General features: G+C 74.5%; 100 protein-coding genes (1 of these 100 running past the window's edge). 35 read left to right on the top strand and 65 right to left on the bottom strand.

The features are described 5' to 3' along the window. Positions 1–504: 504 nt before the first annotated feature. The gene (locus FZ103_RS21795) at positions 505–1,989 is read right to left on the bottom strand and encodes an amidohydrolase family protein (protein ID WP_156003674.1); all 1,485 of its coding nucleotides are present in this window, start codon (positions 1,987–1,989) and stop codon (positions 505–507) included. Positions 1,990–2,227: 238 nt separating this feature from the next. Between FZ103_RS21795 and FZ103_RS21800 the strand changes: the two genes are divergently transcribed. From FZ103_RS21800 to FZ103_RS21830, 7 genes are all read left to right on the top strand, one after another. Then, a complete protein-coding gene (locus FZ103_RS21800; RefSeq protein ID WP_156003675.1) occupies positions 2,228–3,415 on the top strand; it encodes a CaiB/BaiF CoA-transferase family protein in 1,188 nt (395 codons plus the stop codon). Continuing rightward, a complete protein-coding gene (locus FZ103_RS21805) occupies positions 3,408–4,295 on the top strand; it encodes a citryl-CoA lyase (protein ID WP_343233645.1) in 888 nt (295 codons plus the stop codon). The genes FZ103_RS21800 and FZ103_RS21805 overlap by 8 nt, the downstream gene beginning before the upstream one ends. Then, a complete protein-coding gene (locus FZ103_RS21810) occupies positions 4,279–5,142 on the top strand; it encodes a dioxygenase (protein ID WP_156003677.1) in 864 nt (287 codons plus the stop codon). Before FZ103_RS21805 ends, FZ103_RS21810 begins: the two co-directional genes overlap by 17 nt. Positions 5,143–5,148: 6 nt before the next feature. Continuing rightward, the gene (locus FZ103_RS21815) at positions 5,149–5,655 is read left to right on the top strand and encodes a DoxX family protein (protein ID WP_186356651.1); all 507 of its coding nucleotides are present in this window, start codon (positions 5,149–5,151) and stop codon (positions 5,653–5,655) included. Positions 5,656–6,050: 395 nt separating this feature from the next. Then, positions 6,051–6,860, top strand: a complete 810-nt coding sequence (locus FZ103_RS21820) for an IclR family transcriptional regulator C-terminal domain-containing protein (protein WP_156003678.1) — start codon at positions 6,051–6,053, stop codon at positions 6,858–6,860. Between the two features lie 112 nt (positions 6,861–6,972). Next, positions 6,973–8,928 (top strand): aconitate hydratase, encoded by a 1,956-nt coding sequence (locus tag FZ103_RS21825; protein WP_156003679.1) that lies wholly within the window; start codon positions 6,973–6,975, stop codon positions 8,926–8,928. Positions 8,929–9,025: 97 nt separating this feature from the next. Next, the gene (locus tag FZ103_RS21830) at positions 9,026–9,256 is read left to right on the top strand and encodes a hypothetical protein (RefSeq protein WP_222936817.1); all 231 of its coding nucleotides are present in this window, start codon (positions 9,026–9,028) and stop codon (positions 9,254–9,256) included. Here the strand turns inward: FZ103_RS21830 and FZ103_RS21835 are convergent. Beyond that, positions 9,253–10,728, bottom strand: a complete 1,476-nt coding sequence (locus FZ103_RS21835) for an MFS transporter (RefSeq protein ID WP_343233646.1) — start codon at positions 10,726–10,728, stop codon at positions 9,253–9,255. The genes FZ103_RS21830 and FZ103_RS21835 overlap by 4 nt on opposite strands. 122 nt (positions 10,729–10,850) lie before the next feature. On the opposite strand from FZ103_RS21835, the gene FZ103_RS21840 reads away from it, so the two are divergent. Continuing rightward, on the top strand, positions 10,851–11,357 hold the full coding sequence (locus FZ103_RS21840) for a MarR family transcriptional regulator (RefSeq protein ID WP_222936818.1): 507 nt from the start codon (positions 10,851–10,853) through the stop codon (positions 11,355–11,357). A 1,651-nt stretch (positions 11,358–13,008) separates the two neighbouring features. Here the strand turns inward: FZ103_RS21840 and FZ103_RS21845 are convergent. Beyond that, a complete protein-coding gene (locus FZ103_RS21845; protein ID WP_186356652.1) occupies positions 13,009–14,553 on the bottom strand; it encodes a glycerol-3-phosphate dehydrogenase/oxidase in 1,545 nt (514 codons plus the stop codon). Positions 14,554–14,899: 346 nt separating this feature from the next. Continuing rightward, positions 14,900–15,523: a TetR/AcrR family transcriptional regulator gene (locus tag FZ103_RS21850; RefSeq protein ID WP_156003682.1), complete on the bottom strand. Its 624-nt coding sequence runs from the start codon at positions 15,521–15,523 to the stop codon at positions 14,900–14,902. Between the two features lie 17 nt (positions 15,524–15,540). Here FZ103_RS21850 and FZ103_RS21855 point away from each other — a divergent pair, with 17 nt between their 5' ends. Further along, a complete protein-coding gene (locus FZ103_RS21855) occupies positions 15,541–17,154 on the top strand; it encodes an FAD-binding oxidoreductase (RefSeq protein ID WP_156003683.1) in 1,614 nt (537 codons plus the stop codon). Then, on the top strand, positions 17,151–18,089 hold the full coding sequence (locus tag FZ103_RS21860; protein ID WP_156003684.1) for a diacylglycerol kinase: 939 nt from the start codon (positions 17,151–17,153) through the stop codon (positions 18,087–18,089). Before FZ103_RS21855 ends, FZ103_RS21860 begins: the two co-directional genes overlap by 4 nt. 447 nt (positions 18,090–18,536) lie before the next feature. On the opposite strand, the gene FZ103_RS21865 is transcribed toward FZ103_RS21860, so the two are convergent. From FZ103_RS21865 to FZ103_RS21875, 3 genes are all read right to left on the bottom strand, one after another. Continuing rightward, on the bottom strand, positions 18,537–19,859 hold the full coding sequence (locus FZ103_RS21865) for an SGNH/GDSL hydrolase family protein (protein ID WP_156003685.1): 1,323 nt from the start codon (positions 19,857–19,859) through the stop codon (positions 18,537–18,539). A gap of 3 nt (positions 19,860–19,862) precedes the next feature. Beyond that, entirely contained in the window at positions 19,863–20,612 is a 750-nt protein-coding gene (locus FZ103_RS21870) for a polysaccharide deacetylase family protein (RefSeq protein WP_186356653.1), read from the bottom strand. Positions 20,613–20,731: 119 nt separating this feature from the next. Further along, on the bottom strand, positions 20,732–21,763 hold the full coding sequence (locus tag FZ103_RS21875; RefSeq protein ID WP_186356654.1) for a LacI family DNA-binding transcriptional regulator: 1,032 nt from the start codon (positions 21,761–21,763) through the stop codon (positions 20,732–20,734). Between the two features lie 204 nt (positions 21,764–21,967). Between FZ103_RS21875 and FZ103_RS21880 the strand changes: the two genes are divergently transcribed. The 4 genes from FZ103_RS21880 to FZ103_RS21895 all read left to right on the top strand — a co-directional run bounded on the left by FZ103_RS21880 (position 21,968) and on the right by FZ103_RS21895 (position 26,065). Next, complete coding sequence (locus FZ103_RS21880; RefSeq protein WP_156003686.1) at positions 21,968–23,134, top strand: endo-1,4-beta-xylanase; 1,167 nt, start codon at positions 21,968–21,970, stop codon at positions 23,132–23,134. Positions 23,135–23,318: 184 nt separating this feature from the next. Next, positions 23,319–24,464: a histidine kinase gene (locus tag FZ103_RS21885; protein WP_186356655.1), complete on the top strand. Its 1,146-nt coding sequence runs from the start codon at positions 23,319–23,321 to the stop codon at positions 24,462–24,464. Beyond that, positions 24,461–25,117 (top strand): response regulator transcription factor, encoded by a 657-nt coding sequence (locus FZ103_RS21890; protein WP_186356656.1) that lies wholly within the window; start codon positions 24,461–24,463, stop codon positions 25,115–25,117. The genes FZ103_RS21885 and FZ103_RS21890 overlap by 4 nt, the downstream gene beginning before the upstream one ends. 264 nt (positions 25,118–25,381) lie before the next feature. Continuing rightward, a complete protein-coding gene (locus FZ103_RS21895; RefSeq protein ID WP_186356657.1) occupies positions 25,382–26,065 on the top strand; it encodes a DUF2306 domain-containing protein in 684 nt (227 codons plus the stop codon). Between the two features lie 103 nt (positions 26,066–26,168). Here FZ103_RS21895 and FZ103_RS21900 read toward each other — a convergent pair whose 3' ends face one another. Together FZ103_RS21900 and FZ103_RS21905 are read right to left on the bottom strand one after the other, a co-directional pair. Then, positions 26,169–27,005 carry an SAM-dependent methyltransferase gene (locus tag FZ103_RS21900; RefSeq protein WP_156003688.1) on the bottom strand — a complete coding sequence of 279 codons (837 nt, stop codon included), beginning with the start codon at positions 27,003–27,005 and terminating at the stop codon, positions 26,169–26,171. Between the two features lie 61 nt (positions 27,006–27,066). Continuing rightward, positions 27,067–27,903 carry an SAM-dependent methyltransferase gene (locus FZ103_RS21905; RefSeq protein WP_156003689.1) on the bottom strand — a complete coding sequence of 279 codons (837 nt, stop codon included), beginning with the start codon at positions 27,901–27,903 and terminating at the stop codon, positions 27,067–27,069. Between the two features lie 203 nt (positions 27,904–28,106). Between FZ103_RS21905 and FZ103_RS21910 the strand changes: the two genes are divergently transcribed. After that, positions 28,107–28,487, top strand: a complete 381-nt coding sequence (locus FZ103_RS21910) for an Mth938-like domain-containing protein (protein ID WP_156003690.1) — start codon at positions 28,107–28,109, stop codon at positions 28,485–28,487. A 63-nt stretch (positions 28,488–28,550) separates the two neighbouring features. On the opposite strand, the gene FZ103_RS21915 is transcribed toward FZ103_RS21910, so the two are convergent. The 5 genes from FZ103_RS21915 to FZ103_RS21935 all read right to left on the bottom strand — a co-directional run bounded on the left by FZ103_RS21915 (position 28,551) and on the right by FZ103_RS21935 (position 32,398). Next, complete coding sequence (locus tag FZ103_RS21915) at positions 28,551–29,783, bottom strand: sigma-70 family RNA polymerase sigma factor (RefSeq protein WP_186356658.1); 1,233 nt, start codon at positions 29,781–29,783, stop codon at positions 28,551–28,553. A gap of 41 nt (positions 29,784–29,824) precedes the next feature. Next, positions 29,825–30,178: a YciI family protein gene (locus FZ103_RS21920; RefSeq protein ID WP_156003691.1), complete on the bottom strand. Its 354-nt coding sequence runs from the start codon at positions 30,176–30,178 to the stop codon at positions 29,825–29,827. Between the two features lie 191 nt (positions 30,179–30,369). Next, positions 30,370–30,729 (bottom strand): YciI family protein, encoded by a 360-nt coding sequence (locus FZ103_RS21925; protein WP_156003692.1) that lies wholly within the window; start codon positions 30,727–30,729, stop codon positions 30,370–30,372. Positions 30,730–30,954: 225 nt separating this feature from the next. Continuing rightward, positions 30,955–31,758, bottom strand: a complete 804-nt coding sequence (locus FZ103_RS21930; protein ID WP_156003693.1) for an SAM-dependent methyltransferase — start codon at positions 31,756–31,758, stop codon at positions 30,955–30,957. A 130-nt stretch (positions 31,759–31,888) separates the two neighbouring features. Beyond that, complete coding sequence (locus tag FZ103_RS21935; protein WP_156003694.1) at positions 31,889–32,398, bottom strand: hemerythrin domain-containing protein; 510 nt, start codon at positions 32,396–32,398, stop codon at positions 31,889–31,891. Positions 32,399–32,525: 127 nt separating this feature from the next. Here FZ103_RS21935 and FZ103_RS21940 point away from each other — a divergent pair, with 127 nt between their 5' ends. Continuing rightward, the gene (locus tag FZ103_RS21940; RefSeq protein ID WP_222936819.1) at positions 32,526–32,942 is read left to right on the top strand and encodes a helix-turn-helix domain-containing protein; all 417 of its coding nucleotides are present in this window, start codon (positions 32,526–32,528) and stop codon (positions 32,940–32,942) included. Between the two features lie 129 nt (positions 32,943–33,071). Here FZ103_RS21940 and FZ103_RS21945 read toward each other — a convergent pair whose 3' ends face one another. From FZ103_RS21945 to FZ103_RS21990, 11 genes are all read right to left on the bottom strand, one after another. Next, entirely contained in the window at positions 33,072–34,037 is a 966-nt protein-coding gene (locus FZ103_RS21945) for a dihydrodipicolinate synthase family protein (RefSeq protein ID WP_222936820.1), read from the bottom strand. 93 nt (positions 34,038–34,130) lie between these two features. Continuing rightward, positions 34,131–35,846 carry an IlvD/Edd family dehydratase gene (locus tag FZ103_RS21950; protein ID WP_222936821.1) on the bottom strand — a complete coding sequence of 572 codons (1,716 nt, stop codon included), beginning with the start codon at positions 35,844–35,846 and terminating at the stop codon, positions 34,131–34,133. Further along, a complete protein-coding gene (gene larC / locus FZ103_RS21955) occupies positions 35,846–37,063 on the bottom strand; it encodes a nickel pincer cofactor biosynthesis protein LarC (protein ID WP_186356659.1) in 1,218 nt (405 codons plus the stop codon). The genes FZ103_RS21950 and larC overlap by 1 nt, the downstream gene beginning before the upstream one ends. Then, positions 37,060–37,776, bottom strand: a complete 717-nt coding sequence (gene larB, locus FZ103_RS21960; RefSeq protein ID WP_186356660.1) for a nickel pincer cofactor biosynthesis protein LarB — start codon at positions 37,774–37,776, stop codon at positions 37,060–37,062. Before larB ends, larC begins: the two co-directional genes overlap by 4 nt. Further along, positions 37,773–38,660: an ATP-dependent sacrificial sulfur transferase LarE gene (gene larE, locus FZ103_RS21965; protein WP_222936822.1), complete on the bottom strand. Its 888-nt coding sequence runs from the start codon at positions 38,658–38,660 to the stop codon at positions 37,773–37,775. Before larE ends, larB begins: the two co-directional genes overlap by 4 nt. Further along, complete coding sequence (locus FZ103_RS21970; protein WP_186356661.1) at positions 38,657–39,796, bottom strand: Ldh family oxidoreductase; 1,140 nt, start codon at positions 39,794–39,796, stop codon at positions 38,657–38,659. The genes larE and FZ103_RS21970 overlap by 4 nt, the downstream gene beginning before the upstream one ends. An 83-nt stretch (positions 39,797–39,879) precedes the next feature. Further along, positions 39,880–41,136 (bottom strand): hypothetical protein, encoded by a 1,257-nt coding sequence (locus FZ103_RS24980; protein WP_186356662.1) that lies wholly within the window; start codon positions 41,134–41,136, stop codon positions 39,880–39,882. Beyond that, positions 41,133–42,659 (bottom strand): tripartite tricarboxylate transporter permease, encoded by a 1,527-nt coding sequence (locus FZ103_RS21975; protein WP_156003698.1) that lies wholly within the window; start codon positions 42,657–42,659, stop codon positions 41,133–41,135. Before FZ103_RS21975 ends, FZ103_RS24980 begins: the two co-directional genes overlap by 4 nt. A gap of 14 nt (positions 42,660–42,673) precedes the next feature. Beyond that, positions 42,674–43,249 (bottom strand): tripartite tricarboxylate transporter TctB family protein, encoded by a 576-nt coding sequence (locus FZ103_RS21980; RefSeq protein WP_156003699.1) that lies wholly within the window; start codon positions 43,247–43,249, stop codon positions 42,674–42,676. Positions 43,250–43,429: 180 nt separating this feature from the next. Next, positions 43,430–44,488, bottom strand: a complete 1,059-nt coding sequence (locus tag FZ103_RS21985) for a tripartite tricarboxylate transporter substrate binding protein (protein ID WP_186356663.1) — start codon at positions 44,486–44,488, stop codon at positions 43,430–43,432. A gap of 108 nt (positions 44,489–44,596) precedes the next feature. After that, positions 44,597–45,295, bottom strand: coding sequence for a GntR family transcriptional regulator (locus FZ103_RS21990; protein WP_156003701.1), 699 nt, complete (start codon positions 45,293–45,295; stop codon positions 44,597–44,599). A 150-nt stretch (positions 45,296–45,445) separates the two neighbouring features. On the opposite strand from FZ103_RS21990, the gene FZ103_RS21995 reads away from it, so the two are divergent. The 4 genes from FZ103_RS21995 (at position 45,446) to FZ103_RS22010 (ending at position 49,200) form a co-directional block, all read left to right on the top strand. Further along, entirely contained in the window at positions 45,446–46,606 is a 1,161-nt protein-coding gene (locus tag FZ103_RS21995; protein WP_156003702.1) for a mandelate racemase/muconate lactonizing enzyme family protein, read from the top strand. Between the two features lie 112 nt (positions 46,607–46,718). Then, the gene (locus FZ103_RS22000) at positions 46,719–47,516 is read left to right on the top strand and encodes an SDR family oxidoreductase (RefSeq protein WP_156003703.1); all 798 of its coding nucleotides are present in this window, start codon (positions 46,719–46,721) and stop codon (positions 47,514–47,516) included. Between the two features lie 141 nt (positions 47,517–47,657). After that, complete coding sequence (locus FZ103_RS22005) at positions 47,658–48,509, top strand: fumarylacetoacetate hydrolase family protein (protein WP_156003704.1); 852 nt, start codon at positions 47,658–47,660, stop codon at positions 48,507–48,509. Between the two features lie 229 nt (positions 48,510–48,738). Then, positions 48,739–49,200: a hypothetical protein gene (locus tag FZ103_RS22010; RefSeq protein ID WP_343233647.1), complete on the top strand. Its 462-nt coding sequence runs from the start codon at positions 48,739–48,741 to the stop codon at positions 49,198–49,200. A gap of 101 nt (positions 49,201–49,301) precedes the next feature. On the opposite strand, the gene FZ103_RS24985 is transcribed toward FZ103_RS22010, so the two are convergent. The 7 genes from FZ103_RS24985 to FZ103_RS22045 form a co-directional block, all read right to left on the bottom strand. Next, positions 49,302–49,811, bottom strand: coding sequence for a DUF3592 domain-containing protein (locus tag FZ103_RS24985; RefSeq protein ID WP_186356664.1), 510 nt, complete (start codon positions 49,809–49,811; stop codon positions 49,302–49,304). Between the two features lie 340 nt (positions 49,812–50,151). After that, a complete protein-coding gene (locus tag FZ103_RS22020) occupies positions 50,152–51,399 on the bottom strand; it encodes an amidase (protein WP_156003706.1) in 1,248 nt (415 codons plus the stop codon). A 54-nt stretch (positions 51,400–51,453) separates the two neighbouring features. Further along, entirely contained in the window at positions 51,454–52,290 is an 837-nt protein-coding gene (locus FZ103_RS22025) for an enoyl-CoA hydratase/isomerase family protein (RefSeq protein WP_156003707.1), read from the bottom strand. 124 nt (positions 52,291–52,414) lie between these two features. Then, positions 52,415–52,819, bottom strand: a complete 405-nt coding sequence (locus FZ103_RS22030) for a hypothetical protein (RefSeq protein ID WP_186356665.1) — start codon at positions 52,817–52,819, stop codon at positions 52,415–52,417. A 160-nt stretch (positions 52,820–52,979) separates the two neighbouring features. Beyond that, on the bottom strand, positions 52,980–54,284 hold the full coding sequence (locus FZ103_RS22035; RefSeq protein ID WP_255430187.1) for a sodium:proton antiporter: 1,305 nt from the start codon (positions 54,282–54,284) through the stop codon (positions 52,980–52,982). Between the two features lie 371 nt (positions 54,285–54,655). Next, positions 54,656–55,123, bottom strand: coding sequence for a VOC family protein (locus FZ103_RS22040; RefSeq protein ID WP_156003894.1), 468 nt, complete (start codon positions 55,121–55,123; stop codon positions 54,656–54,658). Positions 55,124–55,407: 284 nt separating this feature from the next. Then, positions 55,408–55,908: a metallophosphoesterase gene (locus tag FZ103_RS22045; protein ID WP_156003708.1), complete on the bottom strand. Its 501-nt coding sequence runs from the start codon at positions 55,906–55,908 to the stop codon at positions 55,408–55,410. 258 nt (positions 55,909–56,166) lie between these two features. Between FZ103_RS22045 and FZ103_RS22050 the strand changes: the two genes are divergently transcribed. After that, entirely contained in the window at positions 56,167–58,059 is a 1,893-nt protein-coding gene (locus tag FZ103_RS22050; protein ID WP_222936823.1) for an ABC transporter ATP-binding protein, read from the top strand. 52 nt (positions 58,060–58,111) lie between these two features. On the opposite strand, the gene FZ103_RS22055 is transcribed toward FZ103_RS22050, so the two are convergent. Beyond that, a complete protein-coding gene (locus tag FZ103_RS22055; protein WP_186356666.1) occupies positions 58,112–58,759 on the bottom strand; it encodes an SRPBCC family protein in 648 nt (215 codons plus the stop codon). Between the two features lie 27 nt (positions 58,760–58,786). Then, positions 58,787–59,152, bottom strand: a complete 366-nt coding sequence (locus tag FZ103_RS22060; protein WP_156003710.1) for a helix-turn-helix transcriptional regulator — start codon at positions 59,150–59,152, stop codon at positions 58,787–58,789. A 148-nt stretch (positions 59,153–59,300) separates the two neighbouring features. Here FZ103_RS22060 and FZ103_RS22065 point away from each other — a divergent pair, with 148 nt between their 5' ends. Next, on the top strand, positions 59,301–60,371 hold the full coding sequence (locus FZ103_RS22065) for a heme A synthase (RefSeq protein WP_156003711.1): 1,071 nt from the start codon (positions 59,301–59,303) through the stop codon (positions 60,369–60,371). Here FZ103_RS22065 and FZ103_RS22070 read toward each other — a convergent pair. Both FZ103_RS22070 and FZ103_RS22075 read right to left on the bottom strand, forming a co-directional pair. Continuing rightward, a complete protein-coding gene (locus FZ103_RS22070) occupies positions 60,313–61,668 on the bottom strand; it encodes a PrsW family intramembrane metalloprotease (RefSeq protein ID WP_156003712.1) in 1,356 nt (451 codons plus the stop codon). The genes FZ103_RS22065 and FZ103_RS22070 overlap by 59 nt on opposite strands. 169 nt (positions 61,669–61,837) lie before the next feature. Next, a complete protein-coding gene (locus FZ103_RS22075) occupies positions 61,838–62,821 on the bottom strand; it encodes a heme o synthase (protein ID WP_156003713.1) in 984 nt (327 codons plus the stop codon). A gap of 633 nt (positions 62,822–63,454) precedes the next feature. On the opposite strand from FZ103_RS22075, the gene tkt reads away from it, so the two are divergent. From tkt to pgl, 5 genes are all read left to right on the top strand, one after another. After that, positions 63,455–65,575 (top strand): transketolase, encoded by a 2,121-nt coding sequence (tkt, locus tag FZ103_RS22080; protein ID WP_186356667.1) that lies wholly within the window; start codon positions 63,455–63,457, stop codon positions 65,573–65,575. An 82-nt stretch (positions 65,576–65,657) separates the two neighbouring features. Beyond that, positions 65,658–66,764: a transaldolase gene (gene tal / locus FZ103_RS22085; RefSeq protein WP_156003714.1), complete on the top strand. Its 1,107-nt coding sequence runs from the start codon at positions 65,658–65,660 to the stop codon at positions 66,762–66,764. Between the two features lie 223 nt (positions 66,765–66,987). Beyond that, the gene (gene zwf, locus FZ103_RS22090) at positions 66,988–68,517 is read left to right on the top strand and encodes a glucose-6-phosphate dehydrogenase (protein WP_156003715.1); all 1,530 of its coding nucleotides are present in this window, start codon (positions 66,988–66,990) and stop codon (positions 68,515–68,517) included. Between the two features lie 121 nt (positions 68,518–68,638). Next, a complete protein-coding gene (locus tag FZ103_RS22095) occupies positions 68,639–69,565 on the top strand; it encodes a glucose-6-phosphate dehydrogenase assembly protein OpcA (protein ID WP_156003716.1) in 927 nt (308 codons plus the stop codon). Then, positions 69,562–70,344, top strand: a complete 783-nt coding sequence (gene pgl / locus FZ103_RS22100; RefSeq protein ID WP_156003717.1) for a 6-phosphogluconolactonase — start codon at positions 69,562–69,564, stop codon at positions 70,342–70,344. The genes FZ103_RS22095 and pgl overlap by 4 nt, the downstream gene beginning before the upstream one ends. A gap of 92 nt (positions 70,345–70,436) precedes the next feature. On the opposite strand, the gene FZ103_RS22105 is transcribed toward pgl, so the two are convergent. Genes FZ103_RS22105 through FZ103_RS22115 form a run of 3 tightly spaced genes read right to left on the bottom strand, consistent with a single transcriptional unit; the run spans position 70,437 to position 73,561 of the window. Then, a complete protein-coding gene (locus FZ103_RS22105; RefSeq protein ID WP_156003718.1) occupies positions 70,437–71,720 on the bottom strand; it encodes an ABC transporter substrate-binding protein in 1,284 nt (427 codons plus the stop codon). A gap of 19 nt (positions 71,721–71,739) precedes the next feature. After that, a complete protein-coding gene (locus FZ103_RS22110; RefSeq protein ID WP_156003719.1) occupies positions 71,740–72,609 on the bottom strand; it encodes a carbohydrate ABC transporter permease in 870 nt (289 codons plus the stop codon). After that, positions 72,599–73,561 carry a carbohydrate ABC transporter permease gene (locus FZ103_RS22115; protein ID WP_156003720.1) on the bottom strand — a complete coding sequence of 321 codons (963 nt, stop codon included), beginning with the start codon at positions 73,559–73,561 and terminating at the stop codon, positions 72,599–72,601. The genes FZ103_RS22110 and FZ103_RS22115 overlap by 11 nt, the downstream gene beginning before the upstream one ends. A 563-nt stretch (positions 73,562–74,124) precedes the next feature. Between FZ103_RS22115 and FZ103_RS22120 the strand changes: the two genes are divergently transcribed. Next, on the top strand, positions 74,125–75,465 hold the full coding sequence (locus FZ103_RS22120) for a Gfo/Idh/MocA family oxidoreductase (RefSeq protein ID WP_343233650.1): 1,341 nt from the start codon (positions 74,125–74,127) through the stop codon (positions 75,463–75,465). Between the two features lie 223 nt (positions 75,466–75,688). On the opposite strand, the gene FZ103_RS22125 is transcribed toward FZ103_RS22120, so the two are convergent. From FZ103_RS22125 to FZ103_RS22165, 9 genes are all read right to left on the bottom strand, one after another. Further along, the gene (locus tag FZ103_RS22125; protein WP_343233651.1) at positions 75,689–78,169 is read right to left on the bottom strand and encodes a TIGR03986 family CRISPR-associated RAMP protein; all 2,481 of its coding nucleotides are present in this window, start codon (positions 78,167–78,169) and stop codon (positions 75,689–75,691) included. Positions 78,170–78,178: 9 nt separating this feature from the next. After that, positions 78,179–78,952 carry a hypothetical protein gene (locus FZ103_RS22130; protein WP_156003721.1) on the bottom strand — a complete coding sequence of 258 codons (774 nt, stop codon included), beginning with the start codon at positions 78,950–78,952 and terminating at the stop codon, positions 78,179–78,181. A gap of 401 nt (positions 78,953–79,353) precedes the next feature. Next, complete coding sequence (locus FZ103_RS22135; RefSeq protein ID WP_343233652.1) at positions 79,354–81,102, bottom strand: RAMP superfamily CRISPR-associated protein; 1,749 nt, start codon at positions 81,100–81,102, stop codon at positions 79,354–79,356. A 106-nt stretch (positions 81,103–81,208) separates the two neighbouring features. Further along, positions 81,209–83,071, bottom strand: coding sequence for a hypothetical protein (locus FZ103_RS22140; RefSeq protein WP_156003722.1), 1,863 nt, complete (start codon positions 83,069–83,071; stop codon positions 81,209–81,211). After that, positions 83,068–83,952, bottom strand: a complete 885-nt coding sequence (locus FZ103_RS22145) for a hypothetical protein (protein WP_156003723.1) — start codon at positions 83,950–83,952, stop codon at positions 83,068–83,070. Before FZ103_RS22145 ends, FZ103_RS22140 begins: the two co-directional genes overlap by 4 nt. Then, complete coding sequence (locus tag FZ103_RS22150; RefSeq protein WP_156003724.1) at positions 83,949–85,739, bottom strand: hypothetical protein; 1,791 nt, start codon at positions 85,737–85,739, stop codon at positions 83,949–83,951. The genes FZ103_RS22145 and FZ103_RS22150 overlap by 4 nt, the downstream gene beginning before the upstream one ends. Before the next feature lie 19 nt (positions 85,740–85,758). Beyond that, positions 85,759–88,047, bottom strand: a complete 2,289-nt coding sequence (locus FZ103_RS22155; protein ID WP_156003725.1) for a CRISPR-associated protein — start codon at positions 88,045–88,047, stop codon at positions 85,759–85,761. Between the two features lie 813 nt (positions 88,048–88,860). Beyond that, a complete protein-coding gene (locus tag FZ103_RS22160) occupies positions 88,861–89,193 on the bottom strand; it encodes a hypothetical protein (protein WP_156003726.1) in 333 nt (110 codons plus the stop codon). An 80-nt stretch (positions 89,194–89,273) separates the two neighbouring features. Beyond that, positions 89,274–90,197 (bottom strand): CRISPR system precrRNA processing endoribonuclease RAMP protein Cas6, encoded by a 924-nt coding sequence (locus FZ103_RS22165; protein ID WP_156003727.1) that lies wholly within the window; start codon positions 90,195–90,197, stop codon positions 89,274–89,276. Between the two features lie 222 nt (positions 90,198–90,419). On the opposite strand from FZ103_RS22165, the gene FZ103_RS22170 reads away from it, so the two are divergent. The 5 genes from FZ103_RS22170 to FZ103_RS22190 all read left to right on the top strand — a co-directional run bounded on the left by FZ103_RS22170 (position 90,420) and on the right by FZ103_RS22190 (position 93,143). After that, on the top strand, positions 90,420–90,686 hold the full coding sequence (locus FZ103_RS22170; RefSeq protein ID WP_156003728.1) for a hypothetical protein: 267 nt from the start codon (positions 90,420–90,422) through the stop codon (positions 90,684–90,686). A gap of 210 nt (positions 90,687–90,896) precedes the next feature. Next, on the top strand, positions 90,897–92,105 hold the full coding sequence (locus FZ103_RS22175) for a hypothetical protein (protein WP_156003729.1): 1,209 nt from the start codon (positions 90,897–90,899) through the stop codon (positions 92,103–92,105). 68 nt (positions 92,106–92,173) lie between these two features. Beyond that, positions 92,174–92,470: an antitoxin of toxin-antitoxin stability system gene (locus FZ103_RS22180; RefSeq protein ID WP_156003730.1), complete on the top strand. Its 297-nt coding sequence runs from the start codon at positions 92,174–92,176 to the stop codon at positions 92,468–92,470. Beyond that, positions 92,467–92,751, top strand: a complete 285-nt coding sequence (locus tag FZ103_RS22185) for a type II toxin-antitoxin system RelE/ParE family toxin (protein ID WP_343233653.1) — start codon at positions 92,467–92,469, stop codon at positions 92,749–92,751. The genes FZ103_RS22180 and FZ103_RS22185 overlap by 4 nt, the downstream gene beginning before the upstream one ends. A gap of 110 nt (positions 92,752–92,861) precedes the next feature. Continuing rightward, the gene (locus FZ103_RS22190) at positions 92,862–93,143 is read left to right on the top strand and encodes a hypothetical protein (protein WP_186356668.1); all 282 of its coding nucleotides are present in this window, start codon (positions 92,862–92,864) and stop codon (positions 93,141–93,143) included. 268 nt (positions 93,144–93,411) lie between these two features. Here the strand turns inward: FZ103_RS22190 and FZ103_RS22195 are convergent, their stop codons facing one another. The 7 genes from FZ103_RS22195 to FZ103_RS22220 form a co-directional block, all read right to left on the bottom strand. Continuing rightward, entirely contained in the window at positions 93,412–94,503 is a 1,092-nt protein-coding gene (locus FZ103_RS22195) for a GNAT family N-acetyltransferase (RefSeq protein WP_156003731.1), read from the bottom strand. Positions 94,504–94,665: 162 nt separating this feature from the next. Then, positions 94,666–95,895 (bottom strand): imidazolonepropionase, encoded by a 1,230-nt coding sequence (hutI, locus tag FZ103_RS24990; protein WP_186356669.1) that lies wholly within the window; start codon positions 95,893–95,895, stop codon positions 94,666–94,668. A 96-nt stretch (positions 95,896–95,991) separates the two neighbouring features. Continuing rightward, a complete protein-coding gene (locus FZ103_RS24995) occupies positions 95,992–97,467 on the bottom strand; it encodes a formimidoylglutamate deiminase (protein ID WP_186356670.1) in 1,476 nt (491 codons plus the stop codon). Between the two features lie 302 nt (positions 97,468–97,769). Beyond that, complete coding sequence (locus FZ103_RS22205; RefSeq protein WP_156003732.1) at positions 97,770–99,038, bottom strand: allantoate amidohydrolase; 1,269 nt, start codon at positions 99,036–99,038, stop codon at positions 97,770–97,772. Between the two features lie 81 nt (positions 99,039–99,119). Then, a complete protein-coding gene (gene hutU / locus FZ103_RS22210; protein ID WP_156003908.1) occupies positions 99,120–100,790 on the bottom strand; it encodes a urocanate hydratase in 1,671 nt (556 codons plus the stop codon). 24 nt (positions 100,791–100,814) lie between these two features. After that, positions 100,815–102,362, bottom strand: a complete 1,548-nt coding sequence (gene hutH / locus FZ103_RS22215; RefSeq protein WP_156003733.1) for a histidine ammonia-lyase — start codon at positions 102,360–102,362, stop codon at positions 100,815–100,817. 83 nt (positions 102,363–102,445) lie between these two features. Next, positions 102,446–103,405 (bottom strand): LysR family transcriptional regulator, encoded by a 960-nt coding sequence (locus FZ103_RS22220; protein ID WP_156003734.1) that lies wholly within the window; start codon positions 103,403–103,405, stop codon positions 102,446–102,448. An 85-nt stretch (positions 103,406–103,490) separates the two neighbouring features. On the opposite strand from FZ103_RS22220, the gene FZ103_RS22225 reads away from it, so the two are divergent. Next, the gene (locus FZ103_RS22225; RefSeq protein ID WP_156003735.1) at positions 103,491–103,658 is read left to right on the top strand and encodes a hypothetical protein; all 168 of its coding nucleotides are present in this window, start codon (positions 103,491–103,493) and stop codon (positions 103,656–103,658) included. 130 nt (positions 103,659–103,788) lie between these two features. Next, positions 103,789–104,556 carry an IclR family transcriptional regulator gene (locus FZ103_RS22230; protein ID WP_156003736.1) on the top strand — a complete coding sequence of 256 codons (768 nt, stop codon included), beginning with the start codon at positions 103,789–103,791 and terminating at the stop codon, positions 104,554–104,556. Positions 104,557–104,622: 66 nt separating this feature from the next. On the opposite strand, the gene FZ103_RS22235 is transcribed toward FZ103_RS22230, so the two are convergent. From FZ103_RS22235 to uvrC, 10 genes are all read right to left on the bottom strand, one after another. After that, the gene (locus FZ103_RS22235) at positions 104,623–104,994 is read right to left on the bottom strand and encodes an RNA polymerase-binding protein RbpA (RefSeq protein WP_186356671.1); all 372 of its coding nucleotides are present in this window, start codon (positions 104,992–104,994) and stop codon (positions 104,623–104,625) included. A 142-nt stretch (positions 104,995–105,136) separates the two neighbouring features. Then, positions 105,137–105,373 (bottom strand): preprotein translocase subunit SecG, encoded by a 237-nt coding sequence (secG, locus tag FZ103_RS25000; protein ID WP_186356672.1) that lies wholly within the window; start codon positions 105,371–105,373, stop codon positions 105,137–105,139. Positions 105,374–105,674: 301 nt separating this feature from the next. Next, complete coding sequence (tpiA, locus tag FZ103_RS22245; protein ID WP_156003738.1) at positions 105,675–106,454, bottom strand: triose-phosphate isomerase; 780 nt, start codon at positions 106,452–106,454, stop codon at positions 105,675–105,677. Between the two features lie 55 nt (positions 106,455–106,509). Continuing rightward, the gene (locus FZ103_RS22250) at positions 106,510–107,697 is read right to left on the bottom strand and encodes a phosphoglycerate kinase (protein WP_156003739.1); all 1,188 of its coding nucleotides are present in this window, start codon (positions 107,695–107,697) and stop codon (positions 106,510–106,512) included. 105 nt (positions 107,698–107,802) lie between these two features. After that, on the bottom strand, positions 107,803–108,807 hold the full coding sequence (gap, locus tag FZ103_RS22255) for a type I glyceraldehyde-3-phosphate dehydrogenase (protein ID WP_186356673.1): 1,005 nt from the start codon (positions 108,805–108,807) through the stop codon (positions 107,803–107,805). Between the two features lie 322 nt (positions 108,808–109,129). Next, on the bottom strand, positions 109,130–110,110 hold the full coding sequence (whiA, locus tag FZ103_RS22260; RefSeq protein ID WP_156003740.1) for a DNA-binding protein WhiA: 981 nt from the start codon (positions 110,108–110,110) through the stop codon (positions 109,130–109,132). A gap of 379 nt (positions 110,111–110,489) precedes the next feature. Then, on the bottom strand, positions 110,490–110,885 hold the full coding sequence (locus FZ103_RS22265) for a DUF488 domain-containing protein (protein WP_394350128.1): 396 nt from the start codon (positions 110,883–110,885) through the stop codon (positions 110,490–110,492). Between the two features lie 123 nt (positions 110,886–111,008). Then, complete coding sequence (gene yvcK / locus FZ103_RS22270) at positions 111,009–112,034, bottom strand: uridine diphosphate-N-acetylglucosamine-binding protein YvcK (protein WP_156003742.1); 1,026 nt, start codon at positions 112,032–112,034, stop codon at positions 111,009–111,011. A 191-nt stretch (positions 112,035–112,225) separates the two neighbouring features. After that, positions 112,226–113,125: an RNase adapter RapZ gene (gene rapZ, locus FZ103_RS22275; protein ID WP_156003743.1), complete on the bottom strand. Its 900-nt coding sequence runs from the start codon at positions 113,123–113,125 to the stop codon at positions 112,226–112,228. Then, a protein-coding gene (uvrC, locus tag FZ103_RS22280) for an excinuclease ABC subunit UvrC (RefSeq protein WP_156003744.1) crosses the window boundary here: on the bottom strand, positions 113,115–113,713 show its 3' portion. 1,552 nt of this gene lie beyond the right edge of the window; the window shows 599 of its 2,151 coding nt (coding positions 1,553–2,151); the start codon falls outside the window, past its right edge; the stop codon is at positions 113,115–113,117. Before uvrC ends, rapZ begins: the two co-directional genes overlap by 11 nt.

A 113,713-nucleotide genomic window follows, 5' to 3' on the forward strand; every position in this document is an offset into this window, starting at 1 on the left:
TTCCAGCGGAGTTCGGTGGGCATGGCGGCGGCTCCGCAGGGAGCCGGCGGCGCCGATGGCGGCGACCGCGCCGCGCGCGAACCGCCTCGGTCTCCGCGGTCCGCCGCCGCCTCTGCAGGCGGCCGAGCGGAACCGGGCGCATCGGGTAGGGGATGGACTGGACGGTCGTTGCGACGATCACGAACACGTTTCGTAATCGTTCAGGCATCGTAAAGTAGCGGTTTTACCGTCGTCAACCCTGCCCATCGCGGATTCGGCGGCCCCTCCTCGGCGGGAGACCACCCCGGCGCCGCCGGTCCGGGGAGGCCGGCCGTCCCCCCTGCGGCAATCACCGGAATCCGCACCGGCTTTTCGGCGGGAACCCGGTGATAGGCGGCTGCGGTGTGCCTCGGCGAACCCCCGGCGACCGCAGGGCGAGCCGGGAGCCCGGCGCCGCCGCCGAGCGGATCACGCGGCCGCTCGGCGGCGGGAGAGGCGCGGAGCAGCGTGCGCCGGGCCGCTCGGTCACGCCCCGCCCGCGGGCTCCTGGCTGCGGCGGGTCGAGGAGTCGCGGAACTCGGTGTAGGTGTAGGGGTTGTCGAGGATCTTCGTGGGCGGGATGTCGGGGTTCATGCCCTCGTTCCAGGCGTCGCCGAGCTGGTCGCGCAGGTAGTCGACCGTCCCTTCGGCGGCGCGGCGGGCAGCCGCCAGATCGGCGTCGACCAGGCGGTTCTCGTACTTGACGACCCGGCCGTCGACGACGACGGTGTGCACGTCGGCGCGCTGGGCCTGGAAGGCGACGTGGCCGTAGGGGTTGAGTAGCGGGAACATCGCGGGCGAGGCGTCGTTCTTGATCAGCACGACGTCGGCCTTCTTGCCCGGCTCCAGGCTGCCCACCGCGCGGGACAGGCCCAGGGCGTGCGCGCCGCCGCGGGTCGCCCAGTCGACGACGTGCTCGGCGCGCAGGTGGCTGTGGGTCACCGTCTCGCTGCGCGAGTGGGCCTCCAGGTGTTCGCGGCAGCGGTCGGCGCCCAGGGTGGCACGCATCGCGCTGAACAGGTCGCCGCTCCACCACACGCTGGTGTCCATGGACAGCGACACGGGGATGCCGTGCCGGCGCAGCCGCCAGGTGGGCGGGTAGCCCTGGCCGGCGCTCTGCTCGCTCTCGGTGGAGACCGAGACCGATCCCCCGGTGGCGGCGATGCGCTGGTAGGAGTCCTCCGACAGCGAGGCCGCGTGCACATAGACCGTGCCGGGCGTCATGAAGCCGTTCTCGTGCATGAGGCGGATGCCGGTGTCGCCGGTGGCGCCCCACACCCCGGCGTGCGTGGTGACCTCGACGCCCAGGTCGCGGGCGGTCTCGAAGGCGGGGCGCTCGGGGAAGGAGTCGTCGCCGGTGACGTCGAAGGCGAGCTGGAACCCGAGCATGTCGCCGCGCCGCCCGTGGATGCGCCGGTCGTAGAAGGAGCGGAACTCCGGCGAGGCCGCCCACTCCCACGGGCCGGCGTGGATGTTGCCGTAGCCGAGGACGAAGCGGCCGGGCACGGCCTCCAGCGCGTCGAGGGCGGCATCGGCGTGGTCGGTGGTGACGAGCCCGTGCGACCAGTCGACGGTGGTGGTGACGCCGGCGTCCAGGGCCTCCCATGCGCCCAGCAGGTTGCCGGTGTGGATGTCCTCCGGGCGGAACCGGGAGCCCCATTCCAGGTAGTACCAGACGAAGTACTGCGACAGCGTCCAGTCGGCGCCGTAGCCGCGCATGACCGTCTGCCACAGATGGCGGTGGGTGTCGATCATGCCCGGCATCACGATCCCGCCCGAGGCGTCGATCTCGTGTGCGGACTCGGGGGCCTGCAGAGCAGGGCCGACCGCCTCGATCCGGTCCCCGGCCAGGAGCACGTCGGTTTCGGGGAGGGTCCTGCCGGTCCCGTCCATCACCAGGACGGTGCCGTTCCTGAAGACGATGGGCCGCCCCGGCTCGGGGGCCGGCCTGCGAGGGGTGTGGTCTGACATGTGCGTACTCCCGTGCAGTTAGCGGACGATCGTCCGTCAGGCGATCAGGACGTTCATTCAAGGGTGAAGTGACGCCCATCACTTGTCAACGGCGGGTCGCCCAATCCACCGCCAACTGCGTCGACACCTGGGCTTCCGCTTGCTCCAGAGAGAAATCGGGTCTTGACACCCCGCATCTTCCACCCGACGCTGGAAACGGACGTTAGTCCGAACAGTGGTCACTAGGAAGGTCGGCTTGATGAAAGACCCCACGGGGGGCCCGCTGTCGGGCCTGCTGGTCGCGGACTTCTCCCGCATTCTCGCGGGGCCCTACGCGACGATGCTGCTCGCGGACCTGGGCGCGGAGGTGGTCAAGGTCGAGGCGCCCGCGGGCGACGACACGCGGACCTGGTCGCCGCCGACCCGCGGGGACCAGGCGACCTACTTTCTGTCGGTGAACCGGAACAAGCGGTCCATCGCCCTGGATCTGGCCGATCCCGCGGACCTGGAGACCGCGCGCGAACTCGCGCGGCGGGCCGACGTGGTGATCGAGAACTTCAAGCCGGGCGGCCTCGCGCGCTTCGGCCTGGACTACGAGACCGTGCGGTCGGCCAACCCCGGCGTCGTCTACGCCTCCATCTCCGGCTTCGGATCGGGCGAGGGCGCGGGCATCCCCGGCTACGACCTGATGGTCCAGGCGATCTCGGGCCTGATGAGCCTGACCGGCGACGCCGACGGCCCGCCCTACCGCGCCGGGATCTCGGTCTTCGACGTGATCACCGGCCTGCACGCCTCGATCGGCGTCCTCTCGGCCCTCCACGAGCGCGCGGGATCGGGCGAGGGCCAGCACGTGGAGGTCAACCTGCTCTCCTCCGCACTGTCGGGCCTGGTCAACCAGTCGGGGGCCTACGCGGCCGGCGACACGGTCCCCTACCGCATGGGCAACGCCCACCCGAGCCTGTTCCCCTACGAGCCGCTGCCGGCGGCCGACGGCGACATCATCGTCATCGCCGGCAACGACCGCCAGTTCGCCCGCCTGTGCGAGGCGCTGGGCCGGCCCGACCTGGTCGGCGACCCCCGCTTCGCCCACAACCAGGACCGCACCGCCAACCGCGCGGAACTGCGCCCCCACCTCGTCGAGGCGCTGGGCACCCGCACCAAGGCGGAGTGGTTCGACATCCTCATCGCGCACGGGGTGGCCTGCGCGCCGATCAACACCGTCGACGAGGGCGTGAAGTTCGCCGAGTCCCTGGGCCTGGAGCCCGTGGTGCGCGCCGGGAGCGGAGCCGACGCCGTTCCGGGCATCCGCAACCCCATCACCCTTTCGCGCAGCCGGACGCGCTACGACCATGCGCCGCCCCGGCTCGACGAGCACGCCGCGCAGATCCGCGCGTGGCTGGGCACCGACGGCGAGCAGAACCGCGACGAGGAGGGCGACCGTGGCTGAGAACACCGACCGCACCGGCACCGGCGCAGGCGGCACCGAGTCCACCGGGGCCGGCGGGTCCGCCGACGGAGCCGGCCTGAGCTTCCCCACCTCGCTGGGCACCTCGACCGCCTCCACGATCTCGCTGCTGGGCCGCGACCTGGCCGGCGACCTGATGGGCGAGGTCGGCTTCGGCGAGCTGGTGCTGTGGATGGTGACCCAGCGGCGGCCCACGCCCGGCCGGGTGCGCCTGTTCGAGGCCTGCCTGGTGGCCCTGGCCGACCACGGCTTCACCCCCACCGCCATCGCCGCCCGCCTCACCTACCTCAGCGCGCCCGACTCCCTGCAGGGCGCCATGGCCGCCGGACTGCTGGGCGGGGGTTCGCGCTTCCTCGGCGTCACCGAGGACACGGGCCGCTTCCTCGCCGGCGTCCTGGCGCAGCGGGAGGAGGCGCCGCGCACCGACGCCGGCTGGGACGAGTTGGCCCACGAGGTCGTCACCCGCGAGCGCGCCGCCAAGCGGATCATCCCCGGCCTGGGCCACCCCGTGCACAAGGAGGGCGACCCCCGCACCCCCGCCCTGCTGCGCATCGCCGAGGAGGAGGGCCTCAAGGGGCCGCACCTGCGCCTGTTCGAGGCCATCGGCCGCACCCACGAGCAGGTGCTGGGGCGCAGGCTGGTGCTCAACGGCGCGGGGGTGTGCGGGGCGGCGCTGGCAGATCTGGACCTGCCGCCCGACCTGCTGCGCGGGTTCGCCCTGCTGGCGCGGGCGGGCGGACTGCTGGGCCAGCTCGCCGAGGAGCGGCGGCGCCCCATGGCCATGGACACCTACCTGCTGATCGACCGCAACGCCACCTACACCCCGCCCGAGGACGGAGACGCCGATGCCCTACGCGACTGAAGACAACATCACCGACCTGGCGGTCGAGCGCTGGGCGACCGCGGAGTCCCCCAGGCTGGCCGAGCTGATGACGGCGCTGGTGCGCCACCTGCACGCATTCGCGCGCGAGGTCCACCTCACCGAGGACGAGTGGATGGCGGCGATGCGGTGGCTCACCAGGACCGGGCAGATCAGCGACGAGAAGCGGGAGGAGTTCATCCTCGCCTCCGACGTGCTCGGGCTGAGCATGCTGGTGGTGCAGATGAACAACCGCTTCGGGGCCGGGGCCACCCCGGCCACGGTGCTCGGCCCCTTCTACATCGACGGCTCCCCCGCGGCCCCCTTCGGCGCGGACATGTCCGACGGCGCCGAGGGGACGCCCCTGTTCGTGCACGGCACGGTCCGCGACGTCTCCGGCGAGCCGGTCGGCGGCGCCGTGCTGGACGTGTGGCAGGCCGACTCCGAGGGGGTCTACGAGGCCCAGCTGGGCGAGGTCGACGAGGCGCGGCTGCGGGCGAAGTACCGGACGCGCCCCGACGGCACCTACTGCCTGCGCAGCGTCGTACCGAAGGGCTACACCATCCCGATGGACGGGCCGGTGGGCGAGTTGATCGAGCACACCCGCATCAGCCACTTCCGGCCGGCCCACATCCACTTCCTCATCGATGAGCCCGGCTACGAGAAGCTCATCACGCACATCTTCGAGGAGGGCGCCCAGTACCTGGACTCCGACGTGGTCTTCGGCACCAAGGAGGAGCTGATCGTGCCGTTCCGCCGCCACGAGTCGGGGACCGCTCCCGACGGCACGCGGTTCGACATCCCCTTCGTCACCGCCGAGTTCGACTTCGTCCTGCAGCCGGGGAAGTGATCCGCCGTGGATACGGGTCTGCTGCTGCTGCGCCTGGCGCTGGCCGCCCTGCTGCTCGGCCACGCCGCCCAGAAGAGCCTGGGCTGGTTCCGGGGATCCGGGCTGGAGGGCACCGCGTCGATGTTCCACGCGCTGGGCTTCCGCCCGGCCAAGCCGATGGTGGTGCTGGCGTCGCTGTCGGAGACGGCGGGAGCGCTGCTGGTGCTGCTGGGCCTGGTGACGCCGTTCGGTGCGGCGATCGTGATCGGCACGATGGCGGTGGCGGCGTCGGCCAACGCCGACAAAGGGCTGTGGGCGCACCAGGGCGGCTACGAGGTGGCGCTCGTCTACGGACTGACGGCCGCGGCGCTGGCCTTCACCGGCCCCGGCGCCTACTCCGCCGACGCCCTGCTGGGGATGGCCGCTCCGCCCGGCTGGGCCGGGGTGGGCGCGGTCGTCCTGGGCCTGGCGGCGGCGGTGCCGGTGCTGCTGCGGCGCCGCTCGCTGCTGCGCCGCCCCGAGTCGGCGGCCTGAGTTGCGCCGCCGGGCCGGGGGCACGCTTCGGGAGCAGGGCGGCGGCCCCGCGGCACCGCTCCCCCGGCCCGCCGGCCCGGCATCGCCCCACCGCAGGCCGCACAGGCGGGCGCTACCCTGAACCGGTGGCCACCCGCAGGCGGGTGCGGCTCCATGCCCTGAACGGGTAGGCGGAGCGCGGAGTACAGGGCCGCGTCGAAGGCGCCCCGAAGGCCCGCGGAAAGCACCCGGGACCGGATGGGCGCGGCGCCGTCCGGACTGACGAGCGAGGGAGCGAGGCCCCGAGCGGGTGGGCGGGGCGCGGCGCCGTCTGGACCGACGAGCGACCGAGCGAGGAGGGAAGACGGCGCGTCGAAGCGCCCCGCACACCCGCGGAAAACACAGAAAGGTCGTGCATGCGTCGAGACAGCACCCCTGAGTTCATCGAGGCGCTCGCGCGCGGACTCGACGTCCTGCGCTGCTTCGAGCCCGGTCGGCCCTCGATGACGCTCTCGGAGCTGGCTGCGGCCACCGGGTTGGCCCGGCCCACCGTCCGGCGCATCCTGATCACCCTGGAGCAGCTGGGCTACGTGCGCAGCGCCGACGGGGAGTTCTCGCTGACCCCGCGGGTGCTCGACCTGGGGATGGCCTACATCCGCTCGCAGAGCCTGTGGGACCTGGCGGTGCCGCACCTGCGGGAGCTGGTCAAGCAGACCGGGGAGTCCTGCTCGATCGCCCAGCTCGACGGCTCCGACATCGTCTACGTGGCGCGGGTGGCGGTGCCCAAGCTCGTCACCCTCGCCGTCACCATCGGCACCCGCTTCCCCGCGCCGGCCACCTCGCTGGGCAAGGTGCTGCTGGCCGCGCTCTCCCCCGCTGAGCTGGACCGGACACTGGCCGAGCCCTCGCGTTCGGGCATCGAGCCGCGGCACCGCCACGAGCGCGCGGAGCTGGATTCGGTGCTGAGCAGGGTGCGGGCGCGCGGGTGGGCGCTCACCGACGAGGAGCTCGCGCCGGGCATACGCTCGGTCGCCGCCCCCGTCCGCGACGGGCAGGGCGCTGTGGTGGCCGCGGTCAACGTCAACGCCCACGCCGCCGAGACCCCCGTCGAGACGCTGACCGAGCACCATCTGCCGCTGCTGCTGGGCGCGGCCAGCGCGATCAGCGCCGATTGGGAGGCGTGGAAGGCCCACCCGATGGAGGTCCTCGCTCCCGAGAGCGGCTGAAGGCGTCCACGCGCGAGGCCGGAGTCCCCTGCTCGCACCGCCCGCGTGGGCGGCGCCTCGTTTGCGGCGGGTGTGTGCGGTCAGCTTCCTCAGAAAAGAGGGAAGGAGCGAGATGGGACGCGGTGTCGCACACAAGCTGATCGAGTCGCACCTGGTCGAGGGCGAGATGGTGCCCGGGCAGCCGATCGCGCTGAGCGTCGACCAGACCCTCACCCAGGACGCCACCGGGACCCTGGTGATGCAGGAGCTGGAGGCGCTGCGGCTGGACCGCACCCGGGCCGAGGTCAGCGTGCAGTATGTCGACCACAACCTGCTGCAGGCAGACGAGAAGAACGCCGAGGACCACGAGTTCCTGCAGTCGGCGGCGGCCCGCTACGGGTTCTGGTACTCCAAGCCCGGCAACGGCGTCTCCCATCCCACCCACATGCAGCGGTTCGGCGTCCCGGGCAAGACGATGGTCGGCTCCGACTCCCACACCTGCGCCGCGGGCTCGCTGGGCATGCTGGCCGTGGGCGTGGGCGGCCTGGAGGTCGCCATGGCCATCGCCGGCCGCCCGCTGCGCATCCGCGCACCCGAGATCTGGGGTGTGCGGCTCACCGGCGAACTGCCGGAGTGGACCTCGGCCAAGGACGTCATCCTGGAGATGCTGCGGCGGCACAGCACCAAGGGCGGGCTGAACCGCATCATCGAGTACCACGGTCCCGGCGTCGCCACGCTGAGCGCGATGGACCGCCACGTCATCGCGAACATGGGCGCCGAACTGGGCGCCACCACCACCGTCTTCCCCGCCGACGACGCGGTGCGCGACTTCCTGCGCGCCGAGGACCGCGAGGGCGACTTCGTCGAGGTGCTCGCCGATCCCGACGCCTCCTACGACGTGACCGACGAGATCGACCTCTCGCAGCTCGAACCGCTGATCGCGATGCCCTCGGCCCCCGACAACGTGGTGCCGGTGCGCGAGGCGGCGGGCGAGGAGGTCAGCCAGGTCGTCATCGGCTCCTCGGCCAACCCGGGGCTGCGCGACTTCGCGATCGCCGCGGCCATGGTCAAGGGGCGCCAGACCAACAGCGCGGTCAGCTTCGACGTCAACCCGTCCTCCCGCCAGATCTACGCCGACCTGACGAAGATGGGCGCGACCTTCGACCTGATCGGCGCCGGCGCCCGCATCCACCAGGCGGGCTGCATGGGCTGCATCGGCATGGGCCAGGCCCCGGCCGTGGGCCGCAACTCGCTGCGCACCTTCCCGCGCAACTTCCCCGGGCGCTCGGGCACCAAGGAGGACTCGGTGTGGCTGTGCTCGCCGGAGACCGCGGCGGCATCCGCGCTCACCGGCGTGATCACCGACCCGCGCGACCTGGCCGAGAAGCTGGACATGGCCTACCCCCGGCTGGAGCTGCCGGAGCGCTCCAGCGTCAACACCCGGATGCTGGTTCCGCCGCCGCCGCTGGAGGAGGCCCGGCGGGTGGAGCTGGTCAAGGGGCCCAACATCTCGGCGCTGCCGGACTTCCCGCCGCTGCCCGACCGCATCGAGGCGCCGGTGCTGCTCAAGGTGGCCGACAACGTCTCCACCGACGAGATCTCGCCGGCCGGCGCCCAGGCGCTGCCCTACCGCTCCAACGTGCCCATGCTGGCCGAGTTCACCTTCACCCGCATCGACGAGGACTACCCGCGGCGGGCCAAGGAGGTCGCCGAGTCGGGGCACGTGGTGATCGGCGGGGACAACTACGGGCAGGGCTCCTCGCGCGAGCACGCCGCGATCACACCCCGCTACCTGGGCCTGCGCGCGGTCGTCGCGAAGTCCTTCGCCCGGATCCACTGGCAGAACCTCGCCAACTTCGGCGTGCTGGCGCTGGAGTTCGCCGACCCGGCCGACTACGACCGCATCGAGTCCGGCGACGTGCTGGTCGTCGACGGCCTCCACGAGACCCTGCCCGCCCGCAGTGAGGTGACCGCCCGCAACCAGACCAAGGGCGAGGACTACACCCTCCGCCACCGCCTCTCCACCCCGCAGGTGGAGGCCGTCCTGGCCGGCGGCCAGATCCCCCTGCTGGCCCGGGAGCTGGAATAGGGCGGCGGCAGATGCGGGATTCGCCCGCTTCGTCTGCGCTGCCGCAGCGGCGACTCTTGCGCTGAGAGCCCCGGCGTTCCGAATGGGAGGCGGCGCGATGACCGCGGCGGTTCCGGTCGACCCGACGCACTACACCTACCGGGTCACCTGGTCGGCCGAGGACGGGGAGTTCGTCGCCGTCTGCGTCGAACTTCCCTCTCTCTCGTGGCTTGCGGCCGGTCCCCACGAGGCGCTGACCGGAGTGGAGCGCGTAGCGGCCGAAGCGGTCTCCGACATGCACGCCAACGACGAGGAGGTCCCCGTCCCGCTGGCGGAGCGCCGCTACTAGCCGCGCACGAGCGGTCCGTCCGTCCGGTGCGGCGCCGGGGGATCGACGGGGTCGGGGCGCGCGGTGCGGGGCAGGAGGGGGAGCAGGAGCAGGGCGGTCAGGAACGCGGCCGCGTTGTAGGCGAGGGTGGTGGCGGCCGCTGCGGAGAACGCGCGGGCGCGGGCCGGGTCGCCCGGGTCCGCGGGGGCGCCCGCGGCGAGCCAGAAGAAGAGTGTCCCGACCACGGCGACTCCCGCGGCCGTGCCGAGCTGCATGACGGCGTTGGCCACGCCCGAGGCGGCTCCGGCGCTGTCTTCGGGGACGTCGGCCAGGACCACGCCGGTCAGGATCGGCACGCACATGCCCATGCCGACCCCCGCGATCAGTACCGGTAGGGCGACGTGCCACCAGGCGAGGTGGGGGCCGGCGGCCGACAGCACGGTGATCAGCGCGAGGGCGCCGGCGAGCATGACGGCCAAGCCGATGCCGATCACCCGGCGGCCGCGGGTGGTGGCATAGCGCTGGGCGACACCGGACATCAGGGTGATGCCGACGGGCCAGGCGGCGATGGCCGCGGCGGTGGCCATCGGCGACCAGCCCAAGCCGAGCTGGAGCGCGTAGGTCAGCACGAGGAAGAGCGACGCCAGGCCGGAGAAGAGCACGAGCATGACGGCGGTCCCGGCCGTGAACGAGCGGCGTGCGAACAGCGACGGCGGCACGAGTGCCGATCCGGTGCGGCGGTCGCGGCGGCGCTGGTGTGCGGCGAAGGCGATCAGCAGCGGCACGGAGGCGCCGAGGAGGGCGACGGCCGCCGCGTCCCAGCCGCGCTCGCGGCCCTGGATGAGCGGGAACATCACCGCGAAGGCGGTCAGACCGATCAGCACCACGCCGACCGGATCCGGGCGCAGCGCGTCGGCGGCCCTGCTCTCGGGCATCAGCCACAGGGCCAGCGCGATGGCGGCGGCTCCCAGAGGCAGGTTGACGAAGAAGACGCTCCGCCACCCCAGTCCGAAGAGGTCGGCCTCGGTGAGCACGGCGCCCAGCACGGGACCGCTCACGTTGGCCAGGCTCAGCGTGATTCCGTAGAGGACGAAGGCCTTGGCGCGGTCGCGGTTGTGGTCGAACAGCACCACGATGATCGACATGACCTGCGGCACCATCAGGGCGGCACCGACGCCCTGCGCGAGGCGCCCGGCGATGAGGGCCTCGGCGGTCGGCGCCGCACCGCACACCGCCGAGGCGGCGGTGAAGACGGCCGTGCCCGCCAGGAACATGCGCTTGCGGCCCAGGATGTCGCCCAGGCGGCCGCCGGTGACCAGCACGAGCGCGAAGGCCAGCGAATAGCCTGCCAGGACCCACTGGGCCGCCGAGTATCCGGCGCCCAGGCTGCTCTGCATGCGCGGCAGGACGATGTTGACGATCGTGGCGTCGACGAGGTCCATGAACAGGGCGGCGAGGACGACGACGAGGACGATCCAACGGGTCGTGTGCACGGATACGGAGCGAGGCTGAGCCGGCGCGACCGCCATGGGAACTCCCCAGTATGCTCGGAGATGCACAGAAAGAGAGAATCTCTATCTCAGAGTCTCTCTATTTCAGAGAAATTATGCGAGGGGTGAGCCTGGTGTCAACGCCCGAAGCCACGTCCGGTGCGGCAGAGGCGGCGCCGCCGGACCCCGACGCGCTCTATGAGGAGCTGCGCGCCGCGGCCTCCCTGGCCGTGCGGTTCCACGCCGCGCTGGCCGCGCACGCCGGTGTCAACATCACCGACGTCAGCTGCCTCGGCGCCCTGGACAAGAACGGCCCGATGAGCCCCGGCGACCTGGCGGCGCACACGGGCCTCTCGCGCGGGGGTGCGATCACCGCGGCGGTCGACCGCTTGGAGAAGTCGGGGTACGTCCGGCGGCGCCGCGACGACGAGGACCGCCGGCGGGTCCTCGTCGAGCTCGTCCGAGACGGCGCCTACACGCGTCTGCGCGAAACCCTGGAGGCGCTGGAGCACTCCTACGGCGAGGTGCTCGCCGACTACACCGACGACCAGCGGCGCCTGCTGCTGGAGTTCAACCGCCGCATCAACGCCCGCCTGCAGGAGCGGACCGCCGAACTCCAGCACCAGAAGTAACCGGCGGCCCGGCCCGGCGCCCACCGGAACCGGTGCCCGCCGGTTGCGCGCCCGACGAGGGCGGCGAGGGCGGCGGACGGCTCAGCCCGCGGAGATCGGTCCGGGTGCCCGCCGGTGACCCTCGCGACGAGGGCAGCGAGGACGGCGGTGGGTGCGGCTCGCGGTCATCGGTTCGGAAGGATGTCGGTCGCGGTGGGCGACGGGGGCGGCGGCGCGCCGGTCGGGTTTCGACCCAGCCCCGTCCGCCCGCCGCACCTCGCCCGGAACCCCGAATGCCCGATTTAATCTAACTCTCAGGAAACGATCTTGTACTTTTAGTCATAGTTGGCGGTCACACGTGACCTCAGGTACACGATCGCCGAAGGAAACCGCGCGGTCGGCGGCCGCGCACCCGCCGGGCGGCCGATATCGGGCGCGGAATCGGGCATCGGAGGCATATGCCGCGGCGGGCGGGCGACGATCATCACCGAATGTTCGCGGGGGCGGCCTCCGGCCGCGCGGCGGGCCGTCCGCGGCGTCGAATCCTCCCGCGATGTCCGGTATGCGGGGGCGCCGGAGCGGCCCACACGGCCCGGATCGGCGATGATCATGGCGTTTGGCGCGGAATCGGCGTCAAAACCGCTCCAAACGCGCACCTCGTGGCACCCCGGCCGCCTCCACCTCCCGCCACGGCCGGGCATTCCGGACAAACCACCCCGGTTTCCTTTCGCATCCCGGAAAACCCGGCGCACCGGTGCGCCGCACAGCAACACCGCGCACCATCGGCGGGCATCGTCGACCCAACGCGAGGCGATATGCCCGGAACAGCCCGCCCGAGCCGTGTCTCAGACGGCGGGGGCGCCGCCTTCCAGGAACCCACCGGGCACCACCCGGGGCGGCCACCACCGGGGCTGCGGCAATGGGTGCGCCTCGCGAAGCGCGGTCACAGCTTGCCGCCGAGCGCACGCAGTCCTTCCCAGGCGGAGCCGTACCACCGGTGGCGGGCCTCCGAAACACAGGTGCACCGCCGCTCGGCGGCAAGCTGGCGCACCGCGCTTCGCGCATCACAGCCCCATTGCCGCAACCTCCTGTGGTGACCGGCTCCTTTAACACGGCGACCGCCCGGCCCCGATCCCCAACCGCCCTCGCCGCCCCGTCGGGTGGGCGACCATCGGGCACCGGACATGTGATCGCTGACCCGAACTCCCGGCGTCCTCGCTGCCCTCGTCGCTTGCCGCACCGGCGAGCACCCGATCCGGTGGGCGCAGGCCCAACCCCGCGCCGCCGTCGCTGCCACGTCGCATGCGCAACCGGCGGGCACCCTGACCGGTGGGCTCGGGCGCGCCCATCCGCCGCCGTTGCTGCCTTCGTCGGGTGATCAACCGGCGGACACCGGTTCCGATGGGCTCGGGCTCAACCATCCGCCGCCCCCGCTGCCCCGCCGCACGCCCAACCACCGGGCGCCCGAACCGACCGGCACAGGCCCAACCACCCACCGCCCTCACCGCCCCGCCGGGTGCGGAACCGGCCGGCCGCGGGCTCGATGAACGCGCGCCGCGCACCCACCGTCCTCGCCGCCGCAACCGGTAGGTCAACCGTTCGCCCGCAGCAACGAACGATCCGCCGCCGCCCGGCCCTCATCTCCCGCCGTCGGTCACCGGTTTCCCTTCCGTCACCCCCGCTGCAGCAGGGCGAGGGCGTCGCCGGCGGCCTGCTTGAGGGAATCGGCGTCGGCGGCGATGAGGGACGCCCGCGTACGGCGTTCGAGGAGGTCGGATTCGTCCAGGGCGCCCTCGTGGCGGACCGCCCAGTGCAGTTCGGCGGGGGTGATGCCCGCGGCGAGGGGGGTCAGCAGCTCGGGGCGCCCTTCGGCCTCGGCGAGTACCGCCGGGGCCTCGGTGCCGTAGCGGGCCACCAGGCGGGCGGGGGCGGCGACGCGGCGCAGTTGTGCGGGGGAGCCGGCGCCCACCAGGGGCAGGCGGCGGGTGCGGCACGGTCCCGCCCGCAGTCCCGCGCGCTCCACGGCCGCGTCCACGGCGTCCTCGGCCATGCGCCGGTAGGTGGTCAGCTTGCCGCCCACCACGGTCAGCACCCCCTCCTCAGAGGTCAGCACCGCGTGGCGGCGGGACAGGTCGGCGCTGCGGCCCTCTCCGGCGTCCAGCAGCGGACGCAGCCCGGCGAACGCGCCGGCCACGTCGGCGCGGCGCGGCGGGGCCGCCAGCACGCCGCCGATCACATCCAGCAGGAACGCCACGTCGTCCTCGGGCACCGCCGGCACGTCCGGCGTGGGGCCGTCGAGGGGCTCGTCGGTCAGTCCGACGTAGACGCGGCCGTCCTGCTGGGGCAGTACGAGCGCGAACCGGGTGGCCTCGCCGGGCACCGGGATGGTCAGCGCCGAGCGCAGCCCGCCGAACAGGCGGCCCGGCAGCACCAGGTGCGTGCCCCGGCTCGGGCGCAGCCGCACCTGGGGGACGAGCTCCTGCGCCCAGACCCCCGCGGCGTTGACGACGGCGCGCGGCCGGAGTTCCAGCGCCGTCCCGGTGAGCCGGTCGCGCAGGAGGGCGCGGCCGCCCTCCAACTCCTCGGCCGCGCAGCGGGTCAGCACCGCGGCGCCGTGGGCGGCGGCGGTGCGCGCGAGGTCGACGACGAGCCGGGCGTCGTCGACGAGCTGGCCGTCGAAGGACAGCTGCCCGCCCCGCAGCCCTTCCGGGCGCAGGCCCGGCGCCAGGTGCAGGGCGCGGCGCCGCGAGACGGTGCGCGACGCCGGCAGCAGCGAACCGCGGGTGCCGGCCGACAGCCGCAGCGCGTCGCCCATGAGCAGTCCGGCGCGGGTGATGGCCGCCCGCCTCCGGCTCACGGCGCTGTGCAGGGGCAGCAGCATGGGCAGGGGCCGCACCAGGTGCGGGGCGGTGCGAGAGATGAGGACGTGCCGCTCGCGCGCGCTTTCGCGGGCGATGCCGACCTGCCCGGAGGCCAGGTAGCGCAGTCCGCCGTGCACGAGCTTGGAGCTCCACCGGCTGGTGCCGAAGGCCAGGTCGTGCTTTTCGGCGAGCACGACCGAGAGCCCGCGCGAGGCGGCGTCCAGCGCGATGCCGGTGCCGGTGACGCCCCCGCCCACTACGAGCAGGTCCACGCGCGGGTCGGCCGCGAGGCGGTCCAGGTCGCGGTCCCGCCGCGCGGCGTTCAGGGAAGCGCCGGGGGCGCCGCCGGCGCTCACGCCGCACCGCCCGCAGCGGGCCCGCGCGCCCGGCCGCCCGCGCCGGCGCGCGATGAGGCGGTCGCCGCCGACCACGCTGCCGCCGACCGCGGTGGGCTGCGGTCCGCCGCGCGGGCCGCCGAGCACCCTCCGACCCGGTGCGGCCGCACGTCCGCCTGGCCCGGCGCCTCCCCGCCCGCCGCAGAGCCGGCGGCCGAGGGCGCCTCCGGTCCGGGCGCGGCCCACCGGCCGACCGGCCGGCGCCGCCCATACCCCGGCCCTCGGCGGCGCTCGCCCGGCCGGCCCTGCCCGCCCGGAGAGCCCTGCGGTCGCATCCGGTGGCCGGACTCGGGGCGCGGCGCGGGCCTCACGGCGCCTCCCCCTCCGGGGCGAGGTAGCGGTCGAGCATGCGGCGGACCTCCCGGGTGAGGCCGTCGAGAGTGAGTGCTTCGGCGACCAGGCGCCAGGACTGGGCGGCGCTCTGCACCACCAGCAGCACCATGCGTGCGAGCTCGGCGGGGTCGCCGGTGCGCACCGACCCGTCGGCCTGGCCGCGGCGGATCTGGTCCTCGATGACGGCGAGTGCGTGGCGCTGGCTGGAGCCCAGGCGCTGGAAGGTGTAGGTGACCAGCGCCTCCGGCTCGGTGTCGAGGATGCGCGACATCAGCGGGTGGGCGCGCAGCTCGGCGAGGACGCAGGCCGCTCCGGCGACCAGCCGTGTGCGGCCGTCGCCCCCCTCGGCCGCCGCGCGGGGCGCCGCCGCGGCCATCACCGCGCGCATCTCGCGGGTCAGCAGGTCGCCGAGGAGCGTGTCGATGTCGCGCCAGCGCCGGTAGACGGTCGGCCGGCTGACGCCCGCGCGCCGGGCGACGTCGGTGAGGGTCAGGCGCCGCAGCCCGAACACGGCGATGGACTCCCGTGCCGCGTCGAGGAGGGACTGCGCCAGCGGGTCCGCGGCGGTCTCCTCGTCCTCGTTACTGATTGACAGCATATGGAAAACTGTAACGCATGACGGTACCCACCCACCGCGTCGGCGAGGCGTCCTGGGACGCCTGGGGCGACCCCGCGCACGCCGTGTCGCTGTCGGAGTCCCAGCGCGACCTGATCGAGCGGGTGCTCGGCGCCGCGCCCGGCGACGCGCTTCCCCGCACCGCGGAGTCCGATCTGCGCCTGCCGCCCGGCGCCCTGCCCGACTCGGCCCGCACCGCCCTCGCCGAGGCCGTCGGCGCCGAGCACGTGGACACGGGCCCGGCCGCGCGGATCCGCCATACCGGCGGCAAGAGCACGCCGGACCTGCTGCGCCGCCGCGCCGGCGACGTCGCCGCGGCGCCCGACGCGGTCGTGCTGCCCGCCGACCACGACGAGGTCGCCGCGGTCCTCGCCGTGTGCGCCGAGCACGGCGTGGCCGTGGTGCCCTTCGGCGGCGGCACCAGCGTGGTGGGCGGGGTGGAGCCGCTGCGCGGCGGGTTCCCCGCTGCCGTCGCGCTGGACCTGCGGCGGCTGGACCGGCTCGTCGCCGTGGACACCGCCTCCCGGACCGCGACCCTGCAGGCGGGCCTGCGCACGCCCGAGGCCGAGGAGCTGCTGGCGGCGCACGGGCTGACGCTGGGCCACCAGCCGCAGAGCTACGAGTACGCCACCATCGGCGGCTACGCCGCCACCCGCTCCTGCGGCCAGTCCTCGGCCGGATACGGGCGCTTCGACGACATGGTGGTGTCCCTGCGGGCGGCCACGCCGCGCGGCACACTCGATCTGGGCCGCGCTCCCTCCTCGGCCGCCGGCCCGGACCTGCGCCGGCTGCTGCTGGGCTCGGAGGGCGCCTTCGGCGTCGTCACCGAGGTGACGCTGCGGGTGCGCCCCCTGCCCGAGGAGCAGCGGGACGAGGCCTGGTCCTTCCCCGACTTCGCCGCGGGAGCCCAGGCGCTGCGCGCGCTCGCCCAGAGCGGCGTGCGCCCCACGCTGGTCCGGCTCTCCGACGAGCAGGAGACGTTCGTCAACGCCGTCCTGGCCGGCGAGGAGGCCGCCCCCGGCTGCCTGGCGGTGATCACCCACGAGGGCCCCGCCGACCAGGTCGCGGCCGTGCGCGAGCTGTCGGCGGACGCCCTGCGGCGGGCCGGCGGCACCGAACTGGGCGCCGAGCCGGTCGCCCACTGGCGCAGCGGCCGCTACCTGGCCCCCTACCTGCGCGACGCCCTGCTGGACGCCGGCGTGCTGGCCGAGACCCTGGAGACCGCCACCACCTGGTCGGACCTGCACCGGCTGCGGGCGGCGGTCACCGACGCCCTCACCGGTGCGCTGACGACCGGCGGCGGCGCCGCGCCGCTGGTGCTGTGCCACGTCTCCCACGTCTACCCCGAGGGCGCGTCGCTGTACTTCACCGTCGCCGCGGCGGCCGGCGACGACCCGCTGGGCCGCTGGCGCGCCGCGAAGAAGGCGGCCGGCGACGCCATCGCCGCCCGCGGCGCCACCATCTCCCACCATCACGCGGTCGGCACCGACCACCGGCCGTGGATGGAGGCCGAGGTCGGCCCGCTGGGCGTGGAGGTGCTGCGCGCGGTCAAGGACGCGCTGGATCCGGCGGGCGTGCTCAACCCCGGCAAGCTGATCCCGGAGCGGCCATGAGCGCCGAGCGCGGGAGCGCGGCCCCCTCCGCGGTCACGCTGCTGGTGAACCCGGCTGCGGGCAGCCGGCGGGGTGCCGAGGTGGCGGCGCGGGCGTCGCGGCGGCTGCTGGCCCGCGGCGTCGAGGTCGATGTGGTGGCCGGGCGCGACGCCGCCGAGACGCGGCAGCGGGCCCGCGAGTCCGTGGCCGCGGGCGCCGACGTGCTGATCGCGGCCGGCGGCGACGGCATGGTCCACCTCGCGCTGCAGGAGCTGGCCGGCAGCTCCACCGCGCTGGCCGTGCTGCCCACCGGCAGCGGCAACGACTTCGCCCGCGTCCTGGGCATCCCGGCCGCGGACCCCGATGCGGCGGCCGACGTCCTCCTCGGCGGCGTCCGGCGGCGGATGGACCTGGGGCGGTGCTGGTCGCCGGAGGCCCCCGACCGCGCGCTGTGGTTCGGCACCGTGCTCACCAGCGGATTCGACTCCCTGGTCGTCGAGCGGACGCTGCGGATGCGCTGGCCGCGCGGCCGGATGCGCTATGCCGCGGCGGTGCTGGCGGAGCTGGGCCGGCTGCGGCCGCTGCCCTTCGCCGTCGAGGCCGACGGGCGCACCGAGGAGTGGGAGGCGGCCCTGGTCGCCGTCGGCAACACCGCCTGCTACGGCGGGGGCATGCGCGTCTGCCCGCACGCCGACCCCGGCGACGGCCGGCTCGCGGTCACGGTGGTGAGCCCGGGTTCGGCGGGCCAACTGCTGCGGGCGTTCCCCCGCATCTATCGGGGCACCCACACCACCCACCCGCTGGTGCGCACGTTCCACGCCCGCAGCCTGCGGGTGCACACCCCCGGCATGCGGGCCTACGCCGACGGGGAGCCGGCGGGGCCGCTGCCGCTGGCGGCCGAGGCCGTGCCCGGCGCCGTGGAGGTCCTGGTGCCCGCCCGGTCCGCGTCCGGCTGACCCGTCGCCGGCCGACCGCCCTAGAAGCAATGCCGTGTGGTTGAGCGTGCGGCCCATGTGTCACATCTCCGGAAACCTGGACGGAGCCCCTGGGCCGGGGCCCGCGCGGATCGGCCCCGCTGCCCGCCGGTGGCGGTGCGCGACGAGGGGGCGCACCCAGAGGCGTTCCGGCGCGCCTCACCCACCCGCACACCCCCGACCGGAACCCCGCACGCCCGATTTCATCTGACTCTCCGGCGCCGATGGGCGCGGGTCAGCCTCGCGTCGGAAGAAGCGGGCCCCTCCGGCCGGGGCAGGAGGAGCCCGCTGCCGCCGCCCCGTCCGGTCCCGGTCGGGCGGGGCGAGGTTCGGCGGTTCCGGCGGGCCGCGCCCGGAGGGGAAGGGCGCGTCCCGCCGGTCCCGCCCCCGCCCCGGCTGTTCCGTGTCCAGTCGGGGCGGAGGTCCTGGCTAACGCCCGTGGCCCGGGCGGAAGAGCCGCAGGGGGACGGCGTCGGCCATGGCCGCCATGCCGGTGTCGTTGGGATGCAGGTGGTCGCCGCTGTCGTAGGCGGGGTTGAGCCGCTGCGGGTCGTCGGGGTCGGCCATCACCTTCGCGAAGTCGATGACGGCGTCGTACTCCCCGCTGGTGCGGATCCACTCGTTGACCGCCTGGCGCTTGGCCTCGTTCTCCTCGCTGTAGAACCCGAGCGTGTCGCCCTTGAAGGGCAGGATGGTGCCGCCGTAGATCTTCAGGCCCGCCGCGCGGGCCCGCGCGATCAGCTGGCGGTGCGCGCCGATGATCTCCTCGGCGGTGACGGTCTCGGCCTCCGGAGCCGAGGTGCCGGGGTGGCCGAGGTCGTTGACCCCCAGCAGCACGATCACGTGCTCGGCGCCCGGGTGGGCCAGCACGTCGCGATCGAACCGGCGCAGGGCGCTCTGCCCGAAGAAGGCCGCGTAGCCCTCGGCCTCGCTGCCCTCGGGCGGGTTGGGGTCGTGCAGCAGCCGGTTGCCGGCGATGCCCGAGTTCAGCACGCCCATGCGGCCGCCCAGCCGCTCGGCGAGCAGGTCGGGCCAGCGGTTGTTCGCGCCGACGGTGGTCTCGGAGCCGTCGGTGATCGAGTCGCCCAGCGCGACGAGGGCCCCCGCGTGCTTGCCGCGGGCGCGCACGCTGACGCCGGAGAGGAAGTGCCACTGGGTCATGGTGGCGGTGGGCGCGACCGAGGGCTTGCCCGTCACGTTGCCCGCGGCGACGACGTTCTCCTGGAACGAGAACCCGTGCAGGGTGGTCACCGGGGTGCGCTCGGGCAGGTGGATGCTGACCACCAGGTCCGAGCGCGGCGGCAGGCGCAGCTCCACCGGGTCGCTGAGCATCGGCGCGCCGGCCGGGACCGTCACCGAGGTCCGGCCGCCGAAGGTGACGGGCCGATCGGTGCCGGGGTCGATGTCGGTGCCGGAGGAACCCGCGCGCAGCGCGACGCGGACCTCGCCGATGCGCAGCGGGGTCTCGCCGAACTCGTTGGTCAGCCGCAGCCGCAGGCGGTCGCCGCCGATGCTGGTGTGCACGACCTGGCGGACGGTTTCGTCGTGCAGGACGGGGGTGGCCGACTCGGGGGTGGCGGTGGGCACCGCCATCCAGGTACCCACCCAGCTGCGGTGGCCGCCGCCGGGATGGTGCCGGGGCGGCTCCGCGGTGCTGGTGGCGGTGGCGGCGCCGGCCAGCAGCAGCGCGCCGGCCAGGGCCGCGGCGAGGTACCGGGGGCGGTAACGGGGGATGCTCGCCGGACGGGGCATCGCCTACCCCCTGCGCGCCGGGCGGGCGAAGTGCCAGCCGTCGGCCTCAAGCTGAGGGATGATGCGGTCCACGGCCTCGACCGTCTGGCTGCGGTCGCCGCCGCCGTCGTGCAGGAGCACCACCGAGCGCGGCGTGATCCCCTCTTGCAGTCGGCGGACCAGCTCGTCGGTGCCGGGCGGCACCCAGTCCTCCACCGCCAGGCTCCAGCCCAGCGGCTGCATGCCCAGGTCGGCCGCCACCTCGGGGCTCTGGCCCCAGGCGCCGTAGGGTGCGCGGAAGTAGGGGATGCGGGCGTTGGGGACCGCCTCGCGGATCGCGGCGTTGGTCGCGCGCATGTCGGCGCGCAGCTCCGCGGGCGACCAGCCGCTGAGGTCGTCGTGGCGCATCGAGTGGTTGCACAGGGTGTGCCCCTCGTCGGCGATGCGCCGCACGATGTCCGGGTGCTGGCGCACATGCTCTCCCCAGAGGCAGAACACGGCCTTGACCTTGTGCTTGGCGAGCACGTCGAGCAACCGGGGGGTGTTGCGCTGGTGGGGGCCGTCGTCGAAGGTCAGGGCGACGGCCTTGCCGCCGCGCTGGGTCCGGTCGACGATCTCGGCGGTGGCCGGGCCGCGGCCCTTGCCGGGGTCGTGGCGGGTGTGCGGTCCCTGGGCCGCCTGGGCCGGCACCGCGGCGCAGAAGGCGAGTCCGATGGTGAGCAGGCCCGCCAGCAGGCGGCCCGGCTTGGGGGATCGTCGGCGCGTGGTCGTCACACAGGCCTCCTTGGCCGCTCTCCACGGTTCCGGAATTTTCCGGAATGTGAAGGCAACCTAAAGAGAGCGGGGCCGCCGTGTCAACGTGCCGCGCCCGGCGACCGCGAACCGGGGCGGCCTCACCCCCGCGGCGAGTCGGGGACGGCCGCGGTGCTGTCGCGGACGACCAGCTCGGTGGCCAACTCGACCCTGGGGCTCTCGATCGCCTCGCCCTGGATCAGCCGGTACACGGTCCGCACCGCGAGGCGGCCCATCTCGGCCAGCGGCTGGCGCACCGTCGTCAGCGGCGGCGAGGCCCAGCGCGCCTCGGGCAGGTCGTCGAAGCCGATCACGCTGACGTCGGCGGGGACGCGCAGGCCCCGCCGGCGCAGCGCCTCGTAGACGCCCAGGGTCATCTGGTCGCTGGCGGCGAAGACGGCCGTCGGCGGATCGCCGAGGCCGAACAGGTGCTCGCCGGCGCGAAAGCCCGACTCGTAGTCGAACTCGCCCGGCACCACGAGGTCGTCGTCGACGCCCAGCCCCGCGGTCTCCAATCCGGCCCGGTAGCCGTCCAGGCGCGCGCGGCTGCACCACAGCTCGGGCCGCCCGGCCACGAAGGCGATGCGCCGGTGCCCCAGGCTGATCAGGTGGTCGGTGGCGCTGAGGCCGCCGGCCCAGTTGGTGGATCCGATGGTGGGCACGGCGAGGTCGGGCACGCCGACCGGGTCGATCACCACGGCCGGCAGGTGCAGGTCCTCCAACTCGGCGCGCAGCGAGGAGTCCAGGTCGGTGGTGACCAGGATGGCGCCGTCGCTGGTGCGCGAGCGCACGTTCTGCAGCCACTGCCGGGTGGAGCTCGCCCGCCGGTGGATGGCCGAGACGACGATGCCGCTGCCCGCCGCGTGCGCCGCGTCCTCGACTCCGCGGATGATCTCGACCGCCCACGGGCTGTCGAGGTCGTTGAAGACGAGGTCCAATAGACCGACCAGCTCGCGGCTGCGGCTGCCGCGCCGCCGGTAGCCGCGGGCCCGCAGCAGGGACTCGATGCGCTCGCGGGTGGCCGGAGCCACGTCGCCCCGGCCGTTGAGGACGCGCGAAACGGTCGGCGCGGAGACGCCCGCCTCCTCGGCGATGGCGGAGATGGTCACGGCTGGGGTCGGGGTATCGGCCACTGCTCCTCCTTCGTACCTACCCAGAGTACGGACCCGGCAGGAGCGGCGAGCGCCCCGGTCGCCGCTGCGGCGGCGCCCGCCGGGTCCGGTTCCGGGGCGGCTGCGGGTATTGACGCCCTGGCCAGGAGCGTTTACTGTCCTTCGACGCCGTAAAACGGAACTTTCCGGAAATCGACGACGGCAGACCCGAATGGGAGTCCCCCCATGAAACCCATCCGCTTCGCCACCACCGCCCTGGCCGCGGCCGCCATCACCGTGCCGCTGGCCGCATCGCCGGCCTCCGCCGGCCCCGGCCACGACCACTGGCCGCCCCACCACTCCAACGGCAAGGCCGAGCGGCTGCGCTGGGCCGCGCCCGACGGCTTCTACATCGGCACCGCCGTCGCCGGGGGCGGCCACCACCTCGAACAGGACTACCCCGACCCCTTCACCTCCGACCGCAAGTACCGCAAGACGCTCGCGCGCCAGTTCAACTCGGTCTCGCCCGAGAACCAGATGAAGTGGGAGTACATCCACCCCGAGCGCGACGAGTACAACTTCGAGATGGCCGACCGCATCGTCGGCTTCGCCGAACGCCACGGCCAGGTGGTGCGCGGCCACACCCTGCTGTGGCACAGCCAGAACCCGGCCTGGCTGGAGGAGGGCGAGTTCACCGACGCCGAGCTGCGCGCGATCCTCAAAGACCACATCTTCACCGTGGTCGGCCGCTACAAGGGCAGCATCCAGCAGTGGGACGTCGCCAACGAGATCTTCGACGGCGACGGCAACCTGCGCACCCAGGAGAACATCTGGCTGCGCGAGCTGGGGCCGGGCATCATCGCCGACGCCTTCCGCTGGGCCCACCAGGCCGACCCGCACGCCGAGCTGTACTTCAACGACTACGGCGTCGAGGGCGTCAACGCCAAGAGCGACGCCTACTACGAGCTCACGCAGGAACTGCTCGCCGACGGCGTACCGGTCCACGGCTTCTCCGCCCAGGCCCACCTCAGCCTGGACTACCCCTTCCCGGGCAGCATGGAGGAGAACCTGCGCCGCTTCAGCGAGCTGGGCCTGGGCACGGCCGTCACCGAGGTCGACGTCCGGATGACCCTGCCCGAAAGCGGCCAGCCGACCCAGGAGCAGCTGGAGACGCAGGCCGACTACTACCGCCAGACCCTTGAGGCCTGCCTGGACGTCGAAAGCTGCGACTCCTACACGATCTGGGGCTTCACCGACAAGTACTCCTGGGTGCCGGTGTTCTTCGAGGGCCAGGGCTCGGCCACGGTCATGACCGCCGACTACACCCGCAAGCCGTCCTTCTTCGCCTTGCACGAGACGCTGAAGGACGAGAAGCGGCCGGGCTGGCCCGGCCGCGGACGGGGGGGCCACTAGCGGCCGCCCGCCGATGGGCGCCGCGGTCCGTTCGCCTCCGGTCGGGCAGGGGTGAACGGACCGCGGCGGCCCGCCCCCCCGCGCGGGGGGGCGGGCCCGCGCGCCGCGCGTGCGGCTCCGGCACCGCCGCGCCCTCCTCCTTTCGGCCGTTCCCGGCCCAGGCGTGCCCTCCTACGATGAGGGCGTGCACGCATTCGCCGGGTCCGTCTGGAACGAGCCCCGCCCTCCCCTCCCCGCCTCGGGGCCGCTTCGGGACTGGGCCCTGGTGGCGGTCCTCGTCGCGCTGACCGCGGCCGACGGCGTGGTGCGCCCCGGCCCGCCGGAGCGCTGGGCGGCGGTGGCCCTCATCGCCGTGCTGCTGCTCACGCTGCCGTGGCGGCGCAGCAGGCCGCTGCTCATGATCGCGATCGCCTGCCCCGCCGCGGCGCTCGCCGAACCGCTGACGGGCTCCGCGGCCGAGCCGGTCACGGCCGTGTTCCTGATCCTGCTGCCCTACTCCCTGTACCGCTGGGGGTCGGGGCGCGAGATCGTCGCCGGAACGGCGGTCATACTCGCCGGACTCCTCTTCGCTCTGGCCTTCGCCGACATCCCGCTCGCCGACGCCCTCGGCGGGGGCGCGGTGCTCGCGGCGGCCCTCGCCTTGGCCGCCGCGCTGCGCTACCGCTCCCGGGCCCGGATGCGCGAGCTGGACCGGATCAAAAGCCTCGAACGCGAGGCCCTGGCTCGCGACCTGCACGACACGGTCGCCCACCACGTCTCGGCGATGGCCGTCCGCGCCCAGGCGGGGCTGGCGACCGCCTCCGCCCGCCCCGACGCGGCCGTCGAGGCGCTGCGCGTGATCGAGGACGAGGCGACCCGCACCCTGGCCGAGATGCGCGCGATGGTCCGCGTCCTGCGCCGCGGCGACCGGACCGCGGCGGCCGAGGGCACCCCCGGCCGCGGAGTCGCCGATCTGCGCGCCCTGGCGAGCGAACCCGGCGCCCGGCCCGCCGTGGAGGTGCGCATCCGCGGCGACGCCGACCGGTTGCCCGGGGCGACGGCGGCCGCGCTCTACCGGCTCGCCCAGGAGGCCGTCACCAACGCGCGCCGCCACGCCCGCCACGCCACGCGGATCGACGTCTGCATACGGGCCGAGGACGCCGCGGTGCGCCTGGACGTGCACGACGACGGCGAGGCCGGACCGCGGCGCCCGGCCTCGCCGGGATACGGGCTCATCGGCATGGCCGAGCGCGCGGAACTGCTCGGCGGGACCTGCGCGGCCGGCCCGGATCCCCAGCGCGGGGGCTGGAGCGTTTCAGCGGTGCTGCCGCGCACGGAGGGGGCGTCGTGAACATCCGGGTGGTCGTCGCCGACGACCAGGAGATCGTGCGCACCGGGCTGGTCATGATCCTCGACTCCCGCGAGGGCGTCGAGGTCGTGGGCCAGGCGGCCGACGGGCGGCAGGCCGTGGAGCTGGCGCGGCGGCTGCGCCCGGACGTTTGCCTGCTGGACATCCGCATGCCCGGGCTGGACGGGATCGAGGCGACCCGCCTGCTGACCGGGCCCGGGCCCGACCACTCGCCCGCGGTGGTGGTCATCACCACCTTCGACCTCGACGAATACGTCTACGACGCGCTGCGCGCCGGTGCCCGCGGGTTCCTCCTCAAAGACGCCGGACCCGACCTGCTGTCGCAGGCGGTGCACGCGGCCGCCGCCGGGGACGCCCTCATCGCGCCGCGCATCACCGCGCGGCTGCTGGAGGCCTTCGCCGACTCCGGCTCCCCGACGCGGCCCGCCGAGCCCGTGGAACCGCTGACCGAGCGGGAGGAACAGGTGCTGCTCACCGTGGCGCGGGGCCGGACCAACGCCGAGATCGCCGAGGAGCTGTACATCTCGCTGAGCACGGTCAAGGCGCACATCGCCGGGCTCATGGCCAAACTCGGCGCCCGCAACCGGGTGGAGATCGCCATGTGGGCCTACGAGACCAAGCGCGTCCGGCACTGAGGCGGCCTGCGGCGGGGTGCGGCGGCGCGGCGCGCTCCAATCGGAGCCGGCGCCCGGCGGCGGCCCGCCCGGTGGACGCGCGGCACCGGCCGAAAGTACGAGCGCGGCCGTGTACCTGCGGCCGGCGGGATCGCGCCGCCGGGCCGATGGAAACCGCGCCCGCACCGGCGATGCTCGGACCGTGAACGAGCGCGCATCCGCCTGCCGGCGACCCGCCCGGCGGCCGCGGCGCTCCCCGGACGCACGCAAGAAAGGGCTGTCGCCGTGGCCTCCTCTTCCACCCGGGCGGACTGGCTCGTCCCCGCCGCACTCATCGCCCTCAGCGCCGTTCCCGTCGTCGCCGGAGCCGTCCGCGTGGGCGAACTGGCCTCGGGTTCGGCGGTCACCCCGGAGAACGCGCGGTTCTTCGCCGCACCCGTGCCGGTCGTGCTCCACATCCTGGCCGCCACCCCCTACTGCCTCCTCGGAGCGCTGCAGTTCTCCGCGGGGCTGCGCCGGCGCAGGCCGGCGTGGCACCGCCGGTCCGGGCGGGTGCTGGCGCCGCTGGGGATCGTCGCGGCGCTGACGGGCGTGTGGATGACCCTCTCCTACGACCTGCCCGACGTCGACGGAGGGCCGCTCGGTGCCCTGGGGCTCCTCCGGCTCGGTTTCGGCACGGCGATGGCCGCGTGCATCGTCCTGGGCTTCGCGGCGATCCGGCGCGGACGGGTGGCCGCCCACCGCGCCTGGATGATGCGCGGCTACGCGATCGGCGTGGCCGCGGGGACCCAGGTGCTGACGTCGGTGCCGTGGCTGGTGGCGGTCGGGGAGATGGGCGAGACGAGCAGGGCGCTGACCATGGGGGCCGGCTGGGTGGTCAACCTGGCGGTCGCCGAGTGGGTGATCCGCGCACGGCCGGTGCGCGCGGGCCGCGGTCCGGCCCCCGCCGTTCCGGCCGCCCGCGCCTGAGCCGGGCGCCCGTCCCGAGGGCGGGGCATCCGGTCGCCGCAGAGCGGGGCGCGGCCGCGCCCGTCCTCGCGGGGACGGGCGCCTGCCGTGTGCCGGGGCGGGGTCAGGGCTTGACGGCGACCCCGGCGTGCTCCCAGATGGCCTTGTCGGGGATGTCGACGGGGTCGGCGCCGGGCTTGCGCCAGGTGTCGCAGTCGACCAGGCGGGCGGGCGCCGCGCCGTCCGGCGACGGCGACACCACGTCCATGCCGGCGACGGCCGCCGCGCACTCCTCGGGGTTACGCACCCGGCCCCAGGGGGTGCCCGATTTGTGGATCCGCTCGGTGAACTCCCGGGCGCGCTCGGGGTTGTTCGAGCACAGGTGGGAGTAGACCAGCGCCGAGCCGGACGGGAAGGGCTCCAGGTAGCGCCCGACCAGGCTGAAGGGGTCCTCGTCGTCGGGGATGCAGTGCAGCAGCGACACCAGCATCAGGCACACCGGCTCACCGGTGTCCAGCAGCCGGCGGGTCTCGGGGTCGTCCATGACGCGGTCGACGTCGCGCAGGTCGGCGGTGATCACGGTGGTGGTGTCGTTCTCGACCAGCAGGGCGCGGGCGTGGGCCAGCACCATCGGGTCGATGTCCACATAGACCACCCGGGTGTTCGGTGCCTCCCGCTGGGCGACCTGGTGGGTGTTCTCGGCGGTGGGCAGCCCCGAGCCCAGGTCGAGGAACTGCCCGATTCCCAGTTCCTGCGACGCATAAGCCACGGCGCGGGACAGGAAGGCGCGGTTCTCGTGGGCCAGGACCGCGGTGCCGGGGTTGACGGCCTCGACGGCGGCGGCGAGCTCGCGGTCGGGCTCGAAGTTGTCCTTGCCGCCCAGCAGGGCGTCGTAGGCCCGGGCGACGGTGGGTTTGGTCATGTCCAGATCGGCGGGCGGACGCTGGAGGGAATCGCTCATCCGGTGCTCTCTTCGTGTCAGGGCGGGACGCGGCGGATGCGGACCGGGGCCGGTCCGGTGGTCAGGGCTTGATCGCGACCCCGGCGTGCTCCCAGATGAGCTTGTCCGGGATCTCGACGGGATCGGTGCCCGGCTTGCGCCAGGTGTCGCAGTCGACCAGGCGGGCGGGCGCCGTGCCGTCCAGCGACGGTGAGACCAGCTCCAGGTCCGCCACGGCCGCCGCGCACTCCTCGGGCGAGCGCACGCGGCCCCAGGGGGTTCCGGAGCTGAGGATCCGCTCGGTGACGGCGCGGGCGTGCTCGGCGTCGTTGGAGGTGGTGTGCGAGTAGACGAGCGCCGACCCCGAGGGGAAGGGCTCCAGGTAGCGCCCGACGAGGCCGAAGGGGTCCTCGTCATCGGGGATGCAGTGCAGCAGGGAAAGAAGCATCAGGCACACCGGCTCGCCGGTGTCCAGCAGTCGGCGGGTGCCGGGGTTGTTCATGACGCGGTCGACGTCGCGCAGGTCGGCGGTGATCACGGTGGTGGTGTCGTTCTCGACCATGAGCGCGCGGGCGTGGGCCAGCACCATCGGGTCGATGTCCACATAGACGACGCGGTTCTGCGGGGAGTTGCGCTGGGCGACCTGGTGGGTGTTCTCGGCGGTGGGCAGACCGGAACCGAGGTCGAGGAACTGGCGGATGCCGAGTTCGGTGGCGACATAGGTCACGGCGCGTGAGAGGAAGGCGCGGTTGTGCTGGGCCATCTCCGCGCTGCCGGGGTTGATCTCCTCCACCCCCGCGGCCAGCTCGCGGTCGGGCTCGAAGTTGTCCTTGCCGCCCAGCAGGGCATCGTAGGCGCGGGCGATGGTCGGCTTCGTCATGTCGAGGTCGGGCGGGGGAAACCGGAGGGCATCGCTCATCGTGCTTGCTTTCCTTGGTTCGGGGGGCGGACAGCGGTGGAACGTGCGGCGTGTGAGCCTTGTCTCGCCGCAACTCTACGGGGCCGCTGCGCCGCTTAGGGCGATTACGGCAACATCGGGTGCGACCGGAACGTGCCCGCTGCGTCCGGATCGGGAATCCGCCGCTGAGCGGCGATCGCGAACTCGGAGCGAGAGGAGGCGCCATGACCGACGCCGCAGGCGCGGCCTCGCCGCGGGTGCTGTCGCTGGCCTGGGGCCGCATGGAGGTCGCCGGCCTGGGGACCGCCAAGGACGTCAAGCTCTACCCCGGCGGCGGGCGCGCGTGGGACTGGAACGAGACCGGCACCCGCCACGATCCCGGAATCCTGCCCGCCGACGTGGCGGAACTGCTCGACCGCGGCGCCGCGATCGTGGTGCTGTCCACCGGCATGCACGAGCGGCTGGGCGTCGATCCGCGCACCCTGGAACTGCTGGAGGCGCGTTCGGTGCGGGTGCACACCGCGGACACCACCGAGGCGGTGCGGACCTACAACCGCCTCGCCGCCACCGAACCGGTCGGCGGCCTGTTCCACTCCACCTGCTGACGCCGGCCGACGGAAAACGGCACACGCCGGGCCACGCTTTTCCGTGCGCGGACGCGCGCCGGATCACGTGCCCACGCGGGCGGCGCGCTCCAGCAGCAGGGTGCGTTCGCGGGCGTTGCCGGCCAGCGCGGCGGCGCGCTCGAACTCGGCGCGGGCCTCGTCGCGGCGGCCCAGCTCCTCCAGGAGGTCGGCGCGGACGCTGGGCAGCAGGTGGTAGCCGCGCAGGGCCGGCACGTCGGCCAGGTCATCCACGAGCTCCAGGGCCGCGGCCGGGCCGCGGGCCTTCGAGACCGCGACCGCCCGGTTCAGCGCCACCACCGGTGAGGGCAGCACCTCCAGGAGCCGGGCGTACAGCGCGGCGATCACCGCCCAGTCGGTGTCCTCGTAGCGCACGGCCCGGGCGTGGCAGGCGGCGATCGCGGCCTGCAGGGAGTAGGGGCCCTCGCCGGCGCGGCGCAGGGACGCGAAGCCGCGCTCGATGAGCATCCGGTTCCACCGGCTGCGGTCCTGGTCGGCCAGCAGCACGGGCTCGCCGCCGGGACCGGTGCGGGCGGCGGTGCGCGAGGCCTGGAACTCCAGCAGCGCCGCCAGCCCGTGCACCTCCGGCTCCTTGGGCATCAGGCCGCCCAGCACGCGCGCCAGGCGCAGCGCGTCCTCACACAGCGCCGGGCGCACCAGGTCCTCGCCCGCGGTCGCCGAGTAGCCCTCGTTGAAGACCAGGTAGACGACCTCCAGCACCGAGGGCAGCCGGTCCGCCCGTTCGGCGCCGTAGGGGACCTCGAAGGCGACGCCGGCCTCGGCCAGGGTGCGCTTGGCGCGGACGATGCGCTGGGCGACGGTGGACTCGGCGACCAGGTAGGCGCGGGCGATCTCGCGGGTGGTCAGCCCGCCCAGCAGCCGCAGGGTCAGCGCGACCCGCGCCTCGGCCGAGAGCACCGGGTGACAGGCGGTGAAGATGAGCCGCAGCAGGTCGTCGTCGATGTCGTCGACCTCGGGCGGTTCGGGCGGCGGCCGGTCCTCCAGCTCCCTGCCGACCTCGGCGAGTTTGCGGGCGTAGGCCTCCCTGCGCCGGACGAGGTCGACGGCGCGGCGCTTGGCGACGGCCGTGAGCCAGGCGCCCGGGTTCTCCGGCACGCCTGACTCCGGCCACCGCTCCAGCGCGGCGACGAGTGCGTCCTGCGCGATCTCCTCGGCGATGCCCACGTCGCGCACGATGCGCGCGGCACCGGCGATGATCCGCGCGGACTCGATGCGGAAGACCGTCTCGACGGCTTCCGCCGTGCTCCCTGCGCTCACCCCTACATCTCAGCAGCGGCGTGTGCGCAGGGCAAGCGCGGTCAGGGCTCGCTGACCTCGCGGACCTCGATCGACACCGTCCAGCTCTCCGGGTGGACCTGCAGGAACCGCTGGGCCCACTCCATCGCCTCGGCGGTGTCCTTGCACCGGGTCATCAGGAAGCCGCCCACCACCTCCTTCGTCTCGGTGAAGGGGCCGTCGGTGTAGCTGATCCTGCCGCCGGCCCAGTGGACGCGGGCGCTCTCGGAGGTCGGCGCGAGTCCGGAGTTGTCGAGCATGACGCCCGCCTTGTCCATCTCCTCGAACAGGGCGCCCATCCGCTCCTCGAACTGGGGATAGGTCTCCTCATAGCTCCCCGACTCGTCGATGCGGATCAGGTTCAGATAGCGCGGCATGGTGACTCCTTGCCTGGGTTTCGGCGGGCCTCTTCCCGCCTCTCACCCGATACGTCGAACGGGGCGGGGCCGGATCGACCGCGGCTCGGAGATCCTTCCCCAAATCCGCGGACCGGCCGCCGCCGCTTCGTGCCGTGCGCCCGCGCTCACGCCTGCGCCCCAGCAGGGGCGCGAGCGCGGGCCCGGCCTCCTCACCCCTCGGCGATCTCGCGGACCTCGACGGACGCGGTCGGCTCGTACCGCCCCTGGACCTCCAGGAACCTCCGGGTCCACTCCAGGGCTTCGGCCTTGTCCTTGGCCTGGATGATGGTGTAGCCGCCGACGACCTCCTTGCTCTCGGTGAAGGGGCCGTCGGTGTATTGGACGCCCTGCTCCGACCAGGTGGCCTTGGTGGCCTCGGCGGTCGGCGCCAGCTCGGCCATGTCCAGGACCACCCCGGCCCGGGTGATCTCCTCGTACAGCTCCCCCATGCGCTGCTGCAGCTCGGGGCTCGGCGCCTCGGTGGGGCGGTTCTGCTCGTCGTGGTAGCTGATCGACAGAAAACGCGGCATGGCGGTGACTCCTCCACCGTCGAAGGCGGGCCGTTCCCGCCTCTCACCCGGTACGTCGAACGAGGACCGAGGGGATCGACACGGGGGCGGAGGTTTTTTCGCGCAGCCGTCGATACAAGCGCCCGACCGCGGCCTACGTCTGATCCGAATCCGTGCAACACGCACCAGCGGCCCGAGCAAGGGCGGGGCGGCGTGCAGGGCCGACCGCACCCGCGGTGGCCGGGGTCAGGGTTTGCGGGCTACGCCGCAGTACTGGTCGGCGTCGCGGGTGGTGCCGAGGTCGGTCTCGTCGGGGCGCCAGCGTGTCGCCGAGACCACTCCCGGTTCGAGCGGCTCCAGGCCGGTGAAGAAGCCCGCGATCTCCTCGGGGGTGCGCAGGTGGTAGGGCAGGGCTGCCGTGGCGTTCCAGCGCTCGGCGGCCTCGATCATTCCCGGGCTGGTGCTGGTGCCGTCGCACAGGGCCAGGAAGCTTCCGGAGGGCAGGGCCTGCATGTAGCGCGCCACCAGCGCGTGCGCCTCGGCGGTGTCGGGGAGGTGGCCCATGGTGCCCAGCACGGTCAGGGCGATCGGCCGGGAGAAGTCGAGCAGCTCGCCCGCGCGGCGCAGGACGGTGCCGGCATCGCGCAGGTCGGCGTCGATGTAGTCGGTGGCGCCCTCGGGCGTACCCGTCAGCAGGGCGCGAGCGTGGGCGAGGACCAGCGGGTCGTTGTCGACGTAGACGATGCGCGACTCGGGCGCCGCGGCCTGGGCGACCTCGTGGGTGTTGCCGTGCGTGGGCAGACCGGTGCCGATGTCGAGGAACTGCCGGATGCCCTCCTCGTGCGCGAGGTGGGTGACGGCGCGGACCAGGAAGGCGCGATCGGCGCGGGCGGCCTCGACGATCTCCGGATAGGCCGCGAACACGTAGTCGCCGACCTCGCGGTCGGCGGCGTAGTTGTCCTTGCCGCCCAGCCAGTAGTTCCACACGCGGGCGGAATGGGCGACGCTGGTGTCGATGCCCGCGGGAGCCGGGCCGGACCCGGTGTCCATGGCGTCCTCCTGGTGCTCCTGGGTCCGCCCCGAGTCGGCGGACGGTCCGCAGTCTGGTGCAGGCCCCGACGCGGCGCAACTCCCGCGGCGGCGGGCTTTTCCGCCGCCCGAGCGGGGGTTGCGGGCGCGTTCAGGCGCGCGGCCATTGGGTCCAGGTGGCCAGGACCGGGCCGATGCTCTCCTCTTCGAAGTCCAGGTGCTCCAGCAGGTGGTCCGACAGGGCTGTCAGCGCCTCGGACAGGCGGGTGCGCGCGGCCGTGTCGGCGCCGGCGTCGAGTGCCTGCGCTGCGGCCTCCACCTCGTCCAGCACGGCGGCGACGGTGCGGTGGTCGGCCTCCAGCCGGTCGACGGCTTCGCCCAGGTGCGGGGCCGCGCGGCGGACGGCGGGCAGCAGCATCGCGTCCTCGATGCCGTGGTGGGCGTGGACCACCCGGCAGTACCGCAGGCAGGTGACCTTGAGCTGGAACAGCGGCCCGCGGTTGGCCAGCCGATCCAGTTCCGCGCGGATCGCGTGGGCGGGCGCGCCGGCGAGCGCCGCCTCGGCGAGCTCGCGGCAGGTGCGCAGGTCCCGGCGGAGCATGCCGTGGACGAGGCGGAGTTCGTCGAAGAGGTTCTGGGGTGCGGTGGGAGTCTGGGTCATCGCGGACGTGGGTCCTTTCGCGGCGGAATCGCCCCGCGGGGCCGGGGCGCTGCGGCCCCGCACCGGCAAGTCTGCGGAATCCCCACCACCCTTGCCAAATCTGATGTTAGCTACTTATTTTAAGTAGGTGACTATCTCAACGGTTACCGGAGACGGCGGCGCCGGGGCACCGGCCGCCGCGCCTTCCCAGGTGTTGCACGACCAGGACTGCGACGTCTTCCAGGAGGTGTTGGAGCTCGTCGGGCGGCGCTGGATGGGGGTGATCCTGCTCGCCGGCGCGCGCGGAGCCACGCGCTTCAGCGAGTACCGCAGGTTCATCGCCGGCATCTCCGACCGGATGCTGTCCCAGCGGCTGAAGGAACTGGAGGCGCTGGGCCTGCTGGAGCGCGAGGTCGTGCCCACGCACCCGGTGCAGATCCTCTACCGCCCCTCGCCGCGCGGCCGGGGTCTGCTGGACGCGCTGGAGCCGCTGGTCGACTGGGGCCACGCCCACCGCGGCGGCTCCACCGGGTCCGCCGCCGCCCCGGCCCGCCGGCAGGGGTAGGCCCTCCGCGCGGGAGCCGGCGGGGCGCGGCGCGGTCCGGACCGGACGCGAAAGCGGGGCCGGGCCCGCGGCCCGGCCCCGCCGAAGGAGCCGTGACGGGGTCCCGGGCGCGCCCGGGACCCCGTCGCCTTACCGGGTGGCCGGCTCGGCCCGCTTGTCCTTGCGGGCCAGGCGGGCGAGCAGGAAGTCCACCTCCTCGCGCGCCGCAGGCGAGAGGGAGGCCGCGGGCCGGCGCTGGGCCTGGCTCGCCAGGATGCCGCGGCGCATGAACACGTACTTGCGCACCGCCAGGCCGGCGCCCGGCTGCTGCTCGTAGCGCAGCAGCGGCAGATGGGCGTCGAACAGGTCGTGGGCGGCCTCGCGCTCGCCGCGGGCGTGCAGGTCGACCAGCTCCACGAGCATGTCGGGGAAGCAGTAGCCGGTCATGGCGCCGTCGGCGCCGCGCTCGGGCTCGAAGTCCAGGAACAGGCCGCCGTTGCCGCACAGGACGGACAGCCGCCGCATCGATCCCTCCGCCTCGAACCCGCGCAGCGCGGAGATCTTCTCCAGGCCGGGCCAGTCCTCGTGCTTGAGCATGGCGCAGTTGGGGTTCTCCGCGGTGATCGTGCGGATCACCGCGGGATCCATCTTCACCGAGAAGGTCAGCGGGTAGTCCTGGATGACGAAGGGGACGTCGTGGCCGATCGCCTCGGCGGCGTTGCGGTAGTAGGCGGTGATCTGGTCGTCGGTGCGCAGGGTGTTGGGCGGGGCGATCATCACGCCGGCCGCGCCGGCGTCCATCACCTCGCCGGCGAGGGCGCGCATCGCGGCGAACCCGGGCGAGGAGACCCCGACCACGACGGGCACCCCGGCTCGAGAGGCGACCCGCGAGGCCACCTCCACCGCCTCGGCGTGCTCCAGTTTGGGGGCCTCGCCGAGCTGGCCGAGCACGGTGATGCCGGTGACGCCCGACTCCAGGTAGAAGTCGGTCAGCCGGTCCAGCGAGGCGTGGTCGAGGGCGCCGTCGTCGGTGAAGGGGGTCGGCGCGATCGCGAACACGCCGCGCTCCTGGTTGGTGATGAGCCGGTTCGGGTCCGGCCGGGCGGTGTCGGGCACGGGTCTCCTCCGCAGTGGTCGTTTCGCCTTCGGTCGTCGGCGGCGGCACGGCGCGGCGTCGGGCCGGACGCCGCCGGGGTCGGTGGCAGGGCGTCAGAACTTGGGCTGGCGGTAGCCCTCAACCGGGTCGCGGCCGCGCAGGACGCCGAAGTCGCAGCCCTGCGGGGCCTGGCCGACGTTGTCGAGGAAGATCCGCCCGTAGCCGCGGCTGTAGTGGGCGGGCCGCGGACTCCAGGCGGCGCGGCGGCGCGCGAGCTCGGCGTCGGGCACGTGCAGCGTCAGGCTGCGGGCGTCGATGTCCAGTTCGATCTCGTCGCCGTCGCGGACCAGCGCCAGCGGCCCGCCGACCGCGCTCTCAGGGGCCGCGTGCAGCACGACGGTGCCGAATGCGGTCCCGCTCATCCGCCCGTCGCTGATGCGCACCATGTCGCGCACCCCCTCCCGCAGCAGCCGCTTGGGGATGGGCAGGTTGCCCACCTCGGGCATGCCCGGTCCGCCGACGGGGCCCACGTTGCGCAGCACCAGCACGCTGGATGCGTCGACCTCCAGGCCGGGGTCGTCGATGCGCGCCTTGAGGTCGTCGACGTCCTCGAAGACGACGGCGCGCCCGCGGTGGCGCAGCAGCTCGGGGTCGGCGGCGCCGTGCTTGACCACGGCGCCGTCGGGGGCGAGGTTGCCGCGCAGCACCGCGATGCCGCCCTCGGGGCGCACCGGCTCCTCCAGCGGGCGGATCACCTCGGCGTCCTCGACCCGCGCGCGGGCGACGTTGTCGGCGAGGGTGCGCCCGGTCACGGTCATCTCGCCGCCGTGCAGCAGCGGCAGGAGGCGGCGCAGCAGGGCGGGGACGCCGCCGGCGTTGTGCAGCTCCTGCATCTGGAAGCGGCCGGTGGGTTTGAGGTCGGCCAGTACGGGGGTGCGCCGGCTGATCTCGTCGACCAGCTCCAGCGGCAGTTCGATACCGGCCCGCCCGGCGATCGCGGGCAGGTGGACGACGGCGTTGGTGCTGCCGCCCAGCGCCGCGAGCAGGGTCAGCGCGTTCTCGAAGGATTCGCGGGTGAGGACGGCCGAGGGCCGCAGGTCCTCGGCGGCGATCGCGACGGCGCGCCGGCCGACCGCCTGGGCGTGCTGCAGTCGGCGGGCGTCGACGGCCGGGATGCTCGCGTTGCCGGGCAGCGCCAGGCCCAGGGCCTCGGTCAGCGAGTTCATGGTCGAGGCGGTGCCCATCACCATGCAGTGGCCGGGCCCGCGCACGATCCCGTCCTCCAGCTCGCGGTAGGTCTCGTCGTCGATGGCGCCGGCGCGGTGCTCGGCGGTCAGCCGCCGGCAGTCGGTGCAGGCGCCCAGCGTCTGGCCGCGGAAGTGGCCGTTGAGCTGAGGGCCGCCGCTGAGGGCGATGACGGGCAGGTCGGCCGAGACGGCTCCCATCAGCGCGGCCGGGGTCGTCTTGTCGCAGCCCACCAGCAGCACCGCCGCGTCCAGCGGCTGGGCGCGCAGCATCTCCTCGGTGTCCATGGCCGCGAGGTTGCGGTGCAGCATCGAGGTGGGCGCCAGGAACGTCTCCCCCAGCGAGATCGTGGGGAACTCCACCGGGGTCCCGCCGGCCTGCCACACGCCCTGCTTGACCGACTCGCACAGGGTGCGGAAGTGGCTGTGGCAGTTGTTGAGCTCGCTGAAGGTGTTGCAGATGCCGATGAGCGGGCGGCGGATGCTCTCGTCGTCCAGCCCGGTCGACTTGGTCATGGCCCGGTGGGTGAACCCCGCGACCCCCTCCTCGGAGAAGAACTCCTCGCTGCGCCGTGCCGATCCCACTACCGCTCCCCTTCCGTCGTCTCCTGCTCCGGTTCCCCGCCGCATCGGCTGCGGTCGGGTTCGTGCTCCGCCGCCCGGGCCGCGCGCTCCAGGACGCTGCGCAGCGGCAGGCCCAGTGCCCGGGCGGCGGCCGCGGCGTCGTCGTACTCGGGTTTGCTCCGCCAGGGCCCGTGCTTGAGGCGGACGCGGTGGCCCCCGACGGCCACCTCCGAGGTGCTGCGCGGCAGCGCGGTGCGGCCCACCGGTGTGCGGCGCACGCCCAGGCTGCCCGTCTCGCTGAGCAGCAGCTCCTCCAGCGCGGGGGCCTGCTCGGGACGGCACAGCACGTGCACGGTGTGGCCCGGGCGGCCCTTCTTCATCACGATGGGCGAGGTCCACGCGTCGGCCGCCCCGGCCTCCAGCGCCGATTCGACGACGTAGGCCAGCACCTCGCCGGTGACGTCGTCGACGTTGGTCTCCAGCACCATCCGGTCCTGCGGCCCGCCGCCGCGCTCCCCCGCCGCCGCGGCGGGCGCGCCCAGGACGGCCTGCAGCACGTTGGGCCGGTCGGCGAGGTCGCGGTTGCCGGCGCCGTAGCCGGTCGCCCGCACGTGCATGGGCGGCGGCGGGTCGTAGGAGGTTCCCATCGCCGCCAGCAGCGCCGCGCCGGTGGGGGTGACGGTCTCGGCGGTGATGCCGGCGGGGGCGACCGGAACCCCTTCCAGCAGGGCGAGCGTGGCCGGAGCCGGCGCGGGCAGCCGCCCGTGCGCGGTGGCGACGGTGCCCTGTCCGAGCACCGGCGGCGCCGAGAAGACCTGCTCGACGCCGAGCAGGTGCAGGGCGGCGGCGGTGCCGACGGTGTCCACGACGGTGTCCAGGCCGCCGATCTCGTGCAGGTGGACCTCGGCAGGATCGGCGCCGTGCAGCCGCGCCTCGGCGCAGGCGATCGCCTCGATCGCCGCGGCGGCGGTGGCGGCCGCGGGTCCGGGGCGGGCGCGCCGGACCCGCTCCAGCAGCACCCGGGCCGGGCGGGCGGTGGCGGTGTCCTCCACCGCCACCTCGGCGCGGGTCGCGGTGATCCCCTGCTTGCGGACGCTGCGCGCCTCCAGGCGCCACCCCGAAAGCCCGGTGGCCTCCACGGCCGCGGAGACCTCGGCGGCAGGGGCGCCCAGGTCGATGAGGGCGCCCAGCAGCATGTCGCCGGAGATCCCGGCGAAGGGGTGCAGCCACAGGATCACGGCCGCCCCCTCTCCACGGCGGCGGCGATGCGGTGGGCCGCCATGGCGGCGCCGAAGCCCGAGTCGATGTTGACGACGGTGAGTCCGGCCGCGCACGAGCTGAGCATCGCCAGCAGCGCGGTGACGCCCTCCAGCCCGGCGCCGTAGCCGGTGGAGGTGGGCACGGCGATGACGGGATGCGCCACCAGTCCGCCGACGACGCTGGCCAGCGCCCCTTCCATGCCGGCGACGACGATGAACGCCTGGTTGCGGGAGGCTTCGCCGACGCAGTCCAGCAGGCGGTGCAGCCCGGCCACGCCGACGTCGGAATAGGCGGTCGCCTCCAGCCCGACCGCGCGCGACACGGCGGCCGCCTCGGCGGCCACGGGCCCGTCGGCGGTGCCCGCGCTCAGTACGGCCACGGAGAAGCCGCGCGGGGGCGCCGGGCGCCAGGTGAGCAGGCGCGCCCGGGGGTCGTAGGCGCCGCCGGGGTGGGCGGCCAGGACCTCGGCGGCGGTCTGCTCCTCGGCGCGGGTGACCAGCACGGGGCCCGCGCAGGCGGCGAGCAGCTCCCCCACGATCGCGGTGATCTCGGAGACCTCCTTGCCGGGCGCGTAGACGCACTCGGCCACGCCCTGGCGGGCCTCCCGGGCGGTGTCGACGCGGGCGAAGCCCAGGTCGCGGAATCCGGCCCGCTCGGGGGAGCCGCCGGCGCGCCCGTTCGCGCCGCTCACCCCGCACTCCCCGCGGCCGGGCCGGCGGCCTCCACCACCGGCAGCAGCGCGTTGAGCCGGCCGCCGGCGAACCCGGCCAGGTCCAGCGAGCAGAACGTGAACCCGCAGGCCCGCACGGCCGGTTCCAGCTCGCCGCGCAGCGCCGCCGCGCGGTCGATGTCGGGCTCGGGTACCTCGATGCGCGCCACGGTGCCGCCTGCGTGCGCGCGCACCCGCACGACGGGGAAGCCGCGCGATCGAACGGCCTCCTCGGCGGCCTCGATGCGCGCGAGCACCTCGGGGGTGACGGGGTCGCCGTAGGCCACGCGGGAGGCCAGGCAGGGCGCGGCCGGTTTGGCGGCCGTGCGCAGGCCCAGATGCGCGGCGGCCCGGCGCACCATCGCCTTGGTGAACCCGGCGTCGGCCAGCGGGGTGACGGCGCCGCGCCGGGCGGCCGCCCGCTGGCCGGGCCGGTGGTCGCCGAGGTCGTCGAGGTTGGTGCCCACGGCCACGGCGGCGCCCGGCAGCAGCGCCGTGAGCGGCGCCAGCGCGTCGAACAGCGCCGACTTGCAGTGGAAGCACCGGTCGCCGCCGTTGGCGATGTAGTCGGGGCGCTCGCCTTCGTCGGTGCACACCTCCAGGTGGGCGATCCCCTGCTCGGCGGCGAAGTCGCGGGCGGCTCGGCGTTCGGCGGCGGCCAGGCTCGGCGAGACGGCGGTGACGGCGAGGGCGCAGCCGCCCAGTTCGCGGTGGGCGGTGTAGGCCAGCAGCGCGGAGTCGGCGCCTCCGGAGTAGGCCACCAGCACCTGCCCGAGGTCGCGCAGCAACGCCCGCAGCCGCCGCAGCGCCGCGCCGGTCTCGGCGTCGGTGTGCGGGGGCGCCGCGCTGTGCTCGGCGGCGCTCACCGGGGGCTCCCCTCCGCGGCCGCGGCCTCACCGGCCCCGGCGGCGGGCTCGGACCCGTCCAGGACCGCGGTCAGCGCGGCGCCGACGCCCGCCTCGCGGGCCACCGCGCGCAGCTCGGCCCGGACCTCGGCCGAGAGCGGGATGCCGTGGGCGCGGCGGTGCTCGGCGCGCTCGGCCTCGGGCTCGCCGGGCAGGTAGACGCGCTCGTGGCCCTCGGCCGCGGGCAGCGCCGCGACCTCGTCGGCCAGCCGGCCGACCCGGGCGGTGAACTCGTCGGCGGGCAGGAACACCTCCGGGCTCATCGCCAGGAAGAAGTGGCCGAGCCCCTGGGGGTGGTCGTCGTTGTCGTAGAGCGGCGGGATGTGCGGGCCGTAGTGGGCGCCCGAGAGCAGCGCCGAGAACACCTCCACCAGCAGCGCCAGCCCCGACCCCTTGGGGCCGCCCACCGGCAGCATGCTGCCCGCGAGCGCGGCGGCGGGGTCGCCGGTGGGCCGGCCGTTCTCGTCCAGCGCCCAGTCCAGCGGGATCCGCTGCCCGTTCTTGCCGGCCAGGATGATCTTGCCCTTGGCGACATGGCTGGTGGCCATGTCGAAGACGATGTCGGGCCGGCCTTCGGGTGCGGGAACCGCGTAGGAGATGGGGTTGGTCCCGAAGTAGGAGTCCTTGGCGCCCCACGGTGCCATGGCCGCAGGCGCGCTGGTGGTGGCCAGGGCGACGAGCCCTTCGCGGGCGGCCATGCCCGTGTAGTGCGCGAGCATCCCGCAGTGGTTGGAGTTGCGCACGCTGACCATGCCCACGCCGGTGTCGGCGGCCTTGGCGATGGCGGTGCGCATGGCGTGCTCGGCGGCGACGATGCCGGGGCCGTTGCCGGCGTCCAGCAGGGCGCTCACGGGGGTCTGGGTGATGACGCTGCGCTGGGGCCGGGCGGTGACCAGGCCGCGGCGGATCCGGTGGACGTAGACCGCGGTGCGGCTGACGCCGTGGGAGTCCACGCCCCGCAGGTCGGCCTCGACGAGGTGGTGGGCGACCGCCTCGGCGTCGGACGGGTTCAGCCCGACCGCCGTGAAGATCTCGGCGACCAGGTCGGCCAGCCCGCCGGGCTCGACGCCCGGGAGGTGCCCGTTGTGGGTGTTCACGTGCTGTCCCCGCTTTCGTGCGATTGGTGTGGTGGTCGGGTCTTTCGCGCTTCGGCGCGGCCGGGCTCCGCGCCCGTCCGGTCTCACGGCAGCAGCCGGCCGCCGTCGTCGAAGCGCAGGCGCGGGCTGCGCTCGATGACCTCCACCTCCTCGGTCTCGGCGGCCTCGGCCAGCACCGGGTCGGAGACCCACATCTCGTCCAGCGCGAGGGTGTTGTCGATGACGGCCAGGCGCACGTCGGCTTCGCGCTCGGGGCGCAGCATGTCGCCCATCGCCTTCAGCACGGCGGCGTCGTCGGGGAAGGTCATCGGCTGCGCGGCCCGCTGCGGCCCGCCGCTGGTCAGGCAGTTGAGGTAGGTGGACTGCCGGTCGACCGCGCGCGCCAGCCGCTCGGTGGTGAAGTCGGCCAGGCCCATGCCGGTGGCGTTGCCGTGGGAGCCCTCGGCCAGGTCGAGCACGGCCAGGCAGCGGATGCGGGGGCTTTGGGGTTCGGCCATGCCCTCCAACCGCAGCCGGCCGATCACGTTGGTGTCCATGCCGCAGCCGCTGTAGGCCTTGCCCATCTCGCGCACCACGAGTGCGTCGAGGTCGTCGACGGGCAGCCGGGGCAGCAGCCGGCGGGCCGTATCCAGCAGCCGCGCCTCGCCCTCGGCCATGTCGGCGGCGCCCAGGGCCTCCACGGCGGCCAGCCCCTCGTAGGGGTCCTGGACCAGGCCGAGGCCGCCGACGACCGGGACGCGCTCCAGGACGGCCGAACTGATCGCGCCGATGGCCTCGACCATGCGCGCCCAGCCCAGCCGGTGCACCATCGCGGCGCCGCGCGCGCGGCCCGAGCCCACCGACAGCATCTTCAGCAGGCCGCTCTCGTGCGGTCCGTGGAAGGAGGTGTGCGGCTTGATCCGGTTGACGGCGACCACGGCGTCGGCCTCGGCCGCCTCAGCCGCGAAGTAGACCGGCAGCCCCGGCAGCGGATCGCCGGTCTCGCCCAGGCGGACCACCCGGTCCGAGCAGCTGAGGGGTGCGCCCACGGCCTCTTCGGTGATGCCCAGGCTGGTGAGCACGTCGCGCTGGCCTTCGGCGGTGCCGCCGCCGTGGCTGCCCATCGCCGAGAACAGGAACGGCCGGCAGCCGCGGTCGGCGGCTGCGCGCACGGCCCCGCGCAGCACGGCGGTGATACCGCCGATGCCGCGGCTGCCGGCCGTGAACGCCACCCGCGCCCCGGCCGGCACCGCGCACCGCTCCAGCAGCGCGGCCGTCTCGGCGCGGGCCCGCTCCTGCGGGTCGGGCAGCGCCGCCGAGGGCAGCCTGCGCCGGATGCGGTTGAGGGGGACCTCCTTCACGCCGCCGCCTTCTCCCGCTCCTGCTCGGGGATGCGCTTGCGCAGCCACCGGGCCAGCACCGGGGCCAGCAGCGACAGCAGGATCAGCGCCATGAGCACGACCGACAGCGGCCGGGAGAGGTAGTAGCCGATCATGTCGCCCTGGGCCATGACCACCGACTGGCGCAGCCCTTTCTCGGCGATGGCGCCGAGGATGAGGCCGAGCACGATCGGCGCGGGGGGCACGCCCACCTTGCGCAGCACATAGCCCACGGCGCCGGCGACGAGCATCACCCACACGTCGGCCAGGCTGTTGTTGACGGCGAAGCTGCCCACCACGCACAGCGCGACGATGACGGGAACCAGCACGCTCATCGGCACCCGGGTGGCGCGCACGAAGAAGCGCGCCCCGGCGATGGCGATGATCCCCATGAGGATGTTGGCCAGCAGGAAGCCGAGGATGATGGCGTAGGTGATCCCGCCGGACTCGGCGAACAGCGCACCGCCGGGCTGCAGGCCGTGGATGAGCAGGCCGCCCAGGATCACGGCGGTGGCCGAGCCGCCGGGGATGCCCAGCGTCAGCAGCGGGATCATGGCACCGCCGGTCACGGCGTTGTTGGCGCACTCGGCCGCGGCCACGCCCTTGATGGAGCCCTTGCCGAACTCCTCCTTCTCCGGTCCTTTGGCGAAGCGCTTGGCCTCGTTGTAGCCGACCCAGGAGCCGATGTCGCCGCCGGCGCCGGGCAGGATGCCGACGAACACCCCGATGCCCGAGGAGCGCAGGATGGTGGCGCCGATGCGCTTGAGCTCGGCCAGGGTGGGCAGCGCGCGTCCGCGCAGGCCCTCGGCCATGCCGGTGCGGTCGGTGCCGCGGCCCTCGGCCAGCACCAGCACCTGCGAGAGCGAGAAGAGGCCGATCAGGGCGGGCACCAGCTGGATCCCCGACTGCAGCGCCGTGGTGCCGAAGGTGAAGCGCGGGTAGCCGGTGAGGATGTCGATGCCCACCGTGGCCAGCAGCAGGCCCAGCGCGCCGGCGACGAACCCCTTGAGCAAAGAACCGGCCGAGAGGCTGCCGATGATGAGGAGCCCGAAGATCGCGATGAGGAAGTATTCGGGCGCCGAGAAGGCCAGCGACACCTGCGCCAGCGGCGGGGCGAGCAGCAGCAGCGCGAAGGCGCTGACCAGGCCGCCGGCCGTGGAGGCCAGCGCCGAGACGCCAAGCGCCTTGGCTCCCTTGCCCTGGCGGGTGAGCTGGTAGCCGTCCAGGGCGGTGGCCGCGCCCGCGGGCGTGCCGGGGGTGTTGATCAGGATGGCCGAGATCGACCCGCCGTAGGTGGCGGCGGCGTAGATGGCGGTCAGCATCGCGATGCCGGCCACGGGGTCCATGCCGAAGGTGACGGGGACGAGCAGCGCGATGCCCATGGTGCCGCTGAGGCCGGGCAGGGCGCCGATGAGGATGCCGCCGACCACGCCGGCGACGATGGCGAGCAGCACCTGGGGCGTGAGCAGGTTGCCCAGCGCCTCGGCGAGGAGTGTCGTGTCCATGTCGAATCGCCCCCCTACTCGAACAGCAGACCGGTCGGGAGCGGGACGCTGAGCTGGTAGACGAACAGCAGCTGGATGAACGCCACCACGCCGGCCACCACGCCGGCGAGGATGCGCCAGTCGCGCACGCCGCCGAACCACAGGTGCCCCAGCAGGTACAGCACGGTCGCGGGCAGGAAGCCGACGATCTCCAGCAGGGCGACGTAGCCGACGACGACGGCCAGGGTCAGCGCCGGGCGCCGCAGGACGGCGCGGCTCCACTCGCCGTGCTCGCCATCCGCCGGCGGCGCCTCGGTGCCGGGGGCCTCGTCCTGCGCGGGGGACTCGCCGCCGCCCGCGGGCACCGGCTCCGGCCGCTTCCCGGGCGGCGCCGCCGGCGAGCGGAGCGCGCGCACCGTGATGGCCGCGGCCAGGACCAGCAGCAGGACGAGCACGCCGCGCGGCCAGGCGGCGGCCTGGGCCGACAGCCCCAGGGTGTAGGCCAAGAAGCCGAGCGACACGGCGATCAGCGAAAGGCCGAGAATCAGGTCGGGTGTGGGCGTGCGCCGTGGGCGCGCCGCCGTCGGTGACGGTGATGGTGATTGCGGCATGGTGGGTCTGCTCCTCACACCGGCCCCGTGGCTGCGGGCCGGGATGCAGCGGTTGTGCGGCGGTTCGGGCCGGCGCTGCACGCCGCCGGCCGGTGCGCGCCGAGGCGGCGCGGTGGCGGGCGCGGCGCGCCGGGCGCCGCTGGAGTGGGCGTGCGGCCGCGGCGTGTGCGCGGCGCGGCCCTACTGGCGGGCCTGTTCGCCCCAGACGTACTTCTCGCCGATGCGGCGGATGTTCTTGTCGTCCTTGCGGATCATCCGCAGGTAGTCCTCGGGAGCGCGGTAGTCGACCTCCAGGCCCTGCTTGCCGAGCTGCTCGATGTGCTCGGGGTTGTTGATGGCCGTGCGGCAGGCGGCGCTGAGCCGCTCGACCACCCCGGGGTCCAGCCCGGCCGGCCCGGCGATGCCGCGAGAGGACCAGGACTCCACGCCGCCGAACCCGGCCTCGGCCAGCGTCGGCACGTCCGGCAGGTACTTGGAGCGCTCCTGGCTGTCCTTCATCACGGCCACGACCTTCAGCTCGCCGGCCTCGTGGTGGGAGGTCAGCTCGCCGACGTTGGCGAAGACGACGTCGGCGTTGCGGCCCAGCAGGTCGGAGATGCCGTCGGAGGACCCCTCGTTGTGCAGGACGTCGAACTTCGTCTTGTACCTGTCGGCCAGCCGCAGCGAGGCGTAGTGGTCGTCGCTGCCCACGCCGGTGGAGGTGACGATCAGGGGGTGCTTCTTGGCATAGGCCATGAGCCCGCCGATGTCGTCGAAGCGCTTGTCGTCGGGGTGGATCGCGACCGCGCCGTAGTCGGTCACCTGGTTGGCGATGAAGGTGAAGGAGTCGGGGCCCACGCCCTCCCGGCCCAGGCGCGGGTCGAGGTAGCCGGTCATGAAGTTGGGCGAGTTGACGAAGCCGAGGGTGTAGCCGTCCGGGTCGGCCTGCACGATCTCGTTCCAGCCGGCCCATCCCCCGCCGCCGGGGCGGTTGACGATCTGGAGCTGACCGCCGAGCTCCTTCTCCAGGAACGGCTGCAGGATGCGGGCGCCCACGTCCGTGCCGCCGCCGGCCGCGTAGGCGATGATCATCTGGATCGGGCGCTGCGGATACCTGCCTTCGGCGCCGCTCGCGGCTCCGCAGCCGGTCAGCAGGCCGCCGGCGGCGGCTCCGGCGAGGCCGAGCCCGCCCATGCGCAGGAAGCGCCTGCGGTCGAAGCTACGGGGTTGCGGTGGTGATGGTGTTCGTTTTTCGGGCACGCCAAATCTCGCCTCCTTGGTATATGGCATACCTCTGCCGAGGTGCCGTGCTGAAAGGCGGCGCGTGCAGCGGGGGGTGGGGCCGGGGCAGGGCTCCGGTCGCGGGGCTCAGGCCCCGCTCGACTCCTGCTGCTGCGCGAGGAACTTGATCATGGTGGCCTCACCGGCTTCGAGGTGGCCGATGAGCGCGGCGCGGGCCGCGGCCAAATCCTTTCTTCCGATTGCCTCGCAGACGTCCTTGTGCTCGCTGACGACCTCGTTCATCCGGCCTGCGTAGCCGGGGGCGAGGTAGTGGCGGATGCGGTTGATCTGCTTCTCGTTGACGGCGTAGAAGCGCTTCACCCGCGAGTTGCCGGTCAGCGCGACGATGCGCTTGTGGAACGCGTGGTCGCGCGCGAGGTACTCCTCGTAGGGCCCGGGAGGGCCCGGCCGCTGGGCCTCCTCGAAGAAACCGGCGAGCTCGTCGACGGTCTCCTCGTCCCAAGTCTGGGCCAACCGCTCCAGGCCCGCCGGCTCCAGCAGCCGGCGCACCTCATAAAGCTCGCGGATGTCGTCGACGTCGAACCCGGCGACGGAGTACCTCCCCCGCACGCGCACAGCGAGACCGGCGGCCTCCAGGCTCTGCATGGCGTCGCGGATGGGGGTGCGGCTGACACCGAGGACCTCGGAGAGCTGGCGGTCGACCAGCGGGGTTCCCGGCGGCAGTTCGCAGCGCACGATGGCGCCTTCGATCGCCTCGTAGGCGGTTTCGCTCATTCGCGACGTCTTCAGCGGGCCGTGTGCACGCATGGGGGCTAGCGCGTCCATGTGACGCACGGTACATTGCGACCCGGACCACAACAAGGGGATATGGAATACCAAATGCCAAATCCCGCATCGGAGGGTCGCCGCTCGGCGCGCGCTCCGCGGACGGGAGCCGCCGCAAGGGCGGCGATGAGGGGGCTGGAGAGAGTGCAGATGGCCGAAGAGACCCGGGCCGGGAGCGGCTCCGTCGCGACCGTCGAGGCGCTGGTGGCGCGCGTGCCGCTGGAGCGGGCGACGTCGTTCGCCACCCGCCGCGTCACCGCGCGGGACTACGTGCTGGTGACCGTCACCGGCGACGACGGCGTCAGCGGGCACGGATTCTGCTACGCGGGCAGCACCGGCGGCGAGGTGGTGCGCAGCGCGGTGACCGACCTGCTCGCGGGCGTCGTCCTGGGGCGCGACCCGTTCCTGGTGGAGCGGATCTGGCAGGACATGTATCAGGAGGCGCTGCTGCACGGCCGCACCGGCTCGGTCATGCGGGCGATCAGCGCGCTGGACATCGCCCTGTGGGACCGCAACGCCCGCGCCGTCGGGCTGCCGCTGCACCGCATGCTGGGCGGCTACCGCGCCGAGACGGTTCCCGCCTACGCCAGCGGCGGATACTACCTGGAGGGCAAGGGCCCCGAGGAGCTCGGCGCGGAGCTGGCCGGATACGTCGAGAGCGGCTTTCGCGCGGTGAAGATGAAGACGGGCCGGCTCTCCCCCGCCGAGGAGGAGGAGCGCGTGGCGGCGGCGCGCCGCGCGGTGGGCGAGGACGTGCTGCTCATGCTCGACGCCAACAACGCCTGGTCGGATCTGCCGGGGGCGCTGCGCACCATCGAGCGGCTGGCGCCCTACGATCCGTTCTTCATCGAGGAGCCCTTCAGCCCCGACGACATCGACAACCACGCCCGCCTGGCGCGCGCCACCCCGGTGCCGGTGGCCACCGGGGAGATCGAGGCGGGCCGCTGGCGGCACAAGGAGCTGCTGGAGAAGGAGGCCGCGGCCGTCCTGCAGACCGACGCGGCCGTCTGCGGCGGGATCACCGAGTTCCGCCGGATCGCGGCCCTGGCCGCCGGCCACGGGATCCCGGTGGCCCCGCACTGGTTCCACGACCTGCACGCGCACCTGGTGGCCTCGACCCCCAACTGCACCTTCGTCGAGTTCTTCCCCGACGACGCGGTGCTCAACTTCCGCAGGCTCCTCGACACCCAGCTGAGCGTGCGCGAGGGCGAACTGGTGCTGCCCCAGACCCCTGGGCTGGGATTTCGCTTCGACCCCGCCGCGGTCGAGCGCTACACCGTCCCCGGATCGGCGGCCACCGCCGCCGCCTGATGCGGACGGGAACGGCCGGGCGCGCCGCCGCGGCGCGGCACACCCGGCCGGCGGGCGGCCCGGCCGCCCTATCGACACAGGCAACCCGACCCGACAACCCAAAGGGAGCACGATGGCACAGGAGAGCGCCCCGCGCCGGTCGGCGGTCGTCATGGCCGGCACCCGCGGCCTGGGGCAGGCCTGCGCGGCCGAACTGCTGCGCGGCGGTCTGCAGGTGACCGTCTGCGGCCGCGACGCGCAGCGGCTGGAGCAGGCGGTGTCCGAACTGGGCGAGGAGGCCGGGGCCGACGCGGTGACCGGCGAGCGCGCCGACGTCTCGTCCGCCGAGGACGTCGAGCGCCTGGTCTCCGGCGCCGCCGAGCGCTACGGCCGGCTGGACGCGCTGGTCGTCAACGCCGGCGGCCCGCCCCCCGGCGACTTCGCCGATGTCAGCATGGAGGACTGGGACACCGCCTACGCGCTGACGCTGCGCAGCGCGGTGACCGCCATCCGCGCGGCCGTCCCGGCCATGCGCGAGGGCGGGTTCGGCCGCATCGTGATCATCGGCTCCTCCAGCGTGCGGCGCCCCATCGGCGGGCTCGTGCTGTCCAACGTCTTCCGCCCGGCTCTGGCGGGCCTGGTGAAGTCGCTGGCCACCGACCTCGCTCCGGAGGGGATCACCGTCAACATGGTCTCGCCCGGCCGCATCGACACCGAGCGGGTGCGCACACTGGACGAGCGCAAGGCCGCCCGCCAGGGCAGCAGCGCCGAGGAGGTGCGCCGCGGCTCGGAGGCGGCGATCCCGGCGGGCCGCTACGGGCGCCCGGAGGAGCTCGCCGCCATGGTGGGCTTCCTCGCAGAGGAGCGCGCCTCCTACGTGACCGGGCAGAGCCTGCTGGTCGACGGCGGCCTCGTGCCGTCACTGCCCTGACGCGGCCCTGCGGCCCCGTCCGACCGGCGGCCGGCCGCGCCCCGCGGAGGCGGGCGCGGCCGGGTCCGCCCCCGCCGGCAGGCGCCCGCCTCCGGCACCCCCGGTCCGCACTCAGCGGTCCGCCCGACCCAAGGGAGAAAGATGTACCTGGCCACAGCACGCAGCGCCGGCGGTGAGACCGCGGTCGTCGTCGACGAGAAGCGCGGTGCCGCCCCCGCGGCCGACGTCCTTCCCGGCGCGCCCTCCACCGCGTTGGAGGTCATCGAGCGCGTCGCCGAGCCCGAGTTCGTCGCCGCGGTCCGCAAGGCGCCCGACTCGGCGTTCGCGCCGCTGGAGGGCACCGAGTTCGCCGCCCCCTACACCCGGCCGCGCAAGATCTGGGGGATCGGACTGAACTACGTGGAACACGCCTCGGACCTGACCGAGTCGGTCCCCGAGGAGCCCGCGTCGTTCATGAAGGGCGACCACACCATCATCGCGCCGGGCGAGCCGATCCCGCTGCCCAGCCAGAGCGAGCGCGTCACCGCGGAGGCCGAACTGGGCCTGGTCATCGGCCGCGAGTGCCACGGCGTCGAGGACGACGACGCGCTGGACCACGTCTGGGGCGTGTGCACGGTCCTCGACCAGACCGCCGAGGACATCCTGGCCCGCAATCCGCGCTTCCTCACCCGCAGCAAGAACTTCCCCGGGTTCTTCTCCTTCGGCCCGGCCGTCGTGCCGCTGTCGGAGGCGCTGGCGGGTGTGGGCTCCATCGGCGAGCTGACCGTGGCGACGCGGCTCAACGGCGCGGACGAGCGGGTGAACACCGTCTCGCACATGCGCTACTCCCCCGCGTTCCTGGTCGGCTTCCACAGCCGCGTGATGCCGCTGTTCCCCGGCGACATCATCTCCACGGGCACGCCCGGCGCGGTGCACATCCGGCCGGGCGACGTCGCCGGGTGCCGCATCCCCGGCGTCGGCGAACTGACCAACCCGGTCGTGCAGGGCCGCTGACCGCCACCCGCGCAGAGCCCTCGGGGCGGCCGCGCCCGGAAGGCTCCCTCCATCCGGCGGCGAAGCCGGCCCGCCCCGCCTACATCGCGCGGTGTAGGCGGGGTGGGGCACCGGGTCGGACGCCCCGGCCCGCGACGCGCACCTAGCGTCGTCCCGGAACGCAATGGCCCGGCTCCGCCCGCGCGGCGACGCGGGCGGAGCCGGGCGGCTCGTGGAAGGGACGGCACAGGTGAACAGCGATCGAAGCGCGGTGCGCGGCGGACGGCGACCGGGGCTGCCCTGGTGGGGTGTGCTCGGGCTGGCCGCGCTGGGCGTTCCGCGCGCCGTCGCCCACGATCTGGACCTGGTGGGCCCGGCTGTGAACGCGGTGCTCGTCTTCGGCCCCGTCGCGGTGTGGATCGCCGTGGCGGTGCTGGGCCGGGTGCCCCGCCCGCTGCTCGCGCTGCTCGCGGTGGGGGCGGTCTACGGCGTGCTGCTGGGGGTGGTGCACCAGGTGCTGTGGACCCAAGGGCTCGGCGGGCCGCCGCGCCTGGGCGGCAACCTCGCCGGGGCCCTCGATCCGACCGTGGAGGCGGCGCTGCTGCGCGCCGCCGCGTTCGTCAGCAGTGTCGCCACCGGTGTCCTGGTGGGCGCGGTGAGCGGCGCGATCGCCTGGGCGCTCGCCCGCCTGCTGCCGCGCCGCTCGGGTTAGGCCCTGTTCAAGAACGGCGGGGCGCCGCGTTCCAGGAGCCGCCGGTTACCACCCGGGGCGGCCGACTTCTTGGACGGGACGGAGGGCACGGCGGCGGCCGATCAGCGGCGCAGGGCGGCGATCAGCAGGACCACCGCGATCAGACCGCCGACCCCGCCGACGGCCAGCAGGCCGACTCCCAGCCAGAGGAACAGGTCGAAGGCGCCTTCCTCGGTGCTCTGCGCTGTCACCGGGTCGCCGGGCGCGGCCGGGTCGTAGGCGACGGTGAGCCGCTCGCCCTCGTGGTAGGAGTCGGGGTTGAGCCCGCTCAGCCTGACCGAGGTGTACTGCTGTCCTTCGGCCTCGTAGTCGACGTAGACCTCGATGTCGGTGTCCGTACGCCTGTCGTCGCCGGTCCCGCGGACGTCGGTGGTGGTCTCGCGGGCGCTGACCACGGCTTCGGCGCGGCCGGTATAGGCGGAGTAGTCCGCCTGCCCGACCATCACGAAGATCCCGCCGATGATCAGCAGGATGAATGCGGCCAGGCCGATCGGCAGAGCCACGGCCAGCGACACGGCGCGCCGCGCCGTGCGCGGGGCTGCGGAACCCGGCGGATCGTACGAACCCTTCATAGCGGCCCCTTCCGGCCTTGCCCTGCTCATTGCTGCCACCGCTTCGACGCGCGAGGGCACCGCTGCGTTCCACCCCGGGCACACCCGTCTCCGGCAGTCCCGCACCGGCGGTTTCCGCAGGGACGGCCCTGGGTAGCTGGCTGCCAACCCGCCGGGTGCTACCCATTGCCCGGGGGCCAGTGTGGGGAGTGCGCACCGCGGGCGCATTCCCCACACGTCTGCGCAGACTTCGCCGCGACCGCGGGTCGCGACTGATCCCCGGCGGCGTCCGGCCGCCCGGCCGGCCTCCCCCAGGTCGGCCTCCCTCTCCGCCGCGCCGCCGGCCGTCCCGGCCGAGCGGTCAGGGACCGTCCGACAGCGGACCCGCGATCGGACGGCCACCGGGCGGAGCCGAACAGGGTGCCGCGCCGGCATGGCTGATCCGTCCCAGGACGCGCCGCTCGTAGTCGGCGGCGGCGCGGATCAGCGTCTCGTCACCGCGGCGCGGTGCGACCAGTTGGAGCCCGACGGGGCTCCCGTCGGCCAGGACTCCGGCGGGCAGGCTGATCGCGGGATGCCCCGTGAGGTTGAACAGCCAGGTCAGCCCCACGCTCATCGCCTCGCCGGGGCCCTGCGGCCCGTGGGGCGGGTTGGGCGTGGTGGGCGTGGCCAGCAGGTCGGATTCGGCGAACAGCTCCGCCAGCCGCGCTTCGGTGCGGGGGTCGACACCCGCGGCGCCCCCCGGGGCGGCGCGCCTGGCCCGCCACCGCGCGGCCGGGTCCGCGAGGTCGAGGCCGGCCTCGCGGACCGCGGTTCCGCCACGCCGCGCCCACTCCCCCAGCGCCCCGGCCGCGGTCTCCGCCACTTCGGGATCCACGCGGTTGAAGCCCAGCGACGCCGACCACTCCACGCGGCGGACCGGCGCCGGGCACGCGCACCCGGCGGACGCCTCCCCCAGCACGGCGCGGCGGTAGAGCGCGACGTCGGCGACGGAGCGGGTGATCGGGCCGCCCACCGTCAGCCCCGCGGGGTCGCGGGCCGGAAGCAGGCCCGTGGTCGGCTTGTATCCGACGACACCGCACCAGGCGGCGGGGATCCGGGTGGAGCCGGCGCCGTCGCTGGCGGTGGCCAGCGGCACCATGCCCGCGGCCACGGCCGCGCCCGAGCCCGCCGAGGACCCGCCTGGGCCGGCGCCCGGCCGCCGCGGGTTGGCCGTCAGCCCCCGCTCGGTGGCACCCCACGTCTTCCAGTCCGTACCGGGGCCGGGCACCGCGGTCGCGCCCACGGGCACCGCGCCGGCCGCCATCAACCGCCGCGCCTGGACGGAGGCGATCCCCTCGGACGCCTTCACTCCGATGGGCACGCCGGCCAGCGCCAGGACGGCGCCGCGCGCCACGGCGGCGTCGACCTCCGCGGCACGCTCGCGCGCCCAGTCCGCCCAGACCGCGGAGAAGGCGTTGACCTCCCCGTCCCTCCGGCGGATCGCGGCCAGGGCCGCGTCGACGAGCGCCGCGGCACCCGCCTCGCCGCGGCCGACCGACTCCGCGATCGCGGCCGCTCCCGCGAGAGCGAGGGCCGCCGCGTCCCGTGACGCCGGCGTATCGGCCATGAGAGGGATCCTCCTCCGCGGCTCCCCGCGGCCGCGGGGCGGAACAAGGGGCGGCTACCGGCCCCGCCAGGTCGTGGGGCGCTTTTCGCCGAAGGCGGCGACCGCGGTGCGGAAGTCCTCGCTGCCGTAGGTCCGTTCGATGAGATCGCGGTCGTCGGGGCGGTTGGCCTCGCGCAGGCGGCGCGCGGATTCCTTGGCCGCCCACATGGTGAGCGGGGCGTGTTCCGAGAGGGTCCGGGCCAGCGCCTCGGCATCGGCGTCGAGGGAGTCCTCGGCCGCCATCCGGGCGACGAAGCCGGCGGCGCCCGCCTCCTCGGCGGTGAGCATCCGCGCGGTCAGCAGCAGGTCGAGCGTCCGGGCGGTGCCCAGGTGGTCCACCAGCAGGGAGAACGCGGGCATCGCCAGGCAGTTGCCGAGCGTTCGGGCGATGGGCACGCCGAACCGGGCCGAGGGCGCGGCGATGCGCAGGTCGCAGGCCGCGGCGATGGCCAGCCCCCCGCCCACGCAATAGCCGCGCACGGCCGCGACCGTGGGCACCCGCACCGCCGCCAGGCGGTCGATGACGGCACCGATGCGCCGCTCGTAGGCGACGCCGTCGGCGCCTCCGGTGAACCCGGCGAATTGGCCGATGTCGGTGCCGGCGACGAAGGCCGCGTCCCCGGCCCCGGTGAGCAGCATGACGCGAATGTTCTCGTCGGCGTCGGCCCGTTCGCAGGCCTCGGCCAGTCCGTCGTACATGGCCCAGGTCATGGCGTTGCGGCGGGCGGGGCGGTTGAAGGTCACACTCAGCACGCCGCCGTGCTCGGCCACCAGCAACTCCTGCCCGCCGTCCCCACCGCCGGAGCCGGCCCGCTGGGCGGGCGCGGAGCACGCGGCCGTGTCCTCGCTCATGTCCTGCCTCCCCTTCGGCTCGAAGCCTGCTTGGCACCCGGCGGCCGTCCTCGCGCGCACCGGTTCGCAAGCATTGTCGCCCGCCCTGCCCGCCGGCCGGCGGGCAGGGCGCGGCTTGCGGCGCTCAGCGCTCCCGGCGACCACCCGCACGCAGGCGCTGGAGCCCCAGGGCGAGCAGGCCCGCGAGCGCCCCCCAGACCGCGTTGGTCAGCAGCACGGGCACGATCGCCACCGGCTGCGCCAGCGGCCCCTGCAGCTCGCCGCCGAGCGTGGCCGACAGGACGCCGCTGAGCACGATCGACAGCACGGCGTAGACCAGCCCCGCACAGACCAGGGTCAGCACCGGCTGACCGACGCGGTACAGGCCTACCACCGCGATCCACACGAGCGATATCGCGACCGTGGCGAGAATCGGTGCGGAGACGTCCACGCCCTCCACCTGGTTGGTGACGATGTTCAGCAGCGGCCGAACCAGTGCGAGGGCGCCGAGACCCACCACCAGCGGCCACCTGAGCCGTTTGAAGTCCACGGCCTCGACGCTAGAGCGAACCCGGTCGCTCGGACATCGGCCTGTGAGCGCACATTCCCATACATCGCAAGGCGGATCGGGTGGCTGCGCGCGGCCGACGAGGACGGTGGGTGGTCGGAAGCCCCACCGGGGTTGGGCGGGAAACGCGCCCGGCGCCCGATCAGCGGGAGTGCGGGTCACCGGCTTGCATGTCCCCGCCCGGAGACGCGCCCGGGCCGCCGCCCGCGGGGGCATCCGGCGGCCGGCCCTCCGGGGCGGACGACCCCGGCGGTTCGTTCGCGCCTCCGTCCTCGGGCGGGGACTGCCGGGCAGGCCGCGGGAACCGGCTCGCGACCACGATGTCGGTGGAGGAGTGCGCCAGGATCGAGATCACGATGGCCAGGGCCGCCAGGTGGAACAGCTCATCGCTGCGCGCGAGGTCGGACTCCAGCACGAGCAGGCCATAGACCACCGAGGCGAACCCCTTGGGGCCGAACCAGGCGACCGCGGTCCGCTCGCGCTTGCCCAGCCCCGACCCGGCCAGGGCCAGCAGCATCGCGACCGGGCGCGCCACCAGCAGCACCAGGAACGCGAAGATCCACCCGCTCAGCGGGATCTCGGCGAGGAAGGTCGGCGACATCAGTGCGCCGAACGCCAGCAGGGCGGCGAGCTTGAGCAGTTCGGCGATCGACTCGCCGAACCGGTCGAAGGCCGCGCGCATCTCCGGGCTCGCCGTCGCGATCGCCACCCCGGCGGTGAAGGCGGCCAGGAACATGTTGGCGTGCGTGAGCAGGCACAGCGCGAGGACGATCAGGCCGATGGCGAAGGCGCCGAGCGGCTCGTAGCGCGTGGTCGCGGTCAGCCAGGGCAGGCGCTCCAGCGCGATCCCGACCAGGGCGACGCCGACGCCCACCAGTACGCCCAGGCCCAGTTCCCCCGCGAGCGCCGCCGGGTGCGACGCCTTGTCCGCGGCCAGGGCCAGCAGCACCACGACGATCGGCAGCGTGATCCCGTCGTTGAGCCCCGATTCGACGTTGAGCAGGTGGCGGACCCGGTAGGGCACCCGTTCCCGCGACAGCAGCGCAGCGGCGAAGACCGGGTCGGTCGGCGAGAGCACCGCCGCGATCAGCAGCGCCTCCGGCCAGTCCAGCCCGACCAGGTAGCGGGCCACCAGCGCGATCAGCGCGAAGGTGAGGGGCATGCCCAAGCCGAGGGCGCGCGCGGGCAGCCTCCAGTGCGCGCGCAGGTCGCGCACGTCGAGCCGCATGCCGTCGGTGAACAGGACCGCGAACAGCGCGCCCTCGGCCAGCAGCCGCACCGAGTGGGTTCCCCCCGTCAGCGGCACCAGCGCCAGGACTCCCTCGCCGAGCACGAACCCGGCGACCAGGAACAGCACGGCCGTGGACAGCACGGTGCGGTGCGCGATTCCCGAGATCAGCACCGCGGCGAACAGCACCACCGCGAAAGCCAGCACCAGCTCGACCAATGTCCGCACCCCTCAGCAGCGGAAGACCGCCGTCGTCGGCCGCGTCCGGGGGTGCGCGATCGGCGCCCGTCCGGCGCGCCCGCACCCCGTTCCGCGCTGGCGCCTACCCGGCCCGGCGCCGGGCCATGCGGGCCCGGGCCGCACGCCGGCGTCGGCGCAGGAGCGCGGGCACGCGGGCACCGGCGGCCCGTAGCGGGCACGCGCGCGGCTCTGGCTACGGCCTGCACGGCCGCTGGGCGCGCTCGGGATCGGGGCCGCCGGCCGGCTCGGTCAGCCGGCGCGGCACCACCTGCCAGGACAGGCGGTCCCTGAGTCGGCCGCAGCCGACCACCTCGCCGCGGCCCGCCCGGAGCCGCGGTGGATGTGAGAGGCTACGCCGCGCCGTCGGCGGCGGCCTCCACCGCGGCGATGTCGATCTTGCGCATACCGAACATCGCCTGCATGGCCCGCTGGGCGCGCTCGGGATCGGGGTCGCTGGTCAGCTCGGTTAGCCGGCGCGGCACCACCTGCCAGGACAGGCCGTAGCGGTCCTTGAGCCAGCCGCACTGGACCTCCTCGCCGCCGCCCTCCAGCAGCCGCGACCAGTAGTAGTCCACCTCCGCCTGGTCGGCGCAGTCGATGTAGAGCGAGACGGCCTCGTTGAAGGTGAACGCGGGACCGGCGTCGAGCGCGATGTAGCGCTGGCCGGCCAGTTCGAAGGTCACGGTCTTGACCGTGACGTCGGAGTCGGGTGCCGTCTGGCCGAAGTCGACGATCTCCACGATCCGCGAGCCGTCGAAGATGGAGGTGTAGAACTTGGCGGCCTCTTCGGCCTGGTTGTCGAACCACAGATGGGTCATGATCTTCTGCACGTCGTGCTCCTTCGCCCGTGCGGGTCCGCGGGGCGGATCCGCCGCCTCGGTGGGGGCACCGCCGTCAGCGCCGCGATGCCCAGAGGGTAGACCGGCGCCGACCCGCGGACTCATCGCCGCGGGCGCGGATTTCCGCGCGGATTTCCGCGGCGTGCCGTGGCGGTGGAGCACCGGCCGCGCGGGCGGACGGCCGCCCTGAGGCGGTGATGCCCCGGTCGCCGCGGCCGTTCCCCGGTCTCCGGTGGGATTCCGCCGGCGGGGCGCAGCCCGCCTCAGTCGACGCCGATGCGGTGCAGGCGCACGTCGCTCAGCCGGCCGTCGGCGGCGGTCGCGGTCATGTAGGTGTGGTGGGGCTGGCGGCGGCGGTCGGTGGGCGATCCGGGGTTGAGCAGCCGCAACCCGTTGGGCGCGGTGGAGTCCCAGGGGATGTGGGAGTGGCCGAACACCAGCGCGTCGGCGTCGCCGAACCGCTCGGCGCACCGCTTCTCGCGCCCTTTGGCCTGGCCGGTCTCGTGCACGACGGCCAGGCACACGCCCTCCAGCGTCACCCGGGCGACCTCGGGCAGCCGCTCGCGCAGTTCGGGGCCGTCGTTGTTGCCGTAGACCCCCACGAGCCGGCGCGCACGCGCCCGCAGGTCCTCCAGCGAGGCCAGGTCGACCCAGTCGCCGGCGTGCACCACCACGTCGGCGCGCTCGGCCTCGTCGCGGACCTGCGCGGGCAGCTCCCGCGCCCGCCGCGGGATGTGGGTGTCGGAGACGATCAGCAGCCGCATCCCGTTCAGCCTAGCCAGGGGGGCACCCCGGGAGCGGCCCGCCCCGCCCGCGGACCGGCGGACATGGCGGAGGGCGCTCCGGCGGTGGCCGTCCGCAACCTCCGGCCCGTCTGCGGCGCCCCGCACCGGGGCGCCCGCCCATTGACTTCAAGTTAGCTTGAGGTTCTAGTGTCGGCCCTGCCGTGGGATACGGCGGCGATGCCGCGGCCGCCGCCGCTCCCGGACTCCGCCGAGCCGACAGGGTGATCCACATTGAGCATGGAGATCAGCGCGTGGACCTCGATGTACCACGCCGTGCACGCGCCGGACGACCGCCGGCCGTTCTCCGCGGCCACGCTGCGGCGCATCGGCCGCTTCGCGCGCCCCCACCGGCGCGGACTGGCGGCCTTCGTCGTTCTCAGCAGCACCACGGCCGCGCTGGCGGTGGCGACACCGCTGCTGGCCGGGCGCATCGTCGACGCGATCGTCGCCGCCGCGCCCCTGGGCGACATCCTGCGCCTCGCCGCGCTGATCGCGGCGATCGCCCTGGCCGAGGCCGGGCTCGGCCTGCTCACGCGGTGGTTCTCCGCCCGGATCGGCGAGGGGCTGATCCTGGACCTGCGTTCGGCCGTCTACGACCACGTGCAGCGGCTGCCGGTCGCCTTCTTCACCCGCACCCGCACCGGCGCGCTGGTCAGCAGGCTCAACAACGACGTCATCGGCGCGCAGCGGGCGTTCTCCGACACCCTCTCGGGTGTCGTGGGCAACCTGGTGACACTGGTGCTGACGCTGGCGGCAATGCTCGCCCTGTCCTGGCAGATCACGCTGGTCTCCCTGCTGCTGCTGCCGATGTTCGTGATACCGGCCCGGCGGATGGGCGGCCGGCTGGCGCGGCTGGAGCGCGAGGCCGCGGACCACAATGCGGCCATGGGCACCCGCATGACCGAGCGGTTCTCCGCGGGCGGCGCCGTGCTGGTCAAGCTCTTCGGCCGCCCCGAGCAGGAGTCGGCGGAGTTCCGCATCCGGGCGCAGCGGGTGCGCGACATCGGGGTGCGCACCGCCATGCTGCAGACCACGTTCATGACCGCGCTGACGCTGGTCTCGGCACTGGCGCTGGCCTTCGTCTACGGGATCGGCGGCTTCCTGGCGCTGAGCGGGACCCTGGAGGCCGGCGCCGTGGTGGCGCTGGCGATGCTGCTGACCCGGCTCTACGCCCCGCTGACCGAGCTGGCCGGCGCCCGGGTGGAGGTCATGAGCGCGCTGGTGAGCTTCGAGCGGGTCTTCGAGGTGCTCGACCTGGAGCCCATGATCAAGGAGCGGCCCGGCGCCGTAGCGGTGCCCGATGGCCCGGTCTCGGTGGAGTTCGACGGGGTCTCCTTCGCCTATCCCAGCGCCGAGAAGGTGTCGCTGGCCTCGCTGGAGGAGATCTCCGCACTGGACACCCGGGCCGGCGAAACGGTCCTGCACGAGGTGTCCTTCCGCGCCGAGCCGGGCCAGACGGTGGCGCTGGTGGGCTCCTCGGGCGCGGGCAAGTCCACCATCGCCTCGCTGCTGCCGCGCCTTTACGACGCCGACGACGGCGCGGTCCGCCTGGGCGGGGTCGACGTGCGCGACCTGTCGGCCGAGTCGCTGCGCCGGACGCTGGGTGTGGTGACCCAAGACGGGCACCTCTTCCACGACACGGTGCGCGCCAACCTGCTGCTGGCCCGGCCCGATGCCGACGACGCCCAGCTGTGGGACGCGCTGCGCCGGGCCCGGCTGGAGGAGCTGGTGGCGTCCTTGCCCGAGGGGCTGGACACCGTCGTGGGCGAACGGGGCTACCGCTTCTCCGGCGGCGAGCGCCAGCGGCTGACCATCGCCCGGCTGCTGCTGGCCCGGCCCCGCGTGGTGATCCTGGACGAGGCGACCGCGCACCTGGACTCCACCTCCGAGGCGGCGGTGCAGGAGGCGCTGGCCGAGGCGCTGGAGGGCCGCACCGCGGTGGTCATCGCCCACCGCCTGTCCACGGTGCGCGCCGCCGACCTGATCCTGGTGGTCGAGGGCGGCCGGATCGCCGAGCGCGGCACCCACGAGGAGCTGCTGGCCGCGGGCGGGCGCTACGAGGTGCTGTACCGCACCCAGTTCGCCGCCTCCGGCGAGGACTCCCCCGCCCCGATCGAACCGGTCCGGTGAGGGCGCGGGAGGCGGGCGCGCGGCCGCGCGCGCCGACCGGCCCCGGCGTTCGTCAGCCCTGTCCTTCGGGCTCCTCGGCGCCGGTGTAGAAGGCGGTCGTGCGCTCGGCCGCCCTGCGGGCGGCCTCCTCCTCGGTCCCGGAGTCGACGCTGGCCCGGCGCCAGCGGTCGCTGCTCGCCGCGATGAAGCGCCGGCCCTCGTCGGTGACCGACCACTCCTCGGCCTCGGCGGGACCGATGCCCGATCCGGTGCCCAGGTGGGCGGACAGCCCCATGAACGCCAGGTCGTAGCCGACACCCACGGCGCCCGGCCCGAACCGGTCCCAGAAGTCGTCGTCGACGTGGGCGATGTGCACCAGCTCCAGCCGGGTCCCGGCGGGCTCGGCGGCGACGCTCACCTCGATCCAGCTGACGTCGTCGCCGTACTCCCAGGTGGCGGTGAAGGCCGAGGGCGGATCGCAGGTGGTGATGGTGCCGCTGGCGTTGCCCTCGATCCGGTAGTGGCCGCCTTCGCGCAGATCGCCGGATACGGGGGCGAACCAGCGCGGGAGGCGCTCGGGGTTGGTGACGGCGTCCCACACGTCGTGGACGGGGGCGTCGTAGGTCTGGCTGATCGTCATCACGCGGGCCTCGCCGGCGTCCAGCATCCGCGTGCCCACGCGGCGGCGTACGGCGCTGATCTGGTGGTCGACGTCTGTCACGGTGGTCTCCTCGGGATCGGGCGGGTCTCACTCGGGCTCGCCGGCGTCGGCGCCGCCGCCCTCGCGGATGCGGCGCTCGCGCCGTCCCCGGGCCAGCTCGGTGGCCAGGGCGTCGAAGCGGGGCGCCCAGAAGAGCCGGAACCGGTCGAGCCATTCGTCGATGTCGCGCAGGGGTCCGGGGTTGACCGCGTACAGGCGCCGCGTCCCCTCGGGGCGCACCGTGGCGAACCCGCTCTCGCGCAGCACCTTGAGGTGCTGGGAGACGGCGGGCTGGCTGATCCCGAACTCCTCCCTGATGACCGCGCTCACCGCTCCGGAGGTCGACTCGCCTTCCGCGAGGAGTTCGAGGATCCGGCGGCGCACAGGGTCGCCGAGCACGTCGAACGCGTTCATCTCCCCAATGTACACCTGCGGCTTATATAAGCAAGCATTTAAACTTCCGTGTCGCGGATCTCCCGCGGACCTCCGCCCAGGCGCGCCCGCGGACCGCGCCGGCCGGTGCCGTTCCGGCCCCCTCGTGCGAGGTACTACAGTCTGTCGTATGCGTGGTCTCCCAGCTCCGGCCCCCTATGCGGCCGACGACATCCAGCTGCTGAACCTTCCTCTGTGGGCCTGGCAGATCGCGCTGGCCGCAATCGGAATCGCCGTGCTGGCCCTGCTGGCCCGCAGCGTGTGGCGGCCCACCACCGCCGCGCTGCGCTGGTGGGGCCTGGGCAACATCGTGGTCAACGTCGGCATCGCCGTGACCGGTGCGACGGTGCGGGTGACCTCCTCGGGCCTGGGCTGCTCGGAGTGGCCCCGCTGCACCGAGGAGAGCTTCGTGCCCGTCGACACCGGGCACTCCGCGATCAACGCCGCCATCGAGTTCGGCAACCGCACGCTGACCTTCCTGGTGCTCGCCGTGGGCGTCATCGTCTTCGTCGCCACCCTGCGTCTGCGGCCGCGCCGCCGCGACCTGCTCGTCTATGCCACGCTCATTCCCCTCGGCGTGCTGGGCCAAGCCGTCGTCGGCGGCATCACCGTCTGGAGCGACCTGCACCCGGCCTCGGTGGCCGCCCACTTCCTGCTGTCGATGCTGGTCGTGGTCCTGACGATGGCCTACTACGTGCGCTGCCGCGAACCCCGCGGGCGCCTGCGCCCCACCGTGGGCCGCCCGCTGCGCGTGCTGGCCACCGCCATGGTGCCGCTGGGGTTCGCGCTGCTGGTGGCCGGCACCGTGGTCACCGGCACCGGTCCGCACGGCGGCGATGCCCAGGCGCAGCGCTGGGACTTCGACATGGTCGCGGTGGCGCGCATCCACTCCGCACTGGCCTGGGCGGTGCTGGCGGGAGCGGTGGTGACCGCGGCGGCCGCCGCCCGGCGCCGCACGCCCGCGCCCCTGCGCACGGCCGCCTGGCTGCTGCTGGCGGCCGTGCTCGCCCAGGGCGCCGTGGGCTACACCCAGTACCTGCTGGGCCTGCCCGAATGGCTGGTCGTGCTGCACGTGCTGGGGTCGGGGCTGGTGTGGGCCGCGATCCTGCGCGTGTACTTCGCCACCGCCGAGCGGGTGGCGCTCACCAGCCCTGACCCGGCCCCGGCTGCTGCGGCGGGTACGGCGGCTGCCCGGGATTAGGCGGCGGGGCGCCGGGAGCGCCCGGCGCCGGCGGCTGCTGGGCCGCGCGCTGCTGCTGGGCCTGGGCGATGACGTGCGCGAAGTCGGCCCGCTGCAGGAACCCGGAGTCGGTCGCGGCGGGCGCCCACGCCGGCGCGGCGGGCTGCTGCACGTGGCCGAGGAAGGCGGTGCGGGCCGCGTGCATCAGCGCGAGGAAGCTGTCGCGGCGCTCCTCCCAGGCGGGCCGGGCGACGCCGCGGGCCAGGCGCTGGTGCAGCAGCGCCAGCTCGGTGGCGGCCAGCTGGTAGTCCTTCATGGCTTTGCGCCCGCGCTGGCCCGCGTTGCGCTGCGCCCAGCTGCGCGCCCCGCGCCGCCCCGGGATGGAGCTGAGCATTCGCACGTCGGCCGGGGTGACCAGGCCGGTGGAGACATAGGGCGGCAGGAAGTGCGCGATCGCGGCCACCTGGCGGCGGCGGTCCTGCACGGCCAGCACGATGATCGAGATCAGGACGAAGAACAGCACCAGGTATGCCACGCCGAACCCCGCCCAGCCGAACGCGGTGGAGGCGTTCCACAGCCCGTGCAGCACCACGGCGCCGATCCAGCCCAGGACGGGGGCGACCATCCGCCCGCCGCCGCGGTTGATGGCGGCGTAGGCGACGCCGATGCCGATCATCGCGGTGTAGAGCGGGTGCCCGAAGGGGGAGATGAGCCCGCGCAGCACGAAGGTGAAGCCCAGTCCGAAGGCGCCTTCGCTGAGGTAGGAGCTGAGGAAGTAGAGGATGTTCTCGGTGAAGGCGAATCCGGTGGCGACCATCGCCGCGTAGATGACGCCGTCGGTCAGCGAGTCCAGCTCGTAGCGCCGCCGCCACAGCATGATCAGCAGCACGGCGCCCTTGGCGCTCTCCTCGACCACGGGCGCGCCCACGGCGGTGGAGACGAAGTCGCCCATCGACTGGCCGAAGGCCGGGACGGTAACGAAGGCCATGCCCGCCGTGTTGAGGATGAAGGAGACCACCACGGCCACGCCCGCGCCCCACAGGAACGCGAAGAGGAGCACCATCCCCGGCTCGGGTTCGAGCCGGTCGAGCATCAGGATGAGGGGGATGAGGATCGCCACGGGGATGATCGCGGCGAACAGGCTGATGACGAACCCCACGGCACCGGCCACCCCGCCGCCGGCCAGGCCCGACCACAGCAGGTAGGCGAACATGGCCAGCATGCAGATCACGCTGATGACGATGCCGATGGTGAGTCCGACGGAGCGGCGGCCGGGCTTGCGCCCCTCCAGAATGGCTTTGGCGTCTAGTGCGGGCATGGCCTCAGATCGTAGTGGTTGGCGGGAGCGCGCAGGAATCGCGGAAGGGCGGCCAGCAGCGGAATCGCCGGTTTCGGCGGCGATTGCCCCGTTCGGAGCCGGCGGCGGCCACTACCGGCCACCAACGCGGCCTTGACGGTGCGGCGCGGGGCCGCGGATCAGCGCGGGCTCAGCCCAGCAGGCCGGCCAGCAGCGGGTCGACGGTCACGGCGCAGAACAGCAGCGCGAGGTAGGCGTTGGACAGGTGGAAGAAGCCCATCGTCGACAGCCTCGGGCCCGTCACGCCGGCGCGCACCCGCGCCAGCAGCCGGTGGGCCTGCACCAGCAGCAGCACCCCCAGCACCAGCGCGACCACCGGGTAGAACAGCGTGGTGCCGGCGACCGGCCACAGCAGCAGGGAGGTCACCACCGTCGCCCAGCTGTAGAGCACGCACTCCAGCAGGACCCGCCGGTCGGTCGCCACCACCGGCAGCATCGGCACCTTGGCGGCGGCGTAGTCCTCGCGGTAGCGCATCGCCAGAGCCCAGGTGTGCGGCGGGGTCCAGAAGAACACCACCAGGAAGAGCACGAACGGCGCCCAGTCCAGCCGGTTGGTGATCGCGCTCCAGCCGATCAGCACCGGCATGCAGCCGGCGATGCCGCCCCACACCACGTTCTGCGCCGTCCGCCGCTTGAGCAGCATGGTGTAGACGAAGATGTAGAAGAGGATCGCGAAGGCCGACAGCGCCGCCGAAAGCGGGTTGACCAGCAGGGCGAACCCGGCCGTGGAGCCCGCGGCCAGCACCAGCCCGTAGATCAGCGCCCCCCGCGGGGTCACGCGCGCCATGGCCACCGGCCGCCGCCGGGTGCGGCGCATCTCCTGGTCGATGTCGCGGTCGATGAAGCAGTTGATCGCGTTGGCGCTGGCCGCCGACATGGTGCCGAAGACCAGGGTGGCCAGCGCGGTTCCCAGGGGCGGAACTCCCGCGGCGGCCACGAACATCACCGGGATCGTGGTGATCAGCAGCAGTTCGATGACCCGCGGCTTGGACAGGGCGACATAGGCGCGCACCTGTGCCAGCAGGGCCGCGCCCGGCGAATCCGGGTGCCGTGCGCCCGCGTCGCCGGCGGCCTCGCCGGGCGCGGGGTGGGTGGAACCGTCCGTGAGCGCCATCAGTGCCGCCGCGCCGTCGGCCCGGCCCCGGGCACCGTGGATTCGGGGGACATCCGCTCTCCGGACACTGACACGCTCAACCTCAACGGAACTCAGGGGTCTGATCTGCTCGCCACAGCGGGGGCCTTCGCGCACCGGCGCCGACACCGGTCCAGGGACAACCCCGTCAACGACATACTGTAGTACTTGCCCCGGACGCACCTTGACGGGGTCCCGCACCGGCGACGCGCCGCCCGCCCGCGCGGCCCGCCCGGCCCACCGCGGGCGCCGTGCCGGTCCGCGCCGCCCGGGTGCAGGGTCGCACACCCGGCGCCGCCGCGCACGGGCGCCGCGCGGCGCCCGCCCGCGCCCCCACCTGCGGCGCGCCGCGATGAGACGTGTCGGACATAGGCGGCCGAGTCGGAGGGCGATAGGCTCGCACACGGTCGCACGTGTCACCTCCGGCGGGCATCCCCGGTCCCGATCCGGGACCTGCCGTCCGGCGCTAGCGGCCCGGCGGCCCCCTCCCACGGCATCCGTGCGCCGGCACCCGCGGGATCCAGGCCACCGCGACCCTTGGACAACCCACATTCACGATCCCGGGCGGCGCGTGTCCGGGATCAGCTGGATGCGCGAAAGGAGCCCTGAGCCCGCGTGAACATCGACACCTCCAAGTCCCTTGAGTGGTCGGAGCTGGACCGGCGCGCAGTGGACGCGGTCCGCGCCCTCGCGATGGACGCGGTCGAGGAGGCGGGCTCCGGCCACCCCGGCACCGCGATGAGCCTCGCGCCGGCGGCCTACCTGCTGTTCCAGAAGGTCATGCGGCACGACCCCACCGAACCCTCCTGGGTCGGCCGCGACCGCTTCGTCCTCTCCTGCGGCCACTCCAGCCTCACCCTCTACATCCAGCTCTTCCTGGCCGGCTACGGGCTGACCCTGGAGGACCTGAAGCGGCTTCGACAGTGGGACAGCCTCACCCCCGGCCACCCCGAGGTCGGCCACACTCCGGGGGTGGAGACCACCACCGGCCCGCTGGGCCAGGGCATCGGCAACGCCGTGGGCATGGCCATGGCCGCCCGCCGCGAGCGCGGCCTGTTCGACCCCGAGTCGGCCCCCGGCGAGAGCCCCTTCGACCACTTCGTCTACGCCGTGTGCTCCGACGGCGACGTCCAGGAGGGCGTCAGCCACGAGGCCAGCGCCCTGGCGGGCACCCAGAAGCTGGGCAACCTGGTCCTCATCTACGACGACAACCACATCTCCATCGAGGACGACACCCAGATCGCCTTCTCCGAGGACGTCGCCGCCCGCTACACCGCCTACGGCTGGCACGTCCAGGAGGTCGACTGGACGGCCGGCGGCGGCTACCACGAGGACGTGGAGGTGCTGTACCGGGCGGTGCTGGCCGCCCAGGCCGAGACCGAGCGCCCCTCCTTCATCCGGCTGCGCACCGTCATCGGCTGGCCCTCGCCCAACAAGCAGAACACCGGCGCCATCCACGGCGCGGCCATGGGCGCCGAGGAGGTGGCCGCCACAAAGCGCGAATTGGGCCTCGACCCCGCGCTGACCTTCCACGTCGCCGAGGACGTGCTCGACCACGCCCGCGGCGCGGTGGAGCGCGGCCGCGCCGCGCGCACCGAGTGGGAGGCCACCTTCGCCTCCTGGCGCGGCTCCGCCGGCGAGCGCGCCGAGCTGTTCGACCGGCTGCAGTCGGGCCGGCTGCCCCAGGACTGGGAGAACGCCCTGCCGGTGTTCGAGGCCGACGAGAAGGGCATGGCCACCCGCAAGGCCAGCGGCGAGGTGCTGAGCGCCGTCGCGCCGGTGCTGCCCGAGCTGTGGGGCGGCTCGGCCGACCTGGCCGGCTCCAACAACACCACGCCCAAGGGCGAGCCGTCCTTCATCCCGGAGGAGTACTCCACCAAGGCGTTCTCCGGCAACCGGTTCGGCCGGGTGCTGCACTTCGGCATCCGCGAGCACGGCATGGGGGCGATCCTCAACGGCATCGCGCTGCACGGGCCCACCCGCCCCTACGGCGGCACGTTCCTGGTCTTCAGCGACTACATGCGCCCGGCGGTGCGGCTGGCGGCGCTGATGGGCCTGCCGGTGACCTACGTGTGGACCCACGACTCCATCGGGCTGGGCGAGGACGGCCCCACCCACCAGCCGGTGGAGCACCTGTGGGCGCTGCGGGCCATCCCCGGCCTGGACGTGGTGCGCCCGGCCGACGCCAACGAGACCGCGGTCGCCTGGCGGACCATCCTCGCCAACCGCGAGCGCCCCACCGCGCTGGCGCTGACCCGGCAGAACGTGCCGACCCTGGACCGCGACCGGCTCGCCCCCGCGGAGAACGCGGCCAAGGGCGGCTACGTGCTGGCCGAGGCCGGCACCGGCAGCCCCGAGGCGCTGATCATCGCCACCGGCAGCGAGGTCCCCATCGCCCTGGAGGCGCGCGAGCGCCTGGAGGCCGCGGGCACGCCCACGCGCGTGGTCTCGATGCCCAGCGTCGAGTGGTTCCGCCGCCAGGACGCCGCCTACCGCAACAGCGTGCTGCCCCACTCGGTGCAGGCGCGCGTCTCGGTCGAGGCCGGCGTCGCGCTGGGCTGGCACGAGTTCATCGGCCCCGCGGGCGAGGCGGTGAGCCTGGAGCACTTCGGCGCATCGGCGCCCTACACCACCCTTTACGAGCAGTTCGGCCTGACCTCTGAGCGGGTAGTGGCAGCGGTGCACGCGAGCATCGCCAAGCTCGGCGGCGAGCAGGGTTCCACCACCGGGAATTGATCCGGCCCTACGGGAATTCCCGGATATGGGGAACCGAGAAACAGAAGAGCCCGGCACCGCGTCCGGGAAGGAGAGCGAAGCCATGACCAACCCGCTTCAGACACTGTCCGCCGAGGGTGTGGCGGTCTGGCTGGACGACATCAGCCGGGAGCGCCTGCGCTCGGGCAATCTGCAGCAGCTCATCACCGACCGCAGCCTGGTGGGTGTCACCTCCAACCCCACCATCTTCGACAAGGCGCTCAAGGAGTCCGACGCCTACGACGACCAGCTGCGCGACCTCGCCCGCCGGAAGGTGTCGGTGGACGAGGCCGTCCGCGCGATCACCGGCTACGACATCCGCTGGGCGGCGGACATCCTGCGTCCGACGTATGAGTCCACCGGCCGGATCGACGGCCGGGTCTCGCTGGAGGTCGACCCGCGCCTGGCTCGCGACACCGAGCGCACCGTGGCCGAGGCGCGCGCCCTGTGGTGGCTGGTCGACCGGCCCAACGTGTTCATCAAGATCCCCGCCACGGCCGAAGGGCTGCCGGCGATCACGCGTGCGCTGGCCGAGGGCGTCAACGTCAACGTCACGCTGATCTTCTCGCTGGACCGCTACCGCGGGGTCATGGACGCGTTCATGGCCGGCCTGGAGCAGGCCCGCGAGAACGGCCGCGACATCTCCCGCATCCAGTCGGTCGCCTCCTTCTTCGTCAGCCGGGTCGACGCCGAGGTCGACAAGCGGCTGGAGAAGATCGGTAACGACGAGGCCGCCGAGCTGCGGGGCCGCGCGGCCATCGCCAACGCGCGCCTGGCCTACGAGGCCTACGAGGAGGCGTTCTCGACCGAGCGGTGGAAGGCCCTGGCCGCCGCCGGCGCGACCCCGCAGCGCCCGCTGTGGGCGTCGACGGGTGTCAAGGACCCCTCCTACGACGACACCCGCTACGTCACCCAGCTGGTGGCGCCGGGCACGGTCAACACCATGCCCGAGGCCACGCTGGAGGCGGTCGCCGACCACGCCGAGATCACCGGCGACACCGTGCGCGGCGACTACGACAAGGCGCGCGCGGACATGGCGGCGATCAAGGCCCTGGGCATCGACTACGACGACGTCACCGCCACCCTGGAGGACGAGGGCGTCGACAAGTTCGCCAAGTCCTGGGAGGGCCTGCTCGCCCGGGTCTCCGAGCAGCTCGACATCCACGGCTGAGACCCCTCGGGCACGGCGCCGGGCAAGCGCCCGCACCGGCCGGGCGGCGCGTCCGGCGCCGCCGGCGGGCTCGTGCGGGCGCTCCCCGCCGGGGCCCGCGGCCTGGCCGGGGCGGCGCGGTGCCCGGCGCCGCGCGACCGGCCCCGCGGTCGCCTCGGGCGGTCCGCCGGCGCGGAGCACAGCCACCATCGACGACACGGGAGCCGACGTGAAAGAACCGGTGATGCCGGGAGCGATCCCGAACCCGCTGCGCAGTGAACTGGACCGCCGCCTGCCACGCATCGCCGGGCCGAGCGTGCTGGTGCTGTTCGGGGTCACTGGCGACCTCGCCCGCAAGAAGCTGCTTCCCGCGATCTACGACCTGGCCAACCGCGGCATGCTGCCCCCCGGCTTCGGGCTGGTGGGCTTCGCCCGCCGCGAGTGGGAGCACCAGGACTTCGCGGCCGAGGCGCAGCAGGCGGTGCGCGAGAACGCGCGCACCCCCTTCCGCGAGGACGTGTGGAAGCAGCTGAGCGAGGGGCTGCGGTTCGTGGCGGGCGAACTGCACGACGACGCCGCGTTCGACGAGCTCGCGCGCACCGTGCGCGAGCTCGACGCCGACCGCGGCACCGGCGGCAACTACGCCTTCTACCTGTCGCTGCCGCCCAAACTGTTCCCGACCGTGGTCAAGCAGCTCAAGCGCTCCAACCTGGCCGAGTCGGAGGGTGCGGCCTGGCGGCGCGTGGTCATCGAGAAGCCCTTCGGCCACGACCTGCAGAGCGCGCGGGAGCTCAACGCGGTGGTCGACGACGTGTTCCCGCCGCACTCGGTCTTCCGCATCGACCACTACCTGGGCAAGGAGACCGTCCAGAACATCATGGCGCTGCGGTTCGCCAACACCCTCTTCGAGCCGCTGTGGAACCGCAACTACGTCGATCACGTGCAGATCACCATGGCCGAGGACATCGGCGTGGGCGGCCGCGCCGGCTACTACGACGGCATCGGGGCGGCCCGCGACGTCATCCAGAACCACCTGCTGCAGCTGCTGGCGCTGGTGGCCATGGAGGAGCCGGTCACATTCAGCGCCGACGCGATCCGCGCCGAGAAGGAGAAGGTGCTCTCGGCGGTGGAGCTGCCCGACGACCTGGCCGCGGGCACCGCGCGCGGCCAGTACGCCGAGGGCTGGCAGGGCGGCGAGTACGTGCCCGGCTACCTGCAGGAGGAGGGCATCCCCGACGACTCCGCCACCGAGACGTATGCGGCGATGAAGCTGGGCGTGAGCAGCCGCCGCTGGGCGGGCGTGCCGTTCTACCTGCGCACGGGCAAGCGGCTGGGCAGGCGGGTGACCGAGGTGGCGCTGGTGTTCCAGCGGGCCCCCCACCAGGTGTTCAGCTCCGTCGACGTCGAGGACCTCGGCCAGAACGCGCTCGTGCTGCGCATCCAGCCCGACGAGGGCGTGACCGTGCGGTTCGGGTCGAAGGTGCCCGGCGCGTCGATGGAGGTCCGCGACGTCACCATGGACTTCGCCTACGGCCAGTCCTTCACCGAGGCCAGCCCCGAGGCCTACGAGCGCCTCATCCTCGACGTGCTGATCGGCGACCCGCCGCTGTTCCCGCGCCAGGAGGAGGTGGAGCTCTCCTGGCGGATCCTGGACCCGGTGGAGGAGTTCTGGGCCAAGGCCGGCCGGCCCGAGCAGTACGAGGCCGGCACCTGGGGGCCCGCCTCCGGCCACGACCTGCTGTCCCGCGACGGCCGCCAGTGGAGGCGGCCGTGACCGCCGCCGCGCGCCGGGCGGCAGGCGGCGGCCGCCCGCTGCCGGCGCCCCGCGGACCCGCCGGCGGCGCCCTCGCGCCCCGCCGGCCGCACCCTTCCACGCCTTTGGGGAGGCCACACCGATGACGCTGTACCTTCCGCGCACGACCACCTCGGAGATCACCGAGGCGCTGACGGCCGAGCGGCACAGCATCGGCGGCGGCGCGCTCAACATGGTGCTGACGCTGATCGTGGTGACCGACGAGGCCGACCACTACGACGCCGTGCGCGCCGCCACCGAGGCGGGCCGCGAGCACCCCTCGCGCATCCTGGCGCTGATCCGCCGCGACCCGGGCGCCGAGCCCTCCATCGACGCCGAGATCCGCCGGCCCGGCACCTCCGGGCCGGGCGAGGCCGTTCTGCTGCGGCTCTACGGCCCGCTGGGTGACCACCCGGGGGCCGTGGTGACGCCGCTGCTGGTCCCCGACACTCCCGTCGTCGCCTGGTGGCCCGGTGTGGGGCCCCAGCACCCCGCCGCCGACCCGGTCGGGCGGCTGGCCCACCGCCGAATCACCGACGCGCTGCGCGCCCCCGACCCGGTGGCCGACCTGCTCGGCCGCATCCGCAACTACGAGCCCGGCGACACCGACCTGACCTGGACCCGGCTGACACCCTGGCGGTCGCTGCTGGCCAGCACCATGGACCAGCCCTCGGGCTGGGTCGAGGCCGCCGAGGTCACCGGCGAGCCCGACTACCCCAGCGCCGACCTGCTGGCCGCCTGGCTGTCGGACCAGCTGCAGGTGCGGGTGGAGCGACACACCTCCGACGGTCCGGGCATCACCGGCGCGCGGCTGATCACCGAGCAGGGCGACATCACCCTGCAGCGCCAGGACGGGCGGGTGGCCACGCTGTCGCGGTTCGACCAGCCCGTGCAGACGGTGGCGCTGTCGCGGCGCCGGGCCCCGGACTCGCTGGCCGAGGAGCTGCGCCGACTGGACGCCGACGAGATCTACGAACGCACGGCCAAGCACATGGCCGCGCTGGCCGACCGATCGGAGGAACCGGTATGAGCGCTCCCACGGCCGTCGTCCACCGCGACTCCTCGGCCCTGGCCAAGGCCACGGCGGCGCGGATCGCGACCCGCCTGGTGGATGCGCAGTCGGCGCAGGGGCGCGCCTCGATCGTGCTCACCGGCGGCGGCATCGGCATCGCCGTGCTGGCGGAGCTCGCGCGGGCGCCGGCCCGCGACGCCGTGGACTGGCGCCGGCTGGACGTGTGGTGGGGCGACGAGCGCTTCCTGCCCGAGGGCGACTCCGAGCGCAACGAAACCCAGGCGCGCTCGGCCCTGCTCGACCACGTGTCCCCGGACCCCGAGCGGGTGCACCCGATGCCCGCCTCCGACGGCCCCGACGGCGATGATCCCGAACGCGGCGCGGAGCGCTACGCCGCCGAGCTGGCCCGCGCCGCCCGGCCCGAGGACCACGGACCGGTGCCGTCCTTCGACGTGTGCCTGCTGGGCATCGGCCCCGACTCCCACGTCGCCTCACTGTTTCCCGAGCAGCCCGCGCTGTATGAGGACGAGCGGTCGGTGGTGGCGGTGCACGGGGCGCCCAAGCCGCCGCCGACGCGGATCTCGCTGACCTTCCCGGCCATCCGCTCGGCCCGCGAGGTGTGGGTCATCGCCTCGGGCGAGGGCAAGGCCGACGCCGTCCGCCTGGCCCTCAGCGGCGCGGGCCCCACCCAGGTTCCGGCCGCGGGCGCCTACGGGCGGGCGCGCACCCTGTTCCTGCTGGACCGGGACGCGGCGGCGCGGCTTCCCCAGGAGTTCGCCGCCCCCGGCCAGCTGTAGGGGACGGCCGGTCCCGGCCGGACCCGCCCGTCACACCGCCGGCGCCCGCCCCTCGGGCGAGGGCGGGCGCCGGCCGGCGCGGCGAGCGCGGGTCACTCGCCTCCGGTGGCGTCCTGGACCTCCGACCTCCACTGCTCGGTCGCCTGCTCGGGGGTGATGTCGCCGAACAGCAGGTCCTCGTTGACCCGCATGGTGATGTCGACGACGTCGCCGGCGCCGATCGGCGGCGGCGGGACCGCACCGGCCACGTCGGGCTCGATCTCCTTGAGGAACTCGGCGCTCTCCTGGTCGGCCTCGGGGAACTCGCCGGCCAGCTGCTCGCGAAGCTCGGTGTTGGCGGGCAGCCCGCGGTCGGCGAGGATCAGCTCGGCCGCCCTCTTGTCGTTGAGCAGGAAGTCCACGAACATCGCGGCCTCCTCGGGGTGCTCGGTCCCGGCGGAGATGGCGTAGTGCATCGCGGGCTTGAAGAACGTGCCGGCCTGGGCGCTGTCGCTCTCACCGGGGAAGCGCAGCAGTTCCAGGTCGCGCCCGGAGGTCTCCTCCATTGTGCCGAGCTGGTTGGTCCAGAACGCGGCCATCGCCCCGGAGTTGGTCGCCAGCACCGACTGGTCGGGGCCGCCCGCCTCCAGTTCCACGCTCTTGGCGGCGCTGGGCGCGCCGCCCTCCTCGTGCAGGCGCACCATGTGCTCCCAGTAGCCGGTCATGGTCTCCGGCTGGAAGTTCAGCGCGCCGCTCTTGTCGTAGAGGGCCTGCTCGCGCTGGCGGGCGTAGATCTGGAAGCTCTGCTCGTTGAAGGCGATGTCCTGGGTGCCGATGATCTCGCCGTCGGACTTCTCGTTGATCTCCACGGCGGTGTCGACCCAGTCCTCCCAGGTCCAGGTCGCGTCGTCGGGCATCTCGACGCCGGCCTCCTCGAAGGCCTGCGGGTCGGCCATGATGGTGAAGGCGTTGACGCCCGTGGGCACGGCATAGAGGCTGCCGTCCAGCTTGCCGCCTCCCATGACCAGCTTGTCGAGCTTGGAGGTGTCGAGCTGGTCGCCGACCTCGCCCAGGTCCAGCAGGGCCCCGCGGTCGGCGTACTCGCGCAGGTAGCGCTCCTCCATGGTGATGACGTCGGGGGCGTCGTTGGCGGCGGTGTTGGTGGCCAGCCGGTCCCAGTAGCTCGCCCAGTCGGTGTACTCGCCGGTGACGTCGATGTTGGGATGGGCCTTCTCGAACCGCTTGATCACCTGCTGGGTGGTCTCGTGGCGGTCGTCGGCGCCCCACCAGGAGAAGCGCAGTTCGACGGTCTCGTCGCCGGACCCGCCTCCCCCGCAGGCGGTGGCGGCCAACGCCAGAGCGGCGACCCCCGCCGCCGGTTTGAGCCCTAGTCGCATGGTCGGGGTTCCTTTCGAATCACTTGATTCCCGTGGTGGCGATGCCGCGCACCAGGTAGCGCTGCCCGGCGAGGAAGAATCCGAAGATCGGGCCGAGCGCGATCGCCGACATCGCGAAGAGGGGGCCCCAGGAGGTCTGGCTCTGGGAGTCCACGAACGTCCGCAACGCGATGGGGACGGTGTACATCTCGGGGTCGGTCAGGAAGATCAGCTGGCTGAAGAAGTCGTTCCAGGTCCAGATGAAGGTGAAGATGGCGGTGGTGGCCAGCGCGGGCATCGACAGCGGCAGCACGATGCGCAGGAAGATGCGCACGTGCCCGCAGCCGTCGATGCGGGCGGCCTCGTCCAGGTCGCGGGGCAGTCCGCGGATGAACTGCACCATCAGGAAGATGAAGAACGCGTCGGTGGCCAGCAGCTTGGGCACGATCAGGGGGTAGAACGTGTTGATCCAGTCCAGGTTCGCGAACAGGATGTACTGCGGGACGATCACCACGTGGACGGGCAGCATGATCGTCATCAGCATGATCGAGAAGAACAGCCGCTTGCCCTTGAACTCCAGCCGCGCGAAGGCGTAGGCGGCCATCGAGCAGGCCAGCAGGTTGCCGATGATCGAGCCGGCCACCACGATCAGCGAGTTCCAGATGTAGTGGTGGAAGGGGTGCTGCAGCGCCGTCCAGCCCTCGGTGTAGTTCTCCGGGACGAACTCCTCGGGGATCAGCCCGGGGTCGCTGAAGATCTCCGCGGTCGGCTTGAAGGAGCTGGAGACCATCCACAGCAGCGGGTAGAGCATGATCAGGCCGAAGCCGATCAGCCCCACGTGGATGAGGAGGCGCCGGCGGTGGTCGCGCGCGGTGTCGGCCGCACCGGCGGCGGACGTCTTAGTCACCATAGAAGACCCAGTACTTGGAGGCGAGGAAGTTCACGGCGGTGAATCCGGCGATGATCACCAGCAGCAGCCAGGCCATGGCCGAGGCGTAGCCCATCTCGAAGGAGCCGAAGCCGGTCTGGTAGAGGTACAGCGTGTAGAACAGGGTCGAGTCGGAGGGTCCCCCCGTTCCCCCGCTGACGACGAAGGCCTGGGTGAAGGTCTGGAACGCGTTGATCATCTGCAGCACGAGGTTGAAGAAGATGATCGGCGTGAGCAGGGGGACGGTCACCGAGAAGAACTGGCGCATCCGGCCGGCCCCGTCCACGGCGGCGGCCTCGTAGTACATCCGCGGGATCTGGCGCAGCCCGGCCAGGAAGATCACCATGGGCGCACCGAAGGTCCACACGTTGAGCACGATCAGCGTGCCCAGCGCGTAGTCGGGGTGGGAGACCCAGCCCACGCCGTCCACGCCGAAGAAGGCGAGCACCTGGTTGATCAGGCCGTCGGCGCCGAAGACGCGGCGCCACAGGATGGCGATGGCGACGCTGCTGCCCAGCAGCGAGGGCAGGTAGTACACCGACCGGTAGATGGGCAGCCCGCGCACGCCCCGGTCCAGCACCATGGCCAGGGCCAGCGCCATGGCCAGCTGCAGCGGCACCGAGACGAAGACGTAGACGAAGGTGACGCCGAGCGAGGAGTGCAGCCGCTCGTCGGTGAGCATCTTCGCGTAGTTGTCCAGGCCCACCCACTGCGGGTCGCCGATGAGGGTGTAGTCGGTGAAGGAGAAGTACAGCGAGGCCAGGATCGGGCCGATGGTGATGAACAGCAGCCCGGCGAACCACGGGGTCAGGAAGAGGTAGGCGGCCAGGCCCTCGCGGCTGCGCCGGCCGCCGCGCCGCGGTCGGCGCCGCGGGGAGTCGGCCGCCGAGCCCGCCTCCTGTGCGGAGACCGTGCGCTCGCGGGTCGCGCCCATCACGCGGGCTCATCCCCACGGATACCGGCACGGCACCGGCGGCGGGCGCCCGGGGCGGCCGTTCGTCGAGTGTGCATGGGCTCCACCGTCCTCAATTCAGCCCGGGAAGCAGATGTGCGGAGCGAGCGATCGCAGGCGCCGCCGTGGGCGCCCCGCCGGGTCGCTCCGGGCGCGGCGTGTTGGTAAGCGCTATCCAGAATGCGGATGAACGGTTTTTAACACCCCTGAAGTGCGGCGTCAATGACTCCCCGGGCCCCCGGAAGGCCGGAAAGCTACCGGAAAGTTCCGGAAAATTGTACTGAGCAGGACCTACACCTCCCCGATGCGGCCGGCGATCCGTGTGGCCCGCTTCACGAAGACCACCGGACCGGTACCGCACCGTGTCCCGATCGTTGCCGGATCGCTTCGTCCGGGCCCGGCCCCGGCCGCGAACCGTGCCGGGGCACCCTGCGGCGCGGGCCGTCGCCGCGCCGACCGGCGGTTTCGCCCTGCGCGACCCCGATGGGCGCCCCCGTGGAGCACCCCCGCTGGACCCCGCTCCGGAAAGCGTTTACCGTAGTTCCGTGAGCGACCCCACCACGGGCCCCCACCGGCCCGCACCAGCCTCCCAGCAGCGCCGCTTCGCCATCGTCGGCACCGGATCGCGGGCGCGGATGTACACCGAGGCCCTCGTCTCGACCCACGCCGACACCGCCCGGCTGGTCGCGCTGTGCGATACCAACCGCACCCGCATGGCCGCGCACAACGCCGTCGTGCGCGAGCACGGCCGCGAGGAGGTGCCCGCCTACGCCGCCGGCGACTTCGCCGCCATGCTCCGCAAGGAGCGCGTGCAGGAGGTCGTGGTGTGCACGGTGGACCGGACCCACGCCGACTACATCTGCGCCGCCCTGGAGGCCGGCTGCGACGTGGTCACCGAGAAGCCCATGACCGCCGACATCGAGGGCTGCCGCCGCATCGTCGAGACCCAGCGCCGCACCGGCGGCCGGGTCAACGTCGCCTTCAACTACCGGTTCAACCCCGTGCACGCCCGGCTGCGCGAACTGGTCGCCGAGGGCGCCATCGGCGAGATCGGCTCGGTGCACTTCGAGTGGCTGCTGGACCTGCGCCACGGCGCCGACTACTTCCGCCGCTGGCACCGCGACAAGGACAACTCCGGCGGCCTGCTGGTCCACAAGGCCAGCCACCACTTCGACCTGGTCAACTGGTGGATCGACAGCGCTCCCGCCGAGGTGTTCGCCTGGGGCGACCTGTTCTTCTACGGCGAGGACAACGGCCGCAGGCGCGGACTGGCCGCCGGCTACGAGCGCGCGCACGGGGCCCCGGACGCCGAGGCGGACCCCTTCGCGCTGCACATGGCCGACAGCGAGGCGATGCGGCGGCTGTACCTGGACGCCGAGCACGAGGACGGCTACCGGCGCGACCGCAACGTCTTCGGCGCGGGCATCACCATCGAGGACGACATGTCGGTGCTGGTGCGCTACGCCTCCGGCGCCAAGCTCAGCTACCACCTCGTCGCCTACTCCCCCTGGGAGGGCTACCGCGTGGCCCTCACCGGCAGCGGCGGGCGCCTGGAGCTGGACGTCACCGAAAGCCCGCACACCGCGATCGGGCGCACCGAGGACGCTCCGGTGCGCGGGATGCCCGCGCCCAAGGAGGACACCTCCTCCAGGCTGGTGCTGCGCCGGCACTGGCGCGAACCCGAGGAGATCGACGTCGCGGTGGGCGAGGGTTCCCACGGCGGCGGCGACGTGCGCATGCTCGACACCCTCTTCGGCGCCTCCGGCGTGCAGCCGCGGCCCACACACACCGACGGCACCAACGCGCTGCTGACCGGGCTGGCGGCCAACGAGTCGATCCGCACCGGTCGGCCCGTGGACGTCGCGGCGCTGCTCAAGGGCTCCTGAAGGCGGCCCGGCACCCGGGGCGGCTCCCCGCGCGGGGGCCGGGTGCCGGGCCGCCGGCTCGGAGGCCGGCGGCCTCCATGCCCTCAGCGGGCGGCGGCGCCTTCGGCGGCGGCTCTGCTCGTCGCAGTCGCTGCCGGGTGGTCGCGGTGCTATGCCCTCGGCGGGCGGTCACCGCGGCGACCGGGGTGGCGGCGCGGGGTCAGGGCGCCGCCGGTCAGGGGGGTCAGCCGGCGCCGGGGTCGACGGCCCGGGCGTAGGCGGCGAACCGCGTCTGCAGGTCGGGCAGGACGGGGTAGACGCCGAACTCGTCGAGATCCATGACGCGGGTCCAGCTCTCGGGCAGGCGGTGGCGCCACTGGGCGGCCAGCAGCAGCGCCTCGACGCGGCGGACCTCGGTCCAGTCGTCGGGCGGGGGATCGCCGACCCGCCTGCTCTGCTCGCGCTCCCAGGTCAGCAGGGCATCGCCGAAGGCGTCGAGGAGCTTCTGCATGCCCTCGTCGCCTACGCAGGCGACTCCGGCGCCGGGATCGAGTGAGGCGGAGCGCTCGGCCGGGTCGATCAGATAGAGGGCGGGGGCGATGTGCACGCTGCCGAATCCCAGCGCCTTGCCCAGGCCGATCTTGTGCGCGTACAACGGGTCGGCCGACTCGCCGCCGCCGGCCGGGTTGCCCAGGTGCAGCGCCCGCAGCAAGGCTCCCACCTCGGCGTCGGTGAGGTTGGCGAAGGTGATGCGCCCGTGGAAGGCCAGCCCGGCGCGCATGGGCAGGACGTCGCGGGTGGTGGGGCCCTCGGGGATGCGGTCGGGGTGCAGTTCGGCGTAGCGCCGGGCGGAGGCCGGCAGGGGATCGTGGCGGTGGAGGTAGACCTTGTAACCGCCCAGCCGGACGTCGCCCTCGTGCGACCAGGTCACCAGGTCGGGCGCCTGGCCCCAGGTGGACTCCGAGACGGGCTGCAGGAGGTAGTTGGCGAAGCAGCTGCGCTGGGGTGAGAGCAGTTCGACCCGCAGCGGGTGATCCAGCCAGGCGCCCTCGGTCGTGTCGCACACCGCCGAACCCACCGAGACCCGGCCGCGCGCGGCCGGTCCGCAGCCCTGGCCGGGGGGCAGCAGGTCGACGTCGCCGAACAGGGCCCGCGGCACGTCGGGAGTGCGGCCGGTGCCCTCGGCGCGCACGCGGCCGCGGGTGTGCACCTCCTCGGGGACCGCGCGGCTGACGGGGTCGAACTCGCCGACGGCGACGCGGTAGCCGCCCGAGCGCCCGAAGGAGACGATGCGCCCCTCGTGCTCCTGGTACCAGACGGGTTCGCCGCCGGCCCTGGCCAGGCCGCCATCGCGGGCGCGGAACGGGCCGCCCCGACCGGTCTCCGGCGGTTCGGACGCGGCCGCGCCGGAGGACGCGCCGGGCAGGTCGCCGGGGAAGTTCCTCGCCTGGAACCGGGTGATCTGGTCGGCCGACTCCACGAGGGCGACCAGGTGGGCGGGCACCGGCAGGCTGCGCTCGGAGTCGGGCGCGACGGGGAAGAGGTAGGCGTTCTTGCGCTCCCCGGCGACGCCGGTCAGCACCAGAACGCATTCGTAGGCGCGGAAGGCGACGTCGTCGACGCGCTTGAGCGCCCTGTCGTAGTCGTTGCGCCGGCCCCGTGCCGCGGAGCGGGAGCGGTCGCCGGACGCGCGCCGCATCGTCTGCTCGGCGCCGCCGCGCTTCTGGCTCCACCGCTCGCGCAGCCGGTCGCGCGCGGCCTCGCGTTGCCCGAATCCGGGCTCCTCTCCCGAAGGCAGCACCGACATCGCCCAGAACCGGGTCTCGCCGACGGTGCGCCCGTGCACATCGGGGCACAGGGCGACCACGGGCAGGTACTGGAACTCGCGGTGGAACTCGGCGGGCACGTAGCCGCCGGGGCCGTCGCCGTCCGCGGCCTCGTGCGGGGGCGGTTCGAACTCGGGCAGATCCGGGAAGCGCCGCAGGTCCTCGCGCAGGTCGGCCAGGCGGACCTGCAGCGGGCGCTCGACGGGCAGCGGGCGGATCTCCCAGGAGCCGCTTCGGCGGTCGCGGCGCAGGAACCCCGCCTGCACGGGGGTGCCCGGCGGGTTGGAGGGGGTGCCGCCGCGGGCTCGGTACTGCTTGTGCAGGCGGCGCATGACATGGCGCGCGCGCCGGTCGCTGTGGGAGGCCGCGGGCGCCCGGAAGAACAGCTGGGGGGTGTTGACCGGGCCGGTCTCGCCGCCGGTGAGCACCCGCACCGTGTTGCGCAGCAGCCCGCGCAGGGAGGCGCCGGGCAGGGCCGGCCGGCCGTCGATGGTCAGCGAGTGCTCGACGCCGCCGTCGCGGGTGGCGCCGACGAAGGCGGGGGTGAGGGTGCGCACGGTGATGTCGATCCAGCCGGTGTGCGTGCCGGGGACGCGCTGGTCGTGGGCGGCCAGCAGGCGCTGCTGAGGGGTGCCCTCGCGCAGCACCGGCTCTTGGAGGCGTTCGGCGGGCATCGGGCGCTCGGGCAGCGGCACCAGGCCGTAGGGCGCGACCGCCTGGTGGTCGCGCAGCGGGTCGGGCGGTTGCGGGTGAGGAGAAGCGCCGCCGCGCTCGTCGCGGCGCCTGGCGCGACCGCCGGGGGGCAGCGGTGCGGGCCGGCGCGCGGCGGCGGAGGCGCGGCGGCGCGGCATGGCGGCCGGCGTGGGCCGGGGGACGCCGGAATGGCGATCGTCGCTCACGGTGCCCTCCTAGCGTCGCGCATCGTCGGCGGCGTCCAGGCCGACCGGCGGTGTCGGTTTGGCCCCCGCGTGGTATCCGGTCAACCGATGGAAGGCCACCCCGACGGCCCCTGTTCGGGAATCCTCCGCCCAGTACTCTCGGACACTCAGCCAGGTGCCGACGGCGGTGGGCACCGGTGCCGCGGCGCCCGGCGCCTCCGCGCCGGCCGCGATGCCGAAGTCCTGCCAGCGCACGGGGTGGCAGGCGGTGGCTCCCGACAGCTCGCGGCCGATGCTGAACGGGATTTCGCCGCCGAGGTCGCGGCTGGCGCGCGGGCCGGCGCGCCAGCCGGTGAGCAGGAACGAGCGGTCGCGCGGCCGCAGCCACGGCGGCAGGGTGTCGGCGTCGTCGCTGTCGCGGGTGGCCCATGCGGCTTCGGCGCCCTCGCCGATGTGGATCTGGGCCGAGGGGGAGAACACGGCCGCGCCCAGCAGCCGCCAGGCGTCGGAGCCGCCGGGGTCGAGGGGCGGAGCCGACAGGCGGGCGGTCCAGGGGTCGTCGCAGGAGAGCCGCCAGGCACCGCCGGGGCAGGCGCCGGTGATGCGCCCGTCGCCGAGTTCGGCCAGCAGCCACTGCGGTTCGCCGGGGGCGCGGGCCTCCAGCGCGGCGCTGCGCCGCCCGTGCCCGAAGAGGTCGGCGAGGACGGCGGCCGCCGCGTCGGCCCCGAGGGCGACGGTGAGGGCCCCGCACGGCTCGGGCGGCGCCCAGGCCGCGCCGTCGGGGGTCGTGGGCGGCGTGGTCATCGGGGTTCTGCGGCGGATACCCCGGCCTTCAGGCCGGGGAGAAAGCCGCTCCCTCCTTCCTGGTGGTGTAGCCGTAGCCGTCGCTGCGTTGGAGCAGGCGGAGGTGTCGGTGGTGGATGCCTTGGACGGTGCCGCGGGAAGCGGCGGCACCCGAAGGCGCCGGGCGGGGCCTGCCGCCCTCACCGTGCGCGGCCGCGCCCCGTCCAGGACGCCCACGCGGCCCCGCGGGTTCACGCCCCGGCCGCTGCCGCTTGGGACGCGGGGCTCGATCACCGCCGCCGCACCGCCCGATCCGCGGCGCGGGCGGCCGTCACCGCCCCACCGGCCGCCCGCCCTCGCGGCCCGTCCGGGCGCGAGCGCGGGGCGGCCTGCCGCATCCCGGAGGCGGACGCGGCGCGGGTTCACGGTCCGGCCTCCGGCCGCTCCGGTCCGGGCGCCAGGAGCGCGTGCAGTGCCGCGAGCCAGCGCTGGGCGGCCGCCCGGTCGGGTCCGGCGGGGTCGTCGACGGCCGCGACCAGGTCGACCGGATCCGGGGCCCGGCCGGGTCCGCGGGGGGTGAGGACCGCGCGGGTGACGGTGATGCGGCCGTGGCCGGCGCCCGTGCCGCCGCCCACGGCGTCCATCGGAACCGTGTGCAGCTCGCGGACGAGCAGGGCCAGCAGTCCGCGCACCGCGTCGTCGGGGTCGGGCACGTCCAGCACGACGTCGGCCCGGCCTCCGGCGTGCACGTCGTCGGTGAGCAGGCTGGCGTCGACGCTGTCGCCGAAGAGCGCGTCGATGGTGACCCGGGTGGTGCGCTGGGGGGTTCCGCCGCTGAGTTCGGCGGCGCGCCGCAGCCGGACGGCCGAGGCCCGGCTGGTGCCCTGGGAGTCGGCGTCCTCGCCCCACCAGCGGGCGTGCAGCCGCCGTGCGGGGCTGTCGGGGGGCCATTCGGCGGCGGCGGACTCGCCGGAGATGTCGCGTACCAGGCGCCGGCTCATCCGCTTGAACAGGGCGAAGAGCGCGGTGTCGCCCAGGGCGGGGCGCCAGTGGACGGCGCCGTTGCCGCCGACGGCGGGACGGCGCAGGTGGGCGCGGTCGACCTCGCCCAGCGACGCCAGGCCGGGCGCCTCGCCGACCATGAGCAGGCCCGGCCGGGGCTCGTGGGCCTGGGCGGAGGCGGGCGCCAGGAGGGATTCGGTGGGGCGCTCGGCGAGCCGCAGGGTCAGGGCCAGCTCGTCGCGGCGGCGGTGGTCGGTGCCGTAGGCGGCGAGGGTGCCGGCGTAGTCCTCGCCGACGGCGGCCAGCGCCGGGTCGCCGTCGAGTCGCGCGCGGATTCGCGCGGACAGGCCGGCCGCGTCGCCGCCGGATGCGGCGTGGAGCTGTTCGGCGAGTGCCCGGTGGGCGCGCTCCCGCCGCTGCGCCCAGGTCAGGGCGTACCAGTCGGCCCATCCCTGCGGCGTGGCCAGGTCGTGGCGGCGGACGTGCCAGCCCTCGCAGGCGGCCGCGCCGTACCCGCGGGCGGTGCGCGCCCCGATGGACACGCCGGGGCCGTCGCCGGTTCCGGCCAGCCCGTCGGCCGCCAGCGCCGCCAGGGCGAGCAGCCGCCCCTCGCTGCGGCCCGCGTCCGCGTGCAGCCGCAGCGTGAGGGTGAACACCGTGCCGGCGGGCAGGGTCTCCATCCGCCAGGTGGCGCCGGAGGCGGCGGCGCCGCTGCCGGGGTCGACGCGGTTGCCCGCGCGCACGGCGATCCCGGCCTCGGGCGGGAGTTCGGCGAAGGCGTCGTCGATGTCGAGCGCGCTGGGCACAGAGGCCCCGGTACCGGTCTCGGCGCTGCGCGCGGCCGCCTCGCCGAAGAGTTCGGCCACGGCCTCGGCGTGCTCGGCGCCGATGCGCTCCGCCAGGTGGTGGCGCAGCAGTCCGGCCTGGGTGGTGGCGCGCAGGCGGGGGCGGCCGGTGCCGGGGTCGCGGTCCAGCGGGGCGATGTCGGCGGCGGTGCGGACGGCGTCGTCCGCGGACCCGATATGGGTGTCGCTGTGCAGGCGTATCCGGGCGGTCAGCTCCCACAGCGCCGACGGGCCGCCGGTCGCGCCCGCGGCGAAGTCGAACAGGTCCGCCCGGTCGGCGTCCTCGCGGGGCTCGCCGCCGCCCGGAGTGTGCGGCCCGGTCACGGCCGCCCGCCTCGGCGTCCGCCGGCCGACCGCTCCGCCGAGTGCTCGCCGGCCGGATCGCCGCCCCGGCCGGGCCGGGACGGGGGCGCGGGACGTGGGGAAGGCGTCATCGGGCTCCCTCCCGCTGCGCGGTGTCGCGCCCCGACCACGCGGCCGCCGCCAGCCACGTGGTGATGAGCTGCAGCGACAGCCGCGCCACGACGTCGGGGCGCTCGGCCCAGGCCGCGGCCGCCGCGGTGCTCCCCTCGCCGCGCCGCCAGGCGAGGTCGACCGGCGCCAGCGCCCGGGCGAGCGTGTCGGGATCGGGGGCGGCGTGCTCCCACCAGGCCCGCGGCGTGCGGGCGGCGCTGTCGAGCCACTCGGGCAGGGCGAGCTCGCCGGTGCCGTGCGGCACACAGGCCGCCGCCAGCTCGGCGCGGGCGGCCGCCTGCAGCGGGGGGTGCGGGGCGGCGCGGCGGGAGTCGCCGGCGACCACGCCGGCCAGCCGCGCCAGTGCGGTCGCGGCCTCGGGCGCGGGCGCCGAGGCGACCTCGCGCAGCCGACCGAGCAGGGGCGCGGACGGCAGCCGGGCCGAACGGCGCGCGAGGTCGCGGGCGCGGCTGCGGACCGGTTCGGCCGCGGCCCGGCTCAGCAGGACGTCTTGCAGGCGGGCGACCGGGGATCGGGCGGGCGGCGCGCAGGTCTCGGCGCTGACCCAGTCGGGGTCGACCCAGGCCGGCGATCCGTCGGCGAGGGTCACCGGCCGGATCGCGCGCTCGGGCGCCGCCTCCGGCGCCGGCCGCTCAAGCGCGAAGCGGCGCGCGGAGTCGGGGCGGGCGACGCGGGTGTGGGCCAGCGGCGGCTGCTCGGCGGGGGCGCCGCCGGGTGCGGGGATCGGGATCAGGGCGGCCGCGCCGTTGCCGTCGGCGGCGCGCCGGCCCAGCGGGCGGGCCTCCAGCGCCCGCACCTCCTCCACCGCGATGTCGCGCGCCGCACACAGCCGCACGACCGATCCCGGCGCCGCGGCCCACTGCTCGGCCATCGGCCCCCGGTACATCCGGTGGTAGGCGCCCACCGCCTCCTGGTGCAGATAGGTGCCCACGACCTCGGCGGATCCGGCGCCCAGGGCCTCGGCGGCGGCCCGCGCGGCGGCGCGGGGCAGGGCGGCCGGGCTGGGCCGGCCGAGGTCGTCGTCGATGTGGGCGGGGGCGAGCAGCAGCAGATCGCGCTCCTCGCCGCGCCGCCAGGTGCGGCGCCCGGCGTCGACGCGGTCGGCGAGGATGCCGGCGGGGCCGCCGGCGCGGGTGGCGCGGAGGCCGCCGCCGTGGGCGCGGCTGCCGCCCGAGCCCAGGGACAGCAGGCCGTCGGCGGCGGCCAGGACCTCCCAGATCCGCTCGGCGAGGTCCTCGGCGCCGGCGTGGCCGTCTGCGGTCAGCTGCCAGCGGGCCTCGAACACCTGGCCGGGTTCGAGGCTGGTGGTGAAGTAGGGGGCGCCGTGCCGGCCGGCGTCGCGGCGCGCCACGCCCAGGTACTGCTCGGTGCGGGTCAGGGGTGCGGCGCGGCGGGTGAGGTCGGGGGTGACGTGGCCGGTGAGCGTGCGGTAGGCGCTGGTGTGGGAGGCGGGTGCGGCCAGCAGGTCGGCGAGGTCGCCGCCGGGGGTGCGCACGTGCCAGCAGCGCGGCGCGGGGACGGTCTGGGCGCTGCCGGAGTCGTCCTCCAGCAGCGGGAACGCCGGCGCGAAGCGGATGGCGCGGCCGCGTGCGATCCAGGGTTCGATCAGGTCCTCGCGGCCGGCCTGGCGCAGCGCCGCGGCGAGCATGCCGCGCTGCGCCCGCCCGGTGACGGCGTGCGCGGTGGTGATGCGCAGCGGGTCGTAGTCGGAGCGCACGACGAGCGACTCGGTGAGCACATAGCGCAGCCCCAGGTAGGCGTGGACGACTCCGCCCGCGCCACCGGTGCGGCCGTCGTGGTGGGGGTCGGCGATCGTCACACCCCTGTTTCTCGGACAGTCCCCTCGGTGTCGATGCCCGCCCAGGCCAGCGTGCGGATGTGCGCCGAGTCGGCGTCGGCGTCGCGGGTCCGGGTGAGGCGGACGTCGACCCTGCCGCGCCCGCGCCCGGCCTTGAGCCCGGCCTGGGTGAAGGCGAGTGCGGCCCGGGCCAGGCAGCGCACCTCCTCGGGTTCGGGGGCGCGGGTCCAGCGCAGCGCCGCGGTCAGGCGCAGCCCCGGGTCGATGACGCGGACCGTGCGCAGCCGCGCGTCGGCGGGCGCGCCGGCGCCGTCGATCGCCACGCCGCTCTCCACGGAGGTGAAGGCGTCGGTGACGGCGCGCACGAGGGTGGTGGCCGCTCCCCCGGTCTCGCCGGCGCCGCGCTGCTCCAGGGCCCAGGCCACCGCGGCGCGCACGGACTCGGGCGGGGTGGCGTGGCCGATGCGCAGGATGCGTCCGGGGCCGTGCCGGCGCGAGGCGCCGAACAGGGCCTGGGCGGCCGGAAGCAGCGCGGGCTCGGCGCGCACGGCGGTGACGGCGGCGTCGCGCAGCCGGGCGGCGATGCGCTGGCGGGGCAGGTAGGGCAGCCCGTGGGCGTCGGTGACCACGTCGGAGTCGGCGGCGGTGCCCGCGGCGCTGGCGCCGGCGAAGATGGCCGGCGCCACGAGGTCGACGAGGAGGAACTCCGGGACGCCGGCGTCGGCGGGACCCCCGGCCGTCTCGGCCGCGGCGGCCCGGGGTGTGCCGGATGCGGACGCGGGCGCGCGCTCCTGCGGCGGCGGGCCGCCCCGATGGGATCGGGCGGGTGCGGCACGGCGGGCCGCTGCGTCGGCGCCGGAGGGCGCCGGGCGCCTCCGGCGGTGCTGCGGTTCGGCGTTCACTGTCGGCGGCCCCCTTCCTCCGTCCGGGAGGGCGGGTCGGCGGGCGGGTGGTGGGCCAGCGGGACGTCCAGATGCAGGTCCAGCAGTCCCAGCGCGTCCAGCAGGAGGTCGCGGGCGAAGGGCTCGGGCAGTTTCACGGGCATGCCGAGGTCGCTGCGGCGCTCCAGTTCGGCCGCGGGGTCCCGGCCGTCCTGCAGCAGCGGCGCCAGGCGCGACAGCAGCCAGGACCGCTGCTCGCTGAGTCCCGCTCCGCGCAGGCCGGCCGGGGCGCGGGGGTCGAGGTAGTCGCGCAGGAACGCGTGGAACTCGGCTCCGGTCATGGGCAGTGCCGTGCGCCCTGGCTCGCCGGGCGCGGGCGCGCGCCGGTCCTCGCGCAGCCGCGCGACCACCCGGGCGGGGTCGTCGAAGTCGTGCGACCAGGCCACGACGTGGTCGTCGAGGCGGTGGGCGTCCCGCTTGCGGTACTCCTTGGCCTCCTCGCACAGCGCCGCGCAGATGTCGTAGCCCACCGACAGCGGCGCGCCCACGGGCTGCACGGCGATCCCCACTCCGGCCGAGGGCACGCCGGTGGTGCGGCCGGTGCCGACCAGCCTGCGGGTCCACGGCGGCGTTGCGGCGCGGCGGGCCATGGCCGCGCGCGGGTCGCGCGCATCGAGGGCGGCGGGGTCGGCGTCGAGCCAGTCCAGCACGAAGCGGGTGGCGCTCCAGGCCAGCCGGGCGTCGCAGATGACGGTGAGGTCGTCGCCGGCCACCACGACGGGGCGCACCGGGACGTAGACGGTGCCGCGCGCGGCGCGCGGGCGCAGGCGCCCGCCGGCACCGTGCCCGTCGATGGCGGGTTCGCCGGTGCCGGGGTCGGTGCCGATGGCCGCGGCGACGGCGCGGATCAGCGCCTGGGCCAGGCCCTCGGTCAGGCGGGCGATGTCGGCGGAGACGGCGCGCATGCTCGCCGCCACGTCGGCGCCGGACTCCTGGACGCGGCGGTGGTGGGCCTTGAGCAGGTCGCCGAGGCCGTTGAAGTCCAGATGGACGACCGCCAGGCGGCTGACGTCGCCGATCTCGCGGCCGAGGTGGTCGACGTCGGTGGGCAGTTCCAGGCGCTGGGCCCCGGCGGGCGGCGCGATGCCGCGCAGCCAGGTGCGGCTGTTGGCGTCGTGCCACTGCCGGGCCCGCATGCGGGCGGTGACGATGTCGCGGGCCGTGCGTTCGCGGACGGGGCCGCGGTCGCGGGTGTGGTCCAGCAGCTCGGCGGGGCGGCCGGTGACGTCGCATGCGGCGGTGACGCCGAGTCCTTGGGCGGGCAGGTGGCCGGGGGCCGGGCGGGCGCGGGCGCCCTGCAGCGCGGAGGGCAGCAGCCGCAGCGCCTCGGCCTGGTCGGCGGGCCGTCCGGGACCGCCGTAGGGCACGTGCGCCGTGACGGGGGTGAGCCGGTCGGAGATGTCGCGGAGCCGGCGGGTGTAGCGGCCGGTGAAGGCGCGGGCGTCGGCTGCGGCCCGGCCGGGGCGGGTGAAGGCGATGTAGAGGGCGCCGCCGGCGTCGCGCAGCACCGCGCGGTGCTCCTCGGGCACCTCGGCCAGCAGCGGGGCGACGTGGGGGCCAGAGGTGTCGGTGAGATCGGCGACGAGCGTGGCGCGGCCGATGGCGTCGAGCAGCCGGCGGCCCTCGTAGATGAACCGCTGGATGCCGGCGAGGTCGACGCCGACGAGGACCCCGTGCGGTGGCCGGGGCGCATCGCCCGGCGGCGGGGGTGCGGCCCGGGGCGCGGCGGCGGGGTCGGCGGCGCTCATCGGATCGCCTCCCGGCGGGTCAGAGTCTGAGGGCGGACAGGTGGGCGTGCAGGGCCGCGCGGAACTCCGGCGTCCGCGGCTCGGCGGATACCACTCTCGGACGCCGGGTGTCCTCGTGGCCGGTGATCTTCTCGGCGGGCGGCGCGGAATCGGCGGCGGCGGGTGCGCCCGCGTCTGCCCGCCACCAGGAGAACCAGTCGATCAGCTCCAGGGCGCGACCGGGGCCGCCGTCGCCGGGGCGGTGCAGGGCGAGGGTGAGCCCGGCGGTGCCGCAGCGCACGTTGAGCAGCGCCGCGGCCGCGAACACGTCGTGGGCCCATCCCCCGGCGCCGGTGTCCTGCTCCACGTGCAGGTCGCCGGAGGTGAAGTAGCGCAGCCGCGTGCGGCGGGGGGCGCTCAGGGCGAGGGCGCGGTCGGCCGCGGTGAGGATGAGGGTGGGGCGCTGGGGCACGGAGTACTGCGGCAGCGCCGGCGCGCCGGCGACGGCGGTCTCGTCGACCCAGGCGGCGATCTCGGCGGTGCCGGCCAGCTCGCGCACCTGCTCGGCGGCGGCGTCGATGAGGGGCGCGTCGACCTGGCGGGCGGCGATGCCCGGGTCGATCGCCTCGCTGAGGCTGCCGGCGAGGAAGCGGTAGCCGCGCAGCAGGTGGCGCCATTCGACGGCGGCGGGCGGGTGGCGGCCCACCGGCCCGTGGGTGCGGCAGGAGACGCGCCGGGTGAGGGGGGAGACGTAGGTCAGGCAGCCGCCGCGCTCGTGGGCCGCCAAGGCGAGGCCGGTGCTCATGGCCTTGGTTCCGGTGGTGATGTCGGCGACCACGGGGGTGTCCGGCGCGCGGTACTGGTCGATCTTGGCGCGGGCGCGGGCCGCGACGTCGGCGACGTCGGCCGCGTCCACCGCGGCCTCGGCGAACTTCACCCGGTCGGGGTAGCCGCCCCGGCGCAGCCGAGAGGCCAGCCGGCGCCGGTTGAGGCGCTGGAACTCCTCGGGCTCCTCGGCGGCCAGCAGCATGCGGCGCACCCCGGAGTCGAGTGCGGCCAGCTCCTTCTCGCTCTGCCGGGTGAACAGCATGACGGCGCGCCGGGGCAGGCAGGCGCGGGCGACGGCGAGGACGGGCAGCCGGTTGCCGCCCAGGCCCATCAGCAGCAGCGGGGCGGCGCCGCCGCCCCGGCCCGCGGCGGGGCAGGCGGCGGGATCGCTCCCGGCCGCGGCGCGGGTGCGGTTCCGGTCGGCGGCGGGCGCGCCGGCCGGGTCCGGCGCGGCGGGGGCGGCCGCGGCAACGGGCCGCCGGGGCGGGGGCGCGGCGGGGAAGAAGCTCGCGATCATCCGCTCGGCGGTGCCGAAATCGCGGGCGAGCTCCTCCAGACTGCGCACGTGCAGCGGGGCGCCGCTGAGTTCGGGGTCGTAGGCGGCGATCTGCTCGATGGAGCAGTCGCCTTTGGCGCCGTCGTGCACGAACAGCACCCGGGCGGCCCCGCCGAACGCGCGCTGGGCCTTGGTGAGGGTCCAGCCGGCAGCGTCGGGGATGTGCGAGGGGTCGCGTTTGACCTCGACGCACAGCACGCGGTGGCGGTAGCGCACGATGAGGTCGAAGTCGCCGATGGAGTCGCGGGGGTTGCGCGGATCCGGCATGACGCGGTTGCCCAGCACCTCGGCGCCGGGCACGTGGTCCAGGCGGCGGCGGAAGAGCGCGAGCACCCGCGCCTCGGCCATCTCGCCGCTGGTGAGCGGGGTCTGCCGGTCCTCACCGCGCAGCCAGGCCTCCTGGGCGGCGGTCCGGTCGCCCGGGCGCAGCTCCACGCCGTGCAGGCCGGCCAGCTCGGCGGCGGTGAGGGCGCTGCTGTCGATACCGGCCTGGTGGCGGGAGCCGTCGGTGAAGCGCAGCGTCTCGGAGGTGGCGTCGAGGTAGCTGCGCCAGCGGTGCCGGCGGGGGAAGCGCTCGGTGTGCAGCAGCACGGCGTGGGCGCTCATCACCTTGCTTCCGCCGGTGTAGCACAGCCGCCAGGGTTCCCGCAGGTCGGCGGAGAGGGCCGCGAAGCGCTCGGCGACCGCGCGGAAGTCGAACACGTCCTCGCCCACGTCGAATCTGCGGGCGACCTCGATGGCCGGGCACAGCCGGCGGGCCGCGGCGGCGATCCGGGCCGCGCGCCGGGCGGTGTCGCTGCTGTGCACGAGGACCAGTCGGCGCGGGGCGAAGGTCAGCGCGGCCAGCAGAGCCGGGGTGGGGCTGGTACCGGCCAGCACGACCAGCGTCGCCGGGGCGGCGTCCGCGCCGGCGCCGACGGGATCGAGATCCGCACTCCGTCCCATGAGTCCCTTTCACCCTGTCATGCACCGCTCCGCAAGGCTGCGGCGCTGTCGTCCCCGACTTCCGCGATCACCCAGAAACCACTCTCTTCACCCCTGTGTCCGAGAGAGGTGCTGTGTCGGAGGTGATCGCCCATACGAACCATGACTCAGCCCCTCTAATCCACCCGAACCACCACGCTAGGCCCGCACCCGCCCCGGTGCGAGCGAACGGCCCGCAGGAGCCTCCGCCGCTTCGGCGGCCGGAAGGAGGAGCGGTGAGACATCGACGACAGGCAGGGATCCGCGCCCCGGCCGCACCCGGTACTTCCCACCCCGCCCCGGTCGCTCCGGGCCGGGGAGCCGGCGGCCGCGCCCGGTTCCGGCCCCGATCCCGGCAGACGGGATAGCACCAACCGCCGCACGTCTCTCGCGTCGATCAGGGAAGGACCTCCCGGCGGACGGGACAGACCGCGCAGAGAACGGCCCTGGCTGCTTCTTCGTCGTCCGACCCCCGGTTGACGGGATAACAACGCCAGTTGTTGACGGACGCTCCCCAGGGCCGACTCCTCCCCGGCAGACGGAATGGGACCGGCACCGGCCCCGGCACGGGTACACCCGGCCAGGCCCTTGACCCCGGCCCTGACAACCAACACCTGGCTCGCCTGCGAAGACCCGCGCCAGCCCGATCCCGGCAGACGGAATGGCTGGCCAGGCGCCGGGCACGCGCCCGCGCGCCGCACCGCACGGGCGCTCCCGGTCCCAGGGCGCACCGCGTCCCGGGACCGGGACCGCCTGCTGCGCTCCCCCGTTTCGCGCCGCCGGCGCCCGGTCCCCTCAGCCGTTTCGGCGGCCGAGCGCCTTGCAGCCCACGATGGTGCCGTCGGAGGAGCGCACCAGATCGGTGGGCACGAGCAGGTCGGTGCGCTCGGGATGGGCGAGTGCGACGGTGGAGGAGACGATGTACCACACGCCCAGCGCCGGAGCGGGCAGCAGGGCCCGGCCGTAGTCCTCGGAGAACACCGGGATCCCCCCGATACGGCCGATCTCGCAGCGGTCGACGGCCACGCGCACCGGTTTGGACGCCGCCGGGCAGCGGACGACGACACGGTCGTCGGAATCGAAGATCGTCACCTCATGCGGTGTCAGGTTGACCAGCGGAACACGCATTCTTCCCTCTCACATCCCGAGCCGGCCGAGCGCACCGAGCAGACCCAGCATGCTGCGCGATCGCCGCACGCGGCAGCGGGTCAGTCGAACAGCAACCCGTCAAATCCCTGTTCCTGAACTTCCGCGTGCACCGGACGCGGAGACCGGGGCCGCCGGCGGTCTCGGGCGGAGTGCCGTCGCCGACCGGCTGCCGCGTCTTCGCCGGTGGTGAGCGTGTCCACGCGCAGCGCACCGAACCCCTGCGCGGTGTATTTGCCCACTCCGGTCAGCTCGACGAGTTCCAGCAGCGCGCCGAAGTCGGCCAGCAGGCGGCCGTCGCTCCCGCGGGGAAGCGCCAGCCGCAGACCGCCCTCCCATCCGAGCACGGTGCGCCCGGCCGGCCCCGCGTGCTCGGCGGCCCGGATCGGTGCGGAGTCCTCGGGCAGGCGGCGCAGGCGATCGGTGACCTCGTCGATGCGGCGCAGCCACGGCTCGGCCAGCTCGCGGGGGGCGAAGCGCGCCACCGCGCCCAATGCTCCGCTGCCGCTGAGGCGGCCGGAGGCGGTGCGGTGCACGACGCCGAACAGCAGCCGCGGCCCCGGCCAGGCCTGGAAGCTGTCCTCGCCGTCGTAGTTGCGCGCCAAGGACACCACGGGGCTGAGGGTGTGCAGCGCGGCCGAACGGGCGGCCCGCCGGGGTTCGGTCAGGACGGCGGCGTAGTCGCGGGTGTGCACTTCGGTGACCGACAGCGGTTCCAGCAGGTGGTCGCCCACCCGCTGCACGCGCCCGACGAGGTCGGCGGGATCGGTCTCGGGCGGGCGGTCCTCCAGCCAGGTCAGCGACCACACCCACAGCCGGTCGGCCAGCGGCTGGGGCCACCCGTTCATCGCCCACTTCTTGGCCGCGCCGTGCTCGTCGTCGGGCTGGGGCCACCAGGAGTTCAGCAGTCCATGGCAGTCGACGGCGCGCACGGGCCGGGCGGCGTCGGCGTGGTCGCGCAGCACCAGCGTCCAGCGTCGCGGCATCGTCACTCCCCCTTCGTCGCCGAGCTGCCTCGGCCGTCATGGGCGCCTTTGGATCAGGCCCGAGCACCCATAGCTCTCGGACAGCACGGATGCCGCGCCCCGGCGCCGTCCTCGCCCGGAACCGCGGGCCGCGGCGGGCCGGGCGGCGGCCGTCCGAGAGGTGTCGGCACCCCCGGGCCGCGGCACGACGCAGTCGAGTGATCAGGATGGAGCCGCCCGCGCATGAGCGCCGCAGACGACCACACCGACCCGCAGAACCGCGGAGCACCGCGTCCGCGCCCCCACGACTGGCTGGACGCCTACGTGCACTTCCGATTGGCGGACCTCGACCCCGACCTGGAGGGGGTGCCCGAGCCCGAGGGGGCGCGCGAGGACGGCGCCGGGCCGGAGCGGTCCCAGCCTCCGCCGGTACCGGAGGTCACCCCCGAGGAGCTGGCCGCCCACCTCGCCGAGCTGGTCGAGCGCTACCGCCGCCGCCCCCAGCGCTGAGGCCCGCGGCCTCCGGAGCCTTTGCCCCGCCTTGACTCCGGGCGTGCGCGCGTCCTACTTTCGTAGTCGACCACGCGCGTCGCCAGGGCGGCGCTTGCAGCGCCAGCCGACGTGGGTGTGTCGTCGGGCGCAGCCGTCCTTCTTCTATGCACTTTCCCGGAGGAGCTGGGGAAGAGCCTCAGCCCCGTGCCCACGGGGAGAAGAAGGATCTTGAGCACGCGCTGCCTGTTCACGGACCTTTTCGGTTCGACCGCGTTTCTGCACGCGATCACCCGCGCCTTCGGCTGCGGCCGGTGCGAGCCCGCGCGCCGGCGGGACGCCTCGCACACCCTGCAGAGCTGCGATCGCCACGCCGCGCAGTTCGACTCGGCCCTGACGCTGCTGAGCGAGCACTGCCCCTGTCCGAGCCACGGCGCATCCGCCGGCTCCCGGATCACTGCGCGGATGGGCGAGGTGCACGCCGCGCTGGGGGCGGGCGAGCCCGCCCCCGCAACGGTGCGCCGCCTGGTCTTCGCCCTGCGCGACGCCGAGACCGACCGCGCCTTCTCGCGGCTGCGGCTGGTCTTCCCGCAGTGGTCGGGGCGCACGCTGCGCTGCGCCTTCTCCGAGCGGCCCCGGCGCTGGGCGCGCCAGCGGGCGGTTGCCGAGTGGGTGGCGCCCGGCGTCGTCGAGCAGGAGGCCCTGGCCGCCCTGGTGCTGGCCGCGGGCTTCGGCCACCCGGCGGTGGACCTGCCCGACGAGCAGCCCGACGAACCCGCCGACGCCGCCCTGCCCGGCGACCACGGGTTCACCCGCGAGTCGGGGGCGGTGCCGGTGGCCGACCGCGCGGGGCGCGCGGTGGCTGTGTGCCGGGAGCGCCCGCTGGTGTCGGTGCCCACCGCCGAGTACGTGCTGCGCAAACTGCACGAACTGGCCGAAGGGGTGGACCCGGCGCGCGCCCGCACCACCGACGAACTGCGCAGGGTGGGTCTGGCCGAGGCGCTGCGCGGGATGGGGGCCGAGGACCTCGCGCGCGTCCTCACCGAGGTCCTGCGCCGGCTCGCCGACCGCCTGCCCGAGCACTTCGAGCTGCTGGAGCGGGCGCGCGGGCGCGCCCGCAGCGCCCCCTACCGCCCGGTCGCCGACGCCGCCGCAGCCTCTTCCGTCCCGGAGCCGCCCGCGCGCCCCCGCGCCGAGGAGCTGCCCGAGCCGGAGCGGGACTGGCTGCGCCGCACCGCCTGGAGACTGGTCAGCCAGGCGCGCGAGCACCCGGTCTACTACGCCACCGACCCGGTCGCGGCCCTGGACCGCTTCCTCGACACCCACCTGCGCGCCGAGGCCGCGGCCATCCCCGCCGCCTGGGCCGGCGCGGTCCACGACGACGAGGCCCGCGCCGACCTGCTGGAGACCCTGGTCGACCTGGTCGCGACAGTGGAGTGACCCGGCCCGCCGATCCCGCGCACGCTCCTAATCTCGCCACCTTCGCCAAAATGGCATACCATCTGACCATGAGCGTTCAGCCAACCACGAACAGTCAGCACGAGGAACTCTCCGTCGCACAGGCTCGGGACCACTTCTCCGAAAGAGTCAACAGGGCCGCCTACGGCAACGAGATCACCTACGTAACCCGGGGGCGCAAGCACGAACGCGCCGCCGCCATCGTTCCGGCATCCTTTGTCGAAGACTACGAGACGCTGCTGGACGCGCACGATGCGCGCATCGCCCGTGCACGGCTTGATGACATCCGCGCAGGACGCGAAGAAACCATCACGCTGGATGAGATGGACAGGGAACTCGAACCGTGACGCCTAACCCCAGGCCGCACTACCAGGTCATCTTGGGCGTCCGAGCCAGCAAAGAACTACGCAAGCTGGATAACACGACTTCGCGGCGCGTCCGCGGCGCCCTTAGAAAACTGGGCGACGATCCTCGGCCGGATGGCTGCCGCAAACTGAAGGGCGAGGAGGACCTCTGGCGCATTCGGGTGGGCGACTACCGGATTCTGTACAGTATCGATGACGGTGAAGTCGTCGTTGTCGCGCTGCGGATCGCTCACCGCAGTGACGTCTACCGCGATCTCGACTAGGACCGCAAACCCCGCGTCGGCCGCCAACCTCGGACCACCCCCTTCGTACACGTGTATGATTTGCCGACGAGTACGTACAGGCAGACCCACTACCGAAGGGACGCACCGCCGTGGTCACCGAGGTCTTCACGCGCAAGTACTGCGATCCGCACGCTCTCCGCGAGGAGAAGGTCGAGGCGACTGACGTCATCCAGTTCGCCTGGGAGGGGACCGTCCGCGAGGTCGATGCCTGCGACGAGTGCAAGAAGGAGCACGAGACCCACTACGAGCCGCTGGTCGACTACTCCCGCCCGGTGAAGAAGCGCCGCGCCAAGAAGGCCGACGCCAAGGCCGGCGCCGACTCCTCCGGCGCCGACTCGTCCTCCTCCTCGGACGACTCCGCCGACTCCTGATCGCGCTCCGCCGCGCGCGGCCGGCGCCCTGTCGCGGCGGCCGGCCGCCGGTGCGGTGGCGCGCGTCCCGGCGGCCGGCCTCGCCCAGCCCCTCGGGGCTGCCGGGGGAACGGCCGCTCGGGCGGCTCAAGCGGCCCGGGCCGAGCGGCGCAGGAGAGCGCTGCGCCGTCGCCCGCATCCCGCCCCCGCGGCGGGACGGATTCGAGCGGGGGAGGCCGGTGCCCCATTTCACCGGCCTCCCCCGCCGCTTTTCAGGAAGGCTTGTGGGTCACATCCCCGCGGCGCCCGGTTGGGTCATCAGGCCGGCCAGCCGCCCCTCTCTGCGGGCCGCCACCGCTCCGGCGACCGGGAGCCGGGCCTGCACGACGCCGTCGCGCGGCGGGCCGATCGTCGCCCCCACACGGCGCATGATGCGCTGCATCCCGCGGTTGCCGGCCACGGTCTCGGCGCGGACCTCGGCCAGGCCCCAGTCGGCGGCGACGGCGATCAGCGCGCGGGTCAGGGCGGTGCCCACACCCTGCCGCTGCCAGGAGTCCTCGACCAGGAAGGCGATCTCGCCCACGCCCGGGTCGAGGGTGAACATCAGGTGGGCCAGTGCGATCGGCTCGCCGCCCGCGCTCGGGCGCGCGAGCAGGGTCAGCCCCCGCTCGGCGTCGCAGAACAGGTCGAGCATGCTCGGCGGCAGCCGCCGCATACCCGACTGATAGCGGCCGCGGATCGTCTCGGCGGAGCAGCGTGCGTGTATCCGCCCGATGGCGTCGGCGTCGGCCGCCCCGGCCTGGCGCACCTCGATCTCGATGCCGCGGTGGGTGGAGACGGCGCCGTCGGTGGGCGCCGGCCCGATGGGCGGCAGGACCGAGCGCACCAGGGCGTCGGCGCGCGCGGACTCGGTCCAGGTGAAGGGCCGGTCGGGCCGGCGCAGCCGGACGCCGCGCAGCGGGCCGACCGCCACCACCAGGGTGGTCTCGGGCTCCTCGGGGAACTCCGCCGCCGGGCGGGTGAGGTTGGTCCACCGGGCGTCCTCGGCCATCAGCAGCTCGCCGAGCACCTCGGGCAGCCGGTTGGGCGCACTGCGCAGGCGCGCGGTCAGCAGCAGCGCCTTGGTGACGTCGTCGCCGACCTCGCGGGGCTGGGCGGGGACCGCGTCGACGGCGTCGGTCACGCTGCGCTCGGCGACCTCCCGCAGCAGGGTGTGGTGCTCCCCCGGCACGTCGACGACGAACTCGTCCACCACTCCCGCCGGGTCCGCATGGATGGAGAGGCCGACGATGTTGCCACCCCGGGCGGCCACGGCCTCGACCACGCCGGCCAGTTGGCCGGGGCGGTCCTCGACGACGGTGCGGATACGCCACAGGGCCATGCGTCCCCCTCTGCCGGGTCGGCGGCCACCGTGCCGTTCCGCCGCGGTGGTGCGCCTTGTCCCTTCCAGGGTGGAATGCCGCTGTTTCCGGCGTGCTACGGCGCGGTAAGTTCCGGTGACACCTCGCCGCCGGTCCGCGGAGCGGTGCCCGCCCGGGGCGGGTCAGGGGCGGCCGGCGACGAGTTCGCCGTCCTTCCACACCGCCGCGACCTGCGGTACTCCGGGCCGGTAGGCGAGGTAGACGGGGTTGGGCGCCTCAAGCAGGACCATGTCCGCGCGGGCGCCCGCGGTGAGGCGGCCCACGTCGTCCCGGCGCAGCGCGGCGGCGCCGCCGGCGGTGGCCGCCCGCACCGCCTCCTCCGGAGTCATGTGCATCTCCCGCACCGCCAGTGCGATGCACAGCGCCATGCTGGAGGTGAAACACGAGCCGGGGTTGCAGTCGCTGGCCAGGGCGACCTGCGCCCCGGCGTCGAGGAGTGCGCGCGCGTCGGGATAGGGCCGGCGGGTGGAGAAGTCGACTCCGGGCAGCAGCGTGGCCACCGTGGCCGGCCCCTCCCCCGCCGCGGAGTCGGCCAGGGCCGCGACGTCCTCGGCCGCGAGGTAGGTGCAGTGGTCCACCGACGCCGCGCCCTGCTCCACGGCCAGGCGCACGCCGGGGCCGTGGCCGAGCTGGTTGCCGTGCACGCGGGGCAGCAGTCCGCGCCGCCGTCCGGCATCCAGGACCCGCCGCGCCTGCGGCTCGTCGAAGGCGCCGCGTTCGCAGAACACGTCGATCCAGCGGGCGTGCGGGGCGCAGGCATCCAGCATCGGGCCGGTGACCAGGTCGAGGTAGCCGTCGGGATCGCCGTCGTACTCGGGCGGGACGACGTGCGCGCCCAGGAAGGTGGTCTCGTCGCTCAGCCGCGCGGCCACGCGCAGCGCGCGCTCCTCGTCGGCGACGCTGAGGCCGTAGCCGGATTTGATCTCCACGGTGGTGGTGCCCTGGGCGCGGGCCTCGCGCAGCAGCCCGGTGGCGCCGCCCAGCAGCTCGCGTTCGGAGGCGGCGCGGGTGGCGGCGACCGTGGTGCGGATTCCGCCGGCCTCGTAGGGCCGCCCGGCCATGCGGTCGCCGAACTCCCGGCTGCGGTCGCCGGCGAAGACGATGTGGGAGTGGCTGTCGACGAACCCGGGGATGACGCACCGCCCGGCGGCGTCCACGCGCACGTCCGCGGCGGGGGCCCGGGTGCGGGGGCCGCACCAGGACACCCGGCCGTCCTCGACGACCAGGGCGGCGTCGGCCACCTCGCCGAGTTCGCCGGCGCCCAGCGCGGGTTCGTTGGTGACGAGGCTGCCTATGCCGTCGATCAGGACGGAGGAGACCGCCGGGACGGCGGGGTGGTCCGGGGTGTTCATCGGCGTCGCGGCACGCGGAGGGCGCCGCGTCCTCCCTTCGGTGGCGGCTGCGGACGGTTGCGGGGGCGCCGGCGCGGCGACGCCGACCGGGCGGGCTCACGGGGCGACCTCCCTGATGGCGGCGTCGAGCCGGGCCGCGGCGTCGGGGATGAGCGCGTGCACGCCGTCGCGCACGATCCACCGGCCGCCGGCCATCACGTGGCGGACGTCGGCCGCGGTCGCGGCCCACACCAGAGCGTCAGCGGCGCGGCGGGGGTCGAAGCCGGCCATCCGGACGCCGTCGACGGCGAGGCTGACCAGGTCGGCGCGGGCGCCGGGGGCGATGCGCCCGGCGGGCGGATCGCCGGCGGCCGCCCAGCCGAGCGCGGCGTGCCCGCCGGTGTGCACCGCCTCCAGCAGGCGGTGGGCGGGCAGGGTGCCGCGGCGGCCGGTGCGCAGCCGCTCGTGGGCCTCGGCGGAGCGGGCCTCCTCGAACATGTCGACGGTGGAGTGGCCGTCGCTGCCCAGCGACAGCGGAGCGCCCGCCAGCCGGTCCAGCTCGGGCAGGCCGTCGGCGAGGTCGCGCTCGGTGGTGGGGCACAGGCACACCCCGGCCCCGGTTCCGCGGACGAGAGCGGCGTCGTCGGAGGTGAGGTGGGTGGCGTGCACGAGAGTGGGGCGCAGCGCGGCGAGGAAGCCGGTGCGGTCGAGGAGCTGGGCGGGTGTGCAGCCGTGGGCCGCCAGGCAGGCGGCGTTCTCGGCGGGCTGCTCGGAGAGGTGGATGTGCGCGGCCGCCCACCCGGCCTCCCTCGCCGTCCGCGCGATGCGGGCGAGGTCGGCGGGCGGGACGGCGCGCACCGAGTGCGCCGCGGCGCCCACGCGGGCGTGTGCGCCCGCGGCGCGCAGGGCGGCGGCGCGCTCGGCCCAGGCCTCGGCGCCGCCGTCGCCGAAGCGGACCTGGATGCCCTCCAGCGGCGCGTACGCACCGTCGGTCCCCAGGCCGCCGGCGAGGTAGCAGGTGTCGAGCAGGGTGATGCGGATGCCGGCCTCGGCCGCGGCCGCGATCAGTGCGCGGCCCATGGCGTTGGGGTCGCTGTAGGGCGTGCCTGCGGGGGCGTGGTGCAGGTAGTGGAACTCGCCCACGCAGGTGATCCCGGCCAGCGCCATCTCGGCGTAGACGCCGCGCGCCAGGCGGTGGTAGGAGTCGGGGTCGAGCCGTCCGGCGACCTCGTACATCCGCTCGCGCCAGGTCCAGAAGCTGCCGCCGTCCTCCCCGGTGCGCCCGCGCAGCGCGCGGTGGAAGGCGTGGGAGTGCGCGTCGGCGAACCCGGCGACGGTCAGCCCGCGCAGCCGCTCGGCGCCGTCGGGCGGGCGGGTGCCGCGGGCGACCGAGGTGATCAGGCCGCCGGAGACCTCGACGAGCACGCCGGGCTCCGCCGCGGGGCCCGCGCCGGCGTCCAGCAGCGCCCACTCGCACCAGTAGCGGTCGGCGCGCTCACGGGCCGGCGAAGTGCCCCCACTCCCCCGCCGCGAGGCCCCGGCACCCGTCACGGCTTCACCTCCCCCACCGGCCGAGTCCCGCCTCGGCGCCATCCGGCCGACTCGGCTCCGGCCGGCGCGCCATAGCGGTACGCGCGGCCCACGGCCGCGACGAACCCGCCCTCACCCGGAGGCCGCAGCCCGCCCTCCGCTCCGGGCCCGGCAGCGCCCATTCGCACCGGTCCCGCCGGGGCCGCTGCCGCTCGGCCGTGCCGCCCTTCGCTGCTGCTGCCCTGCCCGATGCCGTCACGGCTCCTCCTCCGGCACCGGGCGGGTTCGGCCCACTGGCATTCGATCATCGCCCGGCTCCGCGGGTCGCCGAGCCGCTCACCCTTGTCCGCGCATCGCCGCACCGCTCAGTCCTCCTCCGCCGGTCCGGCATCGGTCAGGTCGGCCAGCACGTCGGCCAGCGCCGCGACCCCGGCGCGGCAGTCGGCGGCCGTGGCCGACTCCTCCGGTGCATGCGAGATACCGGTGGGGTTGCGCACGAACAGCATCGCCGTGGGCACGGCCGTGGCCAGCACCCCCGCGTCGTGGCCGGCGCCGGTGGCCAGCACCGGTACGGCCCCGCCCTCGCCGCCCACGCGGGCGGCGACGCGGTCGCGCAGCCGGTGGTCGAACTCCACGAGCGGCGACTTGGACTCCAGGAACGCGGTGACGGTGACGCCGTGCTCGGCGGCGCTGCTGCGCGCCGCCGCGTCGACCCCCTCCACGACCGCGTGCAGGGCCGCCTCCTCGGCCGCGCGCGCGTCCAGCCAGGCGCGCACCCGCGAGGGCACGGCGTTGGTGCCGTTGGGCGAGACCCGCACCTTGCCCACGGTCGCCAGGGCGCCGTGCTCCTCGGCGGCCCGGCGCGCCGCCCGCACGGCCTCGGCGAAGGGCAGCATGGGGTCGCTGCGGTCGGCGAGCCGGGTGGTGCCGGCGTGGTCGGCCTGCCCGGAGAAGTCCAGCCGCCACCGCCCGTGCGGCCACACCGCCGAGGCCACGCCGACGGCATCGCCGGTGTGGGCGAGCGCCCGCCCCTGCTCGATGTGCAGTTCCACGAACGCGCCGATGCGGCCCAGCAGCTCGCGGTCGGGCCCCATGCGCTCGGGGTCGAGCCCGGCCCGTTCCATCGCCTGCGCCCAGGAGACGCCGTCGGCGTCGGTGAGCCGCCCGGCCCGCTCGGGTGTCATCGCACCGGTCAGCAGCCGGCTGCCCAGGCAGGGCACGCCGAAGCGGGCGCCCTCCTCCTCGACGAACACCGCGACGGCCAGGGGGCGCCGCGGCCGCAGGCCCCGCCGGCGCAGCTCGTCGACGGCGGCCAGCGCCCCCACCACGCCGAGGGGCCCGTCGTAGGCCCCGCCGTCGGGGACGGAGTCCAGATGCGAACCGGTTACTACTGCTGCTGCCTTATCGGCGGGTGCGCGGGGCGCTTCGACGCTCCCGGGGGCGCCCCAACAGGCCCACAGGTTGCCGTTGCCGTCGGTTTCGACCTCGAGTCCGCGGGCGCTCGCCGCCGAGCGGAACCAGGAGCGCACCTGGGTGTCGGCCGGTCCCCAGGAGAACCTGCGGTAGCCGCCGGTGGTGCGGTTGCGCCCCAGCGGGGCGAGTTCGGCCCACAGTTGTTCGAAGTCGCCGCTCATGCGTCCGCTCCTCGCCTGCCCTCGTCTTCACCGATCTCGCGGCACGGCGCCGGCCCCGTCCGGCCGCCCGCCTGCACCGGCCTACTCCCGGCCTTCGCGCATGGGCAGGCGGATGCCGTGCTCGCGCGCGACGGATTCAGCACGGCCATACCCGGCGTCGGCGTGGCGGATCACTCCGGTGGCGGGATCGTTGGCCAGTACCCGCTGCAGCTTGCGCGCCGCGAGCGGCGAGCCGTCGGCGACGCTGACCTGCCCGGCGTGGATGGAGCGGCCGATGCCGACGCCGCCGCCGTGGTGGATCGACACCCACGAGGCGCCTGATGCGGTGTTGACCAGGGCGTTGAGCAGCGGCCAGTCGGCGATGGCGTCGGAGCCGTCGGCCATGGACTCCGTCTCCCGGTACGGCGAGGCGACCGAGCCGGTGTCCAGGTGGTCGCGGCCGATGGCCAGCGGTGCGCTGATCTCCCCGGCCGCCACCAGCTCGTTGAAGCGCAGCCCGGCCGCGGCGCGCTCGCCCTGGCCCAGCCAGCAGATCCGCGCCGGAAGGCCCTGGAAGGCGACCCGCTCGCCGGCCATGCGGATCCAGCGGGCCAGGTGGTCGTTGTCGGGGAACAGCTCCAGCACGGCCCGGTCGGTGCGGGCGATGTCGGCGGGGTCTCCGGAGAGCGCGGCCCATCGGAACGGGCCCTTGCCCTCGCAGAACAGCGGGCGGATGTAGGCGGGCACGAACCCGGGGAAGTCGAAGGCGCGGGCGTAGCCGGCGGTGCGGGCCTCGCCGCGGAGGGAGTTGCCGTAGTCGAACACCTCGGCCCCGGCGTCGGCGAAGCCGACCATCGCCGCGACGTGGGCGGCCATGGACTCCCGCGCGCGGCGGGTGAACTCCTCGGGGGCGCGGGCGGCGTAGTCGCGCCAGTCGGCGAAGTCGACCCCGCTCGGCAGGTAGGCCAGCGGATCGTGGGCGGAGGTCTGGTCGGTGACGACGTCTGCGGGTGCGCCGCGGCGCAGCAGCTCGGGCACCGCGTCGGCGGCGTTGCCGAGCACGCCGATGGAGACCGCGCGCCGCTCGCTGCGGGCCCGCTCGGCCCGGCGCAGCGCGTCGTCGAGGCCGTCGGCGCGGACGTCCAGGTAGCCCTGGGCGAGGCGGCGCTCGATGCGGGTGGCGTCGCACTCGACCACCAGCGCAGCCCCGCCGTTCATCGTCACCGCCAGCGGCTGGGCCCCGCCCATGCCGCCGAGGCCGGCGGTGAGCGTGAGGGTGCCGGCCAGGCTGCCGCCGAAGCGTTTGGCGGCCACCGCGCCGAAGGTCTCGTAGGTGCCCTGCAGGATGCCCTGGGTGCCGATGTAGATCCAGGACCCGGCGGTCATCTGCCCGTACATGGTCAGGCCCAGGGCCTCCAGGCGGCGGAACTCCGCCCAGTCCGCCCAGTCCCCGACGAGGTTGGCGTTGGCGATGAGGACGCGCGGCGCCCACTCGTGGGTGGGCAGCACCCCCACGGGACGACCGGACTGCACCAGCAGGGTCTCGTCGTCGCCCAGGTCGCGCAGCACCGCGGTGATGCGCTCGAAGCTGGCCCAGTCGCGGGCGGCCCGGCCGGTGCCGCCGTAGACCACCAGCTGCTCCGGGTGCTCGGCGACCTCGGGGTCGAGGTTGTTGTGCAGCATGCGCAGGGCGGCCTCCTGCGGCCAGCCCTTGGCGGAGCGGGCCGAGCCGCGCGGGGCGCGCACGGTCCGCGGGGCGGGGCCGGTTCCCATGGTCATCGCGGTCCTCCTGACCGGTCAGGCGAGCGGGGTGACGGCGTCGGCGGCGGCGAGCACCGTGCCGTCGGCGATGAGGCCGGCCGCGGCGGCGATCTCGGGCGCCAGGTGGCGGTCGGGTCCCGGGCCCGGCACCCGGGTGCGCACGGCGTCGCGCACGGCCGCGGTGGCTGGCGCGGGCTCCAGCGGCGCCCGCAGGTCCAGCGCCCGGGCGGCGGTGACCAGCTCTACCGCCAGCACGCTGGTCAGCGCTTCGACGGACCGGCGCAGCTTGCGTGCGGCCGCCCAGCCCATCGATACGTGGTCCTCCTGCATGGCGGAACTGGGGATGGAGTCGACACTGGCGGGCGCGGCCAGCCGCTTGAGCTCGGAGACGAGCGCCGCCTGGGTGTACTGGGCGATCATGTGGCCGGAGTCGACGCCGGGGTCGTCGGCGAGGAAGGCGGGCAGGCCGTGGGAGCGGGCGACGTCGAGCATGCGGTCGGTGCGCCGCTCGGCGATGGAGGCCAGGTCGGCCGCCGCGATGGCCAGGAAGTCCAGCACGTAGCCTACGGGGGCGCCGTGGAAGTTGCCGTTGGACTCGACCCGGCCGTCCTCCAGCACCACCGGGTTGTCGATGACGGCGGCCAGTTCCCGCCGGGCGACGGCCTCGGCGTGGGCGAGCGTGTCGCGCGCGGCGCCGGCGACCTGGGGCGCGCAGCGCAGCGAGTACGCGTCCTGCACCCGGGTGCAGTCGGGACCCCGGTGGGAGGCGACGATGGCCGAGCCGGCCAGCAGCGCGCGCATGTTGGCGGCGGCCGCCGCCTGGCCCGGGTGGGGGCGGAGCTCCTGCAGCTCGGCGGCGAAGACCCGGTCGGTGCCCAGCAGCGCCTCGACGCTCATGGCGGCGGTGATGTCGGCGACCCGCACCAGCCCGGCCAGGTCGGCGCAGGCGAGCAGCAGCATGCCGAGCATGCCGTCGGTGCCGTTGATCAGCGCGAGCCCTTCCTTGGCGGCGAGTTCGAGCGGACGCAGTCCCGCCTCGCGCAGCGCCTCGGCGGCCTCGCGGGCTTCGCCGCCGGCGTCGCGCACGGTGCCCTCGCCCATCAGCGCCAGCGCCACGTGGGACAGCGGGGCGAGGTCGCCCGAGCAGCCCAGGCTGCCGTACTCGTGCACGACGGGGGTGATCCCGGCGTTGAGCAGTCCGGCCAGGGCCTCGGCCGTCTCGACGCGGACGCCGGTGCCGCCGCCGGCCATGGTCCGCAGCCGCAGCAGCATCAGCGCGCGCACGACCTCGCGCTCGACTTCGGCCCCGGTGCCGGCGGCGTGGGAGCGGATCAGGCCGGCCTGCAGCCGGGAGCGCAGGTCGGGGGCGATGTGCCGGGTGGCCAGGGCGCCGAACCCGGTGCTGACCCCGTAGGCGGGTGCGGAGTCGGCGGCCAGGACGTCGACGCGTTTGCGCCCGGCACCCAGCGCGGCGCGCGCGGCGCCGGTGAGGCGCACCGCCGCGCCGCGGCGCGCCACGGCCACGACGTCCTCGGGGGCGAGCCCGGCGGGGCCGATGTCGATCGAGGTTGGCATGACCTCCATTGGACGCGCATGCCGGCCCCCGGCGCGAGCCCCCGCGCCCAGGTTGTGTCCGAGATTTCAGACGCCTGGGCCGCGGCCCGAGATCAGCGCGCGGGGACGGGCGCCTGAGGCGGCGCCTCCTGTTCACTCGCCGGGGCACTCGGCGCCGTGGCGGTCTCGGCGAGCGCCGCGAGCCCGAGCGCGACGACGGGGTGGTCGGCACTGCCGCTGCGCACTGCGGTCAGGATCGACCGCGACGGCTGCGGCGTCCCGTGCAGCCGCACCCGGACCACCGGGTAGTCGGCGGCGACGGGCAGCAGCCGGGGCACCAGGGCCACGCCCAGCCCGTGGGCGACCAGGGCGGTGGCGCCGACCCAGTCGGTGGCGCGGTGGGCGATGCGCGGGGTGAACCCGGCGGCCGAACAGGCCACGTGGACCATCCAGGCGTGGTTGCAGCTGGTGTCGGCGACGACCCAGTCCTCGCGGACGGCGTCGGCCAGCTCCACCCGGGGGCGCGCCGCCAGCGGGTGGTCGGCCGGAACCAGCAGGTCCTGGGGGTCCTCGACGAGGACCCGCTGGTCGAAGCGGCGGTCGTCGGCCGGCGGATAGGCGGGGTCGGGCACGAAGACGGCGATGTCGGCGCTGCCGCCCAGCAGCATGTCGAAGCACTCGCCGGTCTCGGCCTCCAGCACCGAGGTCCGCAGCTCGGGGTGGCTGCGGCGCAGCCGCGCGGTGGCCGGGGCCAGCAGCATGGCGATGCCCGTGGGGTAGCCGGCCATGCGCAGCGGGCCCGCGGCGCCTTCGGCGTGGCGCGCGAGGTCGGCCACGGCCTGCTCCCAGCGGGTGCTCAGGGCGTCGGCGTGGTCCAGCAGCACATGGGCCGCCGAGGTGAGCCGCACGCGGCGGCCTTCGGGTTCCAGCAGGGTGACACCGAGTTCGCGCGCGAGCTGGCGGATCTGCTGGGAGACCGCCGAGGGGGTCAGATGCAGCGCTTCGGCCGCGCCGGTAACGGTCCCGTGGTGGTGGACCGCTCGCAGCACGCGCAGCCGCCGGAGATCGAACATGTAGGCCAAACTACACGGTTTCCTGCAAAAAGTTCAGATGGACGTGAAGAAAGACCGCCACCAGACTGGACCCATGGAATCCTGCATGAACGGCACACGGGTCTGCCCCGACTGCGGCTGGCCGGAGTCGGAGATCTACCAGGTCGTCTCGCGGCACCTGACCTCGACCGGGATGGTCGTCTACACCCGCTGCGCCTGCGGCCGGCTCCAGGTCCGCTCCCTGAGCGTGCCGGGCGGGGGCCGGGGCGCGTAGCCCGCGGGTGGTGCCCTCGGCGGATTCCGCGCCGGGACGCGCTCCGGCGGCCCGCCCCGGCAAGCGGGCGGTCGGTGCCGCGTCCGGCACGGCCCGCCGGGGATCGCCTCCGACGTGCCACAATCTGGCCATGAGCCATGTCCCGGCGGCCACGCGGGCGCTGCGGCTGCTGCGGTTCCTGGCCACCCGCCCGGGGCCGGTCTCGGCGGCGGTGGCGGCCGCGGAGCTGGAGCTGCCGCGGTCAAGCGTGTACCAGCTGCTGGAGGCCCTGGCCGAGGAAGGATTCGTCACCCACCTGCCCGAGGAGCGCCGGTGGGGACTGGGGGTGGCGGCCTTCGAGATCGGCTCGGCCTATCTGCGCCACGGGCCGTTGGAGCGGCTGGCGCAGCCGCTGCTGCGGCGATTGGTCGAGGAGACGGGGGCGACGGCGCACCTGGGCGTGCTGCACGGCGCGGACACGCTCTACCTGCTCAAGGAGCAGCCCTCGCACGCTCCCGCGCTCGTCACCGGTGTGGGCGTGCGGCTGCCGGCCCACCTGACGGCGTCGGGGCGCGCGCTGCTGGCGCGGCTGCCGCGGGCCCAGGTGCGCGCGCTCTATCCGGCGGCGGAGAACTTCGTGGACCGCACGGGGCGCGGCCCGTCGGGGCCGGCCGAACTGCGCGAGGTGCTGGCGCGCGAGCGGCGGGACGGCTACTCGGTCGAGGAGGGACAGGTGGCCGAGGGCTTCTCCTCGGTGGCCGCTGCGGCCTTCGACCACAACGCCGCACCGGCGGCCGCGATCAGCCTCACCGTCCCCAGCGCGCGCCCGGTGACCGCGGCGGCGCTGGCAGCGGGGGCCCGCGACGCGGCGGCAGAACTGACCCGCCGCCTGGGCGGGCGCCGACCCGAGCCGGACTGAGCAAGATGCGGGGCGCGGCGGCCCGGGGCGCGCCGCGCCCGCACGGACGGCCGAATCCGGGCGCCGCTAGTTGGCGTTGGCCTTCATGTAGGCCTCGACCTCGGCCCGCTCGGCGCGCAGCTTGGCGAGGGCCTCGTCGAGGATGAGGCGGCCCTCCTCCTCGCTGCGGCGCTCCTTCACGTAGGCCAGGTGGGTCTTGTAGGGCTCCGTGCGCGGCGGCGCCGGGGGGTTCTGCGGGTCCTTGCCCGCCGGGAAGCCGCAGCGGGGGCAGTCCCATTCCTCGGGGACCGCCGCCTCGTGCGCGAAGCTCGGCACGACCTCGTGCTTGTTGGCGCAGTAGAACGGAACCCGGATGCGCGGCGCCGACTCGCCGCGCTCGGCCTCGCCCATCGGGCCGGCACCGACGCGGCTGCCACGGATTGCGCTGCCACTACCCACGGAAAACTCCTTCGTCGGACAACACGCCCCGGCTAAGGGGAAACGGGAAAGCACGCCGCACGGCGGCACGGTGCGGCGCGACAGGACCGCGCGGGGAGCGCGGTGGAAGCGGGGCTCGCGAACGGAGCCGAGAAGGGCCGGGCTAGGCGCCCTGGTTGAGCATCAGCCCGAGGACCACGACCGCGACGATCCACACCAGTCCGGTTGCGACCGTCAGCCGGTCGAGGTTGCGCTCGACCACGGAGGAACCGCCCAGGGAGGACGTGACGCCGCCCCCGAACAGGTCGGAGAGGCCGCCGCCCTTGCCCTTGTGCAAGAGCACCATCAGGACCAGCAGCACGCTGCAGAGCATCACGACGATGGACAGACCGAGGATCACACGCTCACCCGTAACTCGACCCCGAGTGGGGGAATTGACGACTTGGGCCCGCGCACCGCCCACTCGTCCGACCCGCCGATCGGGCGGCCGGAGAAGAGGGGGCCGAGGGCGCTCCTTGGATTCTACCGTGTGCCCTGTGGACACCGGCCCGCCGCGACGACGGGCTCCGCGCATTCTAACCCGCGTTCGCCGCCGCCGCGGCCGTTTCGGGCAGTCGAAACCGGCTCGGCGGCGGCAAAACGGCACCGTCGGCCGGCCGGCGGCGCGCACCCGAGGCGGCGCGGCCGGCCGGCCGCGCAGGTCATCGGCCCAGTCGGGCCAGCTTGGCGAACTCGTCGGGCTTGAGGCTGGCCCCGCCGACGAGGGCGCCGTCGACGTCGTCCTGCTCCATGATCCCGGCGATGTTGTCGGCCTTGACCGAACCGCCGTAGAGGATGCGGACCGCGCCGGAGACCTCGTCGGAGTACAGCTCGCCCAGCCGCTCGCGCAGGGCGCTGCACACCTCCTGGGCGTCCTCGGGGGTGGCGACCTCGCCGGTGCCGATCGCCCACACCGGCTCGTAGGCCACCACGAGCTCGGCGGCCTGCTCGGCGGTGACGTCCTTGAGGGCCCCCTCCAGCTGCGCGAGCGTGTGGGAGACCTGGCCGCCGGCCTTGCGCACGTCCAGGCCCTCGCCCAGGCACAGGACCGGCGCGATGCCGGCGGCGAAGGCCGCCTTCACCTTGGCGTTGACGACCGCGTCGTCCTCATGGTGGTACTCGCGGCGCTCGGAGTGGCCCGCCAGCGCATAGGAGCAGCCCAGCTTGGCGAGCATGGGACCGGAGATCTCGCCGGTGTAGGCGCCCTTCTCGTGGGGGGAGATGTCCTGGGCGCCGTAGCCGATGCGCAGCTTGTCGCCGTCGACGAGGGTCTGCACGCTGCGCAGGCTCGTGAACGGCGGAAGCACGACGACCTCGGCGGCGTCGAAGTCGCGGTCGTTCAGCGCGAACGCGACCTTCTGCACCAGCGCGATGGCTTCGAGGTGGTTGTTGTTGAGCTTCCAGTTGCCCGCGATCAGCGGTTTGCGCTTGGGGTCTGCCATGTCGTGTGTCTTCCTTGGCTGCAGAGGCGGCCGGCGGAGGCCGCCGGCCGGGGGGTCAGTCGTCCAGGGCCTCGATGCCCGGCAGGGTCTTGCCCTCCAGGTACTCCAGGCTGGCCCCGCCGCCGGTGGAGATGTGGCCGAACGCCGACTCGTCGAAGCCCAGGGCGCGCACCGCGGCCGCGGAGTCGCCGCCGCCCACAACGGTGAAGGCGCCGGAGTCCAGGAGGGCCTGGGCCAGCGCGCGGGTGCCGTGGGAGTAGGGCTCCATCTCGAAGACGCCCATCGGCCCGTTCCAGAACACGGTGCGGGCGTCGGACAGCTTGGCGGCGAACAGCTCCCGGCTCTTGGGGCCGATGTCCAGGCCCATGCGGTCGGCGGGGATGGCGTCGGCGTCGGCCGGTCCGTGCGGGGCGTCGGCCGAGAACGACTCGGCGGCCACCACGTCGACCGGCAGCACGATCTCCACACCCTGCTTTTCCGCGCGGTCGAGGTACTCGCGCACGGTGTCGAGCTGGTCGGCCTCCAGCAGACTGGAGCCCACCTCGTAGCCCCGGGCCTTGAGGAAGGTGAAGACCATGCCGCCGCCGATCAGCAGGCGGTCGGCGGTACCCAGCAGGTTGTCGATCACACCGAGCTTGTCGGAGACCTTGGAACCGCCCAGCACCACCGCGTAGGGGCGGGCCGGGTCGCCGGTGAGGGTGCGCAGCACCTCCACCTCGGCCAGCACCAGGCCGCCCACGGCGTGCGGCAGCCGGTGGGGCAGGTCGAAGACGCTGGCGTGCTTGCGGTGCACCGCGCCGAAGCCGTCGCCGACGTAGAAGTCGGCGAGCTGGGCCAGGCGGTCGGCGAACTCGCCGCGCTCGGCGTCGTCCTTGCTGGTCTCGCCGGGCTCGAAGCGCAGGTTCTCGACCACGGCCACCTCGCCGTCGGCCAGCGCGGCACTCGTGGCGCGGGCGGACTCCCCCGCGGTGTCGGTGGCGAAGCCGACCTCGGTGCCCAGCAGCTCGCCCAAGCGCGCGGCGACCGGGCGCAGCGAGTAGGCGGGGTCGGGGGCGCCCTTGGGGCGGCCCAGGTGCGCGGCCACCACCACGCGCGCCCCGCGCCGGCGCAGGGCGTCGATGGTGGGCACGCTGGCGCGGATCCGGCCGTCGTCGGTGATGCGGTCGCCGTCGAGGGGCACGTTGAGATCCGCCCGGACGAACACGCGCTTACCGGAGACCTCGAGGTCGTCGATGGTGCGCATGAAGCTCTCCTTCCGCGGGATGAGGCCGCGCCGATGCGGCGTGCGGCGCCCCGGCCCGCAGGGCGGGGGCGCCGCACGCATGCCGGCACGGCCGGGGTCGTCCGGTCAGAGGCGCGAGCCGACCAGCTTGGCCGCGTCCACGAGGCGGTTGGAGTAGCCCCATTCGTTGTCGTACCAGCCGATGATCTTGACGGTGTTGCCGAAGGCCATGGTCAGGCTGGAGTCGAACGTGCAGGAGGCCGGGCTGCCGACGATGTCGGAGGAGACGATCGGGTCCTCGGTGTAGGTCAGCACCTGCTTGAGCTCGCCCTCGGAGGCGGCCTTGAACGCGGCGTTGACCTCCTCGGCGCTGGCCTCGCGCTCCAGCTCCACGACGAGGTCGGTGACCGAGCCGTCGGAGACGGGCACACGCATCGCGATGCCGTCGAGCTTGCCCTGCAGCTCGGGCAGCACCAGGGAGGTGGCCTTGGCCGCTCCCGTGGTGGTCGGGATGATGTTCTGCGCGGCGGCGCGGGCGCGGCGCAGGTCCTTGTGCGGGAAGTCCAGGATGACCTGGTCGTTGGTGTACGCGTGGGTCGTGGTCATCAGGCCCTTGACGATGCCGAAGTTGTCCAGCAGCGTCTTGGCCATCGGCGCCACGCAGTTGGTGGTGCACGAGGCGTTGGAGATGATGTGGTGCTGGGCGGGGTCGTACTTGTCGTCGTTCACGCCCATGACGAGGGTGAGGTCCTCGCCCTTGGCCGGGGCCGAGACGATCACCTTCTTGGCACCGGCGTCGATGTGCTTCTTGGCGTCCTCGGCCTTGGTGAAGCGGCCGGTGGACTCGATGACGACGTCCACGCCCAGGTCGCCCCACGGCAGCTTGCCGGGGTCCTTCTCCTCGATGGTCTTCACCGATGCGCTGCCGACCCGGATGCTGTCGCTGCCGACCTCGACGTCGCCCTCCAGCGTGCCCAGCACGGTGTCGTACTTGAGCAGGTGGGCGAGCGTGGCGTTGTCGGTGAGGTCGTTGACCGCGACGATCTCGACCTCGCTGCCGGCGGCGCGGGCCGCGCGCCAGAAGTTGCGGCCAATCCGGCCGAAACCGTTCACGCCTACACGGATGGTCACGGTAACCAAACTCCTCACGTGTTGGTGGGTACTGCCGTCACGGCCGGCTAGCGGGGCCCGACCGCGGAAGTTGAGCGCCGGGATGTCTCTTCCGAGCCTATCGCTCCACCGCTGGGCGGGCCGTCACCGGCCCGGTCGCGGCACCCTCGGCGGCAGACGCCGGCGCCCGGACCATGCTCGCACCGCTTCCCGGTAGAGGTCTAGACCATTTTCCGAAGTTTTCCGCACGTCGCGAGCCGTCACAAAACCGCACAGCCGCGGGGCTGGGCGGCGCTCGGCGAGGTGCGCGCGGCTCCCCCGCGGCGGCGGGCGCCCGGCCCGGTCAGGGGACGAGCATGTCCGCGGTCAGGTTCGCCTCGGTACCGGGGATGCCCAGGTCACAGGCCCGCTTGTCGGCCATCGCCAGCAGGCGGCGGATCCGCCCGGCGATCGCGTCCTTGGTCAGCGGGGGCGAGGACAGTTGGCCCAGCTCCTCCAGCGACGCCTGCTTGTGGGCCAGGCGCAGCCGCCCGGCGGCCACCAGGTGGTCGGGCGCCTCGTCGCCGAGGATCTCCAGCGCCCGCTCGACCCGGGCGCCCGCCGCCACGGCCGCGCGGGCGCTGCGGCGCAGGTTGGCGTCGTCGAAGTTGGCCAGCCGGTTGGCGGTCGCGCGCACCTCGCGGCGCATGCGGCGCTCCTCCCAGGCCAGCACGCTCTCGTGCGCGCCGAGCAGGGTCAGCAGGGCGCCGATGGAGTCGCCGTCGCGCACGACCACCCGGTCGACGCCGCGGACCTCGCGCGCCTTTCCGTGCACCTTCAGCCGCCGGGCCGCGCCGACCAGCGCCAGCGCCGCCTCGGGGCCGGGGCAGGTGACCTCCAGCGACATCGAGCGCCCCGGCTCGGTCAGCGAACCGTGGGCGATGAAGGCGCCGCGCCAGGCCGACTCGGCGTCGCAGGAGCCGCCGGCGACCACGTGGCGGGGCAGGCCCCGCACCGGGCGGCCGTTGTTGTCGATCAGCCCGGTCTGGCGGGCCAGGCTCTCGCCGTCCTTGATGACGCGTACGACGTAGCGGTTGCCCTTGCGCAGGCCGCTGGGGGCCAGCACGACGACCTCGGACTCGTGGCCGAAGACCTCGGAGATGTCCTTGCGCAGGCGGCGCGCCGCCGCCCCGGTGTCCAGCTCGGCCTCGATGACGATACGGCCGCTGACCAGGTGCAGGCCGCCGGTGAAGCGCAGGATCGTGGAGACCTCGGCCTTGCGGCAACACGGCTTGAGAACGGTCAGCCGGCTCAACTCGTCCTTCACCACGCCGGTCATCGCCATGGACGCCGTCCCCTCGATACTCGAACTCCACATGCCTAGCGCGGCCCGCCGACCATGCGCTCCCTGGTCGAGCCTACTGAACCTGGCAGCGATGGCCAGACCCCCGGCCGCGTGTCCAGAGTCCCTGCTCAATACGGCGAGTCGCAATTTCCGATCCGTGCCGGTCTCTGCCGAATCCTGCTCGGCCCCGACGGGACCGCCGCAGCGCGCGGGGCACCGGGGACCCCATCCGGGTACACGCGGCGCCGCTGCGCGGGCCGCCGGGTCCGGCCCCTCCCCGGGCCAACGCTCGCAAGCACCGCCGCCCATCCCGCGGGGAACGCGACATCGCACACCCGCTCCCCGTCCCGCCGATGTGCTCCCGCGGGGCCGGGCCGCGCTACACCGCCTCGGTCTCCAGCAGGAAGTCGCGCAGCACCACGGCGTGGTTGCGCTCGGTATCGCGGGCGCCGTAGAGGAGGGTGACGGGGCCTTCGGCGAGGGCCTCGCGGATGGGCCGCAGGGCCTCGGGGTTGTCGGAGAGCTCGGCGCGGTAGTGCCGGACGAACTCCTCCCACCGGTCGGGGTCGGCATGGAACCAGCGGCGCAGCTCGGTGCTGGGCGCGGCGTCCTGCAGCCAGGCGTCGTAGTGCAGGGACGTCTTGCGCACCCCGCGCGGCCACAGCCGGTCGACCAGGAACACGCGGCCGGGCGGCGGGTCCTGGCCCAGGGTGTCGCGCACGCGGACGAGGCGGACGTCGCCGCCGCCGCGATCGCTGCCGTGCTGCCTGCCCACGTCGGCTTGCATGCCCGCCGATCGACTCGCCCAACCCCCGCGGCCGCAGCCCACTCACCGGCCGCGGCAGAGCCGCCGGCCCGCACGGCGCAGCCGCGGCCGGCTCCTCGGCGGCGTGCCCGATCAGGCGAGGAAGACCTCGTCGAAGGCGGCGGCGAGCCGGTCGGGATCGTGGCGCGGCGCGCCGTCGGCGGCTGCGACGTCGCGTACGAACAGGCGGCCGCCCATCTCCTTGGCGACGTCGCCGACCCGGCTGGTGTCGTCGACCACCCGGGTGTCGGCCAGCACCGCGTCGAGGGTCAGCCGCGGCGCGTGGGCGGCCAGCACCTCCAGGTAGGTCTCGGGGCGGAAGCCGTCGGTCTCGCCCTTCTGCGGCGAGAGGTTGAGCGCTACCATGCGGCGGGCGGTGGTCTCGACCAGGGCCTGGGCCAGTTCAGGCACCAGCAGGTGCGGCAGCACGCTGGTGAACCACGAGCCCGGACCGAACACCACCCAGTCCGCCTCGCGCACCGCCTTGACCGCCTGGTGGGAGGCCGGGGGCGCCTCGGGCACCAGGGAGATCGAACGGACCCGGCCGCGGGTGCTGGCGCAGGCCACCTGGCCGCGGACCGTGCTGATCTCGAAGGGGCGCGCGGGATCGGCCCCCTCGACCTCGGCCACGATGTCCAGCGGGACCGAGGACATCGGCAGTACGCGGCCGTGCGCGCCCAGCAGCTGGCCCACCCAGTCCAGGCCGGCCACGGAGTCGCCGAGCAGCTCCCACAGGGCCACGATGAGCAGATTGCCCACCGCGTGGCCGTGGAGGTCGCCCTCGGAGCGGAAGCGGTGCTGGATGACCTCGCTCCAGGTGTGGCCCCACTCGTCGTCGCCGCACAGGGCGGCCAGCGCCATGCGCAGGTCGCCCGGCGGCAGGACGCCCAGCTCCTTGCGCAGCCGCCCGCTGGAGCCGCCGTCGTCGGCGACGGTCACCACGGCGGTGACGTCGGTGGTGACCCGGCGCAGCGCCGACAGCGAGGCGTGCAGGCCGTGCCCCCCGCCCAGCGCCACGACCCGCGGAGGCGTCGTCCCCGGCCCGTCGTCGGCGGCGGCCTCCGCGGCCGCGCCGCCTGCGGGCCTCCCGTCCTCGTCGGCGGGGATGTTGTTTGCCATGTGCCTGTGCGTACCTCGTGTCCCGGTGTTCAGCGGACAGCCGCCGGCGCTCTCGCCGCGCAGTGCAGGTGCGCGGTGGCCGCCACGGGTTGGGCCAACTCTAGAGCGTGCCTTATGGGTTTTCGTCCCGCGTCGGGATCATCGCCGGTTTTGCGCCGTCCGTCGGCGGCGGTGCCCCGCGGACGCGCGGCTCACTCCTGGCCGAGGTCGCGGTGCACGACGTGGACCTCCAGCCCCTGCTCGCGGAGCCGCTCGCCGAACCGCTCGGCCATGGCGACGCTGCGGTGCTTGCCGCCGGTGCAGCCCACGGCCAGGGTCATGTAGTGCTTGCCCTCGCGCTGATACCCGTCGATGATCAGGCGCAGCACCTCGGCATAGGAGTCGATCATCTCCTTTGCGCCGTTTTGGGCCAGCACATACTCGCGCACCGGGGCGTCGCGGCCGTTCATGGCCCGCAGCTCGGGGATCCAGTGGGGGTTGGGCAGGAACCGGCAGTCCAGCACGAGGTCGGCGTCGACGGGCAGGCCGTGCTTGTAGCCGAACGACACCACGTTGGCGCGCGGGCGCGCCTCCTCGGCCTCGCCGAAGAAGCCGATGACCTTGGCCTTGAGCTGGTGGACGTTGAGCTGGGAGGTGTCGATGACCAGATCGGCCTCGCCGCGGATGGCGCGCAGGGTCTCGCGCTCGCGGGCGATGCCGTCGGTGAGGCGGCCGTCGCCCTGCAGCGGGTGGGGGCGGCGCACGTTCTCGAAGCGGCGCACCAGGGCGTCGTCGCCGGCCTCCAGGAAGACCACGCGCGCGGTGATACCGCGGCGGCGCAGCTCCTCGACCGTGGAGAGCAGGTCCTGCGTGAAGGCCATGCTGCGGACGTCGACCACCGCGGCCACCCGCGGCACCGCGCCCTGGGTGCGCCCCGCGAGGTCGATCATGGTCGGCAGCAGGCCCGGCGGCAGGTTGTCGACGACGAACCAGTCCAGGTCCTCCAAAGCGCGCGCGGCGGTGCTGCGGCCGGCGCCCGACATGCCGGTGACGACGACGATCTCGGGCGGGAGCTCCCCGCTGAGACTGCCGGTCGGCTGGTCATCCCCCATTGTTCCGATCACTTCCGTCTGCCCTGCCGCGTTCCCCCGTGCGGACGCCGCCCCTGTCATGGTTTCCTTCCCGCTCCTGGCCGCTGAGCCGCGCGTGGATGACCCCGGCGGTGGTCTTGCCGATGCCGGGCACCTGGGCGATCTCCTCCTCCGTCGCCGCCGCCAGCTTCTTGACCGAGCCGAAGTGCTTGAGCAGCGCGCTGCGCCGCGTCGGCCCCAGCCCGGGGACGTCGTCCAGCGCACTGCCGGTGAGCGCCTTGGCGCGCTTCTGGCGGTGGTAGGTGATGGCGAAGCGGTGGGCCTCGTCCCGGACGCGCTGGAGCAGGTAGAGCCCCTCGCCGGTACGCGGCAGGATCACCGGATCGTCGTCGTCGGGCAGCCAGACCTCTTCGAGCCGCTTGGCCAGTCCGCACACCGCGATGTCGTCGATGCCGAGTTCGTCCAGGGCACGCCGCGCCGCCTGCACCTGCGGCCGACCTCCGTCGACCACCACCAGGTTAGGGGGATAGGCGAACCTGGCGGGCGCCTGCCGCTCCGCATCCGCCGCGCCGAGGGTCTCGCCCGCCTCAGCCGGACCGGTGTCCTCGG

The organism is Streptomonospora sp. PA3, assembly GCF_009728995.1.
GTDB lineage: Bacteria > Actinomycetota > Actinomycetes > Streptosporangiales > Streptosporangiaceae > Streptomonospora.

Excerpts from the sequence above, each read along its gene's own strand:
- FZ103_RS21905 (WP_156003689.1), bottom strand. The coding sequence starts at position 27,903 with ATGAGCGATGCCCTCCGGTTTCCCCCGCCCGACCTCGACATGACGAAG.
- FZ103_RS21855 (WP_156003683.1), top strand. The coding sequence starts at position 15,541 with ATGACGGTACCCACCCACCGCGTCGGCGAGGCGTCCTGGGACGCCTGG.
- zwf (WP_156003715.1), top strand. The coding sequence starts at position 66,988 with ATGCCGGGAGCGATCCCGAACCCGCTGCGCAGTGAACTGGACCGCCGC.
- FZ103_RS22005 (WP_156003704.1), top strand. The coding sequence starts at position 47,658 with ATGTACCTGGCCACAGCACGCAGCGCCGGCGGTGAGACCGCGGTCGTC.
- FZ103_RS22115 (WP_156003720.1), bottom strand. The coding sequence starts at position 73,561 with ATGGGCGCGACCCGCGAGCGCACGGTCTCCGCACAGGAGGCGGGCTCG.
- FZ103_RS22040 (WP_156003894.1), bottom strand. The coding sequence starts at position 55,123 with ATGACCCATCTGTGGTTCGACAACCAGGCCGAAGAGGCCGCCAAGTTC.
- FZ103_RS22095 (WP_156003716.1), top strand. The coding sequence starts at position 68,639 with ATGACGCTGTACCTTCCGCGCACGACCACCTCGGAGATCACCGAGGCG.
- FZ103_RS21975 (WP_156003698.1), bottom strand. The coding sequence starts at position 42,659 with ATGGACACGACACTCCTCGCCGAGGCGCTGGGCAACCTGCTCACGCCC.
- FZ103_RS21930 (WP_156003693.1), bottom strand. The coding sequence starts at position 31,758 with ATGGACACCGGGTCCGGCCCGGCTCCCGCGGGCATCGACACCAGCGTC.
- FZ103_RS21935 (WP_156003694.1), bottom strand. The coding sequence starts at position 32,398 with ATGACCCAGACTCCCACCGCACCCCAGAACCTCTTCGACGAACTCCGC.
- FZ103_RS21990 (WP_156003701.1), bottom strand. The coding sequence starts at position 45,295 with ATGGACGCGCTAGCCCCCATGCGTGCACACGGCCCGCTGAAGACGTCG.
- FZ103_RS24985 (WP_186356664.1), bottom strand. The coding sequence starts at position 49,811 with ATGAAGGGTTCGTACGATCCGCCGGGTTCCGCAGCCCCGCGCACGGCG.
- FZ103_RS22155 (WP_156003725.1), bottom strand. The coding sequence starts at position 88,047 with ATGGGACGGAGTGCGGATCTCGATCCCGTCGGCGCCGGCGCGGACGCC.
- FZ103_RS22020 (WP_156003706.1), bottom strand. The coding sequence starts at position 51,399 with ATGGCCGATACGCCGGCGTCACGGGACGCGGCGGCCCTCGCTCTCGCG.
- tal (WP_156003714.1), top strand. The coding sequence starts at position 65,658 with ATGACCAACCCGCTTCAGACACTGTCCGCCGAGGGTGTGGCGGTCTGG.
- FZ103_RS22050 (WP_222936823.1), top strand. The coding sequence starts at position 56,167 with ATGGAGATCAGCGCGTGGACCTCGATGTACCACGCCGTGCACGCGCCG.
- FZ103_RS21795 (WP_156003674.1), bottom strand. The coding sequence starts at position 1,989 with ATGTCAGACCACACCCCTCGCAGGCCGGCCCCCGAGCCGGGGCGGCCC.
- FZ103_RS22205 (WP_156003732.1), bottom strand. The coding sequence starts at position 99,038 with ATGAGCGGCGACTTCGAACAACTGTGGGCCGAACTCGCCCCGCTGGGG.
- FZ103_RS21825 (WP_156003679.1), top strand. The coding sequence starts at position 6,973 with ATGGGACGCGGTGTCGCACACAAGCTGATCGAGTCGCACCTGGTCGAG.
- FZ103_RS21920 (WP_156003691.1), bottom strand. The coding sequence starts at position 30,178 with ATGCCGCGCTATCTGAACCTGATCCGCATCGACGAGTCGGGGAGCTAT.
- FZ103_RS22075 (WP_156003713.1), bottom strand. The coding sequence starts at position 62,821 with ATGGCGCTCACGGACGGTTCCACCCACCCCGCGCCCGGCGAGGCCGCC.
- FZ103_RS21995 (WP_156003702.1), top strand. The coding sequence starts at position 45,446 with ATGGCCGAAGAGACCCGGGCCGGGAGCGGCTCCGTCGCGACCGTCGAG.
- FZ103_RS21925 (WP_156003692.1), bottom strand. The coding sequence starts at position 30,729 with ATGCCGCGTTTTCTGTCGATCAGCTACCACGACGAGCAGAACCGCCCC.
- FZ103_RS21865 (WP_156003685.1), bottom strand. The coding sequence starts at position 19,859 with ATGCCCCGTCCGGCGAGCATCCCCCGTTACCGCCCCCGGTACCTCGCC.
- FZ103_RS21850 (WP_156003682.1), bottom strand. The coding sequence starts at position 15,523 with ATGCTGTCAATCAGTAACGAGGACGAGGAGACCGCCGCGGACCCGCTG.
- FZ103_RS22230 (WP_156003736.1), top strand. The coding sequence starts at position 103,789 with ATGAGCCATGTCCCGGCGGCCACGCGGGCGCTGCGGCTGCTGCGGTTC.
- FZ103_RS21900 (WP_156003688.1), bottom strand. The coding sequence starts at position 27,005 with ATGAGCGATTCCCTCCAGCGTCCGCCCGCCGATCTGGACATGACCAAA.
- FZ103_RS21910 (WP_156003690.1), top strand. The coding sequence starts at position 28,107 with ATGACCGACGCCGCAGGCGCGGCCTCGCCGCGGGTGCTGTCGCTGGCC.
- FZ103_RS22170 (WP_156003728.1), top strand. The coding sequence starts at position 90,420 with ATGAGCGCCGCAGACGACCACACCGACCCGCAGAACCGCGGAGCACCG.
- hutH (WP_156003733.1), bottom strand. The coding sequence starts at position 102,362 with ATGGAGGTCATGCCAACCTCGATCGACATCGGCCCCGCCGGGCTCGCC.
- FZ103_RS22180 (WP_156003730.1), top strand. The coding sequence starts at position 92,174 with ATGAGCGTTCAGCCAACCACGAACAGTCAGCACGAGGAACTCTCCGTC.
- FZ103_RS22000 (WP_156003703.1), top strand. The coding sequence starts at position 46,719 with ATGGCACAGGAGAGCGCCCCGCGCCGGTCGGCGGTCGTCATGGCCGGC.
- FZ103_RS22225 (WP_156003735.1), top strand. The coding sequence starts at position 103,491 with ATGAACGGCACACGGGTCTGCCCCGACTGCGGCTGGCCGGAGTCGGAG.
- tpiA (WP_156003738.1), bottom strand. The coding sequence starts at position 106,454 with ATGGCAGACCCCAAGCGCAAACCGCTGATCGCGGGCAACTGGAAGCTC.
- FZ103_RS22025 (WP_156003707.1), bottom strand. The coding sequence starts at position 52,290 with ATGAGCGAGGACACGGCCGCGTGCTCCGCGCCCGCCCAGCGGGCCGGC.
- FZ103_RS22045 (WP_156003708.1), bottom strand. The coding sequence starts at position 55,908 with ATGCGGCTGCTGATCGTCTCCGACACCCACATCCCGCGGCGGGCGCGG.
- FZ103_RS22250 (WP_156003739.1), bottom strand. The coding sequence starts at position 107,697 with ATGCGCACCATCGACGACCTCGAGGTCTCCGGTAAGCGCGTGTTCGTC.
- FZ103_RS21980 (WP_156003699.1), bottom strand. The coding sequence starts at position 43,249 with ATGCCGCAATCACCATCACCGTCACCGACGGCGGCGCGCCCACGGCGC.
- rapZ (WP_156003743.1), bottom strand. The coding sequence starts at position 113,125 with ATGGGGGATGACCAGCCGACCGGCAGTCTCAGCGGGGAGCTCCCGCCC.
- FZ103_RS21800 (WP_156003675.1), top strand. The coding sequence starts at position 2,228 with ATGAAAGACCCCACGGGGGGCCCGCTGTCGGGCCTGCTGGTCGCGGAC.
- FZ103_RS22105 (WP_156003718.1), bottom strand. The coding sequence starts at position 71,720 with ATGCGACTAGGGCTCAAACCGGCGGCGGGGGTCGCCGCTCTGGCGTTG.
- FZ103_RS21820 (WP_156003678.1), top strand. The coding sequence starts at position 6,051 with ATGCGTCGAGACAGCACCCCTGAGTTCATCGAGGCGCTCGCGCGCGGA.
- whiA (WP_156003740.1), bottom strand. The coding sequence starts at position 110,110 with ATGGCGATGACCGGCGTGGTGAAGGACGAGTTGAGCCGGCTGACCGTT.
- FZ103_RS22150 (WP_156003724.1), bottom strand. The coding sequence starts at position 85,739 with ATGAGCGCCGCCGACCCCGCCGCCGCGCCCCGGGCCGCACCCCCGCCG.
- FZ103_RS22070 (WP_156003712.1), bottom strand. The coding sequence starts at position 61,668 with ATGCCCGCACTAGACGCCAAAGCCATTCTGGAGGGGCGCAAGCCCGGC.
- FZ103_RS22130 (WP_156003721.1), bottom strand. The coding sequence starts at position 78,952 with ATGACCACGCCGCCCACGACCCCCGACGGCGCGGCCTGGGCGCCGCCC.
- FZ103_RS24995 (WP_186356670.1), bottom strand. The coding sequence starts at position 97,467 with ATGGCGCCGAGGCGGGACTCGGCCGGTGGGGGAGGTGAAGCCGTGACG.
- FZ103_RS22110 (WP_156003719.1), bottom strand. The coding sequence starts at position 72,609 with ATGGTGACTAAGACGTCCGCCGCCGGTGCGGCCGACACCGCGCGCGAC.
- FZ103_RS22220 (WP_156003734.1), bottom strand. The coding sequence starts at position 103,405 with ATGTTCGATCTCCGGCGGCTGCGCGTGCTGCGAGCGGTCCACCACCAC.
- FZ103_RS21810 (WP_156003677.1), top strand. The coding sequence starts at position 4,279 with ATGCCCTACGCGACTGAAGACAACATCACCGACCTGGCGGTCGAGCGC.
- hutI (WP_186356669.1), bottom strand. The coding sequence starts at position 95,895 with ATGAACACCCCGGACCACCCCGCCGTCCCGGCGGTCTCCTCCGTCCTG.
- FZ103_RS22060 (WP_156003710.1), bottom strand. The coding sequence starts at position 59,152 with ATGAACGCGTTCGACGTGCTCGGCGACCCTGTGCGCCGCCGGATCCTC.
- FZ103_RS22160 (WP_156003726.1), bottom strand. The coding sequence starts at position 89,193 with ATGCGTGTTCCGCTGGTCAACCTGACACCGCATGAGGTGACGATCTTC.
- FZ103_RS21880 (WP_156003686.1), top strand. The coding sequence starts at position 21,968 with ATGAAACCCATCCGCTTCGCCACCACCGCCCTGGCCGCGGCCGCCATC.
- FZ103_RS22165 (WP_156003727.1), bottom strand. The coding sequence starts at position 90,197 with ATGCCGCGACGCTGGACGCTGGTGCTGCGCGACCACGCCGACGCCGCC.
- pgl (WP_156003717.1), top strand. The coding sequence starts at position 69,562 with ATGAGCGCTCCCACGGCCGTCGTCCACCGCGACTCCTCGGCCCTGGCC.
- yvcK (WP_156003742.1), bottom strand. The coding sequence starts at position 112,034 with ATGGCAAACAACATCCCCGCCGACGAGGACGGGAGGCCCGCAGGCGGC.
- FZ103_RS21860 (WP_156003684.1), top strand. The coding sequence starts at position 17,151 with ATGAGCGCCGAGCGCGGGAGCGCGGCCCCCTCCGCGGTCACGCTGCTG.
- FZ103_RS21830 (WP_222936817.1), top strand. The coding sequence starts at position 9,026 with ATGACCGCGGCGGTTCCGGTCGACCCGACGCACTACACCTACCGGGTC.
- FZ103_RS22065 (WP_156003711.1), top strand. The coding sequence starts at position 59,301 with ATGCGTGGTCTCCCAGCTCCGGCCCCCTATGCGGCCGACGACATCCAG.
- FZ103_RS22195 (WP_156003731.1), bottom strand. The coding sequence starts at position 94,503 with ATGGCCCTGTGGCGTATCCGCACCGTCGTCGAGGACCGCCCCGGCCAA.
- hutU (WP_156003908.1), bottom strand. The coding sequence starts at position 100,790 with ATGGGAACCGGCCCCGCCCCGCGGACCGTGCGCGCCCCGCGCGGCTCG.